We start from the raw sequence: 106,284 nt of genomic DNA, 5'->3' as shown, positions 1-106,284 counted from the left end.
CAAATACTTTGAAGAATTAGGATTAATCGATTTATGTAAATATGAGGTTGGATTGTTGTCAAACTACTACGAAATGTAGTGTTTGGAGAAAGTATTCAGGAGCCGGATACGGCAAACGTAAGTCCGGTTCTGTGAGAGCAAAGAAACAGGATTAATTACCCTGTTTCTAGCTACTCGATCAATAAACTTGTCTTATAAAGTATTACAACTTTTCAATAAAGTGATCATGTTCACCACTTAACAATGGCGCTAAAAAATCTCTTTTAGCGCCATTTGAACAGATTTTAGAGACTATCGGTGCAACTACATATAAACTCCAAGAAGGTTTTTGTAGTTACATCATTATAAGCCAAATTCCTATAGCTGCTGCTGCTATAGCAAATATATAGAATAAAAATACTGTGCCCTTTTCTCCAAGAACTTTTCTAAACATTTTGATTTTAGGCATATTCCAAATAGATTCTGGTTTTTTTAATGTAATATAAACAACCACTATAGCGTAGACGATAAGTAAAATCCCTAATAAAGCATAACCATTCATAATTTATATTGCTCCCCCCTTTTTAATTTAAACCTCTTTTAATTTTTTTACTAAGCAAGGCAAATATAATACCTGTTATTAAAATAATAATGCTACAATTTAGTAATACTCCACTCCAAGTTGCTTCTTTTAGTATTATGCTATTAAGAGCATTAAAAGCCCAATAGAATGGAGACCAGTATAGTAAGTAATGCCATTGACTACCTAGAAATATAGCTCCAAAGATAGAACCTAAGATAGGGATAAATAGCATCTTCATACTAGATATGGCACCAAGTATATTGTCATTAGTCACACCGATTAAAAAACCGATCAATACACTAATCATTGCTATACATAGAATAACGACGATAACCATTAGATAATTAATTTGCCCATAATTTAGTATCGCTAGTATTCCTATGGAATGAATTATTGGAACCATAAATCCAAGGAGACCTTTTCCTATCACATATTGGGTTCGCGTAATAGAAGAGACATTTACAGCTGAAAGTGTATTTTCTTGCTTTTCTTCTACTAAATTAATTAATATGATCATACCACCAAATACAGATATAAATACTATTAGTAGATTTCCACCATACTGTTTAATTGGCGATAAATTCCAACCAATATCGGAAACTTCAACCTCAATAGGCAAATCTAAATTCTGATTTTCATATGAAGATACCATGTATTCCAGTAAATCAACAGAAGATGCTCTTTCATTACCTTCTTGAATAATACTATAAGTTAATCCCTTTTTTGTAAGACCAAATACGTCGTCTGTATCATTGACGCGTTTATTTACTCTTTCTATACTATCAAATGTTTCTACATTTCCAAAGTCTTCAAGATATTCTACCATAGTACTATCTATTGAATTATCTACAGCTATATTTACGGTGGTTGCACCAACAGAAGAAGTCATCATCCTTAATATGACAGCAAGTATAAATGGAAAAATAATAATATATATAATCATAGAATCTCTTAAGCTCGATACAATATCTCGCATAGTAATAGTAAATATTTTCTTCATCATTATCCTCCCCTATACCGTTAGTGTTTTCTTAAATCTATGATTTGACCATAAAAAGAACAATGCTGCTAAAACAGTAAAACCTGCTACATTAGAGTAAATATAGGCTATATCCGGATTTTCTAAAAAAACCTCTCTAAATGCAAATGCCATAGGGTATGAAGGTAGTATTCTAATTATTATAGGATTAAAACTAGGCATGAAATATGAAGTTGTTGCAAATGCCAGTGTCATAAAAGTTACTAAAATTGCTCCCATAGCCTTCATTATTGAGTCGTAAAAACTTGAAATAAATAAACCTATCGATGTTCCAAAGAGATTAGTTGCTATTAGTAAAGCTATTAAATGAAGATAGTTTGCTTTTAATCCTGCAACTAACAAGGTAGTAATCAAACCCGTAAGAAGCCCAGTCACAAGCATTACACCCATTTTAGAGAGAAGATACTCCCAAACTTTAGCTGGCGTTACTGCAAAAGCCCTAATGGTACCTTCTTCTTTATCCATAAAAATATAAGTTGCTACAATGAAGAGTCCCGTAAATGCTGAATTAAGCAGTAAAAATATCGGCAACATATTTAATCTGTCTGAGAGCCTTTCACTAGAACTAGCGAGAGTTACTATATTGGTGTTGCTCCCGTATTCAGGCAGATCCTTTATTCCTTCAGCTATCAACGACTTTTCTATTATATTTCTGTACTTTTGACTTTCATACCCTTGGAGAATAACATTATACAATATCTTTTGATCTACCATAGATATAGAAATACCTATACTATTTCTATCTTCCTCTAACATGTATTTTATTTCATCCATTGAGTCTAAAAGTATAATATTGCTAGAGTTATCCGATTCTAGTGCCTCTACTATTTCATTTGACTGTAATGAGGAATCAATATGAGCATACATATTAATATCAGAAGAAAAATTTTCAGGTACCACAAAGAGCAAGATGGCAACAAATATTAAAGCCATAAGAATTTCTATATAAATATAGAAAGTTTTAAATGATACTTTCATATCCTTAATAAAGTTATGTGCAAATTTCATTATACTAGCCCCCTACCGGTTACCTTGATAAATATCTCCTCAAGAGTTGCCTCCTTTGTATGCATTAGTTCAATTTCATAATTATTTATAATATGGTTTAACTTTAATCTTTCTTCTTCTTTTATTAGTGAAAAACTATCTTTCTTGATTTCATTTCCATCTTTATACTCTATATCTACCAATTTCTGACCATATTTTAACTTTAAATTTCTAGGAGAGTCTATAAGTTTTAACACTCCATCAATGATAAATCCGACTCTATCACATAGTTCGTCGGCAATGAACATATTATGAGTAGTTAAAAATATTGTAGAACCTTCTTTGCTTTTTTCTTTTATTACATCTTTTATTTGATTTGCAATAGCAGGGTCTAGACCTGTAGTAGGTTCATCAAGAAACCAGAGTTCAGGCTTATTTAACATGCTTCTAGCAAATGTTAGTCTGTGTTTCATACCTTTAGAAAAAGTTGAAGCTTTTTTATTTGCTACATGTGATAATCCAACTATTTCGAGGAGTACATTAGGTTCTATAGTTTCCACATCAAATAACTTTCTATAGAATTCTAAATTTTCTAAAGCCGTTAGTTTACCATAGACATTAGATTGTTCAAAAGATACTCCTAATTTGTTAAACATTTTTCTAGATGGATTTTTCATATTATAACCTGCAACTTCTGCTAATCCATCTTGCATTGGTAATAAACCAGTTAATATTCCCTGTGTAGTAGATTTGCCTGCACCAGATGGTCCTAAGAATCCAAAAGCTTCTCCTTTGGCTACCTCAAAATTAACATCATCAACTGCATATTTTGAATCCTTTGTATAAGAGTAAAAAAGATTTTCAACTTTAATCATTACTACCATCCCCCTCAATCTTTGATATACCGTATTGCACAAAATCTAAAAACTTTTCAACTACAACCATCATTTCTTCGTTGTACTCCCTCTTATTAGTCAATTTTGTATAATAATCTACTATGGACAAATTTAATGATGATAAAATATATGAAATCATTTTTAGGTCTAGATTTTCTCTTATCTCTCCTCTTTCCATAGCATTTTTTAAAAGCAACTCAAACATTTCATCAGATTTTCCTTTATTATCATCTATTATTTCAATGTATATTGGATGAGTAGTATCCGCGATAAGTTTGTTGCCAATCTCTAAAAGCTGTGGATTTTCCATAGCAAAACTTAAACCTGATTTATATATTTCTCTCATTAATGTATAGAAATTATGATTAAAAGGATTCATCATAACAGGTGACATATATTTAATTTTTTTCTCAACAATAATACTAATTATGTGTTTGTATAAATCTTTTTTATCGTCGAAATATTGATAAAAACTCCCTTTAGATATTCCACTACTCTCAACTATTCTATTTATCGATGAGGTATCAAAACTATAATCTTTAAATTCTTGTATAGCCGCATCTTCAATTTTTTTTCTTTTTTCTTCTGGTAAATTATAAAAAGTTTCCTTTGGCAAGAGTGTCCCTCCTTAGATGACTTAATAGTCATATGACTCTATAGTCATAAGATATCACGATTTATTATCCTTGTCAATATCATTAATACTAAATATTGTACATTTCAATATTTAGTATCTCAATTAACCCTTGCCTAATAAAGCTTTTATTGTTATCTTTATTAATATAACTACAACACTTAAGTTGAGAGTTAAAATCTATTACTTCTTTGGAGGCAAAAATGCGTAAATTAGTTTTAATCATCTTATTTCTTTTGATTTTATCACCCTCAATTGCTTTAGCTCAAGAATACGAATATGACCCTGAGTATGACTCGGAGTATGATTATTATCAGGACGACTCAATGGTTCCTATACATTCTAAAGGACAAGTATTAGAAATAATTGATGAAGAATTAGATATTGATATAGGCGGAGGTCTTAAGGTCGCTCATCAAACTTTGAAAGTTAAAATAACTAATGGACCTTTTAAAGATCAAGTAATTACTACTGAAAATTCTACATCAGGCAATGTCGCTTATGATATGTGGCTTGTTGAGGGAGACAAGGTCTTACTATATTTGGAGACGACAGAAGATGGAGAATTAGTTGAAGGCTATGTAATGGACTTTGTGAGAGATACCTACCTTTTGGCCATAATTGCTATCTTTATACTAGTACTTATTATTGTCGGGAAAATGAAAGGGCTTAAATCCGTATTTACTCTTGGTTTTACGCTATTAATAATTGGTAAATTTTTATTACCATTATTATTTAAAGGTTATAATCCTGTTTTATTAGCTCTACTATCTGGATTTATTATTGCAACAGTGACATTCTTAGTAGTTGCTGGGAGAGGCAAAAAAAGTATTGCAGCTATTTTAGGAACAACAGGTGGCCTACTTACAGCAGTACTTATCTCAATTATAATTGGCAAAATGGCCAATCTTCGAGGTTTAAGTGGAGAAGAAGCACAAATGCTTATGTATATACCACAAGAGATACAATTTAATTTTCAAGGATTACTTTTTGCTGGAATTATGATTGGTGCTTTAGGAGCAGTAATGGATGTAAGTATATCTATTGCTTCAGCTATGGAAGAAATTAAAAATGTTGGGAATAAATTAAATTTTAGAGAAATGTTTAAATCTGGTATGAATGTTGGAAAAGATATTATGGGCACTATGTCAAATACTCTCATCCTTGCATATACAGGAACATCGATACCATTACTTTTATTACTAATGGCTTATGATGAGCCTATATCTAAATTGATTAATATGGAATTTTTAGCTACAGAGGTAATTCGAGCTTTATCTGGAAGTATAGGGTTAATACTAAGTATACCAATTACGGCATTTATAGCCGCAATATTAATGAACACTAATAACAAGTCATAGAAATTGTATTAATAGTAAAGTTAATAAAATACAATACAAAGTATACAATATAATATAAAAGTAAAGGAGATTTTAATAATGTCGTTTATAGAATTAGCAAAAAAAAGGCATTCTGTCAGAGATTATAAAGATATACCTGTAGAGAGAGAAAATATACTCCAAGTATTAGAAGCTGCTAGATTTGCTCCATCGGCTGTTAACTATCAGCCATGGCATTTTGTAGTAGTTTCAGAGAATGCTCTAAAAACCAAAATTGCAAATACTTATTCAAGGGACTGGCTTAAAAAGGCACCAGTTTTAATAATCGTTTGTGGCGATCATTCTAAGTCTTGGAAACGAGATGATAATAAAGATCACTGTGATATCGATATTGCAATTGCTGTAGATCATATGACCCTTGCAGCAGCAGAAATTGGATTAGGAACTTGTTGGGTATGTAAATTTAATGCTAAAGAATGTCATGAGATACTTGAATTACCCGAAAATATTGAGGTAGTAGCAATTCTTCCAATAGGTCATCCATCTTCTGATAAGCTTCCAGAAAAGAAAAGAATGAACTTAAATGATATGGTTAGCTTTGAAAAATATAATGGATAGGTATTAGATTTACAAAGAATAGGGGCACAATTATTGTTGCCCCTATTCACTATAAACGAGAGAAAACCCCTACTGAATTAAGTTTCACTTTATTTAATTTTTAATTCCATTGAATTTGTTCCCAAGATAAATTGAAAGTCTTTTTCCACGTAATGATGTTAATAATAAATAAAATTATTATATATACTAATAATCCAAATGGAATTAATGTAGATAAGTAATGTACAAGGGCCATTATACCTCCTACTATCATTAGAAAGATTGTTTTACCGCTTTCCTTATTAATATCATTAAATGACATGGAAAATGGCAGATTTTTATCTAACATAAAAAATGTGATAAGGGTTAATAATACAAAATTCAAATAAATTGCAAGCAAATGTGGTATAATCCTTACTCCAAAAATTAATATAAAAATAATACTATTTATTGATAATACTGGCAGTACCAAATGAATGACAAAAGCTTTGATAGTACCTGTAAAAATAGGTTTTACATTATCTATAGGTAATGCTTTATAGATCCAAGCACCTCTATAATTACCAGAATATTTTATCATTATTAATATACTTGGAATAATGATAGCGCTAAAATATAAGTTTAAAAATCCATTTCCACTCGGTAATTCTTGTATGCTTTGCATTTGTAATTGATTCATAAGAAATATATAAGGAAAAATAAAAGCAAATCCTAATGAAGGATACACCTTCAATTTGAATTCTCTTTCTTTTTTCAACATAGAACTTGCAAATCGGTAAAATATTAATTCTTCTCTACTAGTGCATACTATCCTGGATATTATATTGGGATTTTTTTTAGGTTTAGTCTTTTTCTCACTATTCTCATTTAATTTCAAAAGATTCTTCTCAAAAGAAGGCATTAATCGAATATACGTAATTATTGCTAATATAGGAATCATAAGAGTAAGCAAAGAAAATATTATATACGATATGTTTAAATCGCCTCTCAGTAGCAGTTGAAAAGGTCCTCCAAACCATACAGGTGGAATAAGAAACTGCCACCATCTTGGAACAAAAACAATACTCAGATCTACAAAGTTAAAAAGTCTTGCCACTAGTTGAAATCCTACAGTAATTACTAATGATAGTCCTATTTGAACGTAATTTATTACATCCTTAAGTTTCTCTCCATCAAAATATTTTAGAATTATAGTATATAACATGGCTGTCAATGTAATAATTAAGAAGTTCATCAATACAATTTCTACGAGAAAAAGTAAAAAGAATAATACACCAAAACGAATTAGCGAAGTAATGAGTACTCCTCCAGCTAAAGAAATACTTAAGTAAAACAAGTATAAGAAAATGTGAATTGCTTTAGCAGTATTCATGGTACGACTATTTACTGGTCTGGTCATCATGATATTTTTATCTTTTACATCTAATAATACTGATGAAAAATCTGATATTAAAGAAGTCATAATCATAAACATAAAGATACCAAAGATTGTGCTCATGGCAAATATATAATCTTCGCTAATAAATAATAAGGGTATCAAAAATAAACCAATTAAGATATATAGCCATAGTGAACTAATAAAATAATTCTTTTCATTATTTTCTTTTTTTGTATTAGATTGTGACATAAAAGTGGATACTCTTCTGGTATCCATAGTAAGTTTTACTTGAAGTATGCGTCGCATAATAGGATAATCAACTTCAATAGCTAAAAATATCTTTTGAAATTTATCTAACAAGCGTAATATCATAAAATCTTTCATATACTATCTCCTGTTTCAATGATATCTACAAAATCTGATGCTAAGGATTGATGTTCATTAAATCCTGTTAATTGATTAAATATTTCTTCTAGAGAACCTTCTGATTTATCTCTTAATTGTTCAAAGCTACCGTCTGCAAGTATTAATCCATCGCTAATTAGTAATATTCGATTACTGATTTTTTCTACAACCTCCATGATATGTGAGGAATAGAAAATAGTTTTACCTCTCAATGATAATGTAGATAATATTTCTTTTACCACAATTACACTATTGGCGTCTAAACCACTTAATGGCTCATCCCAAAACAAAATATCTGGATTATGTAATAAGCTTGATATAATAAGTACCTTTTGTTTCATTCCTTTAGAAAATGATGAAATACGCGATTCATAAACATCTTCAATACCTAATATTTTCATTAAGCTTTTAGCTTTTTTGTTTACTTGATCATGTTCTAAACCATATAATTCTCCTATGAATGTTAAATATTCCTGTGCTGATAGATTATCGTAAATATCGGATGATTCAGGTACATAGCCAATTCTTTTTTTATAGGAGATTTGATTGACAATAGATTCACCAAAGATTTTAACTTCTCCGGTAAAACCCTCTAAAAGTCCCAATAATATTTTAATAGTTGTGCTTTTACCAGCACCATTCGGACCAATATAGCCTATAATATCACCTTTACCTACTTCAAGATTAATTCCTTTAAGAACTTCATTATCACCAAATTTCATTTTCAAATTGCTTATAGAAAGAATGGATTTACTATTCATCTCCAATATAATTCCTCCTTTTATTATGTATTAATTTACATTTTAACACATTAATTACTTATTGCGATTATTTTTTATTAATTTGGGTAGTGAATAATGGTTATATACAGTACTAGTACTTTATTCACATCAAATATTGTATTAAAATCAATAAAAAATGTTTTGATAAGCAATTTTATATGCAAATCAAAACACCTTTTTTTATGCAACATTATACTCTTTTATTACTTCTTGAATTACTATCTTTCTTGCGTAGTCAAAGTTGTCAAATAATTTTTGAGCTTCAATCGGATTATTATACACTTTCCAGTACCTACATAAAATACAATTTTTGCCTTGATGTTTAACAAATCCACATACATCTTCTGCAGGAATACCTAGAAAAATACCCATTTCATGAGGACAAATATTTGAATATCGTCTTCGTAGCAATCTCAATTTATTATCGAAACTAATATTTTTTTCATATCCAATATTCTCAAGATAATTCTTGTTTTTAGCATCACTTAAATGTAATTCTAATGATTCTTTTCTGTAAAACAATACACTTACGCTATCTTGACGTTTAACTAATTCGTAGTAGTCTAAACCGAGTTCACTGCATATTTCTTCTTTATATCTATTCCATATATAATAAACATTTTTACGTTGTTTTTTTAGTGTCAAAATCGACGATGGTTTTTTACCTCTTAAAGTAGGCGCAGTGCCAAAAGCAATAATACACTTAACATAATCTTTTCCTGATAACTTGTTCATTGTATTGGAGAATTCGAGCTTTAAATCTTTATTAATCATGAACTTTAATTATTATTAATAAAATTTGCTAGACGCATTGCTAATTCTTTGCATTCTGGCAATCTTTCATCAATAGTATCTTCTTGAATTATAAATCCATCTTCAATTAGATTTACTCCAGCATCTTTCATTCTTTTTTCCCAATCTTGCATCCACTCGCCATCTCCCCAACCATAGGATCCAAATAGTATCATAGCTTTTCCTTTTATATTTTCCTTTTCTAATTCTACAACGAAAGGTTCCATCTCATCTTCTTCAAGTATTTCTGCACCCATAGAAGGACAACCTAATGCAATACCATCCGATTCAACAACACTGGTAATAGATGCTTTATCAACGGATAGTAATTCTACTTGAACATCCTCTAGTCCTTCCTCAATTGCCTTAGCCATTAATTCTGTATTTCCCGTACCACTCCAATATACAATACTAATTTTCTTCATCATATTACCTCCTAGAATTAGTTGATAGTGATAATCATTATCACTTGCTATTGTTATTATATTATATATATCATTATTTTTCAACGTATAAATATTATTTTTTAGTCTTATTTAATTTTTCTACTTTTTCTTATTAAAATATTAGAGTTTACATATCTAGAGTGATCAAAGATCTTTAACCAAATCAACTACCTCATTATTAAGATGAAAAAGCTGTGCCCTGTATATCGGGGTAGAATATTAGACCTAAGCGGTTATACCCAAGTCATCCAGAACGAAGCGTGGGATCTTGGACCTAGAGTCATGATTATAAATGCTCAAAGGTACTAGCTATAAGTCGTGAATTGTTAAATAGTGATTGACTAAAGATGAGCATCACGACTTAAGATCCTTCGTCACTTCGCTTCTCTGGATGACAAAAATAAACTATAACAATAATTTAGGAGCTACTTTACTTTTAAGATAGAATGTGAAACAGATACGTTATCAACTATATCTGAATAAATTAATATAAATATTTACAATAAACTATACTAATTTTTGTTTGGTTTTATAAATTTATGTGTATATTATTATTTATAATAATTTGAATTGGAGGAGATATTAATGTCAGCATATCATGAACCTGTTGAAGAACTTGATCAAAAAACTAGAGATATTTCAAGAGCTATTAATAGTTTAAAGGAAGAGCTTGAAGCAATCGATTGGTATAATCAAAGGGTTGCTACTACACAAGATTCATCTTTAAAGGAAATTTTAGCCCATAATAGAGATGAAGAAATAGAACATGCATGCATCACTTTAGAGTGGATAAGAAGAAACATGAGCGGTTGGGATACAGAACTGCATACTTATCTATTTACAGAAGGATCATTATTAGACGCAGAAATAAATGGACCTTCAACAACTGCTCCAACATCAGGAATTAATATAGGTGATTTGAAATAGAAAGGAGAATTGTTAAAATGGATATGTTAAAGAGAGATTTAGCACCTTTATCAGAAAGTGCTTGGAATGAAATAGACAAACGTGCAGAGGCTATTTTAAAAACATCATTATCTGCAAGGAAAGCTGTCAAAGTAATAGGCCCTAAAGGTTGGGATCATACAGCAATATCAGAAGGTAGACTAGATATTACTGATGCACAAGAAGGTGAAGTTAAAACTGGTGTTTATAAAGTGCAACCACTCATAGAAGGAAGAATGAGCTTTTCATTAGATCGATGGGAAATGGATAATATTACACGAGGAGCTAAAGATATCGATCTAACAGCTCTAGATATCGCAGTTAAAAAGATAGTTACATTTGAAGAAAACGCTCTATTCAATGGCTTAGATGCAGCAAATATTACAGGATTAATCAATGGTAGTGATAATGAACCTATTCCTTTTGGTCAAGATGGAGCTACAATAATGGATGCAGTGACAAAAGGTTTAATTATTCTAAAGGAAAACTTTGAAGATTCTCCTTATACATTACTTGTAGGAAAAGAAGCATGGACAAGGTTAAACAAAGAAGTTCAAGGATATCCTCTTATTAATCGTATAGAAAACTTAACTGGAGGAAAAGTATTATTTAGTAGCGTAATAGAAGGTGCAATTCTTATACCATTCGATAATGATAATCTTGAGCTCACAATTGGTCAAGATTTTGCCATTGGGTATGAATATCACGATTCTAAAGAAGTATCACTGTTTATTACAGAGTCATTTACTTTTAGAGTATTGGATGGAAGCATAATTGTTCCCTATATAATGTAACAATTAAAATAAAAATCAGTAACCACATTAAATGGTTGCTGATTTTTTATTTAGGATGGTGCTTATGCTTATTAAATTTATCATTACTATTTCTTTCATACCACTAGCATACCACTAGGTTGAAATTGGCAATATTATTGAGATTTAATATGTTATATAATGTAGGGTATAAAGGGGTGATTATGACATGGAAGCAACAGATATTAAGCTTAATTCTAAACAACAAGCTAGATCAATAAGTGGAATATGGAGAGGTACATTGATTTATATTTCAATAGCTTTTATTACTTTTATATTAACGAGATTAGCACCCTTAGATGCTGAAATGGTAGAAAAACTTTTTTCCTCTACTTTATATCCGTATATAGCAAAATTTATAGGTTTTATTAGCAATATAATTCCTATTTCTTTGACAGAAATTCTGATCATAATGTTGTTTTTATTAATAATTGTAATGATATTACTTTTACTTTTTAATCCTAAAATATATATAAATAATAAAATCTTTATTATAAACTATATATTGAGATCATTGGCACTTGTATATATTCTCTTTTATTTTTTATGGGGATTTAATTATTTTAGACCAGATTATATAGATTTAGCTAATATGAACAAAGATAGTGGAACAATAGAAGATTTAGAAACTTTATCACTTGAAATTATTAATAATATGAATATAATTAGAGAGAATTTAAGTGAAGATATCGATGGAATATTACTTATTGAGGAGGACTTTACACAATTAAGCCGACAAGCACAAAAAGGCTTTGAAGATTTTAAAGTAGGAACATTAAATTTAGGTGGAAATTATGGTCAGGTTAAGCCAATTTTATTTTCTGAATGGATGAGTTACACTGGTATAATGGGCATATTTTTTGCTTATACTTCTGAACCAAATATAAATACTAATATTCCTATTCAAGATCTACTTTCCACAATTAGTCATGAAATAGCACATCAGCGTGGTTTTGCTAAAGAGGATGAGGCAAACTTTATTGCATATAAAGCTAATATAAATAATCCTGATAAGAATTTCCAATATTCAGGTTATTACTTAGCAATTCAATACATAATGAATGATATTTACAAAGAAGATCAAGATTTACATATTGAACTTTTTTCTAAAATGAGTGATAGTGTTAAAAGAGATATTAATAATAGTAATAGTTTTTGGAAATCAAAAGAAAGCAGTTCAAAAAAAATAGTAACTACTATGAATGATACATACCTTAAATCTAACAATCAAAAACAAGGCGTTCAAAGTTACAATGGGGTAGTAAAACTATTAATGTCAGATTATAAAAGCAACTAAGTATTATCTCCCACATGCTTTACAATGCTCCCCTAAAACCCTACTTAACAATGAAAGACTTTTGTAGTTTTTAGCTTCATTAGGATTTGCATTAACGATTTTTTCTAAGCAATTTGAACATACTTTGTTACCTGCTGCATTAATTAAAGACTCAGAAAGACCCATGTTTTTTAAACGTACTTCTCTGTCAATTACACTTATATTTTTAATGTGCACTGCATTGTTACTTACTACTATCAGCCCAGTTTCTCCCTTAAAATCTGGATTGTTTACTACTGTGTACCTTCTACCAGATTTTAGAGCTAACTTTTCATATTTTTGTGAGAAACGACTGTTAATGTCGCCATTAATCACAATTTTTGATACTCTTTTGTCATTTAAAGATTCAATTATCTCAGGATACACTATAGGATCTTCAACTTGTTTCTTTGTCAGCAATCTAATTACTCGCTCTCTAAATTCTCCTAAGTACAGAATTTTTTCTTCGTATTTAAACTCTGGAGCACCGTTTATACCAACAGTCAATATTTTTTCTAACTCGCTTTTATTATTCATAAATACCTATTAGCTTTACTTTTAGATTTGAATTTACTAAGTAAAACCTCTTTCAATAGTTTATTTATCCAAAAATTTACAGCTAAGATTATTACTAGTAAGTGAACTATACACTTATTATTATCATTAAGACTATTTATTATAAATGTTAATTTTTTAGTCAATAGTTGTCATATAGTATATTGCTTCTAAAACTCCACCTGCAATATTTCTTGATTTATCAGAAATCGTATAACAATTATCCTTTTCAGTAATTCTAGGATCTATATCTGCTATTTTTAATCCTGCTGTGACTAAACTACCATTTTTGATAATTCCCCTCAAAAGTCCAGAGATTTCTGTTATTACAGGTTTATCTCCCACATATGCTATTATTTCATCTTTATCAACAGTTTCACCTATATCTTTTAAATTTTCTATTTTGCCATTACATGGCGAATAAACAACTCTTTCTATAGAATATCCACCAATCACACCAGGGATACCCGTGTCTTTCTTAGCCTCACCTTTAAAAATCAACCTACCTAAATCATGTCCTCTGGATGTTTCAATTACTATATCTACATCTTTTCCAGCTGTAAATCCAGGACCAAGGGCAATAGTTATAGGGGCTAAATCTATTTTCATTCCAAGATTTTTTTTAGCAACAATGGCATCTACTACTATATTAGGTTGTAAAAGACTAATATATTTTCCATTTGGGTCGATAATTACTGGTATATTCTTGTTAGACCATGCTTCATTTATGTGATCTAGGCAATTTACATAAACTGCTGTGATACCCTCAATTTTTACCTGTCTATTATAGATAGCTTCGCTAAATGAAGTCCTTCTCCTAATAGAGGATGGATTTTGTATCTCTAAAATTAATACCTTAAAACCGCACCTATACAGTTTTTGAACTACCCCTGAAGCTAAATCTCCGCCACCCCTCACTATAACAATATCATTCAAAATCATATATGTTGACCGTCCCAATCTAGTATTTTTTCATAATCTTCTTTAGTATCTATATCAAATATAATTCTCTCATCTTCAATTTCTAAGAAACGTACTTGTTCAAAGTTTTTTCTTATAATTACTTTTCCACCTATATCTCCTTCGAGTTTCATTAAATCTTTTTTAAATTTTTCTGGAAAAATAACTGGACTTCCCTTTATTCCTTTGTATTTTGGAACAATAATATGTTTTTTAGACTCATCGAATAAATGCAATAGTGATTTAATGATAGTTTCATTTACTAGTGGTTGATCGACTGTGAAAAATATGTACCCATCACATTTATCAGTATATGATAGTCCTAACTTAATAGATTCGCTAATACCTAAATGTGCATTTTTATTTTCTACTGTAATTAACCCACTTTTTTCACCTAATTCTAATATTTTATTTTCTCTTGCAACTAAAATAATCTGTGAAAAGTCACATTCTAAGACTGTATCAATTGTTCGTTGAATCAATGTTTTGCCTTTATACTCCAAAAAAAGCTTATTTTTCTTCATTCTTTTAGAAAAACCTGATGCCATTATGATAGCGCTGATCATAATACTGTATCTACTCCTTTATTTAAACCAATGTTAGTGTAATTCTTGTTCTTAATACTTCCAACAATAATTTTATCTACAATATTTGCACAACTGATTATTTTACTATTTATTAATTGCATTGCCATATTTAAATGATGTAAATTATCAGCTTTATTTATAAACAATATTTTCTCCCCTTTAGAATTTTTAAATAATCCCTGAGGGTGTATAATAAGTTTTAATAGATGATCTAGAGTTATTTTTTCTCCTTTATTTGAAGTAGTAATTTTACAAAATTCTTCAAACCTATGAATACTATTTTCACAAATAGTCATCCCTAATGACTGAATATCTAGAAGTCCAATTGTTTTTGTAGTTGCACTATATATAACAGGTTCAGTAGAATTCCATCCTTTAAGAGATTTTTCATTAGCTCCATCAGCTTCTATAAGCATGTAGTCAAAATAGCCTAAAACGGAATTTAATTGATCTTCGGATAATCCGATAATTTTACCTTCTGTATTTATAGTTTTTCCGTATACATAAATGCCTTTTTTATCACTAATTAGACTCTTAAAAATTAGTTTATCATTTAAAAAAATATAATCGTACTTTTCCTTAGTAGGAACATAAATTTTAGTAGTCGTTGTTGTTAAAATCTTTGATTTTTGCTTTTTTATTTCTTGTGCTAATTCAAACATAAGAGATGTTTTGCCACCAGCTCCTACTATAGATATAATATCTTTTTCATTTAAATCAATACAACAAGATAGTTTCATTAAATCACCGACTATTTATTATTGATAAGAGGATTTTTTCTGAGGTAATAGGTAAACTTCTGATGTTCACACCTACTGCATTGTAAACTGCATGAGCTATTGCTGGACATGGAGTATTTATAACAACCTCACCAATAGATTTTGCACCAAAAGGTCCTGTAGGTTCGTAACTACTTTCAAAATTTACATGAATATTTCCTATATCAAGACGTGATGGTATTTTATACTGCATAAATGAATTATTCATCATCTTACCTGTCGTACTATAACTCACTTCTTCGTATAGTGCCATTCCAATACCTTGTACTATACCACCTTCAACTTGTATTTTTGCAAGTTTGGGATTAATAGTTGTACCACAATCGACAATACCAAAAAAATCTATTATATCTATCTTTCCCGTTTGTGTATCTAGCTCTATTTCAACAAAACCTGCCATAAATGGAGGAGGTGAAGAAAGGCTTGAGTGAGATGCATTTGCCATTAAATAGTTTCCATCACCTACAACTAGTTTTTGAGCTAACTTATCTAAAGTAATGCTTTTTTCGCTATTATATATTTTTTGTCCATCAAATTCTAAAGTTTCTTTCTGAACTATTAAAATTTTAGAGGCCTCAACTATCATTTGTTCTATTAGTTTGTTACAAGCTTTAACGACAGACATACCTGTTATGTAGGTAGTACTTGAAGCATAAGAACCTGAATCATAAGGAGATTGATCTGTATCTACACCATTTACAACTATTTGATCCATATTACACTCTAAACACTCTGCTGCCATTTGTGCTAATATTGTATCACAACCTGTTCCCATATCAGTAGCACCAATAAGAAGGGTATAATATCCATCGTCATTTAATCTAATTTGAACAGATGCCATGTCTATACCTGATATACCTGAACCTTGCATAGTTATTGCGACCCCTACAGACCTAACTTTACTGTCACTGATACGTCTATAAGGATATTTTTCATTCCAACCAACTAGTTCCTTACCTTTATTTATACAATTATCAAGATTACAGCTTGTAAGAGTTTCTCCATAATATGTGGTCATTATGTCTCCTTCTTCAAGTAGGTTCTTTTGTCTTAACTCAATTGGATCCATATTTAGTTTTACTGCTAGTTCATTGATAGCAGATTCAAGAGCAAATGCACCTTGTGTAGCGCCATAACCACGAAATGCGCCTGCCGACATTGTATTCGTATAGACAACATCGTAATCAAATTTAAAAGAACTTGCTTTATTATAAAGAGTCATAGTTTTATGGCCGGACAATCCTACAGTAGTAGGTCCATGTTCTCCGTAAGCCCCTGTATTAGAAAGAGTGTAAATACTTATAGCTTTAATATTTCCCTCTTTATCTGCTCCAAGCTTGATCCTTATCTTCATCTCATGTCTACTTGTAGATGCACAAAAAGTTTCGAATCGGTTAAATATCATTTTAGCAGGTTTTCCAGTTTTCATCGTTACAATAGCAGGGAAAATTTCGCTCACAACTGTCTGTTTTGCTCCAAACCCCCCACCTATTCTAGGTTTAATAACTCTTACCTTAGTTTTTGGTATATCCAGAGCTTTAGCTACTATTCTTCTTACATGAAATGGAATTTGTGTAGAAGTGATAATATTTACTCTACCATTATAATCTAAATATGTATATGTACTAAATGTTTCCATCATAGCTTGGTTGTTTGCTTTAGTATGGTACTGTTCGTCTACTACGACATGGCAAGATTTTAATTCTTCATCTACATTTCCACTTTTAAAACTACCCGAGGCACAAAGATTTCTTTTAACATCATTACCAATATCAAAATTTAAATGATAATCATCCTCTGAATGTATTACTATACTATTATCAATAGCTTCTTCCATATTTAATATTGGTTTTAGCACTTCATAGTTAACTTTAATGAGTTTCAATGCTTTATTTACAGCTTTCACATTAACTCCTGCGACGATTACTACTGGATCACCAACATACCTTACATATTCATCTAGTATTAACCTATCGTATGGACTTGGTTCAGGATAGGATTGACCTGCCATTGTAAATCTTTTTTGAGGCACATCTTGATATGTTAGAATACATTCTATTCCTGGGACTTTTAGGGCTTTGTCAATAATTATACTGAGTATTTTAGCATAAGCATGAGGGCTTCTAAGGACTTTTACAATTAAACAATTTTCTGGCGCTATATCATCAGTATATACTGGTTTACCTGTAACTAAGCTCATTGCATCTAACTTATCTATACCTTTGTTAACTACTTTCACTTAGGCACCCTCCTCTTGTAGCATTGAGAAATTTCTTTATTGCTCTTAATTGCCCCATATATCCTGTACAACGACATAAATTTCCTGATAGGTAATGTTTTATAGAGTCTTCCGTTGGATTGACCAACTCTCTTTTCATGGCAAGTACGTTCATTATAAATCCTGGACTACAATAACCACATTGTTCTGCACCTTCACTTGCAATAAATTTACCAAACTCTATGGCCTCGTCTTGTATTCCTTCTAAAGTCGTAACATGTTTTTCGTTAACACTTACAGCTAAAATAGAGCATGATAATACTGTTTTATTATCTATCCAAACAGTACACAGTCCACAATTTGCAGTATCACAACCTCGTTTTACACTCAAAAAACCTAAATGACGTAAGAAATCTATAAGAAGCATATCTACTTGTATATCTTCGACAAAAATTCTATTATTTATAGTGCATTTTATCTGCATATTTCTTCTACTCCTCTTCTGATGAGTACTTTTGCTAATTCACGTCTATACTCAGCTGAACCTCTAATGTTTGTGCCAAATTTCATTTCACTTACAGCTTGATTACATGCAGATTCAATTTGATCTGGCCTATGCGAGAGCAATTCTGACGATTTTAAGGCTATCATTGCTTTATTCGGTCTAGCTCCTATAGATATTTTCCAATGACTATTATATCTACTGATTGCAACAGCTAATACAGGTAAATCTGTAGCAGATTTTCGATGGCTTTGATAGCTTGCTTTACGTGTATCCTTATTTATAATTATTTTGATTAGTATATCTTTTTTGTAAGTCATATTTATAAATTCTTCTAATGGAATTACACCACCATGAAATAAATGAACATGAGTATCTAGTGCTAGCAATGCCGTTAATAGATCAGAGAATCCAAATCTTGAATATACACTTCCTCCAACTGTTGCACAGTTTCTAAATTGAACGCCAACAATATTTTTAACAGATTTTACTAATAAGCTGTTAAAATAGGTATTTAAGACTTTACTTATTTCAATTTGCCTAAGTGTCACCATACATCCTATTTCTATAGAAGATTCATTCTCTATAATAGTATTAAGACCTAATTTAGACAAATCTATACCCTTATTGTAATTTTTATTTCCCATTTTGAGCCAAAGTAAGCCACCTAATATTACATTATTTCTATTTTGATTAAGCAATTGAGATGCTTCTTCAATACTCTCTGGCACTATATAATCTTTTAATGTAAACACTTTAATTCCTCCTTACTATGTATATAGAGCAAAAATATTAATTAATTTATATTCGTATAAAGTCTATCCTATATAATAATCTGAAGTAGTAATTAATCTAGTAAATATTAAAAGCCTCCCTTGAGCAAAAACTAAATGGAAGGCAATTCCTGTTAATGATTAGCAAGATCTAATACATTTAATATATGTGATTATTTAATTCCATCAAATAGATTATTCTAGTTTATCTTGAAGAACAATGACTAATATTATTAAAATAATATGAAACAAATACATGAAATCAAATAATAATTATATCATATGAAAATAAGTTTTTCAATTGAAAAACTTATCATCTACACGGCATTTAACCTCCACCCTTTAGGAAAGATTTTCTAAGTTCAGCTATGAATTCCTCTTGTATATCAATTGAGATTTCTATAGTAATTGTTATTGTTATAAATTCCATTGGACCAACTAATTCTTTCCTTTCATCTCCTAGATATACCAACCAACCGTCACCTATATAGACACCTGGATTTTTGCATTTTCCTCGATTAGAAAAGTAATGCTCAAAATCTTCTTTATGAAAGGAACGATATGTTTTCTCTATAACATTAACTTTCAGGTATACTCCCCCTTTATTAACACTGTATACAATCATCTAACAATATTCACAAAAAATAGTTAAAAAATACTTTAGATTAGGCTTCTCATTGCATGAATAGTCATAGTAATCAATCTATCTAGATCTATATCCAACATCTTTGCACCGCGTTCTATGACATCTCTAGAGCAACCTTTAGCAAAATTCAAGGTTTTATATTTCTTTTTCACAGATTTTAGTTCTAAATCTGCAACACTTTTTGAAGGCCTCATAATTGCTACAGCGCCGATAAGACCAGATAATTCGTCAATTGCATAGAGGATCTTTTCCATCTTATGAATTGGTTCAATGTCTACTGTAAGCTTATATCCATGACTTGCTGTAGCATGAATAATTTTTTCATCTAGGTCTAATTCCTTCATTATCTCTTGACTCTTAATACAATGTTCTTCAGGAAACTTTTCAAAATCTAAATCGTGTAACAGCCCTACTACTTTCCACATCTCTTCATTTTCAGGATCGTACTCTTTAGAAAAATAACCCATTATACCTGCAACTGTTTCAGCATGCTTTATAAGAAATTCTTCAGTATTATAGGTTTTTAGTATTTCTAATGCACGATCATAACTTGGTATATAACTCATATAAATCACCTTTCACTTATAACTTTGATTACTTTATATGTTTTTTAACTAGTGTAGTTTATAATTGTTATTTTATTTGTTTAATCCAAGTTTTACAAGTATCTATATTAGAATATAGAATAAATATTTACTATATGCATACATGAGTAAACACCTTATACTAATGATGACATATTATATATTAATTAAAATAAAAGTAAACTAAGATCTAAAAAGAAAGGATATTGATATGTCTCCTAGGTATTTAAAAAATATTGATTATTACACTAAAAATATTGATAGTTTCGAAAATGAGATTGAAAAATATATTGGTCAAACTGTTACAGTCTTTACAGCTAGTGGTGGAGAATCTGGTTCAGGGTTTACAGGTGTTTTACTAACAGTAAAACCATCATACATTGAGCTAATTAGCCAAATTGGTTCACCTCCATCAACTAGATTTAGTAGCAACAATCAAAGATCAAAAGATATTAGATATACTAATAAGAATAATGTGGAAGATAGTATATGTAATATACACACCTTAGTTAGAGGTTCAGCAGTTATTATCCCTATAGATAAAATTGTTTCATTAGCCCATAATACAATGTAAAAAATTACTTAACTTATTTAATTAATATTAACTATGCTGCAATATCAATAACCGTTTATAAAGTATTATTCACCATTACTTATAACTGTCATACTATGTACTATGGGAACATTGTTCTCTAAATATTAATAAGGAGGTCATATATTGTCTAGCAACTTAGGGCGAGATTGTTTTGCAGGTGTAGACTTTGGCAAACAATTATGTAAGTATATTGGTGAAACAGTAACAATATTTACAGCAAGCGGTGGTGAATCAGGTTCAGGGTTCACAGGTGTTGTTTTGAGCGCTAATGAGACATTTGTAAGGCTTATAACAAGAATCGGCCCAGCTCCAGGATGTGCATTAGGTAATGCTTGTACTGGATTTAACACTGGAAGAAAATGTTATTCAGGTAGAGGCAGTCGTAATAGTGTATCAGGAGCTGCTTCTGCTGGTGGATGGGACGGTCTTCCGGTGTGGAATGTTGGATCTGTGACAGATATCCCAGTAAGAACTATAGTGTCTTTTGTTCACAACGCAGTTTAAAATAAATTAAAAATAAAACCTACTTCTTCAAAAAATTTGAACTAGTTAGGTTCCTTTAGAAACCTGCTTTGAAAAAAGCAGGTTTCACTATTATTCATTTAGAATCTAACTGAATAAAATAAATTGACATTTAAAATTTAATTGTATAAAATTTAATTTATACCAACATATATTATTTATATAAAGAAAAGGGTTGTTATAATGGAAGAAAAGAAAATAGCAGGTAGATATTATACTGAAACTGGTAATACTAAGAAACTAGTAGAGGCTATTGGTAAATCAGTAGGAGTACAAGCAGAGTCTATAGAAGTAGTTCACAATTATGTTTTTACTACTATTAAACTAGACAAAATTTAGGAGGTATAAATTGTATGAACGAAGAAGTTTTAAAACTAAAGAATCAATTGTGTTTTCCTCTCTATGCTTGTTCAAAAGAAGTCATAAGAAAGTATAAACCTTTTTTAGATAAAATTGGTTTAACTTACACTCAATATATATGTATGATGGTACTTTGGGAACAAAAAACCATCAGTGTTAAAAACCTTGGTGAGCATTTATTTTTGGATTCAGGAACACTAACACCATTACTAAAGAAAATGGAAGCTCAAGGTTTGCTTATTCGTAAAAGATCAGCGGAAGACGAACGTAGTGTAATTATAAGCATAACAAAGCAAGGAGAACAATTAAAAGAACAGGCTGCTAATATCCCAGAGAAAATTGGACAATGCATTGACTTATCGCCAGAAGAAGCTAAGTCACTTTACGTGCTGCTATATAAAGTATTAGGTCAAATATCTTAAAAATAAAAGGTCAATGTATATGTTTTGATCTATTATAGTACCCTCCTTGTCAGAATGAATAATACCAAAATTTATAAAAAACACCGGTAACATGAATTTGTACCTTTACCAAGGTTATAATTCATAATTAATTCAGGTGTCTTTTTACTGATTATACTATTTTAATATTCCTAGTTAATTAAACAATTAACTAGGAATTAGTTCGAGTCAAGCGAAGCAGATATATAAGTTATTTATACAATAATAGTTTTATTTTAAGTATGTATCTAAAAAATCAAATACCTTTTTCATATTCCTCTTATTCTCAAATCGTGTATCTACATGAGAATATCCATCAGCAATATCAAGAATACATTGATTTTTCCCGCCATTCTTTTCAATTGCCTCAGCTAATATTATTGATTGTTGATAAGGTACAATTGGATCAATTTTACCATGTTGTATCATTATAGGTGGAAAGGATTCATTAATATATGTAATTGGATTAGTAAACATTGCTAGTCCCTTAATATCTTTTAGACTTGCTCCTAATAGCAATTCCTCAGGTGTAGGTACTCCGTCCTTAGGTGATGGTATGACAATTGATAATCCACTTTCTTCAAAATGATCTCTAATACATAAAAAGTTTGTCGGTCCGTACCAATCTATTACAACTTTAACTTTTGATGAGAACTCACTATTTCCAATATAAGCACCTTCAAATTCTGGATTATCTTGAGTCGCAGCGGTCATAACAGCATAATAGGCTCCAGCGGAGGCACCGGTAAGGGCAATGTTGTCAGGATTTAAGTTATACTCCAGTGCATGAGCTCTAATCCATCGGATAGATGCTTTGATATCAAACAATGGTTCTGGAAATTTAGCTTCGGTACTAAGACGATAATTTACACTAATAACAGCGTAGCCTAACTCAATTCCTTCTAAAAATGGTAGTACTTGTGAATCACTTTTATCCCCAAGTTTAAATGCACCACCATGCAAGTAAATAATCACTGGAAATGGACCGTCACCATCTTCAGGTAAATAAATATCCAATTTTTGTCTTTCATGTCTACCAAAGCTTAGATTAAGAAATTTTCTTTTAATGTGGTCAACTTCAATAGTATAGGGCATTTCACGTCCAAATAATTCCTGTAAACTTCTTTCCTTTTCCATAACTTCTCCCCCTTGTAAAACACAATATTACTTATACATATATATTAATATATATGTATAAGTAATATTGTGTCAACGTTTATATATCATAATTATTATGATTACTTATTGAGCCAGAGATCGAAAGTTGACTGGGGAAATTAGAAAAGTTCATTTTTGAATCATAAGCCTTGGAGAAATTTACTATAACATTGTTGAGCCGAAAATTATAACTGTCTGAAATCAAAATGTTTTCTTAGAAATATGTATGTTAACCCATAGTTAAAAACATTGTAATTTTCGTAATTATATATTTTACCATCTGCTATTTTTATGGTATCCTATAATAATGTTGAATTATAATGGAATATTATAATGTCATATTATAGGAGGTTATTTTATGTTAAAAAGAAAACTTAGTGTAATGTATGAGAAAAAAAACCGTTTTTATTACGGTTGGATTATATTAGCAATTTCTTCATTGGGACATTTCTTTTCTGGGCCTGGACAAACATATTTTATATCAATATTTATAGACTATTATGTAGTGGATTTTGGGTGGGATCGCTCTACTGTGTCCAGTCTTTATTCTATTGCAACACTGTTAGCTGGTTTGCTTTTATTTACTGTAGGTCGCTTATCTGACCGATACGGACAAAAAAACATTATACTTATTGTTGCTACTTTATTAGGTGCTTCTTGCATTTGGAATAGTTACCTATCAAGCTTATGGATGCTTTTTATTGGTTTTTTTATCAATAGATTGACAGGACAAGGATCTATGACGCTATTACCTTCAATTGTATTGCCACAATGGTTCAATAAAAAGAGAGCATTTGCCTTTAGTATTATGTCAATGGGTGGAGTTATTGGTTCAGCTGTAATCCCACCCTTTAATACATGGCTTATTAGTATAAGCAGTTGGAATTTTGTATGGAGACTATGGGCAATACTGTTATGGTTTTTCTTTATACCAATAACAGCTTTTTTCCTTTACAACAAACCAAAAGACTTGGGTTTGTTGACTGATAATAAAATAATCGATGTTATAGAAGATGTAAGTACACTTCATATAGAAGAACAAACAGAATCTTGGACTTTGATAGAGGCCATGCATACAAAACCCTTTTGGGGTATGCTCTATTGTCAGATACTTGTTCCTATGATTACAACTGGTGTTATTTTTCATTTTTTTTCAATTTTAGGATCTAAAGGCATATCTGCCTCTTCAGCATCCTTTATGTTGAGCTTACTTGCCATTATAAGTTTCCCAATTACTTTATTAGCAGGACATTTTCTTGATCGTTTCAAAATGAACTATGTTATTGCATTTATTTCACTTTTACAGCTAATGGCATTATCCATATTGCTATTATCTAAGTCTATACATACTTTTATATTTTTTGCTATAGTTCAAGGAACGGCAATCGGGCTTCAGCATGTCAGTAATGGAGTAGTGTGGCCTAATTATTATGGACTTATAAACCTAGGAAGTATAAGAGGATTTATTATGACTGCAACAGTGGTATCATCCGCTATAGGGCCTATTCCTTTTGGTCTTACATTTGACATCTTCGCTAGTTATCAAGTAGCCATACTTATTATGATGCTGTTGTCAGGTATAGGTATTTTTGTAGGACTATTATCTCCTAAACCTAAAAAACCATAGTACGATACAAATACACTCATTAGTCTATATTTTAAACTCTAAGATAAACTAATACTAACTCTTTAGCGATAGTTAGTATTACCAATCTGGTTTCTTCTTTCCAACAAAAATTCTTATTTTAACTTATATTTAATATAAACTTAGGAGTTTTTTAATTGAAAATCATCAGATTATATAGAATTATATCAGAAATTGGCTATTACCTGAGAAATGATTATTAAATAATAGATATAGCCAATTATTAAATTCATAGCTAGTTTACATATAATATAAAGAAATGAAAACTTATCTAGCTGTTTTAATGTCTTAATATTCTAGATAATTTTAATCAAATTTAATTGATACATCTCTGTCCTACTTGTAGTTAACCTATATTATAGTTTCTATCATGCAATACCTGATCAATTACGAGAACTAAAACAAGCATAAAGACATGGTCAGCATCATTGATAATCATTCTACTTATTTCCTGTTGAAAAGACTTTTACTATAAATTGATCATATTCTTTTGATGATCTTTGATTATAGAATTACCACCTAAGCTAATTATTTTTGCTTGATTCTATAATTCATAACCATAACTCTTTCCCATAGAGTACTAATATTAATCATATAACATTCTGTTAAATAATTATTTCTTAAGATAGTTGATGTTAATATATAAAAGATGCTTGCTCCCTTGAGAAGTGAGGGGTAAGATACTAGGGGTTTAGAGCATGAATCTAGAAGTTCTATGACTTTTGGATTGGACAAGTGTAATTTTTTCTGATATTATGTCACAATAGAATATCATAAAAAGGAGTAATTAAATGGAAAATAAAGTATTAGCTACAGTAAATAATCACGAAATTACATTAGAGGACTTAAGCCGTTTTTTGCAAAGTCTTGATCCTAAAACATCAGCACAATTTCAATCAGAAGAAGGTCAAAAACAAGTTTTAGAGGAGCTTATTAACCAGGAATTAATATTCTTTGATGCAAAGGAAAAAGGATTAGATAATGAAGATGTTTTTCTTAGAGAAGTTGAAAGAATGAAAGATTCTCTATTAAAACAATTTGCTCTAAATCAATTATTAACTAGTATTCCAGTTTCTATTGATGAGATAACTGCTTTTTATGAAGAAAATAAAAGTCAATTTGTAAGTCCTAAAAGTGTAAAAGCCAGTCATATTCTTGTTAAAGAAAAAGAAGAAGCTCAGGAAGTACTTAAAGAATTGCAAGAAGGCTTAAGCTTTGAAAAAACAGCTGAGAAATACTCAACTTGTCCTTCAAAAGCTCAAGGTGGAGATTTAGGATTCTTTAGTCGTGGCCAAATGGTACCTGAATTTGAAGAGGCTGCATTCTCTATGGAGTTAAATAAAATCAGTGAACCTATTAAAACGCAATTTGGTTACCATATTATTAAAGTTACTGATTCAAAGGAAGAAGGTACTAAAACTCTACTAGAGGTTAAAGAACAAATCAAACAACAAATTATTGGACAAAAGCAACAATTAATTTACTTTGATAAGATAGCAGAATTAAAGAAAATATATAAAGTAGAAATTAGCGCATAAAGTACAATGCTCTAAAAAAGACAATCATGGAAAACTTCTCATGGATTGTCTTTTTTATTATCGTAAAGTAATGAGCCAAGTGGCTGCTTGCAGACATTTGGCGACTACCGCGTAACCGCAAGAAACTCGCAAAGCGTGTTTCTTGTGGTTAAAATTATTATACATAAGAATATTTAGATGTAACTTCACAGTTAGATTCATCTATATTTACGCATGTTAGAGTTTCTGCATTTTTAAAAAGTAACAAACAATCATCACTAAGGCGTATTAGCTTTAATCTCTTGCCTAAACTGCAATATCTTTCTGTTATACTGTTAATTGCTTCAATAGCAGAATGATCTACGACTTTCGCGTACTTAAAATCAATTACTACTTCTTTTGGATCATTTTCAATATCAAATAATTCCTTGAAATTTAATATTGATCCAAAAAATATTGATCCATTAATTTTATATGTTTTAGATCCATCTTCATTATTCTCTACATTTACATAAATTCGTTTTCCTTTTTCCCAAGCAAACATCAATGTTGATAGTACAACTCCGACAATAACTGCTGTGGCTAAATCGACAAATACAGTAATTATAGTAACTACAATTATAACTAAAATATCTTGAATGGGAATTTTATTTCGATACTTTAGACTCTCCCATTTAAAAGTTCCAACTACAACCATAAACATTACTCCTACTAAACCAGCTAAAGGAATAGCATTTATCAGACTAGAGGCAAACATAAGGAAAAACATTAACGCTACTGATGCAACTAATGCTGATAATCTTGTTCTACCTCCAGACTTTATATTAATAATCGACTGACCTATCATAGCATCTCCGCCCATTCCTCCGAATAATCCGTTTATCGTGTTAGCAATACCTTGAGCTAAACACTCTTTATTAGTTCTTCCTCGGGTATTTGTCATCTCATCAATTACTCTAAGTGTTAGCACTGCCTCTGTCAATCCTACTAGTGCACCAACTAATGCATATGGAAATATAATCTTCAACATATTTATACCTATTTTAACTTGGGGTAAGTAAAATTTTGGTAAAGCTCCTTTTAGTTCCATACCAGCGAAGTCTTGTACATTTCTTAAATGGTAACCACTTTTATCTAATAAAACAGCTATAATTGTCATTAAAATAATAGCTACTAGGCTAGATGGTACTGCTTTTGAAATCTTAGGAAATATATGAATAATGGCCATTGTAAATAACACAAACCCTAGCATTATTACTAAGTCCGTATAAGGCATCCAAACTTTTTGAACAGATTCTACACCATTTGCTATTACAGTTTGATCAACTTTAAATTGAGCAAACTGGGCTAAAAACATAACTATTGATAATCCATTTAAAAATCCTAACATAACAGAATAGGGTATTATACTTGCAAATCTCCCTAATTTAAATACTCCTATTAATATTTGAATAATGCCCATTAAAACTACAGTAGCAAAAAGATAATCTAAGCCGTGTTGTGCTATTAACGTCGCAAATACGACAGAAATTGCTGCGGTTGATGAACTTATCATTCCAGGTCTTCCAGTAAAAATTGCAGCTATAAGCCCCATCATAACAGCTGTTTGCAAACTCAATATAGGGCTAACACCTGCTACAAAAGCAAAAGCTACTGATTCAGGAATTAATGCGAGCGCTACTGTTAATCCTGCTAAAGTATCATTTTTAATCGTATCTTTATTATTACTTAGAAGGTTAATAATACTTTTCTCCTTCTTTTTAAATATTTGAATCAAAAAACCATCTCCTTATTTGATATATTCTAATTTCACTACGCTAAATAAACTAAAACTTTATTCAGTAGGGGTTTTCTTCATCCCCTACTGAATATTAGTAGAACGAATCAGGCTTTAACAGGCACTTAATCCCCCACTTATCTTTTTTTACATAATAGTAAATTATTATGTAAATTTTTATTCCACAATAAAAAAGTCCCTAATGCTAAACATAGGGATTATTGTGAATAAATCAGAAAACATTATCTAACTATATTAATTTCCTTTGTTATATGGCTGAGATATAGTTTAACATCTTTTGACCCAAAATGGAACCTTTTTGATACTTTTTATTGCCTTTAATTTGTGGTATAATGTTGTAAACGTTATATGTTAGGAGATTATATGTTAATAGGATATATGCGACCACACCAAGATGATTTAAACTGTGAAAAACAAAAATATAAGCTATCCCAATTAAATTGTGAGAAGTTTATTATTGAAGATCATTCTTCATGTAAAAAAAGAATTCAGCTTACTAATATGATAAGTAATATCAGTGCAAATGATAAGATTATAGTAATTAAACTCTTTATAATAGCAGACTCATCTAGGCATTTAGTAGATTTATTGCAACAAATTAAAATAAAAGGTGCTTACCTAATTTCACTTAAAGAAAATATAGATACTAGTATTCATCTTACTTATGATTTTTGCGATATTCTTAATTACCTTGTAGAGTTTCAAAGTGATGTAATTAGTGAAAAAACGAAAAAAGGCTTGACAGATGCTAAAAACAAGGGCATAACAACTGGCAGACCAAGAAAAGATGACAAAAACATACGACGAGCTATTGATATGTATCAAAGTAAAAAATTTACTCTTTCTCAAATTAAAGTAGAGACTGGTATAAGTAAATCTACTTTATACCGTTACTTAGAAAATGAAAGCGTCTTTGACGGATATTGAGTTAAATAGTAAAGTTAAACCTTAGTAAGCTTATCCATCTATCATGTCATAAAATAAAACTAGAAATATTCTTAGTATTTCTAGTTTTAAAATCTAATAATTATAATTTTGCTTTATTAAATTAATAATTTTATGGAAATAGTATTTCCATAACTTCATTCATGTGATATATAATCTTATGAGCAGATGATAAATCTTGATTTCCAGAATTGACATTTTTGAATCCAATAGTAAACATCCCTGCAGACTTTGCAGCATGAACACCATTTTTAGCATCTTCTATTGCAACACATAATCTTGGTTCTACTCCTATTTGTGAAGCTGCCTTAATATATATATCAGGTTCTGGCTTGCTTCTCACTACCTCATTTCCGCTTACCACTGCATCAAAGTATTTAGATATCTCTAGTTCTTTAAGTATCATGTTTATGAAGTTCCTAGGAGAAGAGGATGCTAAGCCTATTTTGTATTTCTTTTCACTTAATAATTTTATTAAGTTTATGGTACCATCTACCGCTTTAATACTTTCCTTTTTAAAAAGGATTTCCCTATGTTGATCTTGTTTCTCAATAATCTTTTCTACTGTAGTATCTAAATTATTTTCAGATATTATACTTGCCCACATTACATGATCAGCTACACCTACATATTTTTCAAAGTCACTGTATGTTGAAATAACATTAAAATCCATTAAAGTTCTAATATTGCACTCGAAATGTGTAGGTTCACTATCGATAATTACTCCATCCATATCAAATACAACGCCTTTTATTTCACTCATATAATTCCCCTTCTGTCATAAACTATTATTTGATAAACACGTTTAGTATACCATAATTTTAAAATATATATATAATTAATTATATATTAGTTTTAACTGTTAATGTTAGTTATAATAATATAAAGTAGTTTATTTTTAATAAGTTATAAATAGTATCAGAAAGGATGAATTGATTTGATAAATGAATTCAAAAAAAGAAGAAGTATTCGCAAGTATAAAAAAATACCTATCGAACAAGAAAAAATAGATAGTATCGTTCAAAATGCATTAATCTCCCCTTCATCAAGAAATATAAGACCTTGGGAATTTATTATTATTACTGAGGGATCTGTCCTTATAGATCTTTCGCAATCAAGACAACACGGTTCCACTTTTGTTAAAGATGCACCTTTAGTTATGGTTATTGTTTCAGATCAAAACAAATCAGACATGTGGATAGAAGACTCAAGTATTGCGGCTTTTACAATTCAGTTATCAGCATATAGTATAGGACTCGGAAGTTGTTGGATTCAAGTAAGAGATAGAATGAGATCTGATAATGAATCTTCAGAAAACTATATTAAAGAAATATTAAATATACCTAAGCATTATAACGTAGAGTGCATGGTTTCATTAGGTTATTCAGATGAAGACAAAGAAGAATATACAAAAAACGATATGGAATTTAGTAAAGTACATTATAACGAGTATACAAAACAATAGATAATAAGAAGCGTTTTATTCTCTAAGTATAAAGTAGGGCAAATTATATTCGACCTACTTTATACTTAATTTGCTATTTACTTTAGATTACAATCCTAATAATTTATCTATATTTTTTTTGTCGAATCCTACAATTATGTTATCATTGATATCAAGTACTGGTACACCTCTTTGACCTGATTTGCTTACCATTTCTGTAGCTGCATTTCTATCTTTTGAAACATCATACTCTTCAAAAGAAATATTATTTGATTTTAAATAATCTTTAGCTTTGACACACCAGGAACAAGATGGGGTACTATAAACTTTAACACTCATGATATTACCTCCTTTTCTTATATATTATATTTATATATTACACTAATATTAATAGTATCAAACATATATATTTCTGAGTCTATTGTTTGATAGTTCTTAAATATTTTTTTATACTTTGACCTGCATTAGCTCCTTCCCCTACAGCAGTTGATACTTGTGCAAATCCTCCTGTACAATTACCTGCTGCAAAAACTCCACTTATATCTGTTTCTTGTTCTTTGTTTACTATAATATTGTTGCTTTCTACGAGAACGCCTAAATTTCTTGCAAAATCAGTAGATGATGCTGTTCCATATGCTACAAATAATCCTTCAATTTTTTCTTGTTCTCCACTCTTAAACTCGACAAATTCTAGAAAATCTCCGCCATCAACTGATAGGATTGGACTTGTGTTTATTTTAATTTTATTATCACTTAAGTATTTTTTACTTTCTTCATTTACTACAAGTTCATTTCCATTTGTATATAGCGTAATATTTGTTGTTATACCTTCAAATTCTTTTAGCTCATGTATCGCATAATCAGTATATCCAAGAATGCCAACGCTACTACCGTTATAGAAGTAACCATCACACGCTACACAGTAATGAATACCTTTGCCCTCAAATATGTCTAAGTTCTTTATAGGAACTTGTATTTTCGACTTACCTGTTGCTAGAATGATTGATCTCGCTACATATGAATTTTGATTTGTTGAAACTATAAATGTATTATCTAATTGCTTGATGCCAATAACTTCTTCTTCTACAACCTTAGCGCCAAAATCCCTTGCCTGTTGAATACCTTTTTCTATCATTTCTTTACCTGTGGCTCTAGGAATAAAGCAATAATTCTCAATTACATGTGCTTTTAATAATTCACTATCACTACCAATTATTAGGGTACTTAGGTTCCCTCTCGTCGTGTATAATGAGGCAGATAAACCTGCAGGTCCTTTTCCTATAATTATTACATCAAATATCATGATCATTCCTTTCTATGAAAGAGTTTTATATTAACATATTAAATTCTTTCATGCACTTTATTAAAGTATCTTTTGTATCATCAAAATATATCCCTTTTGATTTTATCTTGTCTGTATTTAATCTTATATCCCTTTTATTTTCTAGATAGCCAGCTTTTGGTATTAACAATTCATCAATTTTATCATTAGATAAACCGATAGTCATCATAATATATTTTGCAATATCATATCTACTAAAATTATTTGAACTTCCCACATGATAAATCCCACTATCTATATCAAATATTTTATCAAATTGATCTACTAAATCATACACATAGGTCATGCCACGAAATTCGCGTTTAGATGCTATCTGTGATGATTGTTTATATGCAGTTGTAAGTGTTTCCCAAAGAATATTTGAATTAATCTTAAGATTTCTTTCTGGGAGTGAAAATAACCAAGTTAACCTCAATATCCATACCTTATCAAGGATCTTATTTATTTCAATTTCTGCTTGTAATTTAGTTTTACCATATTGAGTATTTGGTATAGCAATATCATTTTCTAAATATGGTCCATCATTAGTATTTCCGTTGAATACCTGTTCTGTACTTATAAAAAACAATTTGCTACGTACAGCTTCGCAAGCTTTAGCAATATTTACTGTACCTCTTACATTTAAATTGTATGCAAATTCAGTATTTTCATCACAGAATTTTGTTTCTGCAACTGCTGATGCATGTATAATATAATGAGGTCTAATTTCTTTTATGAGTTTGTATACACTGTCATCGTTAGTAATATCTAAAACTTTTGAAGTTGCAGATATTATCTCGTATTTTTCTGAGTATTTTTTTATTATTCTTGAACCCAAAAATCCAGTTCCACCAGTAATAAATAACTTTTTCATATGTTTCTCCTCTATAGTCTTATAGTATCTATATTATATTATATTACAATATAGATACTATAATTATCACTATATTACTAATGGGTTTGACTTATTAATATAGATATTCACTTTACTTTAATTTCAAGATCTGTATATGGCTGCAATCCCGCTTTGACTTGGCATTCTTGCCTTTGGAAGCACTACTACTTCTCCACCAAGTTTTAGTACTAACTTTGCAAGATCGTCTATTACATCGCCATTTTCAGGATTATTAAGGTCACCAAAGACTAAATCTCCTGTCAATCTATTAATTTTTCCTGAAATAATTTTTTCATCTTCTACCAAAATAGTCTTTACTCTATTTTCAAAGGCAGCTTTAACAACTTCTACTAAAATATCTGACCCTTGTGTTGCAGATTTTTGTCTATTAAATTCCTCAATTAAATTATTAGTTTTTTGTATATAATAGGGTTCTATTTCTTTCCATACTTTCTCTTTTAATTGATCTGTTTCTATAGAATCATAAGATTCTTTTACTCCCTTTTCAACTAGATATGGATTACGGCTTATCTTTTTAAATATGGAATGGTAATCACCAAGAGATACTAAAATTAAAGGCAAATTATACACTTTAGAGTAATTTTCTAGTACAAACTTATCGACATATCTAAAAAATTTATCTATATCTATCTCTATTTCTTCTTTTTTACTACCATGACCATGAAACATAGCTGATCCTCCTGTTGCTGCATTTCCTCCATAAGATCCGTGGTTTAGATAAGGTTGAGAGTATTCTTCACCTAGTACTTCTTCAATTGTTCTCGGGACATCCGGGCCTAGTTTAATTTCAGAAAAACCGTATCTATTTCCTTCATAAAGTGTAAACTTACTACGATCTAATCCTAATAGCTGATAATGATCTGCTGATTGAAAAGCTCTGATAAGTGGCTTGATGTGAAAACTATTTGCTACCACTACTAATGTTTGTACAGATCTTTGTAGTCTGTATATTACACATTTCTTAGAATTTGCGAGTATTGCTAACCCATCATAGGTATTATTCCAAAAAATATTATCTTCTTGTAATTTATATAAAGGTGCCATTATAGTCTTTATATCAATTTTTTGATACTTTTGTTTTAACGATTCTTCTATTTCTTTTAATGAATTCTTATATAATATTGTATCCTGTTTATTGTCTGGTGCATATCTATGAGTAGGTATATATATGGATATACAAGGCACCTCGTTTTCGTAAATTATTTCATTTGGAAAATCATTAACTATTTCGTACATTATAAACGCCTCCTTAATCTTGTCAAAATACTTATAACATTAATACCCTTATCCCTATAAATAAATCATCCCGGATTAATTCTTTTCTAATTCTTAGATTGTACTACTGTTATATCCATATACTATATTCAGTATTCATATAACAGTTATATTATAGATGAATTAACTTTGTGTCTATCAATATATAGAATCTGTACATTAAAAAAACACACTATTATAGAAATCTATAATAGTGTGTTTTTTTGATAATCACTTGAAAATACCAAAAGGTTTCCCCACTGGTAGAAATATCTTATCAAAATGATTGTTAAGTACAGAAGCTCCACTGCCGTAAAAAGAAAATAAAGCTATCATCATCTCAGAATAAGCTGCTAGTTTATGAGAGAATTCTGGCATTATCTCAAAGGTACTCAGTGTAAGTCCAATGAATAAAAGATCGATTAATAAGAAAATAATGAATAATACCTTATTTGTTTCCATCGCCCCTATTGTCATAAAAATTGTAAATATAAGATACCCGATAAATGCAAAACCTAATTGCTTAGAATCAGCATTTGTTGCTAGCTCAGAACCGAATACACCTAATTTTATAAGCCAACTTGAAGCAACACCTAACCAAAAGAAACCAAATGCTCCAAATGCCGTCATTCCGAAAGTATTGTTGTGCTTTGCATCAATAATACTTGCATATATCTGTGCAAAAGCTCCTAAAAATATTGCCCATGGGACAATAAGTGACAATCCCTCAGTAATACCTAGTTTTTGTGATGAGGCTACTAAGGTAACCATTGCTAGTCCAAATAAACCTAAAGCTGATGGATCAGCACATACTATTTTGATATGTTTTATTTCTTCTTTCAAGTACAATTCTCCTTATATATGTTTTTAAATTAACGATCACTATATAAGGTATAATAAATCATTTTTTGCTATATATCAACATTTTTAGACAAAATAACTTTGTATTTTTATGTTTATAAACAAATGTACATTTATTTAACTAAGGCAAAGTATAAAATTACTATAATTCCAAGTACTATTCGATAGTAACCAAATACTTTAAAATTATGTTTTTTAATATATCCTATAAGAAATTTAATTGATAGTACCGATACTAATAATGCCACTATAGTGCCTGTTACTAAGATAATAATCTCAGTCCCAGTAAATACAAAACCGAATTTAAGCATTTTTAATAGGCTTGCTCCAAACATTACAGGAATAGCTAAGAAAAATGTAAACTCTGCTGCTAAGTTTCTAGATGTTCCTATCAACATAGCTCCTATAATTGTAGCTCCTGAACGAGATGTTCCGGGTATTAATGCTAAAACTTGGAATACTCCAATAATAATGGCTGTCTTGTATGTAAGTTGTGGAAAATGGTTAATCCTTGGTTTTTTATTTTTATTTCTATTTTCTACAATTATAAACAAGACACCATATATTACAAGTGTTATACCAACAGTTTGAAAATTATAGAAAACTTCATTTATCTTGTCATCAAATAGTACTCCTATAATACCAGCAGGTATCACCGCTACGAATACTTTAAACCATAATTCAAATGTTGCTCTTTTTTCACTAATAGATTTTTTTGTAGAAAATGGATTAAGTTTTTGAAAGTACAACAATACTACAGCCATAATGGCTCCTAGTTGTATTACCACAAAAAACATTTCTTTGAATTCCTCTGACATGTTCAGGCTAATAAACTCATCTACTAAAATCATATGACCTGTGCTACTTATAGGTATCCATTCTGTTATACCCTCTACAATACCCAATATGATTGCTTTTACAATTTCTATGTATTCCATACAAGTCTCCTTTATAATACTAATTATTTTTAGTCTTATTTATACCTAGTATAATATTATATAGTATATTTAACATAATCTCAAAACCTAAATGTAGAAAATTACGTATAATTCATAAAGTGAAAGTTTATTCAGTAGGGGTTTTCTTCATCCCCTACTGAATATTAGTTTTCGCGAAACAACGAGCCAAGCGAAAATATATTTTCGTAGTACCTTAATTGCGGAGCAGTTTAACTACTTAATAATCAGTTATATTATTATTGATTCTTAATTTTTGCTAGAAAGGATTGTGAGCACAATGAAAGGTACTGTTGTATCAACATGGTTAAAAAGTTTAAGTAACCTTTTTAGTAGTGAGATAGTAGATAATGCATTACTTTATATTAATTGGGATAAAGATAGTATTATCAACCCATTTGAGGAAATTCCTGATGATGAAATATTTAAAGTTATTGCTAGTATGACAAATGAATTTGTTGAACATTTTGGCCAGATGTAGGAAAACAAAACATCGAAACTTTTAGGGAGTATTGTCTTCTAATATTGACCTTTTAATTAGTAATACTCCCTCTTTTAAATTTTTCTACAGTGGAAAAACACTTATACTATTTATTCATTTTTTCAATAAAGATGTTTATATTATCTTGTTCTTTTCCATAGTCTACATTTAATCTTCCTAATCTATCGCAAAAACCAAGAAGAGCTATCTCGGATAAATCAACTTCTTGTTTCATAGCATCTATATCTGCAAATGGCAAATTATTAACTACAAATAGAATTTGCATATGCCATCTCACTAAAGAAGTAACTTGACTTATGAAGTCATTGTCATTGACAAATTCCATTAGAAATTCTCTTGTCATCTTTGCGCCAACTATATCGTGATCATACGATGTTATCTTGCCTTTTCTTTTTGCTGTTGTACTTGGCTTTCCTATGTCGTGAAGCAGTGCTGCCCACATAAATATTCTTTGATTTTTACTGTGTTCTCTTTGACCTGCTGCTGCATCTACAACTAACATTGTATGATTCCATACGCTACCTTCTGGATGATACTTGGGAGATTGCTTTGTTTGTTTTAACTTTTCTAGTACATCAAAAGGATACTCTATTAGTAAATTACGATTAGAAAGATCATTAAGAAATTTCGATGGATATATATCTTTCTGTAAATGTTGATCTATCTCATCGAACAAATCATTTTTAAGTATCATCTCTTGCCTTCTGTATTTTCACTTTTCATACCAAATACAGCTCTAGCACTTTCTGCTTGGGGATCATGTTTTACATGTCTAGAATGAAATTTCCCATCATCTTTTTTATGATTTTTTGTACTTTTCTTTTTTCTATCCACTTTCATATAAGCAAATCAAGCCTCCTTTTACTTCATAGTATAAGTAATTATAGTTTTATTATGTGATTTAATTCGCTATATATAGTTTTTAAAACGTTACCTACAGACATATTATTAGTTTTAGCTATATTCTTTGCATCTTCGTATTCAATAGTCCTTTTTATAATATCCTTATAAGTGCCTATTTTAATTCTGACTTGTCCTAATGATGAATTGAAATCTTCTAATCTTCTATTCATAATATATCTTCTATAATTGTGCACTCTAATACCTAAAGTTGATGTATGCTTAAAGATCAATTTTTTCATCAATTCACAATCATCATTATTACAGATTACTGAAAACATATAAGAAGGTCTGTTCTTTTTCATGTAAATAGGAGTAAAGTATGCATCTAATGCACCTTGTTCTAATAGTATTTCTAGTGCAAAACCTAATTCCTCACCTGTTATATCGTCAACATTACATTCTAATATAGTAATGGTTTCTTCATTATTTTTCTTTATTATTTCGTCTATAAAAAATCCTCTTAAGATATTGGCTTTCAAAAAATCTTTTGTACCTGCACCAATTCCAATTTTTCTAATTTTATAGTTGTCTGGAAGTTTATTAGTAGTTTTAATTGATGCTGCAATAGCAGCTCCTGTTGGGGTTACCATTTCACCTATTGTTTCAGTAATCTTAATTTCCAAATCATGTCTATTGACTATTTCTACAACTGCAGGTACTGGAACTGGTATTATACCGTGTTGACACTTAACATGACCTGTACCTTCATAAAGTGAAGAAATAATAACACTACCAATGTTCAAATTATCTAAACAAATAGCTGTTGCTATTATATCAACAATTGAATCAATAGCACCTACTTCATGAAAGTGTACTTCTTCAATACTCTTGCCATGTACTTTTGATTCAGCAATGGCTACCACATCGAATATTTTTTTTGCTAATTCCTTGGCATTAGCAGTAATATTTGATTTTAAAATAATATCGTAAATATCATTAATATTCCTATTCAGATGCAATTTCATTTCATTATGTTTATGGTTTTCTATATCACTTGTAAGGCAAACGTCGAATTTTTTAGCAACAATTCCACATTTTTTTGTTTTATAAATATTTAATGAATAGCCGCTCATATTACAACTTGCTAACCCATTCAATAAGACTTGTTCATCTGCCCCTAAATCTAACAAAGTTGCTACGACCATGTCACCACTTATTCCAGAGTAACACTCTAGATATAAAGTATTTTGCTTCATTCTATATCGCTCCTATACAATTACATTTATATGTTTATTAAGGTTTACTATATCTTACCACTTTCACTAGACAAGAAACATAGAATAGAAAATAGTATACAGTTAAAACAATAGTTCCATTACTGCTGTAACGAAGTAAATTATCATATATACTAAAAACCAGCCTACTTATAATAGTAGTCTATTTTTTTACATTAAAAGTTAATTCATAATTATTTCAAAAGCATTAAGGATGTGATTGAGTTCCATTCCTTTAGGATAATCCCAAATTTCTAAAACATCGAATCTTACATTATACTCAAATAGTTTATTCTTTTGTAGATAATACAACGCTACCTTTGATATTTTCTTTTGTTTACGATAAGTAACTGATTCACTAGGGTATCCATACTCATTATCTCGGCGAGTTTTGACTTCAATAAAAATAACAGTGTCTCTATTCCTAGCAATTATATCTATTTCGCCTATTTTACATCTAAAATTTACGTCTAATATCTTAAGTTTTTTACTTTTAAGATATTCAATACCTATACCTTCACCGATTCTTCCTTTGTTTAGGTTGTCTTTTTTACTCATATTATCCCCACTTATGTACTAATTCTAAGACTTTGGTACTTGTAAATGAACTCATATTTCCTATGTTTTAGAAATCTATAAACGAGAGAGTTGTTAGTATGTAAAGTAAAATAATATTATGCTAATATGCAAATATATTATTTAGTATTTAGTAATTTAGTATTTAGTATTTAGTTTTAACATAGCATATAAGTATTTATACTTAACTTCAATATATTAATATGATAATCAATTGAATTATCCATTCTACAAGTTCAACTCAACTTCTTTAAATGTACCGAGAATATTATTTAAAAATGATAATCTATGTATGGGACAAATACCGTATTTCTTTATGGCTTCTATATGCTCATTGGTTCCATATCCTTTATTTGATTTAAAGTTATACTCAGGATAAGCATCGTGATAAGAGTCCATAATACGATCTCTGGTTACTTTTGCAATTATACTTGCAGCCGCAATTGAATAGCATTTTTCATCCCCTTTTAGAATAGATTTTTGTGGAATTTGAAGTGCTTCTATATGCATAGCATCTATTAATACAATCTCAGGTAATAGACGCAGATTATCTACTGCATCTACCATACTTTGTTTAGTCCCTTGAAAGATATTAATATCATCGATAATATCTTTCTCAATAATACCTATACCTATAGATAAAGCGTCTTCTTTAATCGCATAATACAGTTCTTCCCTTTTTGACGATGATAGTTTTTTTGAATCATTCACGTACAATATATTAGAACTCTCAGGCAATACAATAGCGCAACTCACAACGGGGCCAGCTAAAGGACCACGTCCTACTTCATCCATTCCTGCTACTAACTTATAACCACGATTATACAATGAACTTTCGTATGATTTTAATTGTTGTATCCTCTGCTTTTCTTTTGTATACTTGTTGTATTTACTGATTAGTGAATCTTTTAGTTGTTGTACACCTCCCCTATCATCTAAGTCGAGACGATTTATAAATTCGGGATATTCACTTATCACTATTTTATTAATTTCTTGTTTAATCTGTGAAATGCTGAGTTGGCTTATTTCCATGAAATTCTCCTTTTAAAACTAATATAATTGCTAGTATGATTTGTATAAATCCGAAAGTAAAAAATGAAATGTGAAGGACATGAATAGAATTTAGAATATAACATTGAATTACAATCCACATAGTCAATATTAAACCCATACAACCACTTATGTAGTATTGAAGTTTGTAGTTTTTCTTACATATAATATATGTAAGAATATTACCTAATCCTATAATTACAAACAAAAAAATGCCAGGGATTAAGAAGCTAGTGAATGGTGAATCTTTTAACACCTCAGTTGCTGGCATGCCGAATTGAATACCAGTAGTATCTGTAAATGCAAAAAAGCCACCAAATAATGCCCCTATACCTATAAAGATATGTAAAAATAAAAGAATCTTTTTAATCAATTAAATATCATCCCTTTCTATTAATACTATTATATTGTATGGGTTAAAGTTTTACAATAATATCCCTTTAATACATCTAATATTTTCTTATAATTAAAAAAGACTAGACAAGTATATTGCCTAATCGTTATATTAAAGTTTGTTTATTAAAACTAAGGATTCTCAAAGCTAATCTTGCCTATCTTTGTCTTTTTCAACTCATCTAGTAGCATCTCAGCAGTTCTTGAGTAATCAATATTTCCACCTTTTTGAATAAATCCACGCTTCTGAGCTATTTTTTCATATATATCAATATCTTCATCTGATGGATTTATATCGATATTGTAGCGCTCTATTAAGCAATGTTCGTAGCTCTCTCTTAGGAATGAAATCAATTTTAATGCTGCATCTTCACGATCGTATATAGTTTCCTTAATAGAGCCAATCCAAGCTAATTTTAATCCAACTATTGGATCCTCAAATTTTGGCCATAAAATACCAGGAGTATCGAGTAATAATATTCTCTGACTTACCTTAATCCACTGATTTGATCTAGTAACACCAGGAAGATTGCCGGTTTTTGCTGAGGCTCTACCTGCCATAGTATTTATTAATGTAGATTTTCCAACATTTGGTATTCCGAGAATCATACATTTTATTTGTCTATTTATTCTACCTTTTTTCAAATCTCTTTCTATTACATGAGCCATTTTTTTTTCAATCGCTGTAATAAGTTCTTTAATGCCCTTTCCCGTAATAGAATTTGTATATATATAATCTTGTTTGTTTTCATCATAATAATGACCCCATAACTCATTTGACCTGGGATCAGACATATCACTTTTATTAAGTAATATAACTTTAGGTTTCCCCTTGATTAGACTATCAATCTCAGGATTTTTACTGCTTATGGGAATCCTAGCATCAAGTAACTCAATGACCACATCAATTAATTTTAAATCTTCTTGTATTTTTCGCTTGGTTTTAGCCATATGACCAGGATACCATTGAATAGTCAATATATACACATCCCTTCCTATTCATTACGCTATTATGTTTAATATATTTCTTGCTTTAATACTCTAAATTTTCGCTTTCGCTTACTCAATTGTTCCTATATTATTAAATGGAAAAATACGAAATAGTACTTTACCAATAATCTTATCTTCACTTACAAATCCTACATCGCTATATCTACTATCCCTGCTATTATTTCTATTATCACCTAATACAAAATACGTATCCCTTGGAACTACAACTTGATCAAAGTCAAGATATGGCTCTGTATTAATATAGTCTTCTTCTAGAGGTTCATTATTCAAATATACTATAGAATCCCGTATTTCTACTGTATCACCAGGTCTACCTATAATCCTTTTTACAAATTCTACGTTGTTGTTATAGTTTAATATTACAACATCATCAAATTCAGGTTCACCAAAATAATATTGTATCTTTGTTACAATTAGACGATCATTATGGTTAAGTGTAGGGTACATTGAATTACCATCTACCATAACAAATTCGAATAAAAAGAATTTTATTAACAATGCTAGAACAACTGCAATAGCTGCTGATTCTAACCATTCTCTTATTTCGCTCTTTTCTTTTTTTGCTCTCACTTATTCACCCTCATATAAAGAGCATGGTCAACGCATTATCTTGGTCAAATGCCGTTTTAAACAAAGGGCAACAACCTTGTTAAAGCTCTTAGTTCTCAGCTCTTAATTTTAGTCAACAATTCAACATTGTTCTATGACAATATTTATTATAACACAACCACAAAAAAAACGCTTTGCTAGTTTCTTGTGGTTGTGCGGACAGTCTCCAAATGTCTGTAAACAGCCATTATTCCTCTTCGAACATCATTTACAAGCAGACGCTTGGCTAATTGTCTTCCCTAATATAAAAAAATCAAGGGACTGAAACTCAGCCCCTACATTTTTTCTTTAACTTTTGCCGCTTTACCAATTCTATCTCTTAGATAGTATAATCTAGCTCTTCTTACTTTACCTTTTCTTATTACTTCAATTTGATCAATTCTAGGAGAGTGTAATGGGAAAGTTCTTTCTACTCCAACACCATAAGATATTTTTCTTACAGTAAATGTTTCTTGAATTCCACCATTTTGTCTTTTTAACACAACACCTTCAAAAATTTGTATTCTTTCCCTTTTACCTTCTACTACTTTAACATGCACTTTTACAGTGTCACCAACGTTAAATTTAGGTATTTCTCTCAACTGCTCTTTTCCAATTATATCTAATATGTTCATTTGTTAGCCTCCTCTATTTTTGGACGTTCTTATCTTACTAGAGATAGCGGACCGCCTGAGATAACAGATAAAATTATAACATATATCATTTATTTATACAATCATTTATTTTATTTTGATTCCTTATCGTCTTTGTTTTCTTCATACTTCTTCTTATACATTTCATATAAATCTGGTCTTCTCTTTTTAGTAATATCCAGAGATTTTTCAAATCTCCATTTTTTTATTTTTTCATGATCTCCGGATAAAAGCACATTTGGTACTTCCATTTCTTCAAATACTCTGGGTCTTGTGTATTGTGGGTACTCTAATAGTGGTTTTGTAAAAGATTCATCCATTGAACTTTCATGATTTCCTAATACGCCATCTATTGTTCTTGATATTGCATCAATAAATACCATAGCTGGTATTTCGCCACCTGTAAGTATATAATCTCCCAAGGATATTTCATAATCTACGTATTTATCTACTACTCTATAGTCTACTCCTTCATAATGCCCACAAACTAGTATAATCTCTTCTTCCTTTGAAAAGCTTATTACTTTTTTTTGATTTAATATAGTTCCATGAGGTGAAAAGTATACAACTTTTGCTTTACTTGACATGCTTTTAGCATATTTTATTGAATCTGCTAAAGGTTGTACGCTCATTACCATACCTGGTCCGCCACCAAAAGGATAGTCATCGGTTTTTTTATGTTTATTCTTTGAGAAGCTTCTTATATTAATATATTCAATCTGAATAATGTTTTTATCTATACTCTTTTTAATAATACTTGTATTTGCAAAGCTCTCAAATATCTCAGGGAACAATGAAATAATATGAAATTTCATAGTTCTTTCAGTCCATCAGGAAGTTGTACTATTATTTTTTTGTTACCCATATCTATTTCTTGAATATACTGTGATACAGCAGGTATTAAAATATCTTTTGCAGATGTTTTTATAGAGTAGATATCTGTTCCACCTGATTGTATTACATCCTGTAATTCTCCTAAGAGTATATCATTTTCGTAAACTTTTAATCCGATTAAGTCAACTATATAATATTCATCTTCTTCTAATTGTATTCCATCTTGACGATCTATTTCAACATACTTATTCTTTAACTCTTCAGCTGAATTTCTATCATCAATACCATCAAGTTTTACTATAAGATTGGATTTTTGATACTTGATTTTAGTAATACTATATTCTTGATATATTTCTTTATTTTTTATATAAAAAGTCTTTAGGGCATCAAATCTAGATGGATCATCTGTAAGTGGAAAGACTTTTATTTCCCCTTTAATTCCATGTGGTGCTCCAATTTTTCCAATAACTAATGTTTCATTCACATTTACACCTTCTTATTATAACAGTATTCTCGTTGTTTCTTAAGTTTTTAAAGTAATTGTAGATAAGCAAACATGCTTTTGTATGACTTGTATTTGAATCTAGTAAATCAACTACATACAGACCTATGACGCGATTACAAAATAGAGTTAGGTTCAAACCTAACTCTATTTTTATTGAATAATTTCTAAAATTACTCTTTTGTTTTCTTTTGCTGCAGCTGCTTTTATTACTGTACGAATTGCTTTCGCTATTCTACCTTGTTTACCTATTACTTTGCCCATATCATCAGCTGCAACTCTAAGTTCAAGTGTAATAGATTGTTCTGCTGTTACTTCATTTACTACAACAGCATCAGGGTTTTCTACTAATGATTTAACTAGTACCTCTACCAAATTTTTCATGAAACGCACCTCGTATATAATATATTAGATGATGCCATTCTTTTTTAATAAAGATTTTACTGTTTCAGATGGTTGTGCTCCTGTTGATAACCATTTTTTCACTTTATCAGCTTCGATTTTAAATTCATTTGGTTCTGATAACGGATTAAAATATCCAATTTCTTCAATGAATTTTCCATCTCTTGGTGCTCTTGAATCTGCTACTACAATTCTATAAAATGGCTTTTTGTGTGAACCCATTCTCTTTAGTCTAATTTTAACTGCCACTAATTTCACCTCCTTTAAAATAAAATAAATATGTTTACATAAATGGAAATTTCATTTTTCCAAGTTTTTTGTTACTCATACCACTAAATTGCTTCATCATTTTTTTTGACTGTTCAAATCCCTTTAGTAGTTTATTTACATCTTGAACTCTAGTTCCAGAACCTGCAGCGATTCTTTTTCTTCTACTAGCATTTATAATTTCAGGATTTTGTCTTTCCTTTTTTGTCATTGAATTAATAATTGCTTCTGATTTTCCTAGTTCTTTGTCACTTACGTCTACTCCCTGTAAAGCCTTTTTATTTGCACCAGGAATCATTTCAAGGATATCGCTAAATGATCCCATACTTTTCATCTGTTGCATTTGTTCTTTAAAGTCTTCAAGAGTAAACTGTTGCTTTCTAAACTTTTCTTGTAACTCCATAGCTTTATCTTCATCAAAGTTAGACTGTGCTTTCTCAATTAATGACAAAACATCACCCATACCTAGTATTCGAGAAGCCATTCTATCAGGATGGAAAGATTCTAAATCTGTAATTTTTTCTCCCACACCTACAAACTTTATATGTTTACCTGTGACAGAAGTAATTGATAGTGCTGCTCCACCTCTAGTATCACCATCTAGCTTAGTTAAAATAATTCCTGTTATATCTAACTTTTCATCAAAACTTTCAGCTACAGTAACAGCATCTTGTCCAGTCATTGCATCTACATTCAATAGTATCTCAGTAGGACTTATTTCATCCTTAATATACTTAAGTTCATTCATAAGCTCTTCATCTATATGCAATCTACCTGCAGTATCTACAATTACTATATCAAAATAGTTTTCCTTAGCATGTTTCATTGCTGATTTAACTATACTAACTGGTGAAGTACTATTACCTAGAGAAAATACAGAAACATCAATTTGTTCTCCTAACACTTGCAATTGCTTAATAGCAGCTGGTCTATATATATCACATGCAACAAGCAAGACCTTTTTACCTTGGCTTTTAATCAAATTAGCTAATTTACCAGCAGTAGTAGTTTTTCCGGCGCCTTGTAGCCCTACTAACATAATAGATGTAATACCCTTACTATTGAAAGATAATTGTGAATTTGCACTTCCCATAAGATTGGTAAGTTCATCATTAACAATTTTAATTACCTGTTGTCCAGGTGTAAGACTTTGTAGTACTTCTGAGCCTATAGATCTCTCATTTATCTTTTTTACGAAGTCCTTAACTACCTTAAAGTTGACGTCTGCCTCAAGAAGAGCAATCTTTATTTCTCTTGTAGCCTCTTTAATATCCTTCTCTGATAGCTTCCCCTTGCCTTTAAGTTTCTTAAAGGTATCTTGGAGTTTATTACTTAATCCATCGAAAATCATATATAATCCTCCATTAAAGTTGTTTTAACGTCTTTTTCAAGTCATTTTCCACATCTAAAAGAATTTCTCTGTCAGTATCCATACCTTGGTTTTTAATATGATTGCTTAACTTATCTAGTGCATTACTAATTAATTCTTGATTAATTTGATATTTATCCATTAATTTTAGCTTACTGTCATATTCATGAAGAAGTTCTTCAGATCGTTTTAACGAATCGTATACACCTTGACGACTTATAGATACTTTCTCGGCAATTTCTCCTAATGAAAAATTGTTATTATAGTAGTAATCTACTATTAACTTTTGCTTCTCACTTAATAATTCCCCATAAAAATCATACAATATAGAAATCTCAATAAATTTTTCCAAGAAGCATCACCAATCTCATTTAAGTGTCAAGTAATCTACTTAACAGTGACTAGTATATATAATAATTAAGTACCTGTCAAGAACATATGTTAAATAATCCACGGCAATCGCATGAAAAGATATTTGGTTCAGCGAACCCTTTTTAAAAAAGCATATATCAAAGCAGCTAACTTTATAGAGTATTTTTAAAACATTAGCAAACGATAGCTTCGCTAAATTCAAAAGAAGGAGACGATTAACGTTAAGAATTTTTGACTGTTTGAGCGTAGCGAGTTTCAAAAATTTAGTTTATCTTCGAGTTCTTTCATACAGTATGCGACAGCGTGTTTGCGTTTGTTTTAAACATACTCTGGCTCTCATCATGTATACGAGACAAAATTCTATTCCATCTTTTCTATGTTTTTCATGGGATATCCTAAAATAGTGCGTCAACAAAAGTACTTGCATCAAATTCCTGCAAATCATCCATTTGCTCTCCTACTCCAATAAAATGTATAGGAATTTTAAGTTGTGACTTAATAGGGATGACAATGCCACCTTTAGATGTTCCATCTAGTTTTGTAAGAACAATACCATCAAGTTTGGTAGCTTGATTGAATACATTAGCTTGGTTAACAGCATTTGTGCCGCTAGTAGCATCAAGTACTAGTAAATTGTATTGAGTAAAAAACTCTGACTCATTAGCTATTACTCTGTTAATTTTTGATAACTCGCTCATTAAATTGTCTTTATTGTGAAGTCTACCAGCTGTATCACATATTAATACGTCAGTTTTTCTAGCCTTTGCAGCCTGTAATGCATCGTATATTACTGATGCAGGATCAGCACCTTGATCATTTCTGATTATATCTATGTTTAATCTTTGGGACCATATAGTTATTTGTTCTACTGCTGCTGCTCTAAAGGTGTCACCTGCTGCAAGTAATACCTTCTTTCCTTGTTTTTTATATAGATTAGCTAATTTAGCAATAGTTGTGGTTTTTCCAACTCCATTTACTCCTACTACTAATATTACCATAGGATATTTAAATGAAGTCACTTCGTCATCAATTAAAATTTCTCTTACAATCTCTTTAATAACTGATTTTACTTTTTCTTTATCTTTGATATTATCTATTTGAATTCTTTCTCTAGTTTTATTAATAATTGTATTAGTAGTTTCAACACCTAAATCTGCCAGTATAAGAATCTCTTCTAACTCTTCAAAAAATTCATCATCATAAACACCTGAGTAGTTAATTAATTGATCGATTTTACCTGAGAAATTATTTTTAGTTTTTACTAAACTATTTTTTAATTTTGAAAAAAAGTTGTTTTCATTATTCATTATTACACTTCCTCTTTTAACATTTGAGTTATCCCGTATTAACAGCCACTAAGACTCCCAATTCAATAAAACCCCTACTGAATAAGTTTCACTTTATTTCAACAGATACAACTTTTGATACACCATCTTGACCCATAGATATACCGTACAAACGATCAGCAATCTCCATAGTGCCCTTTCGATGAGTAATCGTAATGAATTGGTTATCTTTTGATACCAACTGTAAAAAATTTGAGAATCGTTCGACATTGCTGTCATCAAGTGCTGCATCAATTTCATCTAATACACAAAATGGTGTTGGTTTAATACTAATGATAGCAAAAAGCAAAGCGATAGCTGTTAGTGATTTTTCTCCTCCCGAGAGTAAAGAAATATTTTTCAAGTTTTTCCCTGGCGGCTGAACTTCTATCTCTATTCCTGTTTCCATAATACTTTCAGGATTTTCTATACGCAATCTGGCAGTTCCACCATTAAATAATTTTTTAAATGTTTCTTGAAACTCTTTTTCTATTAGATTAAATTGTTCAATAAACTGAGACTTCATATTCGATGAAATTTCAGTGATTATATCACTTAATGCGTCCTTAGCTTTTACTAAATCATCTTTTTGGAATGATAAAAATTCAAAACGTTCTTTTATCTCTTTATACTGATCCATTGCACCAACATTTACAGTTCCTAATTCTGATATTTGAGTCTTAAAGTTCTTCATTGTTTTAACTTCATTGTTTATGTTATTAATAGGATATTTATAATCTAAAGCCATACTGTAATTCATCTCATAACATTCAAAGATATTGTTTTGTAAATGTTCTAATTCAGAATTTTTGTTGTTAATTTTGATTTCAATTTTACTTAATCCTTCATTAATTAATACATTTTGGTTATTAAGTTCTTTTAAAGTCTCTTGAAGTACATCTATTTTTAGATTATTTGATATCCTTTCATTTTGTAATCTCTCATAGTCGGATGATATATTGTTTTTTTCTGCATCAAAGGTCATAAGTAATTCATTATTTTCATCAATAAGATTTTGCAATACTTTATTTTCATTAATCAAATTTGCTTTTTCATTGTTCTTAGCATAAATTTTATTTTTGTTTTCATTTATGGCATGACTGTAATCGTTAAGTTGCTCGCTTAAATGTATATGTTTTTCTTCTTGTTTCGCTATATATAGATTTATTTCCATTATCTCTTTCGATAATTCAATGATTTCCATATTTAATTTTTCGTCTACTTGTATTACTTCAATTAATTCTAATTCTGATTTACTAATATTAAGTGCTTTAATTTTTTCGTGTAATGAATTGAATTCTTCAATATCAGTTCCTTTACTTTCTTTAATTGTTTCTATTTGTGATTGTAAACTTATGATATTTTTTGTCTCATTATCTATGAGGACTTGTATTTGACTTAATTTTTGCTCTATTAACTGCTTTTCTGTGGAAAATTGATTTGCTTTATATTCTAATAATCTCAGTTCTTCTTTATTCTTAGTTAAACTACTTTGTAATTTTTCTAATTCGCTTTTTAGAACTCCAATATTATTTTGACTTTTTTCAATGTTTATCTTTAAATCTTCAATTTCTTGTTTTCTTTGAATAATACTTACATTTCCATTTTTATGAATCCCACCGACAATTGCACCTCCTGGAAAAAATATCTCTCCTTGTAAGGTTACAATTTTATACTTGTAGTTACATTTCTTATGAATGACTTTAGCAACGTTAATATCTTCTACTATAAGAACTTTGCCTAGCAAATTATGAAATATTCCAGTATATCTTTTATCAAAATTAACTAAATTGCAGGCTAAACCAATATATCCCTTTTGTAATGCTATAGAATTCTCTATATTAAGTGCTTGTCCTTTTATAATATTTAAGGGTAGAAATGTTGCCCTTCCCCATTTATTTTTATTTAGTATCTTTATGCATTCATGTGCAATATCTTCATCTTCTGTAATTAAGTTATGTATTGTATTTCCAAGAGATGTTTCAATTGCCAGTGCATATTTTTTGGGAACGTCTACGAGATTTCCAACGATATCATGGAGTTTATTCTTCAATAAAGCGTTATTTTTCTTCTCTCTTAACAATTCTTTGACACTACCAACATAACCTCGTAAATCTTCGTTATTATTCATTAAAGTGTATTTTGATGAAATCATATTGTAATTATTTTCATATATGCTTAGTTCTTTTTTTAATTTATCAAGTTTATCTTGTATAAAACTTATTTCTCTCTTTTTAATAGTTTCTAGTTCTCTAGTACTTGATAGATTTCTTTCTAAATCTACCTTAGTTGTACTACATTGATCTTTAGTGTTTTTATTTTCTTTTACTAACTCATTTAAACCTTCAAGACGAGAAAATAAGTTTTTAAAAGTTTCTTCATTGTAAAAATTCTTATTCTCTAAAATGGTTATTTTATTACTATATGTTTGCAAATCATTATTTATCAGCTGCAACTTTTCATTTTTGTTTTTGAACTTTTCTAATTGAGTTTGAACTATATTCTCTTTTGTATTTTTCTGCGAATGTAAATACTCTAACTCTTTACTTTTATTATAGATTTCTTCAGTGATTTTAGAGATACTATCTTCTATGTAATTAATTTTTCCTTCTAAATTTTTATTATTATATTCTGTCTGTAAAATATCATCTTCAATAGTTAAAATACTACTTTTATTATGTTCTATTTTTGTTCTAGATACTTGTATTTGAGTATTGCTTTTCTGATTTATTTCGCTTAATTCTAATTTTTTCTGATTTAAGTTATTTATTGTTTCATCTAATTTAAGGATTTTTTTCCGTAAATCTTGAAATGCTAAGTCCTTATTTGATATTTCAATACCTTTTTCTTTTATATTAATAACTATATTATCTCTATCAAAATACAATTTATTTAACTCTTCTTTGATAATGTCAACTTTATGAATAAAGAGGTTTAATTCCACTTTTTTTAGGTTTTCTCTTAAGTCTAGATATGATAATGCTTTCTTTGCCTGTTTTTCTAGGGAAGGCAACTGCTTTTCGAGTTCAGAAATTATATCAGTGATTCTATATAAGTTATCCTGAGTTTTTTCAAGTTTTCTCTCTGACTCGAGTTTACGATTTTTATATTTAACTATACCAGTAGCTTCTTCTAATATTAATCTTCGATCTTGAGGGTTGCTACTTACAATATGATCAATTTTCCCTTGTCCTATTATAGAATATCCTTCTTTACCTAATCCAGTATCTAAAAACAAATCTTGAATATCTTTTAGACGGCATAAAGATTTATTAATATAATATTCGCTATCACCAGAACGATAAAGTCTACGTGTTACACTTATTTCTGTGTATTCAATAGGAAAAACACCAGACTCATTATCAATGGTCAAACTAACTTGAGCGTAACCTAATGATTTTCTCACTTTAGTACCAGAAAAAATAACATCTTCCATCTTACTTCCACGTAGGTATTTTATTCGCTGTTCACCTAATACCCACTTAATAGCATCAGATACATTGCTTTTTCCACTACCATTTGGTCCTACTATAGCCGTGATACCATCTTTAAACTCTATATCTACTTTATCTGCAAAAGATTTAAATCCAAATATCTCTAATTTCTTTAGATACAAATTTGTTCACCTCAAGTTAGTTCATAATATTTTTACAGTGCCACTCATTAGTTAATTGATTTATTATATCATTATAATATTCTTTCATCCTCAATAAATAATCATAATTCTCATATTGTATTATTATATCATCTTTCAAAGAGTCATTCTTTTGAAACTTGTATTCTACATTAAAATAATCTTTAATTAATACTCTATTTTCACCTTTATTACCTGTAATTTTCGAGAAATCACGTGCATTAGCAATAATTGTAATGTTTTTATTTTGTAGTCTATAACGCACTATAGCTGATTTGATCATCGCCCAGTATATGCTAGATTGGACCATTTCACCAAAGGCACTATGAAATGGTCCTGCTACAATATTGTCATCTAACAGAAGAGATTCTGATGCATGTAGACCAACCCTAATAATATTACTACCTAGATTTTTAAATATAATATACGGTATTATACTAAGTTCCCTCGCTTCAAGTAAAGTAAGAGGAGTATACTCCATATTTTTATACATTTCTTGTAGTTCTGTATTCACAATAACTAGAGTCGGATAAATTCGAAGGGTATTAGGTTGTAATGCTGCTAATTCAAAGCAAGTATTAATCAATCTTTGTCTATTATCTCCTGGTAAACCAATCATAATCTGAAAACCAAAATCTATATTGTATTTACTAAGATTCATTACAGCCTGATTAATAGTATAAATACTATAATAACGTTTACTTAATTTTAGTACCTTAGGATGGGTAGACTGAATACCTAGTTCTACATGGTCAACATTGTACTCTTTTAAAAGTGATACATGTTCATCTTTCATGTAATCAGGTCGTGTAGATAATCTTATGCTATTTATACTTTTTCTATCTTTATAATATTTAGCGACCCTCAAGTACTCTATTTGTTTTTCTCGTTTAATAGCTGTAAAACTACCACCATAAAAAGCTAAAACAATATTATAACTATTATTATCTAATGTAGTAAGAGCAGTTTCAATATGCTCTTCAATATCTTTAATATCTGGAGATTTTACTGAACCGGATATCTTTTTTTGATTACAGAACACACAATCATGAGGACAACCTTCATGTGGAATAAATATTGAAATAACTTTCGTGCTAGTACTATTATCCATTTATTTCTCCTAAAAAGATCAAACCATTATATGCAGCTCGTTGTTCTGCCTCTTTTTTACTACTTCCACACCCTGTTCCAATAATTTCTCCATTCAAATGCAAGTTGATATTAAATAATTTATCATGCTCTGGGCCTTGTTCACTTTCGACTGTATATTCAATGATATTAGATGAATTCTGTTGAATGAGCTCTTGAATCTTAGTTTTATAATCAAAAATAAGTCTGCCCTTAATAGCATCTTTCATATTTTGATCCATTTTTGACAATATAAACTTTTCTGCTTGTTCTATACTACTATCTATATAAATAGCGCCGATAATTGCTTCAAATGAATTTGCAAGGATAGATTTACGATTTCTACCACCTGTATTTTCTTCGCCTTTACCCAGTAATATATAACTCCCTAGATTTAACACATTTGATACCATAGCAAGTGACTCCGTACATACAATCTTTGCACGTAATTTAGTTAATTCTCCCTCTGATGAATAGGCATGATTTTTATATAGATAAGAGCTTACTACTAACTCTAATACAGCATCCCCCAAAAACTCGAGTCTTTCATTATTGAGCATTTTACTCTTTTCATTGACAAAGGAGCTATGAGTAAGAGCATTTTTTAGTATCGCTGGATTATTAAATTTATAGTTTAAAACAGTTTCAATATTGTTAAAATTCATTTTTTCCTCCATGTTTTTATTTCTTATTGTTTATCTTACTGTACATCAACTAAATTAACGTATCCTTAGTGAATTCAAACAATAATAACATATTCGACTCTTATTTAAGTAATTATATAAAATTTGGACCTAGCGAGCTAGTCGAATTTTCCTATCATAAAATAAAAGTCCCTTTTAGGACTTTTACTTTTCTTTGAAATAGTCTACCACATGACCTACAGTTTTAATCTTCTCAATATCTTCATCATTAATCTCTAGTTTAAACTCTTCTTCAAAAGCCATTATCATCTCTGCCACATCAAGTGAATCTGCACCTAAATCATCAAGAAAGCCAGAATTTAAAGTAATTTTTGATTCTTCAATATCAATTTGATTGAGTATGATTTTTTTTACTCTATCGAATATATCCATTTATTTCACCCCCATATAAGAATATATATAAGTTATTCTTGAACTTTAACTATTTTATTTGATATTTTATCTATGATATTCTTCTCTTGGAATTCTATGCCTTGTTTTATAGCGTTGTAGATAGCCTTTCTATCAGAATTGCCATGAGCCTTTATAATACCTCCATTTACACCTAGTAAAGGTGCTCCACCTACTTCAGTGTAATCAAAGCGTTTCTTAAAAATTTTTAAGGCAGGTTTTAATAAAAGTCCACCTATTTTCGCTCTAGTTGAACTTATAATAGATTTCTTCAATGCATCAAAAATAAACAAGCCCAAACCTTCCATTAACTTCAATATTATATTTCCAGTGAATCCATCACATACTAATATATCAGCATTTCCTTCAGGGATGTCCCTTGCTTCAATATTCCCAACGAAGTTTACATCTGTTTCTTTCAATAAACCATATGTCTCTTTTGTCAATTCATTACCTTTTTTCTCTTCTGAACCAATATTTATCAAACCAACTCTTGGTTTGGTAACCCCTAATAGCTCTTCAACATAAATACTTGACATAATAGCAAATTGTTGCAAATAGCTTGCTTTACAATCAACATTAGCACCAGCATCTAATAAAAGGGAAAACCCTTTCTTAGTAGGTAACATTACAGTTAATGCAGGCCTTTGAATACCTTTAATTCGCCCGACTATTAATGTGCCACCTGCAAGTAATGCACCTGTACTACCTGCGGAAATCAAAATTGAACGTCTATCTGCCTTTATTCTCTGTAAACCTATAACTAATGACGATTGTTTTTTCCGACGTATAGCTATGGTTGGATCTTCATTATTAGTTATAACCTCAAGAGAAGGTATCACTTCAATTAATTCTTTTACATACTCTTGTTTATCTAATTCAGCGTATAATTTTTGTTCTTCACCTATAATACAAATCTTTCTATTAAAGCTCTTTGCAGCCATTATACAACCTTGTACAATTTCACCTGGCGAATTATCTCCACCCATACCATCGACGTATATATTCATTGAAACTCACTCCATAATAATAATCAAATATACCAGATCTCAATATAAAGTAAAACTTTATTCAGTAAGAGTTTTCTTAACCCTCTGTATAATAGTTTTAGTGAATCAACGAGCCAAGGCCTGTTAATGCAGGATAAATTGAGTCTTATACACCTGATGCAAGTTATCCTTGCTAATGTGGCTGTGAATTTACCACAGCAATCTTAGTACTTTATTTAGTCTGTTTAACAATAGAACTACCTAAATTTCTATCATAAAGTAAGCCCTCACCCCATCTAAGAGGTGAGGGCTTACTTATCTGTAAAACAAAGGCAAAGATTTACTCTACCTATTATTTATACTTCTAATACTGCCTTATCTTTATAAGTTCCACATGCTCTACAAACTCTATGAGGTAGTTTGATTTCACCACATTTAGGGCAAGTGCTCATACCTGGTACATTTAATTTGTAATGAGTTCTTCTCTTGTCTCTTCTAGATTTGGATACCTTTCTTTTTGGTACTGCCATTTCTACACCTCCTATTCATCCCCATTTAACAGATTGTTCAGAACAGATAACCGAGGATCTATTTGATCCTTATCGCAATCACAATTATGAATATTTTTGTTTTCCCCACATATCGCGCACAAACCTTTACAGCTTACATCACATAAGGCCTGTATAGGAATATGTAACAAAATACTCTCTCGTATCAATTCTGTCAAGTCTAAAGTATCGTTTTGTAACAGTCCTTGATTTTCGGCCATATCATAGTCTTCAATTATTTCTATATCTATTAAATAATTGAATTCTTCAATACATCTTGAACATACCATATCAATGTACAACTTTACATTAAGATTTATCTTAATGGATTGATTTTCAATATGAATTCTACCCTTAACTTCAATAGGTTTGTCACAATTCAATTCAGATATAAAATTGGGTATTTTTCTATTTACTTCTATTACTTTTTCCTGTCTCGTCAATAGAGATAAAATGTCAATAATCATTTAAATCACCTCTGAACTAGCAGAGATAATTATATCTTCAATATAATACTTTGTCAAGCACGTCATTTACTATTATCTCTTTTGTATCTCTTGCAATAGCCATTTCTTCATCTGTTGGAATCACAATTATTTTAACTTTAGAATCTGGTGTAGAAATAATTACTTCTTCTCTTCTTATACTATTTTTTTCATCATCTATAGTCATTCCTAAATAGCTTAATCCTGAACATATGTTTTTTCTAGTATACGCTGAATTTTCACCAAGTCCTGCTGTAAAGACAATAGCGTCTACTCCGTTCATAGCTGCTACATATGACCCTATAGAAGTTTTTACTTTATAGTCGAAAACATCTAATGCCAGTTGCGCTCTGCTATTTCCATCTTCAACAGCAGATTCGATATCTCTGAAATCTGAGCTAACACCAGATATACCAAGTACACCAGACTTTTTGTTTAATATTTCATCAACTTCATGAGAATCAATATTTTCTTTTCCCATTAGGTAAGTAACAATTGATGGGTCAATGCTTCCACATCTTGTTCCCATAGCTAAACCTTCTAAAGGTGTAAAGCCCATAGTTGTATCTATAGATTTTCCATTCTTTATCGCCGTTAAACTAGCACCATTACCTAGATGACAAGTTATAATTTTTAGTTCTTCTATTGGTTTGTTTAAGATACAAGCAGCCCTTTGTGAAACATATTTGTGTGAAGTGCCATGAAAACCGTATTTTCTAACTTTGTATTTATTGTAATATTCGTATGGTAGAGGATAGATATATGCCTCTTTTGGCATTGTTTGATGGAAGGCTGTGTCAAATACTGCGACCATTGGTATACCAGGCAAAAGACGCTTACAAGCATTTATACCTAGGATATTTGCAGGATTATGCAAAGGTGCTACCTCGATGCATTTTTTTATAGCATCTACAACATCATCATCTATAAGTACAGAAGAAGAATAGTATTCTCCACCGTGTACAATTCTATGACCAACAGCATCGATCTCTGTAAGTGCTTTTATAACTCCATATTTTTCATCCACTAAAGAATCCATAACTATATTTAATGCTTCTTCATGATCTTTCAATGTTCCTTTTTTAACTAATTTATATTTTCCATCTGGACTATGAGTAAATATTGAATCTTCTAATCCTATTTTTTCTGCAAGCCCTTTTGCTAAAACTTTTTCATTACTCATGTCTACTAATTGATATTTTAAAGACGAACTTCCACAGTTAATCACTAGTATATTCAATAAAAACATCTCCTATTTTATATTTTACATTATCTCTCTTTGACTATTTTATCACATTATAAAAATATTTCTACTAAATCACTTCAAAAAAACATAATTTTCGGTTATGATTTTTGTACTACAACAATTATTGGAGGTTAAATTATGAAACTACTTAGTATTATTGCCGAATATAATCCTTTTCATAACGGACATGCTTATCATTTAAATATATCTAAAGAAAAAAGCCAATGTTCACACACTATGGCTATTATGAGCGGTAGTTTTTTGCAAAGAGGTGAACCAGCCTTACTAGACAAGTGGACTAGGGCTAGCATTTCAGTAAAAAATGGTATCGATTTAGTAGTAGAACTTCCATATGTATTTAGTTGTCAAAGTGCAGAAATTTTTGCATATGGTAGTGTAATTACTCTAGATGCACTCAATATTGTCAGTACTCTAAGCTTTGGATGTGAAAATGATAGTCTTTCAGAATTATCTGAAATAGCAAAAATTCTTATAGATGAGCCACCTTACTATAGAGAACTTCTAAAAAGTTATTTAAACAAAGGCAAATCTTTCCCTAGTGCTAGACAGCTAGCACTAGGAGATTTCCTAAATACTACTGACCATATAATCACTACTCCTAATAATATTTTAGCTATTGAATACTTAAAATGGTTATATAAATTTAATAGCAGTATAGCTCCATTGCCAATACAGCGAGTGAATGTAGGTTATCATGATGAAAAAATAGTAAACAATTTTGTTGGCGCTACACATATACGTAACCTTCTACTCAAAACTATGGATATAGAAAGTGTAATTGATGTAGTACCAGATTCAACTTATAAAAGTCTATACCTATATGGCAATCAATTTAATAATCTCGAAAATTATTTTTCCTTAATAGTTGGAGATTTATTCAAATCTTCTCCAGATGAATTAAAAGAATTCTTTGATGTAAGTGAAGGACTAGAAAATAGAATACTAAAATCAGCGTACGCTTGTAAAACAATGGATGAGCTAGTTAATCATATTCATACAAAAAGATATACAAAAACAAGAATTAAAAGGATACTTATTAATTTTTTACACTCACATAAAAGCGCTGATGCCAAACAAATATTTAAAAATTATGACTATAAACCATATCTTCGCGTATTAGCATTTAACGAAAGAGGAAAAGAAATTTTAAAGCAAATTAAGCTAAATAGCGAGATAAAAATTGTTACAAATCTCGCTAAAGATTATAAGGATTTGGATAGTTTTCAACGTTATTCTATTAACAAAGATGTATTATCTACTAACTACTACTATCTAACTACTGATATAAATAAAATAAACAGTGATTTTATTAAAAAGCCGGAAATAATACAAATATAATAATTTTTTCTGTAATTGAATAATAGAATAATATATGATAAAAAAAATAGCAACTAAAAATATTCTCCTTATCTTAATAACAAGTATTATGCTGGGTTTATTAATATCTGATACTAGACTTGCCATTAAATCAGTCTTAGACGGTATAAATTTATGGTTTTATAATGTCATGCCATCTTTATTCCCTTTTATGATTTTTAGTCATATTCTATTTCAATTAGATACAGCGTATTTGTTGCAAAAATTATTTAATAAAGTCATGAATAAAATATTTAATATATCAGGAAGTGGAATACTACCCTTAGCAATGGGATATATATCTGGATATCCATTAGGTGGAAAAATAGTATGTGACTTAAGAAAGGAAAATGTAGTCTCAGTAACTGAGAGTTATAAATTATTAGGTTTGTGTAGTACAACTGGTCCAGCATTTATCATAGGTATAGTTGCACTCCAGATGTTTGATAATATGGTAGTAGTACCGATTTTGCTCATATCAAACTATTTAGGTGCCATAATAAACACCTTGTTTTTGAAGAATTTCTATAAAGAGAAACTTTCAACAGGTGTATTTAAGCGAAGTGAAAATAAAAATTTTTCTATTATAATCAATAGTGCCATTGTAGACTCTACGCAAAATATTCTTAAAATAGGAGGATACATGGTATTTTTTAATATATTCATAAATTATCTTGAAATCACTGGACTTATTGATTTATTTGCCAATATGTTTTCTAGACATTTGAATTTTATGCAATTAAGTGATCAGTTAATCAATGGCATTTTATACGGCTTATTTGAGATCACGCTTGGAATAAATATTATAAGTAAGTGTAGTGACCCTCTCTTTATAAAAGTAGCTATAACGTCGTTTATTATCGCCTGGAGTGGTCTGTCTATTCATATGCAGACAAATTCCTTCTTAGTTGAGACGGATATAAAATATTCAGGTTTTTTGTTAGGCAAAATTAGTCAAAGTTTCATATCAATGGGTATTGCCCTATTAAGTTATAAACTAATTTACCCTACTTCTTTGAGTGTATATAGTAACTTGGAAATTATGAATTCATTTGAAAATTTCAATTACTCAATATTTTATTACCAAACAATATCGATACTAGCACTAATAACAATATTTATATTTATCTGTAGAAAGATCAAAAAAAACTAACTACTTACCTCTTAATTCTTTTCTATTATTTTCAATTTGCTCCATTAGTGATTTTAAATCAAATTGCATTTTTTTAAGGACATTATCAGCATATTCATTAGTAGACTGTCTTATTTCTTTAGAGATATCTTCAGCTCTTTTTCTAATTTCTTCTGCCTCTAAATAAGCTGATTGAGTAATCTGATTTTCATCAACCATTTCTCTTATTTTTGATTCTGCATCACCTAGTACTCTCTCAGCATCTTTTTGAGCTTCTATCAATATTTTTTTACGCTCTTCTTTAACCCATTGAGCTTCTTTCATGTCATCAGGCAAACTTTGTAGTATTTCTTGAATTATCTCAAGAATTTGCTCTGGATTTACTAGTATTTTGGATGATAAGGGCAGATTTGTACTTTCTTGTATTATTCTCTCTAATTCGTTTAATAATGAGATAATTTTCATATGTTAAACCCCTAACTTTTTTTGTAATTTATTGTACACATTATCTGGCACTAAATCCTTCATATGTCCATTAAAAACTGCTACTTCTTTTACTGCACTAGAACTTAAATATGAATATTCTACCTTTGTAATTAAAAATATCGTCTCTACATCATCCCAAAGCTTCTTATTCATCAAAGCCATCTGGAATTCATTTTCAAAATCAGACATAGCTCTTAGACCTCTAATGACAACATTTACTTTTTTTTCGTTTAAATAATTTACTAATAATCCTTCAAAAGAATCTACCTCAACATTATTTAAATGAGTTATAGAGTTTTTTATCATATCTATTCTTTCATCACTAGTAAACATGGGTTCCTTTTTATTATTCAGTAATACTGATACTATAAGCTTGTCAAACATTTTTGAAGCTCGTTCTATAATGTCTACATGTCCATTTGTTATAGGATCAAAACTCCCTGGGTAAACTGCTATTCTCATATCACACCTTCTTTTGTAGTTAGAGATTTAATCTCTTGTAGTACGTCATTGTTGTATTGCCATAAACTCTTTTATTTGATATTTGGTAATCTAAGATAGTTTCCTCAGGTATATACTTTTTATCGTGTTCAGCTACAATAATACCATCTTGTGATAAGATATTGTTTTTGCTAATCTGTTTTATTATACTTGGAATTATATCTAGTGCATATGGTGGATCCATAAAAATGATATCTGCAATTACATTTTCTTTTGACAGATTAGAAATCGCATCTTCCACATTCATTTCAATTATATTACCCATACTATTTAAATCGGTTGTATTTAAGTTTTTTTTAATTAGTAAAACACTTTCTTTATTATTGTCGATAAAGTACACTTCTTTAGCACCTCTACTAAGAGCCTCAATACCGATAGCACCAGTACCTGAAAAACAATCAATAAATACAGAGTCTTTAATTAATGAATCAATTATATTAAAAAACGATTGTTTTATTTTATCAGAAGTAGGTCTTACCCTATCATCCTTTGGTGAATACAACTTTTTTCCTTTTGCCTTGCCTGTAATTACCCTCATATAGACTCCATCCATCCATTAATTCATTGATATTTGTTTCAATTTATTGTTAAATACGTCTAAAATTTTAAATTCAATGTCTTTATTGCCACTTTCCATTATATACTCTACAATATTATTTGCTGTCAAAAGTATATCCTGATGTTTAGAAAGGTCAGCTAACTTAAAACCTGGAAGTCCGTGTTGATTAAAACCAAAATAATCACCAGGTCCTCTAAGTTCTAGATCTCTCTGAGAAATATAGAACCCGTCTGTACTCTGTACTAAAACATTCATCCTTTCTTGTACTGTATTGCTTTTATTATCGGTTAACAACATGCAGTAAGATTGTTCATTTCCTCTTCCCACTCTACCTCTAAGCTGATGTAACTGAGCAAGACCAAACCTCTCAGCATTTTCTATAAGCATAATTGTTGCATTTGGTACGTTTATTCCAACTTCTACTACTGTGGTACATATCAGAACTTTTATTTTATTTTCATAAAATAATCTCATAGTTTTTTCTTTTTCTTCATTATTAATTTTACCATGAAGTATATCAATTGAAACATCTTTAAATATACCTTTTTTTAGACTCTCATAAATTTCAACTGCAGAGTTTAATTTTTCATTGATTTCAATACTAGGACATAATATATAGGCTTGTCTACCTTTATTAATCTCTTCATCTATAAATTTGTATATCCTATTTCTATAAGTAGTGTTAACACAATAGGTTTGAATGGGCTTTCTCCCTGCAGGTAAGACATTAATAGTAGATATATCTAAATCACCGTATAATGATAAAGAAATAGTTCTAGGTATTGGAGTAGCACTCATTACTATAACATGAGGATTTTTCCCCTTATTGGTAAGCTGTTTTCGCTGTTTTACTCCGAATCGATGTTGTTCATCAGTAATTACTAAACCTAAATTTAAGAACTCTACATCACGTTGTATTACTCCGTGGGTAGCAATAATTAAATCATATTTTCCAGAGGAAACTTTACTTAAAGTTTCTAACCTTGTTTTTGAACTTTTAAATTTAGTCATTAAAGCAATATTCGCTTTGATCTCTAATCTTGAAAATAAACTTTCAATGTATTTATAGTGCTGTTCAGCTAGTATTTCCGTTGGAACCATTATTACACCTTGATACCCGTTTAAATGACAAATCAACAACATTATTACGGCTAGTATGGTTTTACCACTTCCCACATCACCTTGTATTAGCCTATTTATAGGAATATCATTTCTCAAATCTTCATACAATTCATCTAATACATTTTTTTGTGATAAAGTTAGTTCAAATGGTAAACTATTCACCAATCTATCTATTTTGGTCATAACTTCTCTATTTATAGAGAAACGTAGTGCATTACTATTTTTCAATTTTTCATTTTTCATATATTTAAATGCCAACTGAGTTTCTAAAAATTCGTTTAATATAAGCCTATCTCTAGCTGTGTTTAATTGTCTATAACTTTCTGGGAAATGTATATGCTTATAAGCCTGTTTAAGTTCATATAATTCAAACTTTTTTACTAAATCGTTATTTAGATAATCATCTATATCAACATTATTTATAACTTGATTTATGCTCTTTCGAATATCATTTTGAGATAGACCTTTAGTTAACTTGTATTTTGGAAATATCCCAAAAATTTTTTTATTATTATTTATCTCAGCATATTCAGGCATCTCTATTTGTATTTGACCGTGAGTTCTATTAATTTTACCATAAAAATAATAGAACTCACCTAATACGATACTATTTTTCATATATGGGGTATTATACCATATTAGTTGAAATTGTCCACTTTCGTCCTGTGCAATAGCCTTAGTAATATTTAAATTATTTCTTATTTTTCTAACTTCTGGACTAGTAATGATTTTACCTTTTAGTAAAGCTTTACTACCAAGTACAACTTCATTAGTAAGTTGTATTTGTGTTCGATCTTCATAGGTAATGGGATAGTGTTCAATTAAATCCATTATTGTAAATATATTTAGAATATTAAACAACTTTTCCTTAGCTGTTCCAATCCCCTTTATATGTATAATTGAATCATTCACATCCATATTAAACTCCTCATAAGTTTTACTCTATTTAATATCACAATTATTCAACGGAGACTATTAAATAATATAAACCTTGACCTCCATAATTTAGTTCAACATCTAGATCACTGTATTGTTTTTCTATATTATCAAAAAAAGATTCTACTTCATCTTGTTTTGTATCTGATCCATAGTATATTGAGATTAATGAGCTTTCATCATCAACCATTTTCTCCATAAGTTCAATAGCAACTTTGTATACATCATTACCTACAACTTGAATATTATTATCTATAAGTCCAATAATGTCGCCTTTTTTTATAGTAAGATCTTTATATATCGTATCTCTAACTGCATATGTTATTTGTCCAGTTTTTACATATTCTATTGCATCTATCATTGTAGCTGTATTTTCTTGTATATCAATATCACCATTAAAAGACAGCATTGCAGTAATCCCCTGTGGTACAGTTTTAGTAGGTATAACTATAATACTTTTATCAGATATCTCCTTTGCTTGATTAGCAGCGAGAAGTATATTGCTATTGTTTGGAAGAATAAATATTTCTTTAGCGTTAATTTTTTGTATGCAATTCATAAAATCTTGAGTACTAGGATTCATTGTCTGTCCTCCTAGTATTACCTCATCTACTCCTAAGTCCATAAACAATTTTTGTAATCCATCTCCAGATGCCACGCTTATAAAACCGTATTCTTTTTCTACTGCTTGTGTATGGTGAATCGCATTATTTGCAACTTGTTCTCTCATATTATCAATTTTTATCCTCGTTAATGCTCCTATGTTAAGTGCCAGTTTTAAGGCTCTATCAGGATTATCAGTATGCACATGTACTTTTATATTATTTTCATCACCTACCACTATGACTGAATCTCCAAAAGTGGATAAATCTAGTTTTAACGACTCTTCAACAGAGATGTCATTATCTTCTTTTAAAATTATAAACTCTGTACAATACCCATATGTAATATCTTCTAAAGACATAATATTATCTTCAAACATTCTTTCAGAAGTTACTTCACTATAATTTTTTTTGGGTATACTTTTGCCAGATACAACTTCATATGCACCTTCAGCAATAAATAATAAACCCATACCTCCTGCATCTACTACTCCTGCCTCTTTTAATACAGGTAATAAATCTGGCGTTTTAGCTAGTGACTTCTCACCATGTGCTATAATTGCTAAAATCATTTCATCTATAAACTCAAATTTATCTTTATTCTCAATAGCAAACTCTGACATCTCTCGAGCTACAGTAAGAATTGTTCCTTCAATTGGTTTCATTACTGCTTTATATGCCATGTCAGATGAATCCTTTAATGCAAAAGCCAATTCACTTGGGCCTAAATTTGTTTTATCTTTACAGCCCTTAGCAAAACCTCTAAATAATTGTGATAGTATTACACCAGAATTCCCTCTAGCTCCCATGAGTGCTCCACTAGAAGCTATTTGTGCTACTTTGTATAAATCTTCTTCAGAAGACTTTTTAACTTCTGACGCAGCGTATTGAATAGTAAGTGACATATTTGTCCCAGTATCTCCATCTGGAACAGGAAATACATTTAAATCATCAACTGTATTTTTATTATTCTGTAAATTATCTGCTGCATTTATTATCATATTCCTTAGCATATTGCCGTCAATATATTTAACTTGCATTTATTGTCCTCCTTAGACTCTGACACTCTCAACAATCACATTTATTTTTTCTACACTCAATCCAGTTTGTTTTTCCACATTGTATTTAACTTTTCCTATTATATTTTCGGCTACTACAGAAATTTTTACACCATACTCTATAATAACATATAAGTCGATTATTACTCGATTTTCATGTTTTGTTATCTTGACACCTTTTTTTAAATTTTCACCCTTTAAGAGGTCAACAAACCCATCGGTACTTCTCTTTGATGCCATCCCCACTAATCCATAACATTCCATAGCTGATAGTCCCGCTATATTCGCGATTACACCTTCAGCTATATTTATATATCCTAATTCATTGTAAATTTTAGAGACCATATTTTTCCCTCCTTACTTCCTTTAATAGTATTCTAATTTAAGTTAGAATTTTATTCAAGTAATTTAAGTGACTTTAACACCTAGCTAAAACAGATAAGGCTTTAAATTTTTGTTGATATTATGATAAAAAATGTGTTATAATGTTGTTGCTTTGCAATAAGAGCGTTAGTAAGGAGGTAAGGTATATGTCTAAAAATTGTCATGTTTGTGGTAAAGGTACAGTACATGGAAATCAAGTAAGCCATTCTGTTAAACATACAAAAAGAGTTTGGAATCCAAACTTACAAAAAGTTAGAGCAGTGGTAGATGGTTCTCCAAGAAGAATCTTAGTTTGTACAAGATGTTTAAGATCTAATAAAGTTGAAAGAGCAATATAATTTTTATCAATAGTATTAAAATAGGGATAATTTATTCCCTCTTTAAAAAAAACTTAGAAAATCCAGTGGGTTTTCTTTTTTTATTGAGCAGAAAAGTTCAACTTTTCTACTCAATTAGCATACACTTATTGTTAAAAGAAAAAAGTTTTGGGAAACTTAAAGAACCCAAAACTCTAAACTATTGAACTACTTATGTATTTATTAACTTCTTTGTCTGAATTTATCAAAGAATTTTATCTTGCGTAAAACAAAACATAAACACCCGATGAGGCCAAATAAAATCACATACCATAGCCAATATGGAAGCAATATGACTAATAACACAACTACTAAACAATACATGATATAGTGTGCATAATCCTTATGTATTCTCATTTTATTCACCACCACAATCTCTTTTACTATATTCTATTCTCATAGAGAGAAAGTGTTCTTAATCTTTTGAAATAATGACCAATAATTCTCCTTTAGTTACTTTTACCTGTGCATTATTTGAGGTTAATTTATTGCTAATACCATAAGGAACTTCTTTTACCATAAAAGATTCTTCTAATGTATAATATAGTCCAGTAGAAGTTATACCTTCTACTGTATCTGATAAAGGTAGTAAAGAAATTATACTATCTTTTTTATCAGATATATCTATACTATTATCTATAAGATATATATCATTTTTTTCGTCGATGATATTTCCTATTATATTATGCTTTAATAACTTATTAAGTAGATAAATATTTGCAAGGGAATGATCTATCCTGTCGCCAATACAACCAATCATAGTTACAAACTTATATCCATATTGAATAATATACTCTAGTACTAATTCTGTGTCTGTTTCGTCTTTATACTTTGAGTATTCTATGACTTTTATATTGTTTCTCTTTATAATATCTATAGATCTTTGACTGATAGAATCAAGATCACCTATAACAACATCAGGTAGTAAATCTAATTTTAATGCATTATTTACTCCACCATCAGCACATATTATCATATCGTAATCAGACTTATTTATTATTTCATCTTTATAAAATTGTATATCTTTAACTCTACCATTTGCTATTAACAATGCTTTCATAATTACCCTCAGTATTTTCTAGTATCTTTTATTTGACTTATTATTTCAATATAGCTATCATAACGAATTTTTGAAATCTCATCATTTAAAACTGCTTCTTTTACTGCGCAGCCAGGTTCTTTATGATGAATACACGAATTATATTTGCATTTACCTAAATACGATGAAAAATCCGGAAAATAATTCATTAATTCTTCAACTTCAATATTTTCTAGTACGTCTATATTACTAAATCCAGGAGTATCCGCTATAAATGTATCTTCATCTATTTCAAATAGTTCTACTTGTCTTGTAGTATGCTTACCTCGTTCTATTTTCCTACTTAATTCTCCTATTTCAACTTGTAGATTGGGAATAACTCTATTTAGAATCGATGATTTACCAACACCTGAAGCTCCAGAAAAGACATTCACATTATTTTTTAATACTTGTTTTAAATCTTCTATACCAGAATCATCTACAGTACTTGTAAAAATAGTTTTATATCCAGTATTCTTAAAAGCACTCTCAATTTCCATTTGTGCCTCAATAGTAGCTAGGTCTACCTTATTAAAACAAAGTACGTTAACAATATCCATAGTCTCTGCGTAAACTAAAATTTTATTTAAAAAACCATAGTTGATTTGAGGATGAATCATAGCTGAAACAACAATATTCTGAGTAATGTTACTGATTGGTGGCCTTATGAGGTAATTTTTTCTTGGATACACTTTGGTTATTGTTCCAATATTAGTCCCATCTAGCTCTAATTCAACATAATCTCCTGGCAAAGGCTTGAATTTATTCTTCCTAAATAATCCTCTAGGTTTACACTCATGAATATCTTTTCCACTCTTTACATAATAAAATCCGCCGATTCCTTTTATTATTATTCCATTTATTTTATTCATATTAAAAACTTATAATTGCAGGTTCATACAATGTATTATTAATTTGAACCTGATAATACTGTACTCCTACACCTTTTAAATTTACTGTTATAGTCTCATTAGAGAGATGCTCTTGATTATAAGCAACAGTGGACTCATTTGCTTGGTTAATTAATAATACTCTTACTCTTAACTTTTGCGGTTCACTTTCTTCGTCATCATCATCATTGTCACCCTCAACATAGGGATTTAAATTTATTGTTACAGATTTTGTTTTAATTAACCCACTGCTAACAGTTAGATTGACTACTGAGTCTTTAGCCACTTCCTGACCACCCTTTGGAGTTTGCGATACAACAACATTTTTATCGTATTTTTCACTTGTTACCTCTTGTATATCTCCTCCAACTACTAGGCCTGCAGACAATATTATATTTTTTGCCTCTTCAAGACTTTTTCCTGTCAAATCGGTAATTACTACAGTATTTTTACCTTTGCTCACGTATAATTTTATTTCTGATCCTTCCACTAGTGAAGTTCCTGCAGCTGGATACTGCTCATATATTTTGTCTTTGTCATATTGATCCTTAAACTCCCTTGTAACTTCTTCTATAACAAAACCCATGTTTTCAAGGATTTGTGTACCTTCTACTTCAAATTTATCTGTCACATCAGGCAATATCACTTCTTTAGGACCATCACTTACTATTAGTTTAACAGATTGATCTTCTTTTAAAACTGCACCTGCAGCCGGGTTTTGTTTAATAATATGATCCTTTTCTACCTGTGAACTATGCTCTCTTTTTTCTATAATGTATTCTAAATTATTTTCTTCTAAAATTTCAATTGCCTCAGTCAAGCTCTTTCCTTCCAATGCTGGAACTTCAACCTCTTGAACCTGTATCATACTATTTAGAGCAAATATCACCATTCCACACAAGACAGATAGTATTACTACTGCTATAATAACTTTCTTTCTAATTTTTTTCTTATCTTTACCTTTTTCTTGTTTATCTTTCTTGTTTAATTGATTGTCGGCTATAATCGGCGTTTTTTTTGTTTGAAACTCACTTTGCAAATCATCAATCCTAGCAGCAGGATTATTTTGTATTAATATCAAGTCTTTAATTAACTCTCTAGAATTTTTATATCTGTCGATTGGGTTCTTTTTAACTAGTTTCATTATGATATCTAATAACCCTAAAGGTACATCATCTAGATCATCTGGGAGCTCTATATCTTCTTGAATATGTTTTATCGCAATGGATACAGAATTGTCACTATCGAATGGTACTTTTCCAGTTATCATCTCAAACAACACAATACCTAGTGAGTACAAGTCAGATTTTTCATCTACAAATCCACCACGAGCTTGCTCAGGTGAAATATAATGCACTGATCCCATGGTTTCTTCAACTAGTGTTATAGTTGCACTAGAAATTGCTCTAGCTATACCAAAATCTGTTACTTTAGGTATCATTTCATCATTTAAAATTATATTATGAGGTTTAATATCTCTATGAATAATTTTATTTTTATGTGCATGATCTAATGCAAATGCTATCTGCTTAACTAAGAATAGTGCTTCTTTCCATGGTAATTCGCCTTTTTCTTTAATATATGCTTTTAGTGTTTGACCACTAACTAGCTCCATAACTATATAATGATTATTTTCTTCTACTCCTACATCAAATACATTAACAATATTATTATGTGAAAGACTTGCAGCAGATTGTGACTCTCGCTTAAATTTATTAATGAACTGTTCATTTTCATTAAATTCATTTTTTAACACCTTTACAGCAACAAGTCTATTTAGCAGTTTATCTTTTGCTTTATATACAATTGCCATTCCACCAATACCAATAACTTCAATAAGTTCATACCTGCCTCCTAAGAGTTTACCCGTCATAGGGACACCTCCGGCTCGTAAACTATTGCAGTAATATTATCAAAGCCACCATATTCATTGGCTTTATCAATTAACTCTTCTACTGCATCTTTACAATTATTATTATTTATAATTTCTTTTATTTCTTCTGTATTCAATAAATTTGTAAGACCATCAGTACATAGTAATATCTTATCCGATTTTTTTACAGCATACTTGTAAAAATCAATTTCTATCTCTTGATCAGTACCTATAGCTCTTGTAAGGACATTTTTATTAGGATGATTCTCAGCTTCTTGCCTTGATATCTCCCCTTGCATTACAAGCTGTTCAACTAGTGAATGATCCTTTGTTAACTGTAGTATTTCTTTTTGATTTACTATATATGTTCTACTATCACCTACATGAAATATATAAATAATTTCGTTTACTATAACTGTAAGACTTAAAGTTGTACCCATTTTATTAAGATGTTCATTCTGTATACCTTTTTCAAATATCTCTCTGTTTACACTTTTTATTTTTTCTATGACTATATCTTGATTAACTACACCATTGATTAAGATGCTTTGATTAAATGTATCACTTATTTTTTCAATCAACATATTACTTGCAACTTCACCTGCATTATGACCACCTAGTCCATCTGCAACGGCAAATACTTTTATATTACTATTTGGATTATCAAGTACAAAATAAGCATCTTGATTTACCGTTCTTACTTTGCCGATATGGCTTTTATAACCTAAATTCATAATTTCACCTCTCAGGGTTATTTAATATATCTCTACGCAACTGCCCACATGCTGCATTTATACTTGACCCTAATTCTCTTCTTATAGTTGTTTGAATCCCTACGGTATTTAAATACTTGCTAAATTTTATTATATTATCTTTTTCACTTTTTATAAAGCTACTTTCTTTAATTTCATTAATCGGTATTAAATTAATTAGACAAATAATATCTCTAAGTTTAAATTCTAACTCCTTAGCACAATCTAGACTATCATTTGTGCCACTAATCATTGCATATTCAAAAGTAACACGACGTCCTGTTTTATTAACATAATATTTACACGCTTCTATTAATTCCTCAATAGGATATTTTTTATTAATAGGCATCATTTTATTTCTAATACTGTTATTTGGCGCATGCAGTGAACAAGATAAATTAATTTGTAAATTTTCATCTGCTAGTTCATAAATTTTAGGCACAATACCGCAAGTAGATAATGTAATATGCCTTTTACCAAGCCCTACTCCATTTGGATTATTAACATTATATACGAATTTTAATACTTCGTCATAATTATCTAAGGGTTCTCCACTTCCCATTAGCACAATATTTGAAACTCTAATATTTAAATAATTTTCTATAACCAATATTTGATCTATCATCTCGCCACTACTTAAATTTCTTACTATTCCATCTATTGTCGATGCACAGAATTTGCATCCCATTTTACACCCAATTTGTGTTGAGATGCACAATGTGAATCCATAGGTGTATTTCATAAGTACACATTCAATAATATTATCATCATCTAAGGATAATAAGAATTTATGAGTATCATCATTATTGTCTTTTAATACTTTAAGCACTTTAATATGATCAAGTTTATATTCTAGTTTTAATTTTTGTCTAAACTTTTTAGAAACATTATTCATTTCATCTATTTCGTCAACTCTATGTCCATAAATCCATTTATAAATTTGATCTGCTCTAAATTTAGGTTCTCCAAGATCCTCAGCTATCTTTTGCAACTCTTCTTGGGATAAACCAATTAAATTAGTCATAAGTTTGTCCTTTCATTAATAAATTCCTTTATATCATAACAAAGTTTAGAGAGTTATGCCATAACAAGAATAGGTATTTGGTATAAAACAAGCAATAACCTCATATTTTTTCTCATAAAATAAACTGCACAATATGCAGTTTATTTTATGAAAAGAACAAACTTGATTATATAATCATTAGCTTTTACCGTGTATATCTTTACTAGCCTTTAGTATCTTACTAATAAAAAAACCATCACATCCATCAAGCTCTGGAAAAGTTTGAATAAACTTGTCGTTTAGTAAAATATCTTTATTTACGTTTTCAATATCTAACAACACTGCATTTTTATATTTGTTCATTAGATATTCTACAATCTCTTGATTTTCCATCTTGTTAATAGTACAAGTACTGTAGACTAGCACTCCACCAGGTTTAAGGTAAGTGAATGCATTATCTATTAACTGTTTCTGTAATTTAATAATGCTGTTTATATCCTGCTTTTTTAGTTTCCACTTTATATCAGGTTTTCTCCTGATTATACCAAGACCTGAGCAAGGAGCGTCGAGTAAGATTTTATCGTACTTTTCTATATCTTCACTATAAAGTACACTACCATTTTTTAATTCTAATTTAACATTTTCAAGATGTAACCTATTGCAGTTTTCATTTATTAATTCCAATTTATGTTGGTATATATCTCTAGCGCTTAATCCCGGCTGATCAAGAATTTTTTCTCCTATATGTGTTGTTTTTCCTCCAGGTGCACTACACATATCTAATACTATATCTCCAGGTTTTGGATCTAAAACATCTACAACTAACATTGCTGCTTCATCTTGTATTATAAATAATCCATCTTTATAACTATTGTATTTTGTTATATCTCCAAAATTTTTGATGACAATAGCGCTTTCGCATAATTTTGCGTCATATACATCTATATCTTCTTCTTCTAATATTTTAATTAAATCGTTTTTATTAATTTTTAGTTTATTCACACGTATTGTCGTAGGTGCACTATTCAAAGATTCTATAAAAAAACTTTTAACAGTACTTAATTTGTATTGATTTTTTAATAGTTCTGCAATCCACACTGGTGCTGAATATTTTATTATTAACTCTTCATGTTGAGTAAAATTTTTGTTGATAATTTCATCCTTATTTCGAATTATATTTCTTAAAACACCATTAACAAATTTATCAGCTTTTCCCTTTGAATATTTCTTACTTAATTTAACACTTTCATTTACAGCAGCAGAATCAGGTACTTTATCGAGAAAAAATATCTGAAAAACTGATAAGCGAAGTATTTCTTTTATCCAAGGTGAGATTTTTTCAAATTTTGTTTTGCTATGATTAGTAATAATCCAATCACAATAATTGCGGTTTTTTATCACGCCGTTAACTAGGGCATTAATAAAAGATCTGTCCACATCTTTTAAGAGAGAATTTTTTAAACTTTTTTTTAAAACTATGTTAATAAAAGCATCATTAGTGTTAATCTCATATAGTAATTTAATAGCCACTTCTCTTGGGTAATCTATTTTATTTTGCATAAATTAATCTCTTGAACCTCTCAGTAAAACCATCCTTAGTAATTGTAAAAAAGCAACAATAGTTGCTGCAACATACGTAAGGGCAGCTGCATTTAAGACTTTCTTTACGCCAATACCTTCATCGTCGTAGACTAAATATTCCGATTCCAATTGTGTTAAGGCTCTACTACTTGCGTTAAATTCTACAGGAAGTGTTACTATGTTGAATATTACTGCAGATGCAAAGAATAAAATCCCTAAAGTCATTAATTGCGGGAAATTAAACAGAATTCCTATGAAAAATAAAAACCATGCAGAATTTGAAGTAAACCCTACTACAGGTGCAATTGTACTTCTAAGAGTTAAAGGAGCATAGCTTTTATTGTGTTGAATAGCGTGGCCAACTTCATGTGCCGCTATAGCGATAGAAGCAATGCTTCTTCCATTGTATACTTCATTAGATAATCTAAGCTTTTTTTTGGTGGGATCATAATGATCCGAGAGTTTTCCTCCAACTTGCTCCACAGTAACATCATATATCCCATTTTTTTTCAATATACGACTAGCTGTTTCAGCACCAGTTATTCCTCTTTGATTTGCTACTTTTAGATACTTATTATATGTTGTTTTCACCTTAAACTGAGCATACGCTGCAAGAATTAATCCAGGTAAAAGTATAATCATGGATGGGTATAAAAACATTGGATAAAACATACGAAAACCTCCATTTATTTATTTCAAATATTTATTTAATATTCATTTTAATAATATAATTTCTACTCGTCTATTTCTTACATAATACTTTACTTACCTTAAAATAATCTTAAAATCAAAGGACACAAATACATCATGGCTGTTTCAATATACTGTACCCTATGTTTCACATCTTCGTTAAAATTTAGTCTAGGGTATGCCCTATCTCTATAGTATTGCCCTTTAAATAATCGTCTATATGCATTCTTTTCTTATTAGAAAATTGTATTACTTGTAAATATAGGCTACTATCCATAGTTTTTATTAACAAACCTTTGTTTTTTTCATATCTTATTATTGTTCCTGGTTTGTAATCAATTTCTTCTGGTGATTCATATGATTTTGCAGTATATATCTTAACTTTTTGGTCGTGATAATGTGTATATGCAACTGGCCATGGGTTAGTTCCTCTTATTAAATTTATAATATTACTAGTTGTATTATTCCAATTTATTCTTGCCATGTCTTTTGTCAATAGTGGTGCGTAAGAACTTAGTTTTTCGTCTTGTTTTTTTCTAGGAGCTGTACCAGTTTCCAGATCAGCAAGCGTCTTTAAAAGCAAATTAGTGCCGAGTACAGCTAATTCTTCATATAGTTCACCAACTGTAGTTTGATCACCTATTTTAACCTTTTCTTGATATATAATATCTCCAGTATCCATGCCTTGATCCATATACATAGTAGTTACACCTGTTTCAACTTCCCCATTTATAATACTCCAATGAATGGGTGCTGAACCTCTGTAACGCGGGAGCAAGGACGCATGTATATTAATGCAACCATACTTCGGCATATTTAATATTTCTAGTGGTAGTAGTTGCCCATATGCAACTACTACCACTATATCTGGATTTAATTTACTTATTGCATTAATTGCATCTATATTCTTAATATTAGCAGGCTGTAAGATATCTAACTTACTTTCAATAGCTAAAGCTTTCACAGGAGAATAAACTATTTTTCTGCCTCTAGTATTTGCCTTGTCTGGTTGAGTTATTACAGCAACTACATCGTGGCGGTTGGACTCAATTAATGCATTTAACGGTACATAAGCAAAATCAGGTGTACCCATAAAAACAATCCGCATTAAACTATCTCCTCTTTGATTGATTTATCAGTAAATAGTATCCCCTCTAAATGGTCTATTTCATGGCAAATTGCACGTGCTAATAAATCTGTTCCTTCAATTGTATGCTGATTTCCTTGTAAATCCATATATTTTACTTTAACATAATTAGGGCGATTTACCTCTTCGTTAATGCCAGGTAAACTCAAACATCCCTCTAAGTCTATTTGAGAACCATCACTTTTTATTATAACTGGATTTATTAGCGTAAGAGGACCTTCTCCAATATCTATCACCGCTACTCTTCTAAGAACGCCTATTTGAGGTGCAGCAAGACCTATACCATCTGCATCATACATAGTTTCAGTCATATCTCTTACAAGTTCTTTAATTCTCTCGTTAATTTCCTCAACTTTCCTAGCTTTCTTCCTAAGAACTGGATCTTCGTGTACTCGTATATTTCTTAATGCCATTGTTATTGTTGCCTCCTATAGTATAGTATTTGGATTTATATCTATGATTTTAGTAGAACTTATATCTGATATATCCTTATTTAAATTTAAATTGTATATGATTTCATTATATAATTTAATGTGTACCGTCTTAATTATAAAATACCACCGAAACCTATTATTAATCTTTTTTACAGGTGATAAAGTTGGGTTAAACATCTCTTTAACTAGCTCATGTAAATTATTATCCTGCAAGCATTTTAATAAACTATTATAATATTTGTGACAGTCTTTTGATACCACTTCTTCATTTTCATTAGTAAAACCTATATATATAATATCCGAAAAAGGAGGATAATTCATCATTTTTCTGTATGAAATTTCTTTTTCATAAAAACTATTGTAATCATGATTTTTTGATAGGGTAATAGAGTAATGATTTGGTTCATACGTTTGGACTACTACATTACCAAGTTTAGTACCTCTACCTGCCCTACCTGCTACTTGTGTTATTAGTTGGAAAGTTCTCTCGCTAGCTTTGAAATCAGGTATATTCAATGTAGAATCAGCGAGTATTACTCCTACTAATGTAACATTTTGAAAATCAAAGCCTTTTGTAACCATTTGAGTCCCTAAAAGTATATCTGCTTGTCCACTAGAAAATTTGTGAATAGCACTATCATATGCACCTTTTTTTTGCATAGAATCTGTGTCCATACGAAGTATTTTGGCTTGTGGAAAGTATTTATGTAATTGCAACTCTAATTTTTGGGTACCTGAACCAGTATGCTTAATTTTATTGCTTTTACATTTAGGGCAAATACTGGGAACCATGCTTTTATGGGAACAGTAGTGGCATAACATCTCTCTTGAGCTATGATGGTATGTCATACTAATGTCACAATTTGAACATCTTACGACAAATCCACAATTTCTACAAAAAACAAAGCTAGAATAGCCTCTTTTATTTAGGAATAATATCGTCTGCTCACCACTTTTTATATTATTCTCTATACCTTCGAAAAGGGCTCTACTAATTACAGTTCTATTCCCTGCATATAGTTCGTCTTTCATATTTACAATTTCTATTTTAGGCATTGGGATATCATTTACTCTGTTTGGTAATTCAAGTAAATGAATATCATTGTGTATTGCATTATAGTAGGACGTGACCGAAGGAGTAGCACTTCCTAGCACAATATGACAACCGTGCATTTCCTGTAGCTTTTTAGCTATCCCTACAGTGTTATATCTTGGTCTATTTGAGGATTTATATGTATTTTCATGTTCTTCATCCATAATTATTAAACCTATATTGTCCATAGGAGCAAATATTGCCGATCTAGCACCTAATACGATATTATAGTTCTTAGATTTGATATTGTTCCATTGATCTATTCTTTCTCCTGCATTCAATTTACTATGAATTATTCCAATATCTTGTTTAAATCTTCCCATAATTCTTTCTATAACTTGAGATGTTAGAGAAATTTCAGGAACTAAATACAAGCATCCTTTATCTTTTTTAATAGTTTCTTCTATTAAACGTAGAAACACCTCTGTCTTTCCGCTACCTGTTACACCATGAATGAGAAAGGTACTTGGTTCCATTGCCTCTACAAAAGCATCTAAAGACTTTTGCTGATAGTAATTAAGATTATTTTCAGGATAACTATATTCTTTCTCTTTATAAGGATTTCTAATATTAACTTTACTACATTCCTCAATTAATCCTTTTTCTATTAACGACTTAAGCGTTCCTCCAGTGCAATTCGTCAACCCTTTTAAATCCTCCAAGCTAGTTGGTATATCATTTAAACAGGATAATACTTGTCTCTGCATTAAAGCATTTGGCCTAGTTGTATTTAAATAATCTTCCTTTAATGAATACTTGCCAGAAAGTTTATAATATTTTATCTTTTGCTCTGAATTATTTAAGAGATACTCTATTTTATTATCTATTTTAACTTTCTTGTATTTCATATTACTTGGAATATAGCAACTTACAGCCTCCATAAAATAACAGTGATAATTTTTTTGCATCCAAAAACACATTTCAACTTGCCACATGCTTAGTTTTGGATAGTTGCAAATTACACCCTCAATTGTCTTTAATCCTTTAAATTCACTCTTCTCTTTTATTTCTACTACTAAACCATCTATAGATTTATTTTTAATACCAAAAGGCACAACAATTCTAACACCTATATCTATATAGTCTAAATGAGAAGGAATAAAATAGTCAAAGGAATGATCCATGTTACTATTTAATTGATTTATAAAAACTGCTGCAATTTTCATCAATTCATTCCTTATAAAGTATTTTTACTATAAGAAACATGCTTTGCCTGTTTCTTGTGATTATGCGGATAGCCAAGTTGTCTATTTACAGATACTCACTACTACTCTTTAAAAAAATTGCAATAGCATAATGCTGTTGCAATTTTTTTTTTACTTATACTCATACTTTATCTTATCTTGAATAATTTCTTCAGTGGCTATTGAAACTGGATTCTTATTATCTAATACAATATCTGTTGGGGCACCATCTATTAATTGACGTGCTCGTTTTGCAGTTACTAGGATAAGAGAGTACTTATTATCCACTTTCTCTAATAATTTATTAATTGCTGGGTATCTCATTGTATTACCTCCCGATAATTTCTTCTATTTTACTTTCTAATCGTACTGATCGACATTTTTCTGCGGTTATAATAGCTGCAATTTGTTTTGCGGCTATATCTACTTTATCATTGATTACAATATAACTGTATTTATTCGCATTTCTAATTTCATCATATGCACAATCTAATCTTTTATCCATTTGAGTTTTATTTTCTGTACCCCTTTCAGTGATTCTCTTTTTCAATTCATTAATTGAAGGAGGAACAACAAAAATATAAATTCCCTCTGGATAATTTGCTCTTACTTGTGATGCACCTTGTATGTCTATCTCTAAAATAACGTCAGTTCCCTGATCCATCAAATCTAAAACTTGTTTAGATGGCGTACCATAATAATTATCATATACTTTAGCATACTCTAAAAATTGGTTATTGCCTATCATATCTAAAAAGTTTTCTTTATTAATGAAATAATAGTTTTCCCCATCTACTTCGCCTGGCCGAGGATCTCTAGTTGTAGCTGAAATAGAAACTAATAAGTTATCGTAATTATTTAACAGTTCTTTACAGACTGTCCCTTTTCCTGCTCCTGAAGGCCCTGAAATTACTATCAGCAAACCTTTCTCTTTTTGGTAGAATTTAGTCACTATTATTTCCCTCATTATTCAATATTTTGTATTTGCTCTCTCATTTTTTCAAGTTCACTTTTCATATCTACTACAGAGTTAGATATATCAATACTATTGGATTTAGACCCAATGGTATTAATTTCTCGATTCATTTCTTGAATTAAAAAATCTATTTTTCTTCCCACTGGTTCTTTTTCAGACATAATTGTATAAAATCGCTCTATATGACTTTTTAATCTTGTAATTTCTTCGTCCACACTTACTTTGTCGGAAAAAATTGCAACTTCATTCAATAGACGTACCTCATCAAGTTCAACTGCTTGGGTATACTCTCGCATTTTAATCTCTAAACGTTTTTTATACTCAATAGTAACATTAGGCGCTTCTTTTATAATGATATCAAGATATCCGGTAATATATTGCAATCTTTTTTCAAAATCTGTTTTAAGAATATCCCCTTCACTTTCTCGACTTTTCAATGTGTTTGCTACAGCATCTTGTAAACCAGGTTTGATTTTTTTCCATAAGTACTCTAAATCGACTTCATCTTCTACAGTAGTTATTATATCTGGAAATCTTGAAATAAGCGACAAAGATATATCTCCTGTAACCTCGTTGAAATTGTTTTTAATTGCATTAAGGCACTCTATATATTCTTGAGCTAGGTTATTATTAAGGTACAATGATTTATCACTAACATTACTTTTATTTAATTTAATATTGACTTCCACACGACCTCTAGAAATATGTTCACTTACATATCTACGAATATTTTCCTCCATCATGGAAATTTGTCTAGGAATTTTGATAAAAAAATCTTTATACCGATGATTAATACTTTTTATCTCTACTATTATTTCATATTGATCATCTTTATATTCTCCTCTACCAAAACCAGTCATACTTTTCAAACATGTCACCTCCATGTACTAGTATTTTATAATAATTATCACCCTAGTAGATAAATACGTTGTTTAACAATATTATTCTATAATACCTTCAAACACTGTGACAGCTTCTCCTGTCATATAGATTGTATCTTTTATTTCTATTAATAAATTTCCACCAGGTAATGAAGCATTTACTTTTTTCTTTACAAATCCTTTATAGTTTGCAATTGCCACACTAGCGCAAGTGCCAGTTCCACATGCTAAAGTTAGACCTGCTCCTCTCTCCCAAGTTACAACTCTTATATTTTCATTATCAATTATTTGTACAAAATTCACATTTGTCTTTTTAGGGAAAAGAGAATGATTTTCAATGAATGGACCTATTTTCTTTATAGGGTAGTTGTCTAAATCATCTACAAAAATCACCACGTGTGGATTACCCATGGATATTGCAGAAAAATCAATTAAATGATCATTAAATTCAACTTTTTCATCTATAGCTCTTTCTTTGCTATTATCAATAGGTATCTTTTGTGATTCGAAAATTGGTGTTCCCATATCCACTTGTACTTTAATAACTTTACTATTTTGAATTTCTAGGAATGTAGTTTTTATACCAGCTAAAGTTTCAATATCTATTGGATTTTTTTTAACAATATCTTTGTCATATACATACTTAGCAAAACATCGTATTCCATTACCACACATTTCCACTTCACTGCCATCTGAATTAAAAAAAGACATTTTAATGTCACAAGTCTCAGATGAATTTACAATCATAACACCATCTGCCCCTATGCCATATCTTCTATCGCAAATAGAAACAATTTGGAATTTATCTAATGATAAGTTGCCTTGTAAATTTTCTATTACAATAAAATCATTTCCTAAACCATGCATTTTACAAAAATTCATAACAACACCCTTTGCCAAATCAGTTAATTAGCTATAACAATTCTTTCATAAGATAAAATCAATTAACAATTTACCTCATCTCAAGTTTTGAATATTAATATATTATAACACAATGAACAAAGTACAAACTATATTTTAGTTAAATACTTAATAAAATCTTTTATGTTAAAATCCAAGCAAAATAAAGTGTTACATTATTACACTATAAATCTTAGTAATTCTTAAATAAGTTGATTTAAAATCTCAAACCATGGATCATAATATTAACGTGTAATTTATGATATAATGATTGCTAAGTGAGAATTAAAACTGGGCAAAGTGATTGAAATTTTGCTTAATCTATTAAATGAATAATTTACGACTGAAATAAAAAGGATGAAATAATATGCCATATGATGGAATAACTACATTTTGTGTAGTGGAAGAAATTAAAAACAAATTAATACAAGGTAAAATCAACAAAATTTATCAACCAGAATCAGATGAGATAATATTAAATATTAGCAACAAAGGAAACAAGTATAGTTTACTATTATCAGCTAATAATAACAATCCTCGTGTCTACTTAACTAACAAAACAAAAAACAACCCTTTAGCTCCACCAATGTTTTGTATGTTACTTAGAAAAAATCTTCAAAATGCTGTTATTCTAGATATTAGTCAAGTTAGTTTAGATAGAATAATAGAAATAACATTAAATTCGAAAAATGAGTTAGGTGATAATGTAACTAAAAAACTAATAGTTGAGATTATGGGAAGGCATAGCAATATCATACTAATTAACGAGCCTGAAAATACAATTATAGATAGTATTAAAAGAGTTGGAACAAATATTAGTAGCTATAGAGAAGTATTGCCAGGAAAACAATATGTCAATCCACCTCAATCTAAAAGAGATCCAAGAGAAATGGACCTTGAATCTTTTATATCAATTATTGATTTGTACAAACAAAATAAGGCTACTCACAAATTTGTAATGGACTCTTTTATAGGAGTTAGCCCCCCTCTAGCACATGAGATATGTCATCGTGCTAAAATAAGTAGTGATACATTAGTCGGTAGTTTAAGTGAAGAAAATAAACTAAAATTATTTGAAACCTTTACAGCTCTTTTTAATAATTTAACACATCATATGAAACCTATTATGTATACAAACCACAATAAAAGCAAGATTTATGATTTTTCTGCTATAGCTTTTACTTATTACGAACTATATGATATCCAAAATTATGAATCAATTTCTATATTGCTTGAAGAATATTATTATTTGAAAGATAATCTATCTCGAATAAAGAATAGAGCATCTAGCATAATGCAAATGTTAAATAACAAATTGGATAGAAACTACAATAAAAAGTCTAAGCAATTAGACGAATTGCAAAAAGCACATGACTCTGAAATTTACAGAAAATATGGAGAGCTTATTACTAGTAATATTTATTTACTTAAACAAGGGCAGCAATCTACAGTATTATTAGACTATTACACTGGAGTTGATATTGAAATCCCCCTCTCAATTCAATTGTCACCTTCACAAAATGCGCAGAAATACTTCAAGAAGTACAACAAAGGAAAAAGAGCCAAAGAATATCTAGAAGAACAGATCGCCATAACCGAGGATGAAATTTACTATTTAGAAAGTCAAATTGATAATGTTAATAAATGTAGTGAAATAAATGAATTTAATGAAATTAAAGAAGAATTAATAGAAAATGGGTACTTAAAACCTCAAGGAAGTAAAAATAAAAAGAAAAAGAAAGAAGATGTACTATCTCAACCTTTAAAATATGTTTTTAATAATGTTGAAATATATGTTGGAAAAAACAATAAACAAAATGAGTATCTAACCATGAAATTTGCATCTAAAACTGATCTATGGCTGCATGTAAAAGATGCTCCAGGTTCTCATGTGATAATTAAAAAAGACTATGACAAGGTAGATGAAAAGTTAGTTTATACTGCAGCACTACTAGCTGCATACTATAGCAAATTAAGGAATTCTAGTAATATTCCTGTTGATTTCACAGCTGTAAAATACGTTAAGAAACCCAAAGGCTTAAAAACAGGTATGGTCATTTATACTGATCAAAAAACAGTCTATGTAACTCCTAATGAAGAAGAAATTTTATCACTAGATTTGATTAAATATTAATAGTCTTTTTAAAGCTTTTAGACAATACTAAAAGCTTTAAAAATCATACTTTAAATATTAAGATAATTCATCTAGCACTGCTTGAAAATATTTAGGCACTTCTGATGAAAACTCCATATATTCTCCAGTTGATGGGTGGTCAAATCCAAGTAAGTAAGCGTGAAGCAGCTGACCTTTTGAATATAACTTTTGTTTTATTAAACCATAGGTATTATCTCCTACCACAGGATGACCTATAAATGACATGTGTACTCTTATTTGATGTGTTCTACCTGTTTTTAATTTAGCTTCTATTAATGTATTTTTATTAAACCTACGTATAACCTTAAAATGAGTAATAGCATTTTTTGAATTTTTATCAGTTACAGTCATCTTTTTTCTATTATTTTGATGTCGACCAATTGGGGCATCAATAGTACCATTTTCCTCTACTATTGTACCTTCCACTAATGCAATGTACTTTCTGTTTATAGTATGGTCTTTTAATTGAATACTCAATGACTTATGAGCTAAATCACTCTTAGCAACAACTAATAAACCTGATGTATCTTTATCTATACGATGAACTATGCCAGGTCTGTATACTCCGTTAATATCTGATAGATCTTTTATATGAAATAATAATGCATTTACCAAGGTATCACTATAATTACCTGGTGCAGGGTGAACAACCATCCCTTGTACTTTATTTACTACTACAAGATGTTCATCTTCATATACAATATCTAAATTAATATCTTGAGGTTCTACATTTATTTTTTCAGGAGTTGGTACTCCAATTTGCACCTCATCACCTTCTTGAAGCTTATAACTTACTTTGCTTTTATCTAAATTAACGGTAACATTGTCATCTTCAATTAATTTCTTTATATATGTTCTAGATAAGTCTGGGATAACTTCACTTAAAAACTGATCCAAACGCTTTTTTAAATCCTGCTCTTTGATAATAAAATTATATATTTCCATTTTATACTTACCTCACATGTATTTTTTTATTGTAACTTTATTTTTATTTTTTTTCGTTAATCCATTAAATTCATCTAAAACAAATCTACCTTTTCCTCTTACTGAAAACAAATCACCTATTTGAGCATTTAGAGATGATTTTATTTTCTCCTCATGGTTTATTTTTACACCACGTTTTTTTATAATATCAGTGGCAGTATCTCTTGAAATTCCATAAGCAGCACTTATAATAGCATCTATTCTAAATGAATTAATAGTTACTTGTATTATTTCAAAATTTTGTTTGTAAGTACTTAGAGCAGTTATATCGTCAAGTAGAAATTGAGTGTCTCTACCTTTTATCGTTAGTAAATTTACAGATATATAAGATATATAACTTGCAATATGTTGTCGTGCTACAATTTGCACTTTATCATCTTGAATAAGTATATCACCAAGGGTTTCTCTATTTATACCTAATTGCATAATGGCGCCTAAAATCATACGATGGTCAACTTTAAAATCTATTGACGCACTACATACTAACATTGGCCACTCAATACATTGTTTTTTATTTGTAGAGAAAATGCATAACATTTTTCTTTCGGACAAATTATGTCCTCCGAAAAATTCATAACTTAATCCTTCATATAGACTAAGCTCTCGTTTAATATCATTTTGTTGTGAGGGATCGTAAAAGTCAAAAAAAACTAAACTATCATCTAATCTCTCAGCACGATAGCTTATTTTTTTTAAAAAAATTGTATTCTTATTATAATTATGACTCATAAAAACAACATTCCAATTAGATATCTATAACTAGGAGCTAGAACATATTCAATAAATAATATTGCAAAAAAAGCTGAAAAGTTAAGTGCTCCTCCTATTTTTATCTTTCTAAATGGTTCTAATATTGGTTCAGTTACGTTATAAATAAACTTGACTATGGGATTTTCCCTATTAGGTTTAATCCAACTAAATATTACATTAGCTAATAACAGCATACTCATAATTTGAAACAAAACATTTCCTGCGGATATTAAAGTTTGATACATATACACACTCCTACTTTTCGTAATCCCAATCTAGTATGTCTTTTGTAGTATTAGATACTATGTCGTCAGTAATCACATCTACAGTATTAGGTGCCAAAATAAAAACATTTTCACTTATTTTTTGAATAGTCCCATCTAAAGCAAATACTGCTCCACTTAGAAAATCAAAAATTTTTCTTCCATCTTCATAGTCTGTATTTTCTAGATTTACTACAACAGTCTTATTATTTTTTAAATTTTCACATATAGATGGAGCATCGTTAAAAAATTCTGGCTCCACTACTAAAACCTTTGAATTTTTGGAAGTTGTTGCAGTAGTCATAGCGATACCTTTATCTTTCTTATTTTTTTTATTGAAAAGATTTTTCTCTTCTACCTCTTCTTCTTCTTCGATTTCTTCTTCTAACATTTCGTCATCGTACTCATCTTCTATATCTAAACCTAATAAATTTTTTACTTTTCCCCATGAATTATTAGCCATAAATATCCTCCTTTTATTTTATACAAAAATACCTCTTCCTATTCTAACTATATTAGATCCTTCTTCTAAAGCGGTACTATAATCATTAGTCATACCCATTGATAAGAAGTTCATATCTACATTTTTATATAAGTTTTGTTTATCCTTTATTTTATCATATAATTCTTTTAATTTCCTAAAAATATGACGAATTTCTTCAATATTTTCAATATTGGGTGCCATTGTCATTAAGCCCTGGACAGAAATATTCTCTAATTCGTCAATAGCATACAAAAATGACTCTATATCTTGCAAATAAATGCCATATTTACTTTCTTCTCTAGATACATTTATCTGAATTAATATTTTAGTGAAGATATTATTTTTCTTCGATTGACTTGAGATCTCTTTTGCTAGCTTTAAGCTATCTACAGAGTGAATAAGATGTACTTTATCAATAATGTACTTAACCTTATTAGTCTGTAGATGTCCAATTAAATGCCATCTTACATCCCCAACAACCTTATCAAATTTTTCTATTAATTCTTGAACTCTATTTTCTCCAAGATCTATAATTCCATAATCAACTACTCTTTGAATCTCTTCAACTGTCCTGTTTTTTGTTACAGCTACTAGATTCACATCACTAGGAATTGTTTCAATTATTTGATCTAGATTTTTTTCTATATTCATAGTTTACACCTATGGATTAACTATTAATCTCATTCCATTCGTTATATTTTCATTCTCTGAATTAGCTAAAAAAACATTTCCATTATTTTTGTTGGATATTGTTACCTCTACATACTTTTTTAAATATCCTTTACTCATGATCACTATATTGTCTTTTCCATCTACTTTAACTAAAGACTTCTCAGGTATAATATATCCATCACGAGCATATGTAATTAGACTTAATTGTGCCTGCCGTTCAGCTAAAAACTTTTGATTAATATTATCTTTTAATTGTAAAATAATTAGCTTCTCTTCGCCATATTCGCGAATATCAATAATATAACCTTTATTCTTAGTATCTTCATACTCAAACTGTATACTCGGAAACCTTTTTAGTACATCAAAGCGCGAATTCAGATATTCATAATATTCGTTTAAACTATCTATTTCTAAGGTTTCCATTATTTCTTCTTTTCTTTCTAATACTCTTTCTTCCTGGTTAAGTACTAAATCCTTCGATGATACTATACTCAAGTATACATATGTATCGTCAACTATCTTTATAGTTTGACTGGTTTCATTATTATTTTTATTATAATTCTCTAAATTTCGTATGTACTCAGGTGTTAAGAATTCTAATATGTTTTTACTTAATACGTTCTCATAGCCATCGGATTTAAAATAGATAAATCCAGGGAAATTAAAATTTAGTTTATTGAGAGTGAAACTCGAACCTGTACTGTCTTTTACTCCACTATATTTTTCTTTCAACTCAATTAATGTGTCTTTATTAAGGCCTATATACTGAAACGAATTAATTATATAAGATTTCTGCTTTAATAATTCATCTTTTTTTTGCTCTAAATTTTGTATCTTATCGGAATCATTAAAATTTTCAGCCCATGAAATATCTTTTTCAATATCTTCAATTTGTTCATCTATCATAGAAATATCTCTATCAAATAAGTTCTTATCTGTATACGCTTCATTGTCTAAAATCCAGTTTATTATATCGATTTCTCTATTATAGTATTCAGTAAAAGTAATATTCTTAGAGTCAGATAATACTTTGTTTATAGATACTCTTTGACCTTCTTTTACCGTGAAATCTACTTGATTGTTTAAGTTTTTTATTTCTTCGTTTTTAATAATTATAGCTTCTGTTTCGTAAGTCTCGCTATATTCTTCTATTGATAAAATTTGAACTTTTTTACTATTATAATTGGCCCATATGAGTATAAGCACAGTTGCTATAGCAATGTAAAACAATATATTATTATTTGCTCTTTTCTTTTTTTTCGCCATTTCAGATCACCTATTCCTTTAGCATAAGAAGAGCTTGTCTAATAATTTCGTATAAAAATGGTCTGAGTGAGAGGATTTGAACCTCCGGCCTCGTGAACCCCATTCACGCGCGCTACCAAACTGCGCTACACCCAGATATACATAATATATATTATAATAATACCTCTAATATTTATCAAGCACAATCTTAATCTATAAATATAATATATTCAATCTTGTTAATTTATCTGTAAAATAAAAGCTCTTGCGATAACTCTCGCTAGAGCTTTATTAATCAGTTTGTTAAATAATTATAAACACTATTCCTCTTCCATTTTCGTTGAGTACTTTTGAAAGAGTTGCTTTTATCTTATCTTGGTTATCCTCTGACATTCTTGCTATTTTGCTATTTAGATTAGTCATAACTAATTCGTTTAGGTTCTTTCCGAAGATTTCCATTTGCCACATTTTTTCTGGGTCTTCTTCAAATTGTTCCATCATCTCACTCATAATTCTCTCACACTCACTCTGAGATCCTATGAAAGGTGTTACTTCAGTATCAACGTGAGCGCTTATTAAGTGAATAGAAGGAGCACTAGCTTTTAATCTCATTCCATATCTATTTCCATGACCAGATATTTCAGGACTTTCTAATTTCAATTCACTTGATTCTGGTAATACAATTCCATATCCTCTATTTTTTGCGCTATCTAGGGCACTTTTTATTTTTGTGTACTCAGCATTTATCTCTGATATTTCTTTTATATAGTTCATCAAATCTAATTTATTATTTAGCTGTTCTGATGTGTTTAAGTTTAGAGAACTATAAAATGTTTTGTCATCCACATTAAAGTCAAAATTAATCTCACCTTTACCTAAATTAATTTTTCCTGGTTTTACTGAAATATTAGTAAAGTCAACCTCTACTTCTCTTAAAATATCTCTTATTTTTACAGAACTACTTATTTTTTGTTGTATCAGTTCCATCATATTTTGTTTAACAACTTCACTGTCATCTATTCCCTTTAACCAAATAGGTACATTAAATTTAATTTCTTTAATTGGGAATTCGTATAAGACTTCTTGTAATATATTAGTAATATCCTTTACTTCAATATTAGCTATATCGACAGGAATTACAGTTGTATCGTATTTTTCAGCTAATTGATCTTTAAGTACAGATATTTCTTCACTATTTGGATATCTAGTATTTAATATAATTACAAAAGGTTTATTAATCTCTTTTAGCTCCTTTACTACTCGCTCCTCAGCTTCTAAATATTTTTCTCTAGGTATATCTACAATAGAACCATCAGTTGTTACTAGTATACCAATAGTTGAGTGATCTTGAATTACTTTCTGTGTCCCTGTTTCTGCCGCTTTAGCAAATGTTACAGGAGTATCGCTCCAAGGCGTCATAATCATACGTGGAGCTCCATCTTCAACTGATCCAATTACATCGTCAATAAGATATCCCACACAGTCAATTAATCTAACTTTCATGCTACTTTTGTCATCTAAGCTTACGTTGATTGCTTCATTGGGAACAAATTTAGGTTCTGTAGTCATTATTGTTCTGCCAGAACCACTCTGTGGCAACTCATCTTTTGCTCGTAAAGCTTGAAATTCATGTTCCATATTAGGAATAACTAACTTTTCCATAAACTTTTTAATAAAGGTGGATTTTCCAGTTCTTACTGGTCCAACAACTCCCAAATAAATATCACCATTAGTCCTCTGTGCTATATCTTCATATACATTAAAATTCATCCAAAAACCTCCTCGATTCATTGTCCATAATAATACTTATTCAAGGAGACTTTATATATGCAAGAAATAATTTTTTTTTTATTTAATCGTGTAATACATTAAATAAAGTGAAACTTTATTGAGTAGGAATTTTTATTCATTGCTAAATAAGAGAGTTAAAATTAGATAATATTTTACAAGTAACAACTTATGTAGTATAATCAAGTTGTTACTTAAAAACAAAAAAAGGAGACGAAAATGATTGAAGCAATTAATATTTCCAATGATGAGGATATTGAATTAAAAAGCATCTATAAAAACTGGACTGATTGGAGATGGCAAATTAAAAATTCCATACGCGATGTTCAAGGATTAGAAACTTTTCTTGGAATTAAAATGGATAAGGAAACAAAAGACAAGATAAATTCAACAATGGCTATATTCCCTATGGCAATTACACCATACTATCTATCATTAATAGATAAGGAAAATTTAGAAAGCGATCCTATATTTAGACAATCTGTTCCTAGTAAAGATGAATTAATAATAAATGAATATGATATGCAAGACCCATTATCAGAGGATATAGATAGTCCTGTACCTGGACTTACACATCGTTATCCTGACCGTGTATTACTACATGTAAGTAATACTTGTGCAATGTATTGTAGACACTGTACTAGAAAGCGAAAAGTTGGAGACAATGATTATAATCAAAATAAACAAGCTTTATCAGGAGCTCTAGAATATATAAGAAATCACTCCAAAATTAGAGATGTATTACTTTCAGGAGGAGATCCGCTTTTATTATCAGATGAATTTCTAGATTGGATACTTACAGAAGTCAAAAAAATACCTCACGTTGAAGTTATAAGGATTGGAACACGAGTTCCTGTTGTATTGCCCTTTCGTATTACAGATAAATTAGTTAATATACTAAAAAAACATAACCCCTTATGGTTAAACACACACTTTAACCATCCAAATGAGATTACAGAGTCATCTAAAGAGGCATTAAAAAAGTTAGCTGATTGTGGTATCCCACTTGGAAATCAATCTGTTTTATTAGCTGGAGTTAACGACTGTTCATATATAATGAAAAATTTAGTGCGAAAATTAGTACAAAATAGAGTAAGGCCCTATTATATATATCAATGTGATATGTCAAATGGATTATCTCATTTTAGAACTACAATAGGTAAAGGAATTGAGATTATGGAATCTCTTCGTGGTCATACTAGTGGTTTTGCTGTACCAACTTATGTAGTTGATGCACCAGGTGGTGGAGGTAAGATTCCTGTTATGCCTAATTATATCGTTTCTTGGTCTCATAACAAAGTTGTGTTAAGAAATTATGAAGGTGTTATAACTACTTATAATGAATCTGACACTTATTCGTCAAATTCATGTGATTTAAAATGTGATGAGTGCAATTTAACCTTAAGTTCCCCCAATATTCATAAAAGAAAAGCTGTAGGTATAGAAAGATTGCTTTCTGATTACGATAAAACTATATCATTTTCACCAGAACTAAGTTGAGGTAAAAAGGCATATAAATTTTCTATGGGATAAAATAGAGACACACATAGAGTGTGTCTCTGTTCGTTATATGATAGGAAAGTTCGACTAGCTTGCTAAGGCCAAAACTTTGCTATTATACTTGAATAAAACGACGCTATTCTTGAAGGAGTGAATTAACAATGAACGGATCTATAACTAATATTGGTAACTCAGTAATACAACACGATAAAGATAATAATAGGATATATATAATTAAATTTGATAATTCTTTAGATACACTTGAATATTTAGATAAATTAGCGATTAAAAATAACTACACTAAAATAGTTGCCAAGACACCTTCTTCTTCAAAGTCTCTTTTCATAGAAAAGAAATATGCAATGGAAGCTAAAATTCCACATTTATATCGTGGAGTAGAAGATGGCTATTTTTTTGCTAAATACTTTCATAAAGATCGAGAAGTAATCGACGAAATCCATATTACTAATGTATTAGATACTGCTTCTAAGCGCAAAGATGTATCTCCTATTCCAAATGCATTACCTAAAGGGTTTCACTATAGAATTGCAAATCTAAATGATTCTAAGGAAATATCTAACCTCTATAGAATAATATTTAAAACATATCCTTTTCCAATACACGATGAGCAATATATTGTTGATACAATGAAGTACAATGTTATTTATTTTACTATATGGAAAGATACTCAACTAGTATCTGTATCATCAAGTGAAATGGATGAACAGATGCACAATGTTGAGATGACCGATTTTGGTACATTACCCAAATATAGAGGAATGGGATTTAGTTCATATTTGTTAGAAAAAATGGAGTCCACAATGAAAAAAAGAGGAATTATAACAGCCTATACTATAGCCAGATCCCTTTCATATGCTATGAATATTACTTTCTCAAAGCATGGATACAATTTTTCAGGCACGCTAAAAAACAATACCAATATATCTGGAGGAATAGAAAGTATGAATGTTTGGTACAAACTACTAATATAGTTCTTATTTATAATCGTGGAACTTCATCAGAAAATCTTAGGTTTTGGTTTTCTGATGCCGGCGTCACTTTCTAATGTTACAACAAATAAGGCGCCATTCCTAAGTGGACAGCGCCTTATTTGCATTATTAATTTTCAAATTCTAATATAGATACTAGATACTTCAAAGCTAATTCCATCCATGATAAAACAAGCTATTAATTTCTTCAATTTCATGTTTGTTTTTTCTATTCATCATTCGATGTACAACGTCTTTTACATTAGCATTTTCATAGAGTACTTTGTATATTGCAGATGTTATTGGCATATCACAATTATAAAGATTAGAAATTTCGTAAGCAATTTTTGTTGCTTTTATACCCTCTATAACCATTCCAATATCATTTAATACATTTTCCAAATCCATACCTTGTCCAAGTAGTATGCCTGCTCTCCGATTTCTGCTATGTACACTCGTACAAGTTACTATTAAATCACCTATACCTGTTAATCCTGCAAAGGTTTCGCTCTTTGCGCCTAGCACTTTTCCCAGTCTACTAATCTCCACAATCCCTCTAGTCATTAGAGCTGCTTTACTATTATCCCCATATCCAAGACCATCTGACATACCAGCACCAAGTGCAATAATATTTTTTAGCGCTCCTCCAAGTTCTACTCCCACAATATCTGGATTTGTATATACTCTAAAACTATCAGTAGTGAATACATCTTGTAAAAACTCGCATTTGTCCTTACGTTCACCCGATATTACAACAGTTGTAGGAATATGTTTAGCAACTTCTTCAGCATGACTTGGTCCTGACAATACGTATACTTCATTGTAAGGCAATATTTCATTTATTACTTGAGACAATCTAAGATAAGTCTTGTCCTCTAAACCTTTTGCAAGATTTATTATTTGTTGATCACTATTTACATAAGGTTCTAGACTTGTACATATATCTCGTACTCCTTGTGATGCTACTGCCAATACAATGATTTGTGAATCCTTAACAACTAATTCTAAATCTGAGCTTGGATAAATACTATCACCCAAATTAATACCTGGAAGATACTTTTTATTTTCCTTTTCTAACTTTATATTGTTTATGATTTCTTCTCTTCTATGCCATAAATGTACATTGTGACCTTTTCCACCTAGTAGGCTTGCTATTGCTGTTCCCCAACTTCCGGCCCCTATAACTGCAATTTTCAAATAATCACTTCCCATCCTTATCTGATTTTTCTCGAATTAGAAACTTAATAGGTGTTCCAACAAAACCAAATGAGTTTCGAATCTGATTTTCTAGATATCTAACATACGAGAAATGTAATATATCCTTAGTATTTACAAATAAAATAAATGTTGGTGGTCTAATAGTTGCTTGAGTTGCATAGTAAATTTTTAGCCTTCTACCTTTATCTGAAGGAGGTTGATTGAGTAGTATAGCCTCGCTTATAATATCATTTAATAGGCCTGTAGTTATTCTCTTTGCATGTTCATTACTAACTTGTAATACAGTTTCCATTACTTTATTTACTCTTTGTCCATCCAGAGCAGATATATATAGTATAGGTGCATAACTCATAAAGGATAGTTTTGAACGAATATCTTTTTCAAATGATTTAATAGTTGTATTATCTTTATCTATTGTATCCCATTTATTTACTACGATAATCGCTGCTTTCCCTCTGTTGTGTGCAATACCAGCAATTTTTGCATCTTGCTCAGTTATGCCAGTTTCTGCATCAATTAAAAGCAAACATACATCTGCTCTCTCTACAGCTGCAACTGCTCGAACTATGCTATATTTTTCTATATCATCGTATATTTTATTTTTTTTCCTAAGTCCTGCTGTATCAATTAGAACATATTCTTCACCATAATACTTAAAAACTGAGTCAATTGCATCTCTAGTAGTTCCAGGAATATTACTTACGATAACTCTCTCTTCACCTAAGAGTCGATTGACAAGAGTTGATTTACCCACATTAGGTTTTCCTAAAACTGCAATTTTCAGTCTATCATCTTCTTCAAAATCTATCTCGGATTTTTCAAAGGATTTAATAACTTCATCTAGCAAATCGCCTAATCCTAATGCTTGCTCAGCGGAAATAGCTATTGGATCACCTAGACCTAAATTGTAAAATTCAAATATATCTTTTTCTAAAGATTTTGTTTCGATTTTATTTACGACTAACAAGACTGGCGTTTTTGTTTTTCTTATCATATTTGAAACTTCTAAATCAGCTGGCGTCATTCCAACCCTACCATCCACTAATAATAGTATAACATCGGCTGTGTCGATTGCTAGCTGAGCTTGTCGTCTCATTTGTGACAAAATAATATCTTTAGAAAAAGGTTCAATTCCCCCTGTATCTATTAATGAAAATTTATGTCCTAACCATTCACAGTCTGCAAAGATTCTATCTCTTGTTACTCCAGGTGTATCTTCTACTATTGATATTCTTGATCCCGCAATTTTATTAAAAAGGGTAGATTTACCCACATTAGGCCTTCCTACCACTGCAACTACTGGCTTTTGCATGTAAAATCCTCCTTAGTATAATAATTTCTCAATAAATTTTTTCCCATCTATTTCCATAGGAATCATATTAAGATTTAATATCTCTGATACTTGCTCTACGCTTATATTATCTAAAAACATGTCTTGTTCATGGCGAAGCATACTGTTTGGAAACAAAACTTCTCCCACTAATGAGTAATCTTTTATTTGATCAATAATATCAGTAGCGGTGATAAGTCCAGCAACAGTAATCTCGTTTCCAAAAAAATTATTAAATATTTTAATAATTTTAATATCTATTTCAGGATATTTTTTCATCACTATTGTAGTTACTTTATTTATATAATTAAATACTAAATCTCCAGTTACAATAGTTATTTTTTTAGGCTTAGTATTAATGTAATGATTATTTAAAGTATCATAGCATTGTTGCAAAAATAATGATACCATTCCTACTCCATTTTCTAGTTGTGAGAATTCCTCATAATATGAACTAATAGGAATCTCCTTCTTACCCTTTATAAAAAATTCATCACTGGGATAAACAACATGTCTACTATACTTCTTTATCATTTCATTTTGTATATTTTCAATTTGTGCCACTAACTCGAAACATTCCTCTTTGGTAAAACTTCTAATCTCAATCAAATTATCACGGTGTTTTGTCAACCCTACAGGCACAACAGAAATTGAGTTTACATAAGGATATAGCTTCGTTAAATCATTTAAAGTTCTATCTAACTCTTTCCTATCATTATAATCTGGAACTAAAACAATCTGAATATTCATTGAAATTTTATTGACTTGAAATCTCTTTAATAGGATGTTTATATTCGAAGCCTTTTTATTATTTAACATCGATATTCTAAGCTCTGGGTTTGTAGTGTGTACAGAAATATTGATAGGCTGTATCCTATACTCTATTATTCTATTTATATCATCTTCCGATAAATTAGTTAGTGTAACGTAGTTACCATGCAAAAAAGAAAGTCTAGTATCATCGTCTTTAAAATAAAGACTTTCTCTCATTCCTTTAGGTAATTGATTTATAAAACAAAATACACAGTTATTATGACAACTTTTAGGTTTATCAATAATCTCTTCTACAAATACAATTCCAATATTTTCGTCGTAATCCTTCTCAATATCTAGTTGCCATATTTGCCCGTTCTTTTTTTGTATTTCTATGATTAGAAACTCTTCATCCGTCAAATACCTGTATTCTAGTATATCTTTAGGCTTCTTATCGTTTACACTTAGCAGGATATCTCCCGGTTCAATCCCTAACTCTTCAGCAATACTATTTTCCTCTATTTCTTCTATAATTATATCGTATTTCATTTGTCCACCCTTTAACTTAATCTTTATGTATAGTATCATTAGCAGAGAATAAAGGCAAGAGATATTAGCAAATAGCTCCATTTACTAGCGACAATCTACCTGAATCAAAATCACTATAAATAGCTAGATTGCTTGATTAGATAATATCTAATGTTTTACTATAACTAGACATTCATTTTCTAAATCGTGAATCATCGCCATTGTGGTTTTTGATAATAATAGTGCAGTCTTTTCCATTTCTTCTCTTGTTTTTGCATAAAAAACCGGTGGACCACTAAATAGAATTTTCTTTTTATTGGTAGTAATTACAGCTACGATAATATCACTGCTTGGCATCGTATATCCCTCTTTCATTTATATTTATCATTATATTTAGACTTTTCCTATCTTACTTTAATACACTTAAGACGTTTTCTTAGGTTTTCTTCTTGAGCTCTCAAGAACGGGAACTTTTTTAGTTGCACTTATCATATCATCTATATTATTATTCATTGCTAAAACTACAATTGCTATATTTCCAGTTTCTGGCTCTCTTCTAGCTAAAGGTGTGAAATCCGGTTCATCTACATCTTTACGTATTCCTAATTGCGTAGCTAGATTGTGTAATATTGCCTGTCTTTGACCTATATTTGCTAAGGTTGCTACTGAATTAACGTCATTAGGGTACAACATAATAGCAACAGCTTTTTCTATGAGAATTTCTTTCGATACATTGTGACCAATATTCATAATTACTACATCATCGACACACATAAGTGGACCTTTGAAATTTATTGTCGCTTCTTTTACTTCTGCTATATCGATTATTGTATCAGCTTTCATTAGTTTATTTAGAAATAATATTATACAAAATCCGCCAACTACACTTAGAGCAATTTGTAAATAGAGCGTAAAAAAATTTGAAATTACTATAGATATACCGCATACAAATAGAGCTGTTATGAATGCTACGTAATTTCTAGCCTCAAACCTCTTAGAAATATCTTCAATATAAGCCATTCCTCTCATTACTAGTTCTGTATCTTCTAAATTTTCTAAACTTTGCCTTTCCATATTTCTTATATCCTTAAATTGAGAAGTTGCCAAGGCTAAAAAAGTAACAGCACTATAATCCTGTGAGACAAATGCAGGTATTACAACAGAACCTAGGCACGCTGCAACAAATCCCAATATTAAATGTGAAACAAAGGACTGTGGATAGCTAGGATATTGTCGATAATCAATTCGTATCATAAAAATTCTTGCAAAAGTGCCCATTATTATAGATGTGAATATTAGTAAATTAGTATTTTCCATATCATCACCAAAAGCCTAAAGATATTTTTCAATAATCTTTAGGCTTTCCATTAGAATTTACTTTATACTTATAAGTCAAGATAATTACCTGTTACAATATAGTTAATTGACTCAAATATATTGATTCCATGATCTGCAACTCGTTCTAAATAGCTTGAAACAAATATAAAACTCGAAGCTTGTTCGATTACTTGTGGGTCTTTAATCATAATAGATACTAACTCTCTATAAAGGTATCTAAAAAGATTATCAATTGCATTTTCTTTCTGAATAATTTCATCCATATTGGATATATCGAGATTTACATAAGCATCAATGCTCAACTTTATAAGTTCAATAGACATATCAGATAATTTAGGTATATCTATTAAGCTTTTGAAATATTTCTGATCTCTTAACTTTATAGTTATTTCTGAAATGTTTACTGCATGGTCTGCTATTCTTTCCAAGTTAGAAATAATTTTAAATGCTGAAGTTACAATCCTTAAATCTTTCGCTACAGGTTGCTGTGTAGCAATGATCAAGACACATAATTCTTGAATATCTATTTCTTTTTTATCTATTAAATCATCTCTTTGTATAACATTAATTGCAAGATCAATATTTTTATCTTTTAAAGCAATTATTGAATCTCTCAACATTTGTTCTACTATTGAACTCATAACCAAAATTTCCTTATGTAACATATCCAATTCACTATCAAAGCCTTTTCTATGAACCATATAAACACCTCCATTTGTTTTTTTATTTCATCAACCGAACCTTCCTGTAATATAATCTTCTGTTTTTTTATTAATAGGATTTGTAAATATATTCGACGTTGTGTCACTTTCAATTATTTCACCTGATAAGAAAAAAGCTGTATTATCAGATATTCTAGCTGCTTGTTGCATAGAATGAGTTACTATTACAATAGTATATGACTTCTTTAAATTCTCTATTAATTCTTCTATTTTTGCAGTCGCAATAGGATCTAACGCAGAGGTAGGTTCATCCATCAATATCACCTCTGGCTCCATAGCAATTGCACGTGCAATACAAAGTCTTTGCTGTTGACCTCCTGATAAACCTAATGCAGATTTATTTAGCCTGTCTTTTACCTCATCCCATAGAGCAGCTTGTTTTAAACTCTTCTCAACAATAGCATCTATATCTGTTTTACTTTTAACCCCCTGACATCTAGGGCCATAAGCAATATTATCGTAGCAACTCATAGGAAAAGGATTTGGTTTCTGAAAAACCATACCAACTTTAGTCCTCAATGTAATAACATCGATGTCTCCATATATATCCGTATTATCTATAGCTACTAAGCCATTGATTTTAACACCTTCAATTAAGTCATTCATTCTATTTAAGCATCTAATTAATGTTGATTTTCCACAACCAGAAGGACCAATAAATGCAGTAACCTTATTAGATTTAATTTGTAAATTGACGTCTTTTAATGCTCTTAATGTGTCATAGTATAGATTTAAGTCTTTTATATAAAATTTATTGTTATCTACCATTTAGTTACTCCTTTCTAATAATTTGCTTTATTGAAAATTTTAGATATTAGTTTTGCTATTAAATTAAGTATAATTATAAGTAAAATTACTACAATTCCTATGGCACATGCCATCTCAATATTCGCCTCTTCCTTAGCCACATAATATGCCTGGACAGTTAATGTCCCACCAGAAGAAAAAAGGTTCTCTGGTATTTTTGAAACTGTACCAGCAGTTAACAGTAGGGCTGCAGATTCTCCAATTATTCTACCAATACTAAGAATAACAGCTACTAAAATACCTGGCATAGCGCTTGGTATAATAATTTTTGATATAGTTTGCAACTTTGTAGCTCCAAGCCCATAAGAAGCTTCTCTATAAGAATCTGGTACTGCTTTTAAAGCTTCTTCCGTACTTCTTATAATTACCGGTAATAGTATTATACTAATTGTCAATGCTCCTGCTAGTAGTGAGAGACTAAATTTTAAAAATACTACAAAGAATGCCATACCGAAAAGTCCATAAATTATAGATGGAATTCCAGCTAAACTTTCTGTAGCAAATCTTATTGTGCTTACAAGCTTACCTGGCCTTGCGTATTCTACTAGGTATATGGCTGCTAAAATACCTATAGGGGTAGCTATAGATAAAGATAAGAGTATCATGTACAATGTAGTAATAATATTTGTAAAAACCCCATTTCCAGGGTTAGTTACTTTCAACTCTATATTACCTTGTATATCTCCCACTATATTACTAATTTCTTCTAAATTTTTATCCTCAATGTTTTCTCCATTAATACTTCTGATTATATAACCTTCTTTTATACCTACTATTTCACCTCTGCGATCTTTAGCTTCAAGCATACTAGAACTTTTTTCTACGTATGAAATTATAAATTCTATATCTGAGCCTTTTTTAGACTCAATAATAGCTCCACCAAGTTCTTCTATGTATAAAGGTTCACTGTCATTATTTATTACATTTCTAGTATAAGGAATATTATCTTTATAAGAATTATCACTTAGTTGGAGTTTATTTGCTTCAAACTGTAAGTAATAAGTTTTATCATTGTATTCATTAGTAAAGAACGACCAATTAATCAGTCCAATTCCATTAATAAATATATAAGCTATTATTGCTAATAGTACTCCTACGGTGATAAAGGAGGACAAATATATCAGTATCTTTGCTAAATAGTCTTTCGCCTTTCTCATTTATTCCTCCACATCATTTAATTTTGTTATGTACTAATTTATTTAATGCTAAATTTATAATCATTATAAAAATAAATAATACTACACCAGTAGAAAACAAGAGATCTTGATGTGTACCAGACGCATATCCCATTTCTAGTGCAATATTTGTAGTAAGTGGGCGAACTCTATCCCAAAGAGATGTTGGAATACCTGCTATTGGATTACCACTAACTAACATTACTGCCATAGTTTCACCTATAGCTCTACCGATACCTAAGACTACACCTGCAAAAATACCTGATTTTGCCGCAGGTATTATAACCTTAAATACTGTCTGGATTTTTGATGCACCTAAAGCTAGCGATCCATCTCTATAACAACTTGGTACAGCTCGTATCGCTGTCTCAGACATAGTTATAACCGTTGGTAGTATCATTATTGTTAAAACAAGTATTGTAGCTAATAAAGACTGTCCTTGTGCGTTAGGCGAATACTTTGTAAGTATTTTTACAATCATACCTAAACCAAATACTCCATATAATATAGATGGAATACCAGCTAATAATTCTACTGCAGGCCTCACGATATTTGCGATTTTTTTTGGAGCCAATTCAGCAATAAAAACTGCAGTAAATAGGCCTATTGGAACTCCAATAGTTATTGCGCCGATAGTAGCAAGTAGTGAACCTATTATCATATACAATATCCCAAATTTATCTGATCCGGGTCTCCACTCCACTCCAGATAAAAAATCTATTAAAGAATATCCACTATCATTCCAAGGCATAAAAGGCTTTAATCCTCTAGCAAAAACAAAAAATGTAATGGCAAAGACACTTATTACCGCTACAAATGCACAAAACAAAAACAAATATTTAAAAAATGTTTCTTTTCGATTTTTATCAGTTCTATTATTTTTTGTTAAATTCAATTTGTAACCTCCATTATTTAATGTTTTATAGTAATAGAAGGTTTATATATAAAACGGGACCGCTTGGGGGAGTACAGCGATCCCTATATCTATGTGTACTTCCTATTTTACTGGAATTCCGCCTTCTGATTCTACAATTTTTTGACCTTCACTAGACATTAAAAATTCTATATACGCTTTAGTAGCATCATTAAGATTTTCTTCGTGATAAACCATAACAAATGGTCTAGATACTTTATAACTTTCATTTAAAACATTTTCTGTAGTCGCTTCTATCCCTTCTACGGTTAAAGCCTTAACAGTAGAATCTATATAAGTAAATGATACATAACCAATTGAATTAGCATTACCTGCAACTGTAGATTGTACATTACCGTTTCCTTCTCCTATAGTAGCATCTGCAGTAAGAGCTTCTTCAAAGTCGATTATCTCTTCAAAAGCACCTCTTGTACCTGAGCCATCTTCCCTACTAACAACTACTATAGGTGCGTCTTCTCCACCTAATTCTGACCAATTAACTATCTCACCTTTATAAACCTTAGCTATTTGTTCAATTGTAATATCTTGTATGTCATTGTCAGGATGAACAATAACTGCAATACCGTCAAATGCAAAAACTTTTTCTGTTAAGTTTGAAGCTTTTTCTTCCTCTTTAATTTGTCTAGAAGCAGTTCCAATTGCATAAGTACCTTCATCTGCACCTTTTACCCCATCAGAAGAACCAGTAGAGTTATATTCAAATATTACATCTGGATTTATTGCTGTAAATTCTTCTCCTGTTGCTTCCATAATATTCTTTGTAGATGTAGATCCTCCTCCAACAATTTCTCCTGTAAGATTTGTTACATCTCCTGATACCTGTCCTTCAGAATCATCTTCTGAACCTCCTTGACATCCTGTTGCTAAAGTAAACGCCATTAACATAATCAAAATAAAAATCGTATATTTTTTCAACTTAGTAAATCTCCTTTCAAAAGTAAAATTAGTTTCTACAATTATTGTAGCAAAATAATTTACTTCAAAGGTTTAGATAAAGTTAATACTAGGTTAAGTATATGTTAAGTACTCCAATACTATTGTTTTACCGGAATAGTTATTGTGAACTTAGTTCCTTTGTTCAACTTGCTTTCTACCTTAATTTCACAACCTTGTATTTGAACAATATGTTTTACAATAGCTAAACCTAGACCTGTACCACCAGCTTGTCTTGCTCTACCCTTATCAATTCTATAAAATCTCTCAAAGATCCTGTGCAAATCTTTATCGTGCATACCCACTCCATTGTCAATCACTTCAATAATCACATTGTTATCCTTGGAGTTAATTTTAACTTCTACACAACCACTTATTTTATTGTACTTTATCGCATTATCTATTAAATTAATCATCATCTGTTTAAAATAGTTGCTATTAAATTGAATAGTATCTACATCATCTGCTATTGTTAGTAAAAGCTCCACGTTCTTATCTAATGCATTTTTTTTCATGAGAGCATAAATATCATCCATTTGAGCCTTTACATTTATTTTTTCGACTTCATAATAATTAATTTTCGCTTGACTATCTAAACTAGAGAGAGTTAGTATATCCTCTACTAAACGAATTAAGCGATCTGACTCATTTTCAATTATATTGTAAAACTTATTTCTAGTATCTGGATCAACAACGTCTCCACTTATCAGTGTTTCTATAAATCCTTTGATTGAAGTAATTGGCGTTTTTAATTCATGTGTAACATTGGCAACAAAATCTTTTCTAATATTTTCAAGTTTTCTTATTTGTGTAATATCTTCTATCACTATTAATAATCCACTTGAAGAATTTTCAACAATAGGTTTTGTGTATATACTATATATATGTTCTTCTATCTGTGTTTCTAAAAACCTTTGATTTATATTTTGACTTGACTGAAGTTCAGTAATTGATTTATACAGTTCGTGTGTTCTTATAGCCTCTAATATATTTTTGCCTATTAAATCTTTGTTCTTAGGTAAATTCAACATATTTAATGCTGTATTATTTATCAAAATAATCTCATCTAATTTATTAATTGCTATAATACCGTTTTTGATACTGGATAATACCGACTCTAGTTCAATATTTCTCTGGGATAATTGATTAAATGACGACTCTAATTGAGTAGCCATGTGGTTTAAAGAACTTGATAAACTTCCTATTTCATCATCTCTTATCATACTTAATCTTTTTCCATAATTGCCATTAGCTATATCTTTAGCAAATCTCGTAGTTTGTCCTAGAGGCTTTATTATGCCATTTATCAATAAATAAAAAGCTATAATTGATATACTTAATGTAATAATAAGTGTAGTAATTATGTCCCTAGTAATTCTATTAGTCATAGCACGCAAAGTATCTAATGAAACAGAATTCCTAACAACACCAATAACAATATCATCTATTATAATTGGTACTGCAACATACATCATGTCCTCACCTACTGTAGTGCTATACCGAATATTTACACTTATATCTCCCATCAGTGCATTCTTAATCTCAGGACGTTGTGCGTGATTTTCTAGTTTCTCTCTGTCCGCATTCGACTCAAATATAACTTCTCCTTCAGTACTTATTATAGTAAGTCTTGAATCTGTTATATTAGAAAATTGTAAGATATTTTTTTTTGAAGGTAACTGAATAAAATCATCATAAGATGTAATATTACTTATGATTATGTTAGCACCGTCAGTTAAAGATTTTTCCACATGGTTGTAGTATTCATCTTTTGTATAAGAATAAGTTTTAAAACTAAGTATTGATACACATAAAAATAAGATCATTATAAAATATACTAATATTCGTTTGTACATAATTTACTCCTCGTAATTAAACCGATAGCCTACCCCTCTTACGGTTTCGATATATTTAGGGTTTGCATCATCTATCTCTATTTTTTGTCTAATATGGCGAATATGCACATCTACAGTTCTAGTCTCACCAATATAATCATAACCCCATATAGCATCAAGTAAATAATTTCTACTTAATACCTTACCTTTGTTTTTTACCAATAATAAGAGTAACTCGTATTCTTTTAAGGTAAAGTTTACTAGAACACCTTCCTTATATACTCTAAAAGCATCTTGTTGTAACTCTATATTGTCAAACTTTATTATATTTTGATTCTCAACATTATTGTCTAATCTTCGTAGAATAGCTTTAATTCTAGCTATTAATTCTTTAACACTAAATGGTTTAGTTATATAATCATCTGCACCAAGTTCTAAACCTAATACCTTATCAAATTCTGTTTCCTTAGCAGTCAGAATTATAATAGGTATCTTTTTAATCTCTGCAGTTTCTCGAATTTCTCTACAAATACTTATTCCATCTTTTCCTGGCAACATAAGGTCTAACAAAACTAAATTAGGTTGCTCTAATAGAATTGTCTCAATAGCCATATCGCCGTCTTGTACGCCTATTACTTTATAGCCATTATTTTCAAGATTGAATTTAATTAACTCAAATATGCTTATCTCATCTTCAACTACAATAATCTTTTCCATAATACCTCCTCTTACCTACTAAAATAAGGTTTAATTTTATAATACACTATTTATGTTATGAATATGTTAACTTTAACTTAACTTAGTATAATATAATAAAAGACTGCCAATACATTGATGTATGACAGTCTTTTTTGTACATTTTATTTTTCTGTTGCGTTTATAATCGTAGTAATATGAGGCTCATAGGTAAATGAAAAAGCACCTCTTTTATCAAAAACTCTAATAATCATATATGCGACTGCCATTAAAATTAATCCTGATAAAAAGCTAATAATTGGATTTTCTGGTTGCTCTAAAATTATATTTGTATATAATGTACCTAATACGCTACCTAAAATAAACATAATTAAAGGTATACCATAAGCTATAATAGCAGCTTTCATTACGTTTTTAAATGCCATCTCTACTTCAACCTTATCTCCTGCTTTAGCATTTATTTCGTTAATAGCATAGGTTTCCATAGTAAGTCTATCTTTGCCTACTTGACAAGCACCACAGTCACCACAAGCAGCACTTCGTTGTATTATTACACTAGCTTTATTTCCATTAATAGAGTTAACTATTCCAATCTCTTTCAAAGTATCACCTCTTTAACAATTGCTCACATCTATGATTGTATTATAACAGTTTTTTTGAGATTATTCAATTTTTACATCAGCCACGTCAATGGTTTTAGAACTAGAATATTATTATTCTTCTTGTAACTCTAGACCTAATTCGCGCAATCTGCTTTCTTCTGCTGGTCCAGGAGCATTTGTCATTAGACAGCCATGATTTTGCGTCTTTGGAAATGCTATTACTTCTTTTATATTATCTAAATCTAATAGTAGCATCATAATTCTATCTAGTCCATAAGCTACTCCTCCATGTGGAGGCGTCCCATATTTAAAAGCTTCAAGTAAAAATCCAAATTGTTCCCAAGCACTTTCCTTTGTAAATCCCAATGCTTCAAACATTTTTTCCTGTAACTCTTTATTGTGAATTCTTATACTTCCTCCACCAATTTCTACGCCATTAACTACTAAATCATATGCTTTAGCTCTTACTGATCCAGGATCTGTATCCATTAATTCAATATCTTCATCATTAGGAGAAGTAAATGGATGGTGTTTTGCCATATATCTTTTTTCTTCATCCGAATATTCAAATAATGGGAAATCTGTAACCCATAAAAATTCATACTCGTTTTTATATTTAATATCAAGTTTATTAGCAAGTTCTAATCTTAGATGTCCTAATGCATCAAAAACAATATCTGGTTTATCTGCTACTATTAATATTAAATCTCCTGGTTCAGCATTTGTCGCTAATAGTAAACCGGATACTTCTTCATCATTTAGGAATTTGTCAATAGGTGACTTAACACCTGTATCTGTAACTTTTAGCCAAGCTAGTCCTTTTGCTTTATATATTTTTACATAATCTACTAATGCATCTATTTCTCTTCTACTAAGGCTTTCACCACATCCTTTTGCATTGATTGCCCTAATATCACCACCACTAGCTATGCTATCAGCAAAGACTTTAAATCCGCTATCTTTAAATACATTCTTAATATCTACTAATTCTAAACCAAATCTAATGTCAGGTTTATCTGAACCGAACCTTTCCATGGCTTCTTTATAAGGCATCCTTGGAATAGGTAATGGTATATCTACATTCTTTATCTTTTTAAATAGTTTAGTAATCATTTCTTCGTTAATCTTTATTATATCGTCTTGGTCTACGAAAGACATTTCTATATCTATTTGAGTAAATTCAGGTTGCCTATCTTGTCTTAAATCTTCATCTCTAAAACACTTAACAATCTGATAGTATCTATCAAGACCTGAAACCATTAAAATTTGTTTGTACAATTGAGGTGACTGTGGTAATGCAAAAAAATTACCTTTTTGCACTCTGCTAGGCACTAAGAAATCTCTTGCTCCTTCTGGCGTAGGTTTTGTTAACATAGGTGTTTCGACATCTATAAATCCATTTTCATCTAAATAATTTCTAATAAAACCTGCTACTTTATGTCTGATAATAAGGTTTCTTTGCATACTTGGCTTTCTTAAGTCTAAATATCTATATTTTAGTCTTATACTTTCTTTAGAAGTATCAGCATCATCTATATAAATTGGAGGATTTTGTGCCTGGTCTAATAAATTAACACTCTCACATTTGACCTCTATAATACCTGTTGCTATATTATCGTTGACAGTTTCTACTGATCTTCTAATAACATTACCTTCTACTTGTATTACGTATTCATTTCTCAATGTTGAAGCTATCTTACATGCATCGCTATCAGTACTTTCATCAAATACAATTTGTATAATACCACTTCTATCTCGTAAATCAATAAATATAACTCCTCCTAGATCTCTCCATTTTTGTACCCATCCACATAGCTTTACTTTTTCTCCAATATTACTTTCATTTAACTCAGAACACATGTGACTCCTATACAATGAATTCATTTAATTTCCTCCTAATTTATGTGTTATTTATCCTCAACATTTTAGATTGATATATCAATTGCTTCTTCTCTGACCTATCTAATTGCTTCGCAATTCGATAGGTTCGCGGTGGTCGGCATATGAAAAACTCGTTCTGCATTGTACTACGCGACCTTTCAAATTGATATATCAATTAGTTCTACCTCTCAACCTATCTAATTGCTTCGCAATTAAATAGGTTCGCGGTAGTCGGCATATGAAAAACTTGTTTTGTCTTGTACTACGCGACCTTTCAAATTGATATATCAATTAGTTCTACCTCTCAACCTATCTAATTGCTTCGCAATTAAATAGGTTCGCGGTAGTCGGCATAT

At 30.0% G+C, this 106,284-nt stretch carries 112 protein-coding genes and 1 tRNA gene; 20 read left to right on the top strand and 93 right to left on the bottom strand.

The genetic code is table 11. From position 1 onward, the window contains the following. Positions 1-334 precede the first annotated feature (334 nt). From GC105_RS09930 to GC105_RS09910, 5 genes are read right to left on the bottom strand one after another with little or no spacing between them, the layout of a single operon-like run. Positions 335-541: a hypothetical protein gene (locus GC105_RS09930; RefSeq protein WP_152804275.1), complete on the bottom strand. Its 207-nt coding sequence runs from the start codon at positions 539-541 to the stop codon at positions 335-337. 22 nt (positions 542-563) lie between these two features. Next, positions 564-1,562, bottom strand: a complete 999-nt coding sequence (locus GC105_RS09925; RefSeq protein WP_193708362.1) for an ABC transporter permease — start codon at positions 1,560-1,562, stop codon at positions 564-566. 12 nt (positions 1,563-1,574) lie between these two features. After that, positions 1,575-2,609 (bottom strand): ABC transporter permease, encoded by a 1,035-nt coding sequence (locus GC105_RS09920; RefSeq protein WP_152804271.1) that lies wholly within the window; start codon positions 2,607-2,609, stop codon positions 1,575-1,577. Then, positions 2,609-3,463 (bottom strand): ABC transporter ATP-binding protein, encoded by an 855-nt coding sequence (locus tag GC105_RS09915; RefSeq protein ID WP_152804269.1) that lies wholly within the window; start codon positions 3,461-3,463, stop codon positions 2,609-2,611. The genes GC105_RS09920 and GC105_RS09915 overlap by 1 nt, the downstream gene beginning before the upstream one ends. Further along, the gene (locus tag GC105_RS09910; protein WP_152804267.1) at positions 3,456-4,100 is read right to left on the bottom strand and encodes a TetR/AcrR family transcriptional regulator; all 645 of its coding nucleotides are present in this window, start codon (positions 4,098-4,100) and stop codon (positions 3,456-3,458) included. The genes GC105_RS09915 and GC105_RS09910 overlap by 8 nt, the downstream gene beginning before the upstream one ends. Before the next feature lie 221 nt (positions 4,101-4,321). Here GC105_RS09910 and GC105_RS09905 point away from each other — a divergent pair, with 221 nt between their 5' ends. Together GC105_RS09905 and GC105_RS09900 are read left to right on the top strand one after the other, a co-directional pair. After that, positions 4,322-5,479, top strand: coding sequence for a YibE/F family protein (locus GC105_RS09905; protein ID WP_152804265.1), 1,158 nt, complete (start codon positions 4,322-4,324; stop codon positions 5,477-5,479). A gap of 78 nt (positions 5,480-5,557) precedes the next feature. Continuing rightward, a complete protein-coding gene (locus GC105_RS09900; protein ID WP_152804263.1) occupies positions 5,558-6,076 on the top strand; it encodes a nitroreductase family protein in 519 nt (172 codons plus the stop codon). Positions 6,077-6,176: 100 nt separating this feature from the next. Here GC105_RS09900 and GC105_RS09895 read toward each other — a convergent pair whose 3' ends face one another. The 4 genes from GC105_RS09895 to GC105_RS09880 form a co-directional block, all read right to left on the bottom strand. Then, entirely contained in the window at positions 6,177-7,817 is a 1,641-nt protein-coding gene (locus GC105_RS09895) for a hypothetical protein (RefSeq protein ID WP_152804261.1), read from the bottom strand. Further along, entirely contained in the window at positions 7,814-8,599 is a 786-nt protein-coding gene (locus GC105_RS09890) for an ABC transporter ATP-binding protein (RefSeq protein WP_152804295.1), read from the bottom strand. Before GC105_RS09890 ends, GC105_RS09895 begins: the two co-directional genes overlap by 4 nt. 201 nt (positions 8,600-8,800) lie before the next feature. Continuing rightward, entirely contained in the window at positions 8,801-9,355 is a 555-nt protein-coding gene (locus GC105_RS09885) for a DUF3793 family protein (RefSeq protein ID WP_193708361.1), read from the bottom strand. Positions 9,356-9,399: 44 nt separating this feature from the next. Continuing rightward, positions 9,400-9,837, bottom strand: a complete 438-nt coding sequence (locus GC105_RS09880; RefSeq protein WP_152804293.1) for a flavodoxin — start codon at positions 9,835-9,837, stop codon at positions 9,400-9,402. A gap of 606 nt (positions 9,838-10,443) precedes the next feature. Here GC105_RS09880 and GC105_RS09875 point away from each other — a divergent pair. From GC105_RS09875 to GC105_RS09865, 3 genes are all read left to right on the top strand, one after another. Beyond that, positions 10,444-10,785 (top strand): encapsulin-associated ferritin-like protein, encoded by a 342-nt coding sequence (locus GC105_RS09875; protein ID WP_152804258.1) that lies wholly within the window; start codon positions 10,444-10,446, stop codon positions 10,783-10,785. A gap of 17 nt (positions 10,786-10,802) precedes the next feature. After that, positions 10,803-11,597 carry a family 1 encapsulin nanocompartment shell protein gene (locus GC105_RS09870; RefSeq protein ID WP_193708360.1) on the top strand — a complete coding sequence of 265 codons (795 nt, stop codon included), beginning with the start codon at positions 10,803-10,805 and terminating at the stop codon, positions 11,595-11,597. A gap of 187 nt (positions 11,598-11,784) precedes the next feature. After that, positions 11,785-12,912 (top strand): DUF3810 domain-containing protein, encoded by a 1,128-nt coding sequence (locus GC105_RS09865; protein WP_152804256.1) that lies wholly within the window; start codon positions 11,785-11,787, stop codon positions 12,910-12,912. Between the two features lie 3 nt (positions 12,913-12,915). On the opposite strand, the gene GC105_RS09860 is transcribed toward GC105_RS09865, so the two are convergent. The 9 genes from GC105_RS09860 to GC105_RS09820 form a co-directional block, all read right to left on the bottom strand. After that, a complete protein-coding gene (locus tag GC105_RS09860; protein WP_152804254.1) occupies positions 12,916-13,467 on the bottom strand; it encodes a YueI family protein in 552 nt (183 codons plus the stop codon). A 156-nt stretch (positions 13,468-13,623) separates the two neighbouring features. Beyond that, positions 13,624-14,427: a selenium-dependent molybdenum cofactor biosynthesis protein YqeB gene (gene yqeB, locus GC105_RS09855; protein ID WP_152804252.1), complete on the bottom strand. Its 804-nt coding sequence runs from the start codon at positions 14,425-14,427 to the stop codon at positions 13,624-13,626. Continuing rightward, positions 14,424-15,011, bottom strand: a complete 588-nt coding sequence (mocA, locus tag GC105_RS09850) for a molybdenum cofactor cytidylyltransferase (protein ID WP_152804250.1) — start codon at positions 15,009-15,011, stop codon at positions 14,424-14,426. The genes yqeB and mocA overlap by 4 nt, the downstream gene beginning before the upstream one ends. After that, positions 15,008-15,772, bottom strand: coding sequence for a selenium cofactor biosynthesis protein YqeC (gene yqeC, locus GC105_RS09845; protein WP_152804248.1), 765 nt, complete (start codon positions 15,770-15,772; stop codon positions 15,008-15,010). Before yqeC ends, mocA begins: the two co-directional genes overlap by 4 nt. A gap of 4 nt (positions 15,773-15,776) precedes the next feature. Next, the gene (locus GC105_RS09840) at positions 15,777-18,050 is read right to left on the bottom strand and encodes a xanthine dehydrogenase family protein molybdopterin-binding subunit (protein ID WP_343030010.1); all 2,274 of its coding nucleotides are present in this window, start codon (positions 18,048-18,050) and stop codon (positions 15,777-15,779) included. Beyond that, positions 18,037-18,513, bottom strand: coding sequence for a (2Fe-2S)-binding protein (locus GC105_RS09835; RefSeq protein ID WP_152804246.1), 477 nt, complete (start codon positions 18,511-18,513; stop codon positions 18,037-18,039). The genes GC105_RS09840 and GC105_RS09835 overlap by 14 nt, the downstream gene beginning before the upstream one ends. Next, positions 18,504-19,286 carry an FAD binding domain-containing protein gene (locus GC105_RS09830; protein ID WP_343030009.1) on the bottom strand — a complete coding sequence of 261 codons (783 nt, stop codon included), beginning with the start codon at positions 19,284-19,286 and terminating at the stop codon, positions 18,504-18,506. Before GC105_RS09830 ends, GC105_RS09835 begins: the two co-directional genes overlap by 10 nt. A gap of 346 nt (positions 19,287-19,632) precedes the next feature. Then, positions 19,633-19,929: a MoaD-like domain-containing protein gene (locus GC105_RS09825; RefSeq protein WP_152804244.1), complete on the bottom strand. Its 297-nt coding sequence runs from the start codon at positions 19,927-19,929 to the stop codon at positions 19,633-19,635. Between the two features lie 35 nt (positions 19,930-19,964). Further along, complete coding sequence (locus GC105_RS09820) at positions 19,965-20,516, bottom strand: HD domain-containing protein (RefSeq protein ID WP_152804242.1); 552 nt, start codon at positions 20,514-20,516, stop codon at positions 19,965-19,967. Between the two features lie 229 nt (positions 20,517-20,745). Between GC105_RS09820 and GC105_RS09815 the strand changes: the two genes are divergently transcribed. From GC105_RS09815 to GC105_RS09805, 4 genes are all read left to right on the top strand, one after another. Continuing rightward, positions 20,746-21,108 (top strand): hypothetical protein, encoded by a 363-nt coding sequence (locus GC105_RS09815; protein ID WP_152804240.1) that lies wholly within the window; start codon positions 20,746-20,748, stop codon positions 21,106-21,108. Between the two features lie 144 nt (positions 21,109-21,252). Continuing rightward, positions 21,253-21,633, top strand: a complete 381-nt coding sequence (locus tag GC105_RS09810) for a hypothetical protein (protein WP_246169813.1) — start codon at positions 21,253-21,255, stop codon at positions 21,631-21,633. 201 nt (positions 21,634-21,834) lie between these two features. Then, positions 21,835-21,990: a hypothetical protein gene (locus GC105_RS16885; RefSeq protein WP_193708363.1), complete on the top strand. Its 156-nt coding sequence runs from the start codon at positions 21,835-21,837 to the stop codon at positions 21,988-21,990. A 14-nt stretch (positions 21,991-22,004) separates the two neighbouring features. After that, positions 22,005-22,433: a MarR family winged helix-turn-helix transcriptional regulator gene (locus GC105_RS09805; protein ID WP_152804238.1), complete on the top strand. Its 429-nt coding sequence runs from the start codon at positions 22,005-22,007 to the stop codon at positions 22,431-22,433. A 249-nt stretch (positions 22,434-22,682) separates the two neighbouring features. Here the strand turns inward: GC105_RS09805 and GC105_RS09800 are convergent, their stop codons facing one another. Beyond that, positions 22,683-23,588: an alpha/beta hydrolase gene (locus GC105_RS09800; protein ID WP_152804236.1), complete on the bottom strand. Its 906-nt coding sequence runs from the start codon at positions 23,586-23,588 to the stop codon at positions 22,683-22,685. Positions 23,589-23,967: 379 nt separating this feature from the next. Here GC105_RS09800 and GC105_RS09795 point away from each other — a divergent pair, with 379 nt between their 5' ends. Both GC105_RS09795 and GC105_RS09790 read left to right on the top strand, forming a co-directional pair. Further along, positions 23,968-25,236, top strand: a complete 1,269-nt coding sequence (locus GC105_RS09795) for an MFS transporter (RefSeq protein WP_152804234.1) — start codon at positions 23,968-23,970, stop codon at positions 25,234-25,236. Positions 25,237-26,045: 809 nt separating this feature from the next. Further along, positions 26,046-26,792: a peptidylprolyl isomerase gene (locus GC105_RS09790; RefSeq protein WP_152804232.1), complete on the top strand. Its 747-nt coding sequence runs from the start codon at positions 26,046-26,048 to the stop codon at positions 26,790-26,792. A gap of 157 nt (positions 26,793-26,949) precedes the next feature. Here the strand turns inward: GC105_RS09790 and GC105_RS09785 are convergent, their stop codons facing one another. Beyond that, on the bottom strand, positions 26,950-28,548 hold the full coding sequence (locus tag GC105_RS09785) for a SulP family inorganic anion transporter (RefSeq protein WP_152804230.1): 1,599 nt from the start codon (positions 28,546-28,548) through the stop codon (positions 26,950-26,952). Between the two features lie 384 nt (positions 28,549-28,932). Between GC105_RS09785 and GC105_RS09780 the strand changes: the two genes are divergently transcribed. Further along, positions 28,933-29,496: a recombinase family protein gene (locus tag GC105_RS09780; protein ID WP_152804228.1), complete on the top strand. Its 564-nt coding sequence runs from the start codon at positions 28,933-28,935 to the stop codon at positions 29,494-29,496. A 130-nt stretch (positions 29,497-29,626) separates the two neighbouring features. Here GC105_RS09780 and GC105_RS09775 read toward each other — a convergent pair whose 3' ends face one another. Continuing rightward, positions 29,627-30,277: an HAD family hydrolase gene (locus GC105_RS09775; RefSeq protein ID WP_152804226.1), complete on the bottom strand. Its 651-nt coding sequence runs from the start codon at positions 30,275-30,277 to the stop codon at positions 29,627-29,629. A gap of 174 nt (positions 30,278-30,451) precedes the next feature. Here GC105_RS09775 and GC105_RS09770 point away from each other — a divergent pair, with 174 nt between their 5' ends. Beyond that, positions 30,452-30,979, top strand: coding sequence for a nitroreductase family protein (locus GC105_RS09770; RefSeq protein WP_152804223.1), 528 nt, complete (start codon positions 30,452-30,454; stop codon positions 30,977-30,979). An 87-nt stretch (positions 30,980-31,066) separates the two neighbouring features. Here the strand turns inward: GC105_RS09770 and GC105_RS09765 are convergent, their stop codons facing one another. From GC105_RS09765 to GC105_RS09740, 6 genes are all read right to left on the bottom strand, one after another. Then, positions 31,067-31,297, bottom strand: coding sequence for a glutaredoxin family protein (locus GC105_RS09765; protein WP_152804221.1), 231 nt, complete (start codon positions 31,295-31,297; stop codon positions 31,067-31,069). 79 nt (positions 31,298-31,376) lie between these two features. Continuing rightward, the gene (locus GC105_RS09760) at positions 31,377-32,267 is read right to left on the bottom strand and encodes an NAD(P)/FAD-dependent oxidoreductase (RefSeq protein ID WP_246169812.1); all 891 of its coding nucleotides are present in this window, start codon (positions 32,265-32,267) and stop codon (positions 31,377-31,379) included. A gap of 19 nt (positions 32,268-32,286) precedes the next feature. Continuing rightward, entirely contained in the window at positions 32,287-33,153 is an 867-nt protein-coding gene (locus GC105_RS09755; protein ID WP_152804215.1) for an SDR family oxidoreductase, read from the bottom strand. Positions 33,154-33,276: 123 nt separating this feature from the next. Then, on the bottom strand, positions 33,277-34,431 hold the full coding sequence (locus GC105_RS09750; protein ID WP_152804213.1) for a baeRF3 domain-containing protein: 1,155 nt from the start codon (positions 34,429-34,431) through the stop codon (positions 33,277-33,279). Positions 34,432-34,680: 249 nt separating this feature from the next. Then, positions 34,681-35,292, bottom strand: coding sequence for an acetate uptake transporter (locus GC105_RS09745; protein WP_246169811.1), 612 nt, complete (start codon positions 35,290-35,292; stop codon positions 34,681-34,683). Positions 35,293-35,423: 131 nt separating this feature from the next. After that, positions 35,424-36,248: an undecaprenyl-diphosphate phosphatase gene (locus GC105_RS09740; protein WP_152804210.1), complete on the bottom strand. Its 825-nt coding sequence runs from the start codon at positions 36,246-36,248 to the stop codon at positions 35,424-35,426. A 298-nt stretch (positions 36,249-36,546) separates the two neighbouring features. On the opposite strand from GC105_RS09740, the gene GC105_RS09735 reads away from it, so the two are divergent. Beyond that, a complete protein-coding gene (locus tag GC105_RS09735; RefSeq protein ID WP_152804207.1) occupies positions 36,547-36,747 on the top strand; it encodes a heme NO-binding domain-containing protein in 201 nt (66 codons plus the stop codon). Between the two features lie 106 nt (positions 36,748-36,853). Here the strand turns inward: GC105_RS09735 and GC105_RS09730 are convergent, their stop codons facing one another. The 24 genes from GC105_RS09730 to GC105_RS09620 form a co-directional block, all read right to left on the bottom strand. Beyond that, entirely contained in the window at positions 36,854-37,462 is a 609-nt protein-coding gene (locus tag GC105_RS09730; protein ID WP_152804204.1) for an HDIG domain-containing metalloprotein, read from the bottom strand. Next, entirely contained in the window at positions 37,459-37,602 is a 144-nt protein-coding gene (locus GC105_RS16880; protein ID WP_425481529.1) for a CPC_1213 family protein, read from the bottom strand. The genes GC105_RS09730 and GC105_RS16880 overlap by 4 nt, the downstream gene beginning before the upstream one ends. 47 nt (positions 37,603-37,649) lie before the next feature. Continuing rightward, positions 37,650-38,867 (bottom strand): nickel pincer cofactor biosynthesis protein LarC, encoded by a 1,218-nt coding sequence (gene larC / locus GC105_RS09725; protein ID WP_152804202.1) that lies wholly within the window; start codon positions 38,865-38,867, stop codon positions 37,650-37,652. A gap of 201 nt (positions 38,868-39,068) precedes the next feature. Beyond that, on the bottom strand, positions 39,069-39,443 hold the full coding sequence (locus GC105_RS09720; RefSeq protein ID WP_152804192.1) for a YraN family protein: 375 nt from the start codon (positions 39,441-39,443) through the stop codon (positions 39,069-39,071). 246 nt (positions 39,444-39,689) lie between these two features. Then, a complete protein-coding gene (locus tag GC105_RS09715) occupies positions 39,690-40,493 on the bottom strand; it encodes a ribonuclease HII (protein WP_152804189.1) in 804 nt (267 codons plus the stop codon). Next, positions 40,459-40,884 (bottom strand): hypothetical protein, encoded by a 426-nt coding sequence (locus tag GC105_RS09710; protein WP_152804187.1) that lies wholly within the window; start codon positions 40,882-40,884, stop codon positions 40,459-40,461. The genes GC105_RS09715 and GC105_RS09710 overlap by 35 nt, the downstream gene beginning before the upstream one ends. 152 nt (positions 40,885-41,036) lie before the next feature. Next, complete coding sequence (ylqF, locus tag GC105_RS09705; protein WP_152804185.1) at positions 41,037-41,882, bottom strand: ribosome biogenesis GTPase YlqF; 846 nt, start codon at positions 41,880-41,882, stop codon at positions 41,037-41,039. An 81-nt stretch (positions 41,883-41,963) separates the two neighbouring features. Further along, positions 41,964-42,485 carry a signal peptidase I gene (lepB, locus tag GC105_RS09700; protein WP_343030008.1) on the bottom strand — a complete coding sequence of 174 codons (522 nt, stop codon included), beginning with the start codon at positions 42,483-42,485 and terminating at the stop codon, positions 41,964-41,966. A gap of 314 nt (positions 42,486-42,799) precedes the next feature. Beyond that, positions 42,800-43,138, bottom strand: coding sequence for a 50S ribosomal protein L19 (rplS, locus tag GC105_RS09695; RefSeq protein WP_152804182.1), 339 nt, complete (start codon positions 43,136-43,138; stop codon positions 42,800-42,802). 110 nt (positions 43,139-43,248) lie between these two features. Then, positions 43,249-43,971, bottom strand: a complete 723-nt coding sequence (gene trmD, locus GC105_RS09690; RefSeq protein WP_152804180.1) for a tRNA (guanosine(37)-N1)-methyltransferase TrmD — start codon at positions 43,969-43,971, stop codon at positions 43,249-43,251. Beyond that, positions 43,968-44,474: a ribosome maturation factor RimM gene (rimM, locus tag GC105_RS09685; RefSeq protein WP_152804179.1), complete on the bottom strand. Its 507-nt coding sequence runs from the start codon at positions 44,472-44,474 to the stop codon at positions 43,968-43,970. The genes trmD and rimM overlap by 4 nt, the downstream gene beginning before the upstream one ends. A gap of 171 nt (positions 44,475-44,645) precedes the next feature. Next, a complete protein-coding gene (locus tag GC105_RS09680) occupies positions 44,646-44,876 on the bottom strand; it encodes a KH domain-containing protein (RefSeq protein WP_152804177.1) in 231 nt (76 codons plus the stop codon). 24 nt (positions 44,877-44,900) lie between these two features. Further along, positions 44,901-45,143 (bottom strand): 30S ribosomal protein S16, encoded by a 243-nt coding sequence (gene rpsP / locus GC105_RS09675; protein WP_343030007.1) that lies wholly within the window; start codon positions 45,141-45,143, stop codon positions 44,901-44,903. A gap of 34 nt (positions 45,144-45,177) precedes the next feature. After that, positions 45,178-46,512 carry a signal recognition particle protein gene (gene ffh / locus GC105_RS09670; RefSeq protein ID WP_152804175.1) on the bottom strand — a complete coding sequence of 445 codons (1,335 nt, stop codon included), beginning with the start codon at positions 46,510-46,512 and terminating at the stop codon, positions 45,178-45,180. Between the two features lie 13 nt (positions 46,513-46,525). Then, positions 46,526-46,882, bottom strand: coding sequence for a putative DNA-binding protein (locus GC105_RS09665; protein ID WP_152804173.1), 357 nt, complete (start codon positions 46,880-46,882; stop codon positions 46,526-46,528). 415 nt (positions 46,883-47,297) lie between these two features. Further along, positions 47,298-48,209 carry a signal recognition particle-docking protein FtsY gene (ftsY, locus tag GC105_RS09660; RefSeq protein WP_152804171.1) on the bottom strand — a complete coding sequence of 304 codons (912 nt, stop codon included), beginning with the start codon at positions 48,207-48,209 and terminating at the stop codon, positions 47,298-47,300. An 88-nt stretch (positions 48,210-48,297) separates the two neighbouring features. Further along, positions 48,298-51,843, bottom strand: a complete 3,546-nt coding sequence (smc, locus tag GC105_RS09655; RefSeq protein WP_152804169.1) for a chromosome segregation protein SMC — start codon at positions 51,841-51,843, stop codon at positions 48,298-48,300. Between the two features lie 16 nt (positions 51,844-51,859). Further along, positions 51,860-52,972 carry an elongator complex protein 3 gene (locus GC105_RS09650; RefSeq protein WP_152804167.1) on the bottom strand — a complete coding sequence of 371 codons (1,113 nt, stop codon included), beginning with the start codon at positions 52,970-52,972 and terminating at the stop codon, positions 51,860-51,862. Then, positions 52,965-53,654, bottom strand: a complete 690-nt coding sequence (gene rnc / locus GC105_RS09645; protein ID WP_246169810.1) for a ribonuclease III — start codon at positions 53,652-53,654, stop codon at positions 52,965-52,967. The genes GC105_RS09650 and rnc overlap by 8 nt, the downstream gene beginning before the upstream one ends. A gap of 183 nt (positions 53,655-53,837) precedes the next feature. Next, positions 53,838-54,065, bottom strand: a complete 228-nt coding sequence (locus tag GC105_RS09640; RefSeq protein ID WP_152804163.1) for an acyl carrier protein — start codon at positions 54,063-54,065, stop codon at positions 53,838-53,840. A 32-nt stretch (positions 54,066-54,097) separates the two neighbouring features. Then, positions 54,098-55,093, bottom strand: coding sequence for a phosphate acyltransferase PlsX (gene plsX / locus GC105_RS09635; RefSeq protein ID WP_152804160.1), 996 nt, complete (start codon positions 55,091-55,093; stop codon positions 54,098-54,100). A 335-nt stretch (positions 55,094-55,428) separates the two neighbouring features. Continuing rightward, on the bottom strand, positions 55,429-55,602 hold the full coding sequence (gene rpmF / locus GC105_RS09630) for a 50S ribosomal protein L32 (RefSeq protein ID WP_152804158.1): 174 nt from the start codon (positions 55,600-55,602) through the stop codon (positions 55,429-55,431). Positions 55,603-55,613: 11 nt separating this feature from the next. After that, positions 55,614-56,087, bottom strand: coding sequence for a YceD family protein (locus GC105_RS09625; protein WP_152804156.1), 474 nt, complete (start codon positions 56,085-56,087; stop codon positions 55,614-55,616). A 37-nt stretch (positions 56,088-56,124) separates the two neighbouring features. Further along, positions 56,125-57,345: an acetate/propionate family kinase gene (locus tag GC105_RS09620; protein ID WP_152804154.1), complete on the bottom strand. Its 1,221-nt coding sequence runs from the start codon at positions 57,343-57,345 to the stop codon at positions 56,125-56,127. Between the two features lie 144 nt (positions 57,346-57,489). Here GC105_RS09620 and GC105_RS09615 point away from each other — a divergent pair, with 144 nt between their 5' ends. Both GC105_RS09615 and GC105_RS09610 read left to right on the top strand, forming a co-directional pair. Further along, the gene (locus GC105_RS09615; protein WP_152804152.1) at positions 57,490-58,710 is read left to right on the top strand and encodes a nucleotidyltransferase; all 1,221 of its coding nucleotides are present in this window, start codon (positions 57,490-57,492) and stop codon (positions 58,708-58,710) included. A 34-nt stretch (positions 58,711-58,744) separates the two neighbouring features. Continuing rightward, on the top strand, positions 58,745-59,881 hold the full coding sequence (locus GC105_RS09610) for a hypothetical protein (protein ID WP_152804150.1): 1,137 nt from the start codon (positions 58,745-58,747) through the stop codon (positions 59,879-59,881). On the opposite strand, the gene GC105_RS09605 is transcribed toward GC105_RS09610, so the two are convergent. The 6 genes from GC105_RS09605 to GC105_RS09580 are packed head-to-tail and all read right to left on the bottom strand — an operon-like array spanning position 59,882 to position 65,469. Continuing rightward, complete coding sequence (locus tag GC105_RS09605; RefSeq protein ID WP_152804149.1) at positions 59,882-60,325, bottom strand: ATPase; 444 nt, start codon at positions 60,323-60,325, stop codon at positions 59,882-59,884. A 3-nt stretch (positions 60,326-60,328) separates the two neighbouring features. Beyond that, positions 60,329-60,808: a pantetheine-phosphate adenylyltransferase gene (coaD, locus tag GC105_RS09600; RefSeq protein ID WP_152804147.1), complete on the bottom strand. Its 480-nt coding sequence runs from the start codon at positions 60,806-60,808 to the stop codon at positions 60,329-60,331. A 19-nt stretch (positions 60,809-60,827) separates the two neighbouring features. Beyond that, positions 60,828-61,385, bottom strand: a complete 558-nt coding sequence (gene rsmD, locus GC105_RS09595) for a 16S rRNA (guanine(966)-N(2))-methyltransferase RsmD (RefSeq protein WP_193708358.1) — start codon at positions 61,383-61,385, stop codon at positions 60,828-60,830. An 18-nt stretch (positions 61,386-61,403) separates the two neighbouring features. Continuing rightward, entirely contained in the window at positions 61,404-63,446 is a 2,043-nt protein-coding gene (gene recG, locus GC105_RS09590) for an ATP-dependent DNA helicase RecG (protein ID WP_152804143.1), read from the bottom strand. A 40-nt stretch (positions 63,447-63,486) separates the two neighbouring features. Further along, positions 63,487-65,106 (bottom strand): DAK2 domain-containing protein, encoded by a 1,620-nt coding sequence (locus tag GC105_RS09585; protein WP_152804141.1) that lies wholly within the window; start codon positions 65,104-65,106, stop codon positions 63,487-63,489. Between the two features lie 12 nt (positions 65,107-65,118). After that, a complete protein-coding gene (locus GC105_RS09580) occupies positions 65,119-65,469 on the bottom strand; it encodes an Asp23/Gls24 family envelope stress response protein (protein ID WP_152804139.1) in 351 nt (116 codons plus the stop codon). Positions 65,470-65,654: 185 nt separating this feature from the next. Here GC105_RS09580 and rpmB point away from each other — a divergent pair, with 185 nt between their 5' ends. Further along, positions 65,655-65,846, top strand: coding sequence for a 50S ribosomal protein L28 (rpmB, locus tag GC105_RS09575; RefSeq protein ID WP_152804137.1), 192 nt, complete (start codon positions 65,655-65,657; stop codon positions 65,844-65,846). A gap of 433 nt (positions 65,847-66,279) precedes the next feature. On the opposite strand, the gene GC105_RS09570 is transcribed toward rpmB, so the two are convergent. The 14 genes from GC105_RS09570 to dapF all read right to left on the bottom strand — a co-directional run bounded on the left by GC105_RS09570 (position 66,280) and on the right by dapF (position 80,328). Next, positions 66,280-66,924, bottom strand: a complete 645-nt coding sequence (locus GC105_RS09570; RefSeq protein WP_152804135.1) for a thiamine diphosphokinase — start codon at positions 66,922-66,924, stop codon at positions 66,280-66,282. A gap of 8 nt (positions 66,925-66,932) precedes the next feature. Beyond that, a complete protein-coding gene (gene rsgA / locus GC105_RS09565) occupies positions 66,933-67,814 on the bottom strand; it encodes a ribosome small subunit-dependent GTPase A (protein ID WP_152804133.1) in 882 nt (293 codons plus the stop codon). Between the two features lies 1 nt (position 67,815). After that, complete coding sequence (gene pknB, locus GC105_RS09560) at positions 67,816-69,705, bottom strand: Stk1 family PASTA domain-containing Ser/Thr kinase (protein ID WP_152804131.1); 1,890 nt, start codon at positions 69,703-69,705, stop codon at positions 67,816-67,818. Then, entirely contained in the window at positions 69,702-70,439 is a 738-nt protein-coding gene (locus tag GC105_RS09555) for a Stp1/IreP family PP2C-type Ser/Thr phosphatase (RefSeq protein ID WP_152804129.1), read from the bottom strand. Before GC105_RS09555 ends, pknB begins: the two co-directional genes overlap by 4 nt. A gap of 4 nt (positions 70,440-70,443) precedes the next feature. Further along, positions 70,444-71,481: a dual-specificity RNA methyltransferase RlmN gene (rlmN, locus tag GC105_RS09550; protein WP_152804127.1), complete on the bottom strand. Its 1,038-nt coding sequence runs from the start codon at positions 71,479-71,481 to the stop codon at positions 70,444-70,446. A 177-nt stretch (positions 71,482-71,658) separates the two neighbouring features. Then, positions 71,659-73,020 (bottom strand): 16S rRNA (cytosine(967)-C(5))-methyltransferase RsmB, encoded by a 1,362-nt coding sequence (gene rsmB, locus GC105_RS09545; RefSeq protein ID WP_152804125.1) that lies wholly within the window; start codon positions 73,018-73,020, stop codon positions 71,659-71,661. A gap of 3 nt (positions 73,021-73,023) precedes the next feature. Continuing rightward, entirely contained in the window at positions 73,024-73,713 is a 690-nt protein-coding gene (locus GC105_RS09540; protein WP_152804123.1) for a zinc metallopeptidase, read from the bottom strand. Between the two features lie 184 nt (positions 73,714-73,897). Further along, positions 73,898-74,839 carry a methionyl-tRNA formyltransferase gene (fmt, locus tag GC105_RS09535; protein ID WP_152804121.1) on the bottom strand — a complete coding sequence of 314 codons (942 nt, stop codon included), beginning with the start codon at positions 74,837-74,839 and terminating at the stop codon, positions 73,898-73,900. Next, the gene (gene def / locus GC105_RS09530) at positions 74,839-75,291 is read right to left on the bottom strand and encodes a peptide deformylase (protein WP_152804119.1); all 453 of its coding nucleotides are present in this window, start codon (positions 75,289-75,291) and stop codon (positions 74,839-74,841) included. The genes fmt and def overlap by 1 nt, the downstream gene beginning before the upstream one ends. Positions 75,292-75,306: 15 nt before the next feature. Further along, positions 75,307-77,571 (bottom strand): replication restart helicase PriA, encoded by a 2,265-nt coding sequence (priA, locus tag GC105_RS09525; RefSeq protein ID WP_152804117.1) that lies wholly within the window; start codon positions 77,569-77,571, stop codon positions 75,307-75,309. 150 nt (positions 77,572-77,721) lie between these two features. Beyond that, complete coding sequence (gene rpoZ / locus GC105_RS09520) at positions 77,722-77,913, bottom strand: DNA-directed RNA polymerase subunit omega (protein ID WP_152804115.1); 192 nt, start codon at positions 77,911-77,913, stop codon at positions 77,722-77,724. A gap of 4 nt (positions 77,914-77,917) precedes the next feature. After that, positions 77,918-78,541, bottom strand: a complete 624-nt coding sequence (gmk, locus tag GC105_RS09515; protein ID WP_343030006.1) for a guanylate kinase — start codon at positions 78,539-78,541, stop codon at positions 77,918-77,920. Positions 78,542-78,555: 14 nt separating this feature from the next. After that, positions 78,556-79,425, bottom strand: coding sequence for a YicC/YloC family endoribonuclease (locus GC105_RS09510; RefSeq protein WP_246169814.1), 870 nt, complete (start codon positions 79,423-79,425; stop codon positions 78,556-78,558). Positions 79,426-79,506: 81 nt separating this feature from the next. Further along, the gene (dapF, locus tag GC105_RS09505; protein WP_152804109.1) at positions 79,507-80,328 is read right to left on the bottom strand and encodes a diaminopimelate epimerase; all 822 of its coding nucleotides are present in this window, start codon (positions 80,326-80,328) and stop codon (positions 79,507-79,509) included. A gap of 385 nt (positions 80,329-80,713) precedes the next feature. Here dapF and GC105_RS09500 point away from each other — a divergent pair, with 385 nt between their 5' ends. Next, entirely contained in the window at positions 80,714-82,480 is a 1,767-nt protein-coding gene (locus GC105_RS09500; protein ID WP_152804107.1) for an Rqc2 family fibronectin-binding protein, read from the top strand. Positions 82,481-82,537: 57 nt separating this feature from the next. Here the strand turns inward: GC105_RS09500 and GC105_RS09495 are convergent, their stop codons facing one another. The 8 genes from GC105_RS09495 to spoIVA all read right to left on the bottom strand — a co-directional run bounded on the left by GC105_RS09495 (position 82,538) and on the right by spoIVA (position 88,669). Then, on the bottom strand, positions 82,538-83,446 hold the full coding sequence (locus GC105_RS09495) for an RluA family pseudouridine synthase (protein ID WP_152804105.1): 909 nt from the start codon (positions 83,444-83,446) through the stop codon (positions 82,538-82,540). Positions 83,447-83,458: 12 nt separating this feature from the next. Continuing rightward, a complete protein-coding gene (locus tag GC105_RS09490) occupies positions 83,459-84,214 on the bottom strand; it encodes a YlmH/Sll1252 family protein (protein ID WP_152804103.1) in 756 nt (251 codons plus the stop codon). Continuing rightward, on the bottom strand, positions 84,211-84,480 hold the full coding sequence (locus GC105_RS09485; protein WP_152804101.1) for a YggT family protein: 270 nt from the start codon (positions 84,478-84,480) through the stop codon (positions 84,211-84,213). Before GC105_RS09485 ends, GC105_RS09490 begins: the two co-directional genes overlap by 4 nt. A 10-nt stretch (positions 84,481-84,490) precedes the next feature. Then, positions 84,491-84,961 (bottom strand): cell division protein SepF, encoded by a 471-nt coding sequence (locus tag GC105_RS09480; protein WP_152804100.1) that lies wholly within the window; start codon positions 84,959-84,961, stop codon positions 84,491-84,493. Positions 84,962-84,979: 18 nt separating this feature from the next. After that, positions 84,980-85,633, bottom strand: coding sequence for a YggS family pyridoxal phosphate-dependent enzyme (locus GC105_RS09475; RefSeq protein ID WP_152804098.1), 654 nt, complete (start codon positions 85,631-85,633; stop codon positions 84,980-84,982). A 9-nt stretch (positions 85,634-85,642) separates the two neighbouring features. Next, the gene (locus GC105_RS09470; protein ID WP_152804096.1) at positions 85,643-86,920 is read right to left on the bottom strand and encodes a biotin/lipoyl attachment domain-containing protein; all 1,278 of its coding nucleotides are present in this window, start codon (positions 86,918-86,920) and stop codon (positions 85,643-85,645) included. Positions 86,921-86,978: 58 nt separating this feature from the next. Beyond that, positions 86,979-87,055 (bottom strand) — tRNA-Pro (locus GC105_RS09465). Positions 87,056-87,202: 147 nt separating this feature from the next. Continuing rightward, positions 87,203-88,669: a stage IV sporulation protein A gene (spoIVA, locus tag GC105_RS09460; RefSeq protein WP_152804094.1), complete on the bottom strand. Its 1,467-nt coding sequence runs from the start codon at positions 88,667-88,669 to the stop codon at positions 87,203-87,205. 237 nt (positions 88,670-88,906) lie between these two features. Between spoIVA and kamA the strand changes: the two genes are divergently transcribed. Both kamA and ablB read left to right on the top strand, forming a co-directional pair. Continuing rightward, on the top strand, positions 88,907-90,187 hold the full coding sequence (kamA, locus tag GC105_RS09455) for a lysine 2,3-aminomutase (protein WP_152804092.1): 1,281 nt from the start codon (positions 88,907-88,909) through the stop codon (positions 90,185-90,187). 161 nt (positions 90,188-90,348) lie between these two features. Further along, positions 90,349-91,179, top strand: a complete 831-nt coding sequence (gene ablB / locus GC105_RS09450; RefSeq protein ID WP_152804090.1) for a putative beta-lysine N-acetyltransferase — start codon at positions 90,349-90,351, stop codon at positions 91,177-91,179. Between the two features lie 168 nt (positions 91,180-91,347). Here the strand turns inward: ablB and GC105_RS09445 are convergent, their stop codons facing one another. From GC105_RS09445 to aspS, 14 genes are all read right to left on the bottom strand, one after another. Then, positions 91,348-92,388, bottom strand: a complete 1,041-nt coding sequence (locus GC105_RS09445; protein WP_152804088.1) for an NAD(P)H-dependent glycerol-3-phosphate dehydrogenase — start codon at positions 92,386-92,388, stop codon at positions 91,348-91,350. Then, a complete protein-coding gene (gene der, locus GC105_RS09440; RefSeq protein ID WP_152804086.1) occupies positions 92,378-93,706 on the bottom strand; it encodes a ribosome biogenesis GTPase Der in 1,329 nt (442 codons plus the stop codon). Before der ends, GC105_RS09445 begins: the two co-directional genes overlap by 11 nt. Positions 93,707-93,718: 12 nt before the next feature. Next, positions 93,719-95,065, bottom strand: a complete 1,347-nt coding sequence (locus GC105_RS09435; RefSeq protein WP_152804279.1) for a DUF512 domain-containing protein — start codon at positions 95,063-95,065, stop codon at positions 93,719-93,721. A 108-nt stretch (positions 95,066-95,173) separates the two neighbouring features. Continuing rightward, on the bottom strand, positions 95,174-95,362 hold the full coding sequence (locus GC105_RS09430) for a capping complex subunit for YIEGIA (RefSeq protein WP_152804083.1): 189 nt from the start codon (positions 95,360-95,362) through the stop codon (positions 95,174-95,176). A 66-nt stretch (positions 95,363-95,428) separates the two neighbouring features. Beyond that, positions 95,429-96,322: a YIEGIA family protein gene (locus tag GC105_RS09425; RefSeq protein WP_152804081.1), complete on the bottom strand. Its 894-nt coding sequence runs from the start codon at positions 96,320-96,322 to the stop codon at positions 95,429-95,431. A 68-nt stretch (positions 96,323-96,390) separates the two neighbouring features. Beyond that, entirely contained in the window at positions 96,391-97,044 is a 654-nt protein-coding gene (phoU, locus tag GC105_RS09420) for a phosphate signaling complex protein PhoU (protein ID WP_152804079.1), read from the bottom strand. Between the two features lie 30 nt (positions 97,045-97,074). Then, complete coding sequence (pstB, locus tag GC105_RS09415; RefSeq protein ID WP_152804078.1) at positions 97,075-97,833, bottom strand: phosphate ABC transporter ATP-binding protein PstB; 759 nt, start codon at positions 97,831-97,833, stop codon at positions 97,075-97,077. A gap of 14 nt (positions 97,834-97,847) precedes the next feature. Further along, positions 97,848-99,029 (bottom strand): phosphate ABC transporter permease PstA, encoded by a 1,182-nt coding sequence (gene pstA, locus GC105_RS17590; protein WP_152804077.1) that lies wholly within the window; start codon positions 99,027-99,029, stop codon positions 97,848-97,850. A gap of 13 nt (positions 99,030-99,042) precedes the next feature. Continuing rightward, positions 99,043-99,942, bottom strand: a complete 900-nt coding sequence (pstC, locus tag GC105_RS09405; protein WP_152804076.1) for a phosphate ABC transporter permease subunit PstC — start codon at positions 99,940-99,942, stop codon at positions 99,043-99,045. Between the two features lie 102 nt (positions 99,943-100,044). Next, the gene (locus GC105_RS09400) at positions 100,045-100,896 is read right to left on the bottom strand and encodes a phosphate ABC transporter substrate-binding protein (RefSeq protein WP_246169809.1); all 852 of its coding nucleotides are present in this window, start codon (positions 100,894-100,896) and stop codon (positions 100,045-100,047) included. A gap of 119 nt (positions 100,897-101,015) precedes the next feature. Beyond that, on the bottom strand, positions 101,016-102,770 hold the full coding sequence (locus tag GC105_RS09395; RefSeq protein WP_152804074.1) for a HAMP domain-containing sensor histidine kinase: 1,755 nt from the start codon (positions 102,768-102,770) through the stop codon (positions 101,016-101,018). A 3-nt stretch (positions 102,771-102,773) separates the two neighbouring features. Then, positions 102,774-103,466: a response regulator transcription factor gene (locus GC105_RS09390; RefSeq protein ID WP_152804071.1), complete on the bottom strand. Its 693-nt coding sequence runs from the start codon at positions 103,464-103,466 to the stop codon at positions 102,774-102,776. Positions 103,467-103,609: 143 nt separating this feature from the next. Then, the gene (locus tag GC105_RS09385; protein ID WP_152804069.1) at positions 103,610-104,047 is read right to left on the bottom strand and encodes a SoxR reducing system RseC family protein; all 438 of its coding nucleotides are present in this window, start codon (positions 104,045-104,047) and stop codon (positions 103,610-103,612) included. A gap of 111 nt (positions 104,048-104,158) precedes the next feature. After that, a complete protein-coding gene (aspS, locus tag GC105_RS09380) occupies positions 104,159-105,931 on the bottom strand; it encodes an aspartate--tRNA ligase (protein WP_152804068.1) in 1,773 nt (590 codons plus the stop codon). Positions 105,932-106,284: the final 353 nt, after the last annotated feature.

Source organism: Alkalibaculum sporogenes (genome assembly GCF_009362815.1).
Lineage (GTDB): Bacteria > Bacillota > Clostridia > Eubacteriales > Alkalibacteraceae > Alkalibaculum_A > Alkalibaculum_A sporogenes.
This window is presented reverse-complemented; position numbering and strand designations above follow the sequence as displayed.

Coding starts and splice junctions, on each gene's coding strand:
- rnc (WP_246169810.1), bottom strand. CDS start 53,654: ATGAATTTTAACAATATTGAAACTGTTTTAAACTATAAATTTAATAAT.
- spoIVA (WP_152804094.1), bottom strand. CDS start 88,669: ATGAATTTTAATGTATATGAAGATATAGCACAGAGGACTAATGGTGAT.
- rsmB (WP_152804125.1), bottom strand. CDS start 73,020: ATGCAAAATAAAATAGATTACCCAAGAGAAGTGGCTATTAAATTACTA.
- GC105_RS09485 (WP_152804101.1), bottom strand. CDS start 84,480: ATGTATCAAACTTTAATATCCGCAGGAAATGTTTTGTTTCAAATTATG.
- GC105_RS09715 (WP_152804189.1), bottom strand. CDS start 40,493: ATGGAAATAAGCCAACTCAGCATTTCACAGATTAAACAAGAAATTAAT.
- GC105_RS09585 (WP_152804141.1), bottom strand. CDS start 65,106: ATGCAAGTTAAATATATTGACGGCAATATGCTAAGGAATATGATAATA.
- GC105_RS09920 (WP_152804271.1), bottom strand. CDS start 2,609: ATGAAATTTGCACATAACTTTATTAAGGATATGAAAGTATCATTTAAA.
- priA (WP_152804117.1), bottom strand. CDS start 77,571: ATGAAAATTGCAGCAGTTTTTATAAATCAATTAAATAGTAACATGGAT.
- pknB (WP_152804131.1), bottom strand. CDS start 69,705: ATGACGGGTAAACTCTTAGGAGGCAGGTATGAACTTATTGAAGTTATT.
- GC105_RS09895 (WP_152804261.1), bottom strand. CDS start 7,817: ATGAAAGATTTTATGATATTACGCTTGTTAGATAAATTTCAAAAGATA.
- GC105_RS09900 (WP_152804263.1), top strand. CDS start 5,558: ATGTCGTTTATAGAATTAGCAAAAAAAAGGCATTCTGTCAGAGATTAT.
- der (WP_152804086.1), bottom strand. CDS start 93,706: ATGCAAAAGCCAGTAGTTGCAGTGGTAGGAAGGCCTAATGTGGGTAAA.
- GC105_RS09730 (WP_152804204.1), bottom strand. CDS start 37,462: ATGATACTTAAAAATGATTTGTTCGATGAGATAGATCAACATTTACAG.
- GC105_RS09755 (WP_152804215.1), bottom strand. CDS start 33,153: ATGAAAAAGTTATTTATTACTGGTGGAACTGGATTTTTGGGTTCAAGA.
- plsX (WP_152804160.1), bottom strand. CDS start 55,093: ATGAATATATACGTCGATGGTATGGGTGGAGATAATTCGCCAGGTGAA.
- phoU (WP_152804079.1), bottom strand. CDS start 97,044: ATGGTTCATAGAAAAGGCTTTGATAGTGAATTGGATATGTTACATAAG.
- GC105_RS09435 (WP_152804279.1), bottom strand. CDS start 95,065: ATGATACTATACATAAAGATTAAGTTAAAGGGTGGACAAATGAAATAC.
- trmD (WP_152804180.1), bottom strand. CDS start 43,971: ATGAAATTTCATATTATTTCATTGTTCCCTGAGATATTTGAGAGCTTT.
- GC105_RS09835 (WP_152804246.1), bottom strand. CDS start 18,513: ATGCAGATAAAATGCACTATAAATAATAGAATTTTTGTCGAAGATATA.
- GC105_RS09445 (WP_152804088.1), bottom strand. CDS start 92,388: ATGGGAAGTGATTATTTGAAAATTGCAGTTATAGGGGCCGGAAGTTGG.
- GC105_RS09890 (WP_152804295.1), bottom strand. CDS start 8,599: ATGAATAGTAAATCCATTCTTTCTATAAGCAATTTGAAAATGAAATTT.
- rsmD (WP_193708358.1), bottom strand. CDS start 61,385: ATGAGGGTAATTACAGGCAAGGCAAAAGGAAAAAAGTTGTATTCACCA.
- yqeC (WP_152804248.1), bottom strand. CDS start 15,772: ATGAAACTATCTTGTTGTATTGATTTAAATGAAAAAGATATTATATCT.
- GC105_RS09495 (WP_152804105.1), bottom strand. CDS start 83,446: ATGGAAATATATAATTTTATTATCAAAGAGCAGGATTTAAAAAAGCGT.
- GC105_RS09650 (WP_152804167.1), bottom strand. CDS start 52,972: ATGGATAATAGTACTAGCACGAAAGTTATTTCAATATTTATTCCACAT.
- GC105_RS09540 (WP_152804123.1), bottom strand. CDS start 73,713: ATGTTTTATCCAATGTTTTTATACCCATCCATGATTATACTTTTACCT.
- GC105_RS09915 (WP_152804269.1), bottom strand. CDS start 3,463: ATGATTAAAGTTGAAAATCTTTTTTACTCTTATACAAAGGATTCAAAA.
- GC105_RS09610 (WP_152804150.1), top strand. CDS start 58,745: ATGATAAAAAAAATAGCAACTAAAAATATTCTCCTTATCTTAATAACA.
- GC105_RS09860 (WP_152804254.1), bottom strand. CDS start 13,467: ATGAATAATAAAAGCGAGTTAGAAAAAATATTGACTGTTGGTATAAAC.
- GC105_RS09875 (WP_152804258.1), top strand. CDS start 10,444: ATGTCAGCATATCATGAACCTGTTGAAGAACTTGATCAAAAAACTAGA.
- GC105_RS09740 (WP_152804210.1), bottom strand. CDS start 36,248: ATGGAATACATAGAAATTGTAAAAGCAATCATATTGGGTATTGTAGAG.
- GC105_RS09390 (WP_152804071.1), bottom strand. CDS start 103,466: ATGGAAAAGATTATTGTAGTTGAAGATGAGATAAGCATATTTGAGTTA.
- rplS (WP_152804182.1), bottom strand. CDS start 43,138: ATGAACATATTAGATATAATTGGAAAAGAGCAGTTGAGAGAAATACCT.
- aspS (WP_152804068.1), bottom strand. CDS start 105,931: ATGAATTCATTGTATAGGAGTCACATGTGTTCTGAGTTAAATGAAAGT.
- recG (WP_152804143.1), bottom strand. CDS start 63,446: ATGGATGTGAATGATTCAATTATACATATAAAGGGGATTGGAACAGCT.
- GC105_RS09680 (WP_152804177.1), bottom strand. CDS start 44,876: ATGAAAAATTTGGTAGAGGTACTAGTTAAATCATTAGTAGAAAACCCT.
- rpmF (WP_152804158.1), bottom strand. CDS start 55,602: ATGGCAGTACCAAAAAGAAAGGTATCCAAATCTAGAAGAGACAAGAGA.
- GC105_RS09625 (WP_152804156.1), bottom strand. CDS start 56,087: ATGATTATTGACATTTTATCTCTATTGACGAGACAGGAAAAAGTAATA.
- GC105_RS09615 (WP_152804152.1), top strand. CDS start 57,490: ATGAAACTACTTAGTATTATTGCCGAATATAATCCTTTTCATAACGGA.
- yqeB (WP_152804252.1), bottom strand. CDS start 14,427: ATGATTTTGAATGATATTGTTATAGTGAGGGGTGGCGGAGATTTAGCT.
- GC105_RS09425 (WP_152804081.1), bottom strand. CDS start 96,322: ATGGAAAATACTAATTTACTAATATTCACATCTATAATAATGGGCACT.
- GC105_RS09805 (WP_152804238.1), top strand. CDS start 22,005: ATGAACGAAGAAGTTTTAAAACTAAAGAATCAATTGTGTTTTCCTCTC.
- coaD (WP_152804147.1), bottom strand. CDS start 60,808: ATGAGAATAGCAGTTTACCCAGGGAGTTTTGATCCTATAACAAATGGA.
- GC105_RS09815 (WP_152804240.1), top strand. CDS start 20,746: ATGTCTCCTAGGTATTTAAAAAATATTGATTATTACACTAAAAATATT.
- GC105_RS09925 (WP_193708362.1), bottom strand. CDS start 1,562: ATGAAGAAAATATTTACTATTACTATGCGAGATATTGTATCGAGCTTA.
- GC105_RS09395 (WP_152804074.1), bottom strand. CDS start 102,770: ATGTACAAACGAATATTAGTATATTTTATAATGATCTTATTTTTATGT.
- GC105_RS09475 (WP_152804098.1), bottom strand. CDS start 85,633: ATGAATATAGAAAAAAATCTAGATCAAATAATTGAAACAATTCCTAGT.
- GC105_RS09820 (WP_152804242.1), bottom strand. CDS start 20,516: ATGAGTTATATACCAAGTTATGATCGTGCATTAGAAATACTAAAAACC.
- larC (WP_152804202.1), bottom strand. CDS start 38,867: ATGAAGCAAAATACTTTATATCTAGAGTGTTACTCTGGAATAAGTGGT.
- GC105_RS09930 (WP_152804275.1), bottom strand. CDS start 541: ATGAATGGTTATGCTTTATTAGGGATTTTACTTATCGTCTACGCTATA.
- GC105_RS16885 (WP_193708363.1), top strand. CDS start 21,835: ATGGAAGAAAAGAAAATAGCAGGTAGATATTATACTGAAACTGGTAAT.
- GC105_RS09870 (WP_193708360.1), top strand. CDS start 10,803: ATGGATATGTTAAAGAGAGATTTAGCACCTTTATCAGAAAGTGCTTGG.
- pstA (WP_152804077.1), bottom strand. CDS start 99,029: ATGAGAAAGGCGAAAGACTATTTAGCAAAGATACTGATATATTTGTCC.
- GC105_RS09480 (WP_152804100.1), bottom strand. CDS start 84,961: ATGGCTAATAATTCATGGGGAAAAGTAAAAAATTTATTAGGTTTAGAT.
- GC105_RS09430 (WP_152804083.1), bottom strand. CDS start 95,362: ATGCCAAGCAGTGATATTATCGTAGCTGTAATTACTACCAATAAAAAG.
- GC105_RS09865 (WP_152804256.1), top strand. CDS start 11,785: ATGGAAGCAACAGATATTAAGCTTAATTCTAAACAACAAGCTAGATCA.
- GC105_RS09760 (WP_246169812.1), bottom strand. CDS start 32,267: ATGATCATGATATTTGATGTAATAATTATAGGAAAAGGACCTGCAGGT.
- GC105_RS09795 (WP_152804234.1), top strand. CDS start 23,968: ATGTTAAAAAGAAAACTTAGTGTAATGTATGAGAAAAAAAACCGTTTT.
- GC105_RS09885 (WP_193708361.1), bottom strand. CDS start 9,355: ATGAACAAGTTATCAGGAAAAGATTATGTTAAGTGTATTATTGCTTTT.
- GC105_RS09510 (WP_246169814.1), bottom strand. CDS start 79,425: ATGACTGGTTTTGGTAGAGGAGAATATAAAGATGATCAATATGAAATA.
- GC105_RS09825 (WP_152804244.1), bottom strand. CDS start 19,929: ATGATTGTATACAGTGTTAATAAAGGGGGAGTATACCTGAAAGTTAAT.
- ffh (WP_152804175.1), bottom strand. CDS start 46,512: ATGATTTTCGATGGATTAAGTAATAAACTCCAAGATACCTTTAAGAAA.
- GC105_RS09570 (WP_152804135.1), bottom strand. CDS start 66,924: ATGAAAGCATTGTTAATAGCAAATGGTAGAGTTAAAGATATACAATTT.
- GC105_RS09640 (WP_152804163.1), bottom strand. CDS start 54,065: ATGGATATATTCGATAGAGTAAAAAAAATCATACTCAATCAAATTGAT.
- GC105_RS09500 (WP_152804107.1), top strand. CDS start 80,714: ATGCCATATGATGGAATAACTACATTTTGTGTAGTGGAAGAAATTAAA.
- kamA (WP_152804092.1), top strand. CDS start 88,907: ATGATTGAAGCAATTAATATTTCCAATGATGAGGATATTGAATTAAAA.
- GC105_RS09750 (WP_152804213.1), bottom strand. CDS start 34,431: ATGTACGAAATAGTTAATGATTTTCCAAATGAAATAATTTACGAAAAC.
- GC105_RS09735 (WP_152804207.1), top strand. CDS start 36,547: ATGAAAGGTACTGTTGTATCAACATGGTTAAAAAGTTTAAGTAACCTT.
- GC105_RS09720 (WP_152804192.1), bottom strand. CDS start 39,443: ATGAGTAAAAAAGACAACCTAAACAAAGGAAGAATCGGTGAAGGTATA.
- GC105_RS09555 (WP_152804129.1), bottom strand. CDS start 70,439: ATGAATTTAGGTTATAAAAGCCATATCGGCAAAGTAAGAACGGTAAAT.
- rpmB (WP_152804137.1), top strand. CDS start 65,655: ATGTCTAAAAATTGTCATGTTTGTGGTAAAGGTACAGTACATGGAAAT.
- rlmN (WP_152804127.1), bottom strand. CDS start 71,481: ATGACTAATTTAATTGGTTTATCCCAAGAAGAGTTGCAAAAGATAGCT.
- ablB (WP_152804090.1), top strand. CDS start 90,349: ATGAACGGATCTATAACTAATATTGGTAACTCAGTAATACAACACGAT.
- GC105_RS09800 (WP_152804236.1), bottom strand. CDS start 23,588: ATGGAAAAGGAAAGAAGTTTACAGGAATTATTTGGACGTGAAATGCCC.
- GC105_RS09790 (WP_152804232.1), top strand. CDS start 26,046: ATGGAAAATAAAGTATTAGCTACAGTAAATAATCACGAAATTACATTA.
- GC105_RS09905 (WP_152804265.1), top strand. CDS start 4,322: ATGCGTAAATTAGTTTTAATCATCTTATTTCTTTTGATTTTATCACCC.
- GC105_RS09470 (WP_152804096.1), bottom strand. CDS start 86,920: ATGGCGAAAAAAAAGAAAAGAGCAAATAATAATATATTGTTTTACATT.
- rsgA (WP_152804133.1), bottom strand. CDS start 67,814: ATGAATAAAATAAATGGAATAATAATAAAAGGAATCGGCGGATTTTAT.
- mocA (WP_152804250.1), bottom strand. CDS start 15,011: ATGATCAGCGCTATCATAATGGCATCAGGTTTTTCTAAAAGAATGAAG.
- GC105_RS09580 (WP_152804139.1), bottom strand. CDS start 65,469: ATGGTCTCTAAAATTTACAATGAATTAGGATATATAAATATAGCTGAA.
- ftsY (WP_152804171.1), bottom strand. CDS start 48,209: ATGAATAATGAAAACAACTTTTTTTCAAAATTAAAAAATAGTTTAGTA.
- fmt (WP_152804121.1), bottom strand. CDS start 74,839: ATGCGGATTGTTTTTATGGGTACACCTGATTTTGCTTATGTACCGTTA.
- GC105_RS09605 (WP_152804149.1), bottom strand. CDS start 60,325: ATGAAAATTATCTCATTATTAAACGAATTAGAGAGAATAATACAAGAA.
- dapF (WP_152804109.1), bottom strand. CDS start 80,328: ATGAATTTTTGTAAAATGCATGGTTTAGGAAATGATTTTATTGTAATA.
- pstB (WP_152804078.1), bottom strand. CDS start 97,833: ATGGTAGATAACAATAAATTTTATATAAAAGACTTAAATCTATACTAT.
- GC105_RS09775 (WP_152804226.1), bottom strand. CDS start 30,277: ATGAGTGAAATAAAAGGCGTTGTATTTGATATGGATGGAGTAATTATC.
- GC105_RS09780 (WP_152804228.1), top strand. CDS start 28,933: ATGTTAATAGGATATATGCGACCACACCAAGATGATTTAAACTGTGAA.
- GC105_RS09880 (WP_152804293.1), bottom strand. CDS start 9,837: ATGAAGAAAATTAGTATTGTATATTGGAGTGGTACGGGAAATACAGAA.
- def (WP_152804119.1), bottom strand. CDS start 75,291: ATGGCATTAAGAAATATACGAGTACACGAAGATCCAGTTCTTAGGAAG.
- GC105_RS09490 (WP_152804103.1), bottom strand. CDS start 84,214: ATGAGTCATAATTATAATAAGAATACAATTTTTTTAAAAAAAATAAGC.
- GC105_RS09765 (WP_152804221.1), bottom strand. CDS start 31,297: ATGAGTGTTAAAGTTTATAGTACCCCATCTTGTTCCTGGTGTGTCAAA.
- rpoZ (WP_152804115.1), bottom strand. CDS start 77,913: ATGAGATACCCAGCAATTAATAAATTATTAGAGAAAGTGGATAATAAG.